A 113741-nucleotide genomic window follows, 5' to 3' on the forward strand; every position below is an offset into this window, starting at 1 on the left:
CGATGAATTGGCCGAGGCAGCTCGGGTTGACGGCGCGCGGCCCATGCGGTTCTTCATCGATATCGTCGTACCGATGAGCCGCACGAACATTGCCGCGCTGTTCGTCATCCTGTTCATCTACGGCTGGAACCAATACCTCTGGCCGTTGCTGATCACCACCGATCCGGACATGAACACCATCGTCATGGGCATCAAGCAAATGTTCCCATCGGGTGATGATGTCGCGGATTGGCCTGTGATTATGGCGACCTCCATTCTGGCAATGATCCCACCGGTCATCGTGGTGGTGTCAATGCAGAAGCTCTTTGTCCGTGGTCTTGTCGATAGTGAGAAATAAGAAATGGCAACAGTAACCCTTCAGAACGTCAAGAAGAGCTTTGGCGAAACGGACGTCATACACGGAATTGATGTGGACATTGCGGATGGCGAATTCATCGTCATCGTCGGCCCGTCCGGCTGCGGTAAATCCACGCTGTTGCGCATGGTTGCTGGCCTTGAAACCGTAAGTTCGGGAGAGATCAGGATTGGCGACGAACGCGCCAACGAGAAAGAGCCCATGGATCGCGATATCGCCATGGTGTTCCAAAACTACGCGCTCTACCCGCATATGTCTGTGCGTCAGAACATGGGCTATGGGCTTAAGATCGCCGGATTGCCTAAGGGTGATATCGATCAGAAAGTGACTGAGGCCGCGAAGCTGTTGCAACTTGAACCCTTGCTGGACCGCAAACCCAGGCAGCTGTCTGGTGGTCAACGTCAGCGGGTCGCCATGGGCCGTGCGATCGTACGCGAGCCTGCCGTGTTTCTGTTCGATGAACCGCTGTCGAACCTGGACGCCAAACTGCGTGTGCAAATGCGTCTGGAGATTCGAGAGCTTCAGGAAAAGCTTGGAATCACATCCCTTTACGTGACGCACGATCAGGTCGAAGCGATGACGATGGCCGACCGGATGATCGTGATGAACGGGGGCATCGCGGAACAAATCGGAACGCCGTTGGATGTCTATGAAACACCGCGAACATTGTTTGCAGCCCAGTTTATCGGCAGCCCAGCGATGAACATCTTTGACGCCGAATGCAAAGACGGCACGCTCAAGGTTGGTGACGTCGAAATCGGTCCTGCAGCGGTAGCGGATGGCGCTGTAAAACTGGGTATTCGCCCTGAGCACCTTGTGCAGGACGACAATGGCCCGATCGAAGCCGCCATCCAAATATCCGAACCGCTGGGCGCTAACACTCTGTTGCATGGTCAATTCACGGCAAACAAGACAGCCATTACCATCAGTCTGCCTGGCGTCCATCCGATAGAGGGCAAGCATGTGAACATGCGGTTTTCGGTGTCACCAACTCATATGCATTTCTTTGACCCGACCAAAGGGCACAGGTTGGAACGCTAACGGCGTCTTTAGATATGTACGTACCCACGGGATATCTTCTTTAAGCTCCAATTTGAAGAAGGAGGATGTAATCGATGACAGAGGACCAGTGAGAGATCCGTCGTAAATTGCGTGTTCTTGAGCGCGCTGCGCAAACCGGACCGAGCAGATCGGTTGGACAAATCTCGTCAGCAAAGGCCTTGGGCGGGTCGATGGGGTTCGCCGATATGGTCGCGATGTAAATACTTCTGGCCGGGCCAGCTGCCGCCAATATCACCAGACGGTCCTTTACGGATGATCGTAGTAAATTGATGCAGTGATACAGAAACTGACGGGCAGAATGGCGCTTGCCATCCGTGCTCCACCAGGCAGCGGTCGTACAAGCGCTTGCAAAAGCAAGGGACCTTCCTAGCAATTTACATAGACATGCCGCAATAGCCTCAGCAGTGAGACCAAAGCGATCGTGTTCCTCGATTAATACAAAGCCCTGTTTGTTGTGGTGTCGCGTGCATCAAATCCGCGGAAACCGCTCACTCCCTGACATCACGCACGCCCAATTTTTGGACCATCCGGCCATCGGGTGAGATACGCATCGCTCTCGAACGGCGCAGTTTTTACCTCGTGGATCGTGAAATCAGGTTTCACCACCAAAAAATTCGTCGACAACCCTTTGCTCCTCACTGGCGAGCCCAAGACGCCGCAACACCGGCGTATAGGTGTGTTTCAACCCGTCAGGGATTTAGTTCATCTGTTCGATGGATGCTTTTACCGCTTCATAATTCGCAGCGAAATGTCGGACCCAACCCAGATTCCAAAGATACCAGTGCTGGTGGTGCGGGTTCAGCCGGATCGCCAGTTTCATACGCTTAACGGTCTGGGACGGGTTGCCGTCATAGACCACTGGGTCAATGGAATCTGCCAGGAAGAATGCTGAATTTGGTGTAATTGTTAAGGCCATCGAACACCACGGTTGCCACTACGCAGTAACCAACTTGACCACGGCGGCCGCGACGCTGCCTGCGATGAACGGCCCGCTTTTCCCAAACTATTCCCTGACGGGCGCGTTCGGGGCACGATGGCTGCAGCTCTATCATCCAAGGCAGGGCCGAACACGCGCACCGGCTCGGAGATGTTTTTAGCCTCATGCGTGCCCAAGTCCTGAATTGTGAGATCCAACTTGGCTTCGCTTGTTCGAACAGATTGGCCGACATGTATGTACCGCCGGGACTGGCAATGCGGATGCACGCAATTCGATGCGCGAGCATAGCCGTAGCATCGCACTAGAACCCGCGTCGTTTGCTCAAGCTTGTGTCAATAGATCAATTCAGGCCATTTGTTTTCACATTCGGGACTAGTGTGGCCACGCGCCCCATCTCGCCTTGCTTCGCAAAGGGCCTTCAGAGGCGCCAATCTCATCTATGTTCACCTTAGGACAAGGCGAGTCACAAGCACCCGGCCAGTGTTTCAGCCATGTTTCTGATGAGTTGGGGGTAAAGGGCCGGACCCGGCTCCAGATCAGATCCAAGCGGGTCAATCACACCGGTATTGGCTTTTGTCCCGTCCAGCACGGTGGCGATAATACCTTGATTGAACTGTGGCTCGGCCAGAACACAATCGATACCTTCGTCACGAATACGGCTTTGGATTTCTGCAATACGAGCGGGGCTGGGATCTGAAGCGTCACTAAGAGAGATTGCGCCGGAGGCTGGGAAGTCAAAGGTGTTCTCAAAGTACTGATAGGCGTCGTGAAACACGATGAAACTGCCACCGCGAGCAGGTTCGAGCATCGCCGACACTTCCGCCGAAAGCCCATCCATTTCCTCGCGAGCCGTTGCAGCATTGGCAAAATAGGCGCCCGCATTTTCCGGATCGGCTGACGAGAGTTGCGCTGCAATCAGGTTGAGCCAAACACCTGCGTTTTCAGGCGACAGCCACGCATGCGGGTCATGTGCGCCATGACCATGATCATCGTGATCGTCACCGCCTTCATGCTCGGCATGTTTTTCGTGATCGTGGCCATCGCCATCCGCATGGTCATCATGGCCGTCATCATGAGCATGTTCTTCGTCTTTGCTGTGGTCATCACCATGGTCATGATCTTTGTCCTTGGCATGTTCCTCGTGATCATGGTCAGTGTGATCGTCATCGCCATGCTCGTCTTCGTGATCGTGGCTGTCGTGCCCTGCATGGTCTTCGTCGCCATGATCGTCGTCATGGTCATGCGCTTCGAACAAAGCTCCCTCACGGAAGTCCAAAAGGACGGTGCCGTCAGAGTCCAGCAAAGTCGTGACAGTCGCGCCGTCGGCGAGGGTTTCTACCGCGCCAGCCATCCAAGGCGTCAGTTCCTCGCCAAGCCAAAACACCAGATCCGCATTCTGCAGGGCCGCAGCCTCGGACGGGCGCAGGTTGTATTCATGCGGAGACGCACCCGGTGGCACAATCAAATCAGGCGTGCCGACCCCCTCCATCACCCTGGCCACCAATGAATGAACCGGCGCTATGTCGACCGCGACGTTAGGGACATCTGCTACGGCTGCACTACCCAACAACGCGGTGGTGATCGAAACTGGAAGGAGCTTTCTGGACATCAGACCCTCTGTGTGATTTTATAACGTTACGAGCCGCATACATGATATGGAATAACATGACAAGAGAGACTCGACCCGCGCCCGCCGAAGACTCGGCTCTCGTTGGGTTTCAGAAGCACAATCATGAAAACTGCGTTGAAACCGGCTTGGCCACGGCCGAGGCGCGATGCAAAGAAGACGGACTGCGATTGACGCCGGTCAGGCGTAAAGTCCTGGACTTGTTGCTTCAAGAGCATCGAGCGCTTGGAGCCTATGCCATCTTGGACCGGCTGCGGGACGAAGGGTTCGGATCGCAACCGCCTGTAGCTTACCGAGCCCTTGATTTTCTGGTTGAGAATGGGTTCGTGCATAAGATCGAGCGCCTGAATGCTTTTGTCGCCTGTTCACATCCCGGCGCTACGCATTCGCCTGCTTTCATGATTTGCAGAAGCTGCGACGCCGTGGCAGAAGCCCATTCTGCACCCGCTAAAGGTGCGTTAGGGGCAGCCGCGCGCGCAGTGGGTTTTGAAATAGAACGGACGGTTGTCGAAGCAGAAGGCCTGTGCCCCGACTGCTCCGAAAAGGCGTAGAAATGGAACTCATCACTGTCGAAGATCTTACGGTGCGATATGGCGCAAGCATCGTTCTGCGTCATGTCAACATAACGATTGCCCCAGGTGAGATCGTTACAATTGTAGGGCCCAACGGATCGGGCAAGACCAGTTTATTGCGGGCAATTATTGGGGCGACCAAGCCGGCTGAGGGGCGGATCAAGCAAAGGGCGGGTCTAAGGATTGGCTATGTGCCTCAAAAGTTGCATATCGACCCGACGCTGCCGATTTCTGTCGAGCGTTTCATGCGCCTCGCAAATGGCGTGTCACTGCGGAAGTGCGAAGATGCGCTAGTAGCTGCAGGTGCGCCGGATCTCTTGAGACGCCAGATGTCACAGCTTTCGGGGGGACAGTTCCAACGCGTTCTTTTGGCAAGGGCATTAATTAACAAACCCGAGGTTCTTTTGCTCGATGAAGCAACTCAGGGTCTTGATCAGCCCGGCTCGGCCGCATTCTATCGTCAGATCGAAGCCGTGCGTCGTGACACGGGGTGCGCAATTCTAATGATCAGCCACGAGTTGCACGTGGTCATGAGCGCGTCAGACAGGGTGATCTGCCTGAACGGTCATGTCTGTTGCGAGGGCTCGCCCGCAGTGGTGGCGTCGGCCCCGGAATACCGGGCCTTGTTTGGAACGGGGACAGGGGGCGCACTTGCGCTCTATCGCCATGACCATGACCACGATCACGACCATAGCACAAATGCACAGGAAGCGGCGGAATAATGCTAGATGACTTCATGACGCGAGCAACGCTTGCTGGTGTTGGCGTTGCTTTTGCAGCTGCACCGTTGGGGTGCTTTGTCGTTTGGCGCCGCATGGCCTATTTCGGCGATGCGACGGCGCATGCTGCAATCCTTGGTGTGGCGCTGTCACTGACATTTCAAATGTCGATCTTTACCGGCGCGCTCGCCGTGGCTCTGATAATGGCGCTGGCCGTGACACTGCTTGCTGGCCGTGGCTATGCGATGGACACGCTTCTGGGTGTTATGGCGCATTCCGCACTGGCTTTCGGCCTGGTTGCCGTCTCATTCCTGTCGGGCGTTCGTATCGACCTGATGGCGTATTTGTTTGGCGACATTCTGGCTGTGTCGCGCGCGGATCTGGCGGTAATCTGGGGAGGAGCGGCCTTGGTCGTGGCGCTGATCGCATGGCGCTGGTCGCGGCTTTTGACCGCAACTTTGAACGAAGAGCTGGCCTATGCCAGCGGGTTCGACCCCAAACGCGAGCAGCTAGTGTTGACCTTGTCCCTTGCCGTCACTGTGGCAGTTGCAATCAAGGTGGTGGGTGTCCTGCTGATCGCAGCCATGTTGATCATTCCTGCCGCCGCCGCCCGAAACCTGGCGCGGTCGCCGGAATCAATGGCGGCGATTGCCGCCGCGATCGGAGCTGTTTCAGCGGTCGCTGGCCTGCGGGCGGCCTATGTCTTTGACACACCGGCGGGGCCGTCGATCGTCTGCGTGGCCGCAGTTTTATTTGCTTTTCTCAGTCTCGTTGGCTGGCAGACCCGAAGCGGAGCCTAGCACAACATCTGTGCTAGCGAGCGCGTGTTGAGCAGAGATCACTAGTCTATTCTTGTTTCCAATCGCGGTGTAGACCCGTTTCATCTGGATCGAAACCATGTTCGGCGCCAGAAGTGCTGGTGTCGGGTCGCCACCCGAACCTAGATCGCACTTGCTGCTGTCATGTTATTCTAGCTTTAAATCAATGAATGTGGAGCCTAAGGTGCGAGCAAACCCGAGAGTTTTCTTGCCCCGTTCTGAAGTGTGTCCAAGCACTGAGTTAAACTGCCCAAATTACGGCGTTGGGTTGGCGCATGAACGGCCAGCGTGGCTACGAGCCTATTGTTTTCATCCAAAACTGGCACCGCAACAGCGGCCATTCCGGCCATGAATTCTTCGTCGTCAGTCGAATAACCTCTTTGCGTAATAAGTTTGAACTCCTCGCGTAGTGCTGTTGCGTCGGTCAAAGTCTGATCGGTATGTGGGTGCAACTTGCGGGCGGACAGGTATCCTTCAAGTGTATTTTGTCGGAGGGTAGACAGGTACATTTTGCCACTGGCCGTACAATGAAAAGGGACTTGTGTTCCGACAGGTAGTTGAATGCGCAATGGCCACTTTGTCTCGACCCGATCCAGATAGATCATGCCCTCTCGGTCCGGGATGGCCAGGTTGCAGGTTTCACCGATTTCATCCGCAACCCCGCGCAGAATCGCAAGTCGCGCGGTCCGCAAGTGTTCGGACGACACCGTGTTCACGGAGAGCTGCCGCAACCGTGGACCAGGTCCGTAAGACCGCCCATCCAGGTCACGCTGCAAGAACCCTTCTGCCTCGGCTGTTTGCAGCAAGCGATGGATCGTTGGTTTTGCCAGACCCAATGCCTCGATCAGGTCTGACGGTTTAACCGCGACCCCACGCCTGGCGACCTCTTCCAAGATCAGCAGCAAGCGCAGGTTGGTCGGTATTTGGGTATCTTTTTCTGGTGTGTCCGTGTAGGCCATCCCGCTACATTCTAGTTGTTTGGCAGCATGATCAAGGCCAGATCAGGTACGAGTGAAACCAAAATCCAAACAGACAGCAATGCCACAAGATATGGCACAGTGTAACGCAACAGCCGGAAATAGGGCACGCCCGTCACGCTGGATGCGACATAGAGGTTCAGCCCGTATGGTGGCGTAATGAAACCAATCGATGCACCGACCAGGAAGATCACTGAGAAATGGATTGGATCAACACCAACCGACGCAGCAATCGGTGCCAGGATCGGGGCAAGGATGATCGTCACCGGCAGGCTTTCCAACACCATGCCCGAGAAAAAGACAATCACCATAGAGGTGAACAACACCGCATAATACCCGCCCATAGACGTCACGAAATCGCCGATGGTTTGCTGTGCACCCAGCAATGATAGAATTTGCTGCATGACCACCGAGATGGCGATCAGCGGTGCAAGAATACCAGTAATCTGGGCCGAGCGGATGACGATTGAAGGGATCTCAGGGATTGTGAAGCCTTCGACGACCAGCATCTCAGCAAAGCTTTTATCGGTGGGTGAGACGTCGTCGCGAGCGCCCATGATCCGGTTGATCGGATAGCTGACCAATCCTGCTATCACGCAAAACCCGACGGTTACACCGGCCGCTTCGGTTGGGGAAAATTTGCCTGTGTAAATACCCCAAAGGACGAGACCGATGGCAAAGAACCCAAGCCACGCGCCAAACGCAGTTTTAAGGATCCGGTTCAGTTGCAACGGAATCAAATAGCCCCAGCCATTCATGCGGCAAATGATCCAGCAGGCAAATTGCATGCCAATGACCATCAAGGCGCCGGGCAGGATTCCAGCTAAGAACAGCTCGGATATCGGCAGGTTCATCAAGAACCCATAGACGATGAAGATAATCGACGGTGGGATAATAATACCGACGGTGCCACCAGCCGCAGCTGTTGCGGCGCTAAAGCGTTCGTCATAGCCGCCCTTGACCATTTCGGGGTGCAGCATCGAACCAATTGTTGCTGTGGTCGCCGAGTTCGACCCGGAAATCGCCGCAAACAACCCGCAAGCGCCCAGTGACGCCATCGCCAGCCCTCCGCGTATCCAACCCAGACACGAGTAGGCAAAATCGCTCAATCGTCGCGCAATACCTGACTTGTTGATCAGGTCTCCGGTCAGAATGAACAGGGGCATCGCCAACAGAGCAAAGCCCTTATTGAAGACGTTCAACAATTCGGCGCCCATGTTGTCGAGTGTCAGGCCCAACACAAAAGAGCAGCCAATCACCCAATAACCGATGACCAGCAGCACCGGCACGCCCAGCATGAATAGAAACGTGACCCCCAGCGAGATCAGTGTGACAATGGTTCCGTCAGTCATCAGTCTGCCCCAATCACGGCCTGCTTGATCAGCGGCTCGCCTGTTTTCCAATTGCGCAAATCGTCAGCCAAATTCTGAAACACACGACCGACCATCAGGAAAAAAGACAGCGGTGCCGCAAGCAGGAACCACCATTGCATGATGTTGTCGGTTCCTAGGACGATTTGGAAGTTCGATGCGGACAACGCTACAAGTCGCGAGGTTGTCACAATCACGATGACGGCAAAAACAAACCACAAGACTGCGTCCAAAATCAGACAGCCAAGCTGCCCGGCACGCGGCATTGCGCTACGAAATTCGCTGAAACTCAGATGCGTACGCAGACGTACATTGTAGGACGCCCCGAACCAGGCCATGACCATGAACAGCAGCGGCGGAATGGTTGTGGACCAAGGTTCCTGATCGTTAAAGACAAATCGGTCGATTACGCCCCAAAAAATGATCAGCGCGATGGCAAGATAGGAATACACCATGACCGATCGTTCAAAATGGCGCTCAATGAACGGCACCTTGCGATAGATCAGCATAACGAGAAATCCGCCGATCGCGGCGACAACTGTGCCAACAACCCAAGCCGCATCGGATCGCAACGCACTTTGAATCTCGAACGAATCCTGGCTCAACAAGGCGCTGAAAATAGCGCCGACATCTGCCCAAAACGACATGAACCCCGTCCTCCCAGTCGGTGTTTAGGTGAACCGGCCCGTATGGGCCGGTTCATCAGAGCTTAGATTAGGCCTCGCCCTTCCACCAACGGCGTGGCTCAACATTTTCTGGCAGAGTATCAGCCGGGATCTCACGCGCGATGTCGTAGATCTCTTGATAGGTGTCGATACCACCAGCCCATTTATTCAGACGCTCGCGCCATTCAGCCCAGGGTTCCGGATTGTAGTTCGGGGCGCACATCTCTTCGGCCAGTTTGATCTGATCGTCGGCCAGGAACGCCGCACGCACACCGTTTTCGGCAAAGATCGTGTTCGGCAATTGCGGATCCGAGAACCCAACTGTGTTCAGCAAGGCCGCTTCGTTGGCCCCTTGAATAAGCGCTTGGGTGAAGTAGGACGATTCCATGACCGCATCCTGCAATTCGCCACCCAGCCCATCGAAGACGCTGGCAGACATCGAAGTATGCTCGGTTCCGCAGAAGAACTTGAGGTTCACAGACTGAGACACCACTGGCGCCATGTTCGCGTATGCCACAGCGGAAGCCCAAGTTTCTGCACCATCGATCAGACCTGTTTTCAACGCATCAAGGGTTTCTTCCCACGCCACCGGAACCGGGTTCAGGTTCAGAAGCTGCATCGCGATCCGGCCCAGCTGCGTGCCCGTGACACGGTTTTTGGTGCCAAACAGTTCTTCCAGTTTCGTAACCGTCGGCTTGTCAGCAAAGGTAGATCCCATCTGCAGGCCACGCAGTTCACAATGCGTAAACAAGAACTTCAGCCCGTGCCGCTTCTCGAGCGGTTCACGCAGGATGCGCTGGCTCGCGGGGCTATAGAAGAAGTGATACTGCGCCGCGCGGCTTGGGAACATGTATGCATAGTCCAACACGTTCAGATAGGGCGCGCCACCCGCCGAGTTCTGGGTCGACGCCGCATAGATGTCGACGATTCCCTGCTGTGTTTTTTCGACACAACTTAGCTGGCCACAGATCTGATTGTCGCCAATGAACTCGATGCGAATCTCGCCGTCTGTGCGTTCTTCCAGGTCGCGTGCAAATTCAATTGCCCCGGCCCGCTCGATCAAAAGGTTTCTTGTATTGAACCCGGATGCACCGAATTTCAACGTATGCTTCGGCTCTTTCGAGAACCGCTTTTCATAGGTGGATTCTGCAGCTTGCGCCAGATTGGCGATACTCATGGCACCACCGAATCCGCCAGCAGCCAACAACGTGGAGCTCATGCCATACCGGCCTGCCACACGGAAAAAATCTCGACGCGAAATACCACTTAGTTTTCGACCGATCTCCATTGCTTACCTCCCTGATCGCAATTATTGAGACATTTTGTATCAAAAAAGGCTAGTATAATTCTTCCATCTTGCATAGAGTTTTTTTCAACGACGTTGGGAGGACCCGGATATGGAAGTGGATTATGCGATTGTCGGAGCCGGATCTTCGGGCTGTGTCATTGCCAATCGACTAAGCGCAGATCCAAAGACATCCGTGGCGCTGTTGGAGGCCGGCGGGCCCGACAGGAACCCCTGGATTCATATCCCCGTTGGCTATTTCAAGACGATGCACAACCCGTCGGTCGACTGGTGTTACCGCACCGAGCCTGATCCTGGCCTGAACGGCCGATCCATTGACTGGCCACGTGGAAAAGTACTCGGTGGATCGTCTTCCCTGAACGGCCTTCTTTATGTACGTGGCCAGAAAGAGGACTATGACCGCTGGCGCCAAATGGGGAATGTCGGCTGGGGCTGGGATGATGTGTTGCCCTTATTTAAGCGCAGCGAGGATCAGGAACGTGGCGAGGATGAATTCCACGGAATCGGAGGGCCTCTTGCTGTTTCGAACATGCGTATTCAACGACCCATATGCGATGCTTGGGTCGCCGCGGCGCAGACGGCGGGCTATCCGTTCAATCCAGACTATAATGGCGCCAACCAGGAAGGTGTGGGGTATTTTCAGCTGACCACCCGCAATGGCCGACGCTGCAGCGCAGCTGTCGCCTACCTCAAACCGATTCGGAACCGGCAGAACCTGAACGTCATCACGCATGCTCTAGTCAGCCGGATCGAACTGGACGGAAAACGTGCGACCGGACTGATCTATCGCGATCGCTCAGGTCAGATGAAAACGCTCAAGGTGCGCCGCGAGATCATACTATCTGGCGGCGCGATCAACTCTCCCCAGATTCTGATGCTGTCGGGCATCGGTGATCCGGATCATTTGAAAGACAACGGGGTAGAGCCCATTCACGCCCTGCCTGGGGTTGGCAAGGGACTGCAGGACCATCTGCAAGCCCGCCTTGTCTTTAAGTGCAACGAACCAACCCTGAATGATGAGGTGAGAAGCCTGTTCAATCAGGCGCGTATTGCACTGAAATACGCCCTATTCCGCGCCGGACCCATGACAATGGCGGCAAGCCTTGCGACCGGATTCGTTAAAACCCGCCCGGACGCCCAAACACCGGACATCCAATTCCACGTCCAGCCTTGGTCCGCCGATAGCCCAGGTGAAGGTGTACATCCGTTTTCGGCCTTCACCATGTCCGTTTGCCAGTTGAGACCGGAAAGCCGAGGGGAGCTACGCCTGGATGGCCCAGACCCGACAAAGTATGTCAAAATCATACCCAATTACCTGTCGACCGAAACGGACTGTAGAACCATTGTCGATGGCGTAAATATCGCGCGCGGGATCGCACGTCATAGTCCACTGACTTCCAAAATATCCGAAGAGTTCCGACCAACGTCGGATCTGTCATGCGACGACTACGAGGGTACATTGGATTGGGCGAGATCGAATTCCGTCTCGATTTATCACCCCACAGGGACATGTTCGATGGGCACATCCGAAAACTCGGTGGTTGATCCCAGCCTGAAAGTAAACGGAATTGGTAATCTTCGGGTTGCTGATTGTTCGATAATGCCCGAGATCGTCAGTGGGAACACAAATGCACCTGCTATTATGATAGGTGAAAAAGCCAGCGAATTGATCCGCGCCACTCTTTGAGATTGCTATCAAGGTTCAGTGAACTCGTGGGCGCACTGCCGTGTGCAGACAGGCCAGTTTTAGCAATACTGGCAGCCAACGCACAGCATCTCGAAGGTGGATTTGAATTGACGGACAAGTATTTTAGCGACGCGGAAACTATCAAGCCATGTAGATCCACAACATCTTCGGCTGGAACTCGATCTAACGCAGGACTGTGAACCCGCGATGACCAACGGCCTGTATTCGATACAATCCTGAAACACGTAGAGAATCTATGCGGCGCCAATGGCAGCAGCCTGCAATTGCTCAATCAAACTGGCACCCATTTGTACAACTCCGCCATCGGATCGTGGGACGACAATAGCTCAATCCCAATCGGGATGGAATTTGAACTCGCCGTTCCACTGGTCATGTGCATTGCAGTGACCGAAGCAAGGGCCGTTCACTACGACGATTTGAAGGAAACGGAACTCTACAAAGCGGCCATGAAGGGCGACGTACATTGGTGGGTATCGAGGGCGTTCGCACGCATCTTAATGTTCCGCTTATTCAGGATCGGGTTGCGTTCGGGAACTCTATTCTGAACGGCAGGGTATAAAGACCCTTCTCCTTAGACGACACTGCCCTGGTTGAAGCCTTCACCGCTCAGGCGGCGATCTCCATCGAAACCGCCACGCAGCTCCGTGTCCTTTAAACTTGACTGGCGCGCATGGCACGACGTCCTGCAGGTCATCAGTCACAATCACGATGACGAGAAACCGGTCTTTGATGCGATCCTGAAACGTCTGCGCGCTGCGCAATGCCCTCTGGCAGGTCTAATTCCGGGGACATCTGAAGATGAGTTCAGACACTGGCAGCGCGCATCGGGATGTTTTCTGAGGCGATTGATCTATTCGAGACAGGGCAAATGCGGATGGGCGTACATTGTCTTTGACGATATAGGCCAAAGCGACCTGAAGAAGGTTACGGTCCGGTCGTACCTTCAATGGTGGATGCGTCCAATATCACTAACATACTGCTCGTCCCCTTGATGAAGAATGGCATTGAACAGCCCCACTCGAGTAATCCATATTAAAAGTTGTTGCATGGTTGGGAGTGGGTCCATTGGGGTACGGGCCTTTGATGCTGGTACCTGGTCACAGAAGATAGTCAACTAACACGCTGGTAAACAGTTCAGGCTTTTCCAGATGTACTGCGTGTGCGCATCCTGGGATAACCGAAAGGCTTGCGTTGGGGATGCTCGACCAGAGCAAGCTGGTCTGCTCCCACGAATAAGTTCTGTCCCGGTCGCCACAAATTATGAGTGTCTCCTGAGGCAGTGCCGAAAGGTTCTCGGTACCTGACCAGTTCTTCATCGCATCAAGACCTGCTTGGATGGCCTCCATCGACGCCATTTGCGCCAGACGTTCACAAGCTTTGAAGTTTGTTGCTTGCTCGTTTTTCCAGAACCATGTCGCAGCGATCCGACTGGCCGTATCTTTAACACCATTGCTTTGAACCCGCGCTTTGCTTTCATCGATTGTTTCGAACCTGCCGGGTAGGACGCCGATCGCGCCAGTCGCATAAAGTATCAGACGTTGAACACCACCTGGATCCATGCGCGCGATCTCCTGAACGATCATCCCTCCCATTGAATGACCCAAGAGGTGATACTGTTCTATGCCCTTGTCTCGAAGCGCGCTTAGAACCCAATCAGCGAGTTCATCAATGCGACTTATGGCCGGCAAATGACGGTTGCGGCCGAATCCTGGCAGGTCAAGGGTGGTGACGCCAAAATGGTCTGAAAGAGCTTTGAGTTGCAGATCCCATTGTGCGCTTCCCCCCATCAACCCATGGACAAGGACAAGCGGCGTCATTTGCGTTGACCCTGAACTATGCGATCCAAAATCATCGCACAGAACAGGATTGCAAAACCGGCGAGGATCCCCTGCCCGACGTTGGCGTATTGCAATGCCTCAAGTACATCTTCGCCCAGTCCTTTGGCGCCAATTAATGAGGCGACCACGACCATCGCCAGTGACAACATGATCGTCTGGTTGATCCCCGCCCGGATCGAGGGGCTGGCCAAAGGCAAATCGACCTTTGTCAGCAAGTACCACTTGTTGGCTCCAAAACTGATCGCTGCCTCTCGCACACTTTCCGGTACGCCGCGCAAGCCAAGAACAGTCAGGCGAACGACGGGTGTGCCGCCAAAAATCATTGTGGTGACGACGGCGGCGGGTTTACCTGTTCCAAAGAACGCGATCACCGGGATCATGAAGACAAAGGCAGGCATTGTTTGCATAAAGTCCATGATTGGCTGAATAAACGCGTAAAACCTTGGACGCCTCGCCGCAAACATACCCAACGGAATGCCTATGATGATCGACAAACAGGCGGCGGTGCCCAGCAGGGCAAGCGTCGTCATCGCTTTTTCCCAGAAGCCGAGCAGACCCATATAGGCCAAAAACGCCCCGGAATAGATCGCCATCCGGACACCTGCGGTCAGCCAAGTCAGCAGTATGATCAGCGCAGCGATCACGATCCACGGCGTGCTGACGAAAATCAGTTCCAGCGCGTCCAGCATCAACCGAATGCAATAGGTGATCCCATCGAACAACGCCTCGCCGTTCAACACCGCCCAGTTAAAGAAGGCTTCTACGCCTTCGATGCTGACCAGACGAATTTCCGGGTTGGTCGGGAAGTTGCTCAGGATTTCGAAGCGTCCGGGGAAACTGTAGTTCACCATGGCAACAGCGACGATCAGGACCATGAAAATCGCACTAAAAGCGATTTGGGATATCGGCATGCCCGAGCGGAGACTACGGTTCGAAAGCCATTCGGAAAACCGGGCTTCAAGCGCCCAATTGGCGACAATCGCTTCGACGAGCTTAACCGCAACAAGGACTGCAAGGCCCGTTAAGGCAATTGTCGGGCCCTGCTCGGCCAGCGCCTCGGCTTCGGCGCGAATACCGCCGATATTGGCTTCCAGCCCATCCACTGCACGTTGAAACGCATCCACCCTATCCGAGCCACTTTCGATGGCTGCCGCCAATTGTTGTCGACGTAGTTCCAGCGTTCCTTCAATCGAGGCGATACGCGCCATAGCGTCCGAGGCCAGATCACCAAACAGACCCCGCGCGATCTGCACAAATGCAATCGCCTCGACGATCAGAAAGCTCAACGCCCAGGACCATAGCCCCCGCGCGCCAAACCAGATTGGGCCGAAAAGACCGGCGAAAAAATTGAAGGTTGCCGTGAACCTTGCCGACGCACCAACCTTGTCGAAATTTGCGATGTAATAGTCGGGGCTTGTGCGGACAAAAGCACGGATGTTTTCTTTGCGCTCTTCTGCATAGGCCAGCGCGGCCTCGCTTTCAGTGTCTTCCAGCGGATTGATGTTCTGATCTTTCATGACACCTCTGTCCCTTCAATAACGGTCCGCAAAAGATCAGCGCGGGTAATTGCGCCGACGTCAGCGCCAGCGTCGGTCACGACGATCGGCTTGTCGTCGTCAATGGCAAGGTTGATAAGGTTGCTCAACGTCTCGTCGGGTTCCACGCGGTACACATCGGCAGGCAACGGGCCGTGAGTTTCGATCCAACTCTCGATGGGCTGCATCACCACCTTTGCATGAACCACCTTCAGGCGTGAAATCCCGGCCACGAAATCGGCGACATAGTCGTCTGCCGGATGCATCACGATATCTTCTGCGGTCCCCATCTGAACCATCTTTCCATCGCGCATAATCGCGATGCGATCGCCGATCCGTACGGCTTCATCCAGATCATGCGTGATGAAAATCGTTGTCTTCTTCAGTATTTTGGAAAGTCGTATGAACTCATCCTGCAACTGGCGACGGATCAGCGGATCGAGTGCAGAAAACGGTTCGTCCATCAACAACACATCCGGGTTTGCCGCCAGGGCGCGGGCCAGACCGACGCGTTGTTGCATACCACCAGACAGTTCATGCGCAAACTTCGCGCCCCATGCGCCCAACTCAACAATATCAAGGATCGCTGCCGCCTGTCGCATGCGCTCGTTCTTAGCGACTTGCCGGATCTCTAGCGGCATCGCGACGTTATCCAGCACCGACCGGTGCGGCATGAGCGCGAAATTCTGAAAGACCATCCCTATTTTCTGATTGCGAAAATGCTGAAGATCTCTGGCCCCAAGGGCCATGACATCGGTTCCTTCGATTTCAATCTTTCCAGCTGTAGGCTCCAGCAATCGGTTGAAATGGCGGACCAAAGTCGACTTGCCACTTCCCGACAACCCCATAATGCAGAATATCTCACCCCGATTCACTGACAGGCTCACATCCGCGACACCGACCACACAATTGTACTCGGACAGAACCTCGGCCTTGCTTAGGTTTCGGTCGCGGATCGCCTTTAGCGCCACTTGTGGCTTAGCGCCAAAGATCTTCCAGACGTTCGAGATTTCAATGACAGATTCTGGGGTCATTTCGCGCCTGCATGTAAGATTGGTCGGTTCCAGCACCGGCCATCGCCGGTGCTGTCGTTGTTGCGGGGGCGCTCAGAGCCCCAGCATCGAGTCGACGCGATCGGAATTGGCGCTTACCCAATCCTTTGCGGCGTCCGCTGGATCGCGCCCATTGGCACTTATTTCAAAGGCCAGCGCGCTCACATCATCTGCGGTCAGCGCGAAATTGGCAAAGAAATCGGCAATTGCGGGCGAGCGATCTACAAGCGAGTTCGACCACGCAATTTGCACCTGCTTCAGCGCGTCCTTTGTAGCGACGTTCGACTTTTCGTACCAATCCGCGTCATCTGAAGGCTGCACCATGACATATTTCGCCGGATCAAAGGTAGGCTCGGTCAGCATTTCGACGTCGAACATGAACCACACAGCATGGGGTTTGTAGCAATAGAATGCATAACCCTCGCCTTTGGCGATCGAGTCCTTGATCCGCGCGGTTTTCACACTTTCCTCGGCCCGGATCGGTTCGATAAAGTCCAGCAGCCCGTAGTCCCGCACTTTGACCTCGTTTACATTTGCCGAGGCCCAGCCTGGTGCGCCGATCCACATCTCTCCCTTCCCATTACCGTCGCTATCCATCAGTCCCGCAACGTCTGGACGACCCAGATCAGTAATGTCGGTGATATTGTTAGCCGACCCGAAATCCTTTGAAACGCAAAAGCCCTGATTACCCTCGTATGGGTTTGATGACAGCGTTACGGTGCCGGCTTCATCCACATATTTCTTAGTGAAACTTTCCTGATTTGGCAGCCAGACGTCGGGGTGTACGTCGATATCGCCCTTACCCTGATCCATGGCTTGAAAAATCGTGGCATTGTTGCCGGGCACGTATTCAACTGTGCCTCCGATCCGAGAGGTGACGACCTCACCCAGAACATAGGCGATGGCTTGTGCCCCGGTCCAGGAAGGCACACCAATCTTGACATCTTCAGCAAACGCAGGAGCGCCAAAAGCGCTCAAGAATGCCAAACCGGTTAACGTTTTCTTAAGTGTCATTACAAAGATCTCCTTGTTGGTGGTTTTTTGTTTATTGTTATTATGAAGCATACCCGGGAAGCCCGAAGGTATCAGAATAGCCAAAAAGGGCAGCGCTTCCGCCAGTATGCAGGAAAACCACGTTGTTCATCCCGTCAAAATACCCTTTGCGGATTTGGTCGATCAGCCCATCAAGTCCCTTGCCGGAATACACCGGGTCAAACAAAAGACCCTCGGTCCGCGCCAGCAACTTGATGGCCTCAACCATACCCTCGGTTGGTTTGCCATAGCCGGGTCCGACGTAGTCGCAGTTTGCACGCACATCATCGCGCAAAATTTCCACACCCGTTCCCAAATGATCGGCCGTGCGCGTCGCAAGATCAAAGACCATTTGTTCTTGCTTTTCCCGAGGCGCCCTGACGCCAATCCCCAGTAGGTGAGTGGTGCTTTTGATTGCAGATAACCCCGCCACAAGCCCGGCCTGAGTGCCGGAACTACCGGTGGCATGTACAAGCGCATCCAATGAAAGGCCCATCTTGGCGGCCTGCTCAATCAGTTCCCTCGCGCAGTTCACGTACCCTAGGGCACCAACTGCATTAGACCCACCCCCTGGAATGATGTACGGTGTTTTACCCTTGTCACGCAAACGCTTCGACAGGGCCTCCATCTCGGCGTTCATGTCTGTGCCGTCACCGCGTTTTGACACAGTTGCCCCATGCAGACGATCCAGCAATACATTCCCATTCAGAGTATAGTCGGGATCATTTGACCCGGTTCGGTCCTCGAGCAGAATATGACAGTCCATCCCCAGCTTCGCCGCGGCTGCAGCGGTTTGGCGTGCGTGGTTCGATTGGGTCGCCCCTTGGGTAATGATCGCGTCAGCACCCTGCCCTGCGGCATCCGCCATCAAAAACTCAAGCTTTCGTGTCTTGTTGCCGCCGGTCGAAAGACCGGTGCAATCATCCCGCTTAACCCACAAACGGGGACCACCCAGAACCTCACTCAGTCGGTCCATCGGCTCAAGCGGAGTAGGCAGATGTGCGAATGAAATACGGGGAAATCCTGCCAACGTGATCGAGAGCTCCTTGCAGAGACTAACAGTCATATCCACGGCATCACCGGCGCCGTGTTCCGCGATGTCTACTGTCTCGGCCATTCTCTGGGGTCCTCCAACTTGGGTTTTCTCAAAGCGTTTCCTATCGAAACACAGAAAAACAGTGCTTTTTTCTATGACTGCTCATACTTTTGCTTTGGCTGGAGGTGAGATTAATGGATACGCAATGGCTGGATGACGTCCTTGCTCTTTTGGAAGAAGGTAATCTGAGCCGCGCTGCCGCACGCCGAAACATCACACAACCTGCGTTTTCGCGACGCATACGTTCGTTCGAGGATTGGCTGGGTGTCCCGGTTTTGAACCGCAAGACAAACCGCGTCGAAATTGGCGAAGCGTTGATTTCGAACGAGTCAGAGATCCGCGCAATTCTCTCACAACTACGCGAGATGCGCACGAAAATCGTTCATCATGATCCCAAAGCAAACACGGTCAGGATAGCGGCGCAGCACGCCCAGGTGTTTTCTCGTTTCCCGGATATGGCGCTCAAGGCGCGCAAAAAGCTGCCGGGCATAAAATTTCGCCTCCATCCCGCAAACCTAAGCGATTGCGTGAGTATGTTCTTGCGCAAGGATGCAAGCATGCTTTTGTGCTACGAGTCTGAACTTGCCGAACCCCTGGAGTTCGGAGCAAATGTGTTAAGAGGATCGTGGGGTCGCGACTATCTCATACCCGTGGTCGGCGGCTCAATGCGTTTTGCTGTGAAAGACGGTGGTGACATACCGGCGGACTCTCCATCCGTTGTCTATCCAGACAACAGCTATTTCGGTCAGGTATTGCGAAAAAAGGAAAGATTGTTCGGAACCGCTGGTTTCAGCACAAATCCTATTTGCGAAACGGCATTTTCGACGGGGATTCGTGAGATGCTCCTCAAAGGGCTAGGCGTGGCCTGGTTGCCATTCAGCATGGTGCACAACGAACTGCAAAGCGGAGACGTGATCTCATTGGAAAATCGGCTTGGGAAAGAACCCATGGATGTTGCTATTTACGCCGACCGCAACAACGCAACCGCGTTGAGCCTGTTTGATATCTGGGGCAGTGCGCCAAAGTAGTATTCCAATCGTGCCCTGCCTCTGCATGGGCAATGAGTTCGCATCAATCAGACCATTTACACGGTTTGGAAACGGCACGCATCATCGTATTCCACCAACCATCTTGCTTTACCTGCGCTGGGATGAAATTGATCGCCTGAACTCAGCTTCTTACCCTTGAAACTGCGGCACGGCTGACCAACATACGTAGCGTCGATGTAAAGAAAGTTAACATATGACCTTGAAGAACCCCGCCGCCCTGGAGTTTCTGCACTCGCGTCGGTCCCGACCGGCCAAGACGTTGATCGCGCCGGCCCCTAACCGGGATGAGCTGATCCCCCTGCTGACGGCCGCAGCCCGCAGCCCTGATCACGGAAAACTGGAACCCTGGCGGTTTGTTGTTCTTGAGAAAGGCGCCATGCCGCGCCTGGCAAATCTGACCGAAGAAACCGGCCGCGCTTTGAACAAAAGCCCGGAAGAAATCGTGAAGGCGCGCAGCCAGTTTGACTTGGGCCATTTGGCCGTTGCGGTGGTTGAAGTACAAAAACCCTCGGCCAAGATACCCGCGATCGAGCAGACCTACTCAGCGGGGGCCGTTTGCCTGGCGCTATTGAACGCCGCTCTGGCCGCAGGATGGGGCGCGAACTGGTTGTCAGGGTGGCAAACTCATGATCGAGGATTCTGTGAAAAAGCACTGGGGCTGTCGGAGAATGAGCGCGTCGCAGGGATGATCCACATTGCCACAGAGAGTGCTGCCCCACCGGAACGTCCACGCCCGGATGTCACCACACTGACCAAATGGGTTTCTGAATGATCATCCTGAACGCCTTTTTTGCTGCCTTGGGTCAAATTGGTGATCCAAAGTTCCGATCCGTTCTTTTGCGCGGCATTGGCCTGACGATCCTGCTACTGATTGTCGCCTGCGCCGTTGCAATCTGGTTCATAAACATGCTGTCCGGGAATGAGATTTCACTGCCCTTCATCGGTGCTGTGCCCTGGTTGAACGATGTTTTGAACTACTCGGGCATATTGTTGGCGCTAGTGCTTCCAGTGTTTTTGATGATGCCCGTAGCCTCGGCCATAACGTCGATCTTTCTGGAAGATGTCGCGCAGGCTGTGGAAGACAAACACTATTCCAGCCTGCCCCCCGTCCATAAAATCCCCTTTGGCGAGGCGTTGCTGGACGGTCTGAGTTTTATGGGTGTGTTGATCGTGGCAAACCTGCTGGCCCTGATCCTCTATGCGATATTCACGCCGTTTGCGCCCTTCATATTCTGGGGAATGAACGGATTTCTACTGGGCCGAGAGTACTTCACGCTTGCAGCGATGCGCCGTTTGGGGCGCGAGAATGCCCGAAAGCTCCGGGCGAAGCATTCGACGACCATATGGTTGGCGGGAACCTTGATGGCAATTCCACTATCTGTTCCGTTGGTGAATCTGGTGATTCCGATCATCGGTGTCGCCACGTTCACCCACATCTACCACCGGTTGTCCGGACTCAATTCCTGATGGGCCTTACCGGGGTTCGAGGTTGTTCAACCAGTCGAAGTCCCGCACCGAGATCACACCGGAAATAATGATCCCGGCAATGATAACCCACAAGATCACCGTGATACCTGTGGTGATCCACAGCTTTTTCTTCATGTGATGCACTTCGGGGGCACCCGCATGGGTGCCCGGCACAATCTCACCCAGGTCGCCTTGTGTCTTGATGCGAATGGGCAGCACGACAAGCAAGGTCATGAACCAGATCACGGCGAACAACACCAAACCGGCGGTTATGGTCATTTCAGGCCCTCCGGGCTGGGGTTCAAACCTGCTCTAGCTCAACAAGGCAGCCGTTGAAATCCTTGGGATGGAGGAACAAGACCGGTTTGCCATGGGCACCGATCTTTGGGTCACCCGATCCCAGAACACGAGCCCCTGTTTCCTTCAGATGGTCGCGCGCCGCGATAATGTCTTCCACCTCGTAGCACACATGATGAATGCCACCGGCGGGGTTCTTTTCCAGAAATCCGTTGATCGGGCTGTCATCACCCAGCGGGTACAGCAATTCGATCTTGGTGTTTGGCAATTCGATGAACACAACGGTTACGCCATGATCGGGTTCATCCTGCGGCGCACCGACTTTGGCGCCCAGCGCGCTGCGATATTGCTCTGACGCCGCCTCAAGATCGGGCACGGCGATAGCGACGTGGTTCAGACGACCAATCATGTCATTCTCCTCAGTCCTGTGTTGCATGGGTTATGGGGGCAGACCTGCTAAAGGACAAGTGCGCCAAATCGCCCGTTAACCCTGTGTTAGCCAGAAGTTCCTAGCGTGAGGCATCTGCTGAATAGGAGATCTGCCATGGACGATTCGGGTCCTTTCGCCACCACCGTCGCTACGCCAACCGCGGCCCGGCCCTTGCTGGGGCAAACCATTCTGGTTGTCGAGGACAGCCGATATGCCTGCGATGTGATACGCCTCATGTGCATGCACAGCGGCGCCAGAATCAGGCGCGCCGATTGCCTGAAATCAGCGCGTCGGCATCTGCAGATCTACCGCCCCTCGGTCATTCTTATCGACATGGGACTGCCGGATGGGTCCGGCGCGGATCTGATTGCAGAGCTTTCGAATGCCAGCCCCCGTATCAGTGTCATTCTGGGAATGTCCGGCGACGATTCCACCAAAAGCGCCGCTCTGGACGCCGGGGCTGATGGGTTTCTAGCTAAACCGATAGAGTCTATGTCGTTCTTTCAAAGATCCATCCTCAAGCTGCTGCCTGAGGATCGACGCCCCAGCGGCCTACACTCGGTTCGCGACGAGGTGATCCGGCCAGATCCCATGGCTTACCAGGATGACATGGCCCATATCGCGGATGTGCTGGCGGGGCCGAATGACCATCGGGCATTGGACTATGTGGCACAGTTTTTGTGCGGCGTTGCGCAAGAAGCAGATGACAATGTACTGGCGGAAGCCGCTCGTCAGTTGGCTAGGTCGCGCGCACATGGCACACCGGTTACCGCGCAGGCCGCAAAGGTTGCAGGTATTGTCCAAGACCGCCTGGAACAACGGGAGGCAATCTAGAATGGTCACTGCCTATTTCATCACAGCAACCTTTTTGTGCCTGTGGGTCTACCGACAGACACGCCACGCTGCACGAGCAATACGGGCGAACAGAAGCGACCTGAAAAACCCGTTGGATTAGGGGTTTTCGACCTCAGCTAACAGTCCAACACTCGGGAAGCGCGGGCATTCGGGCCTAGCGGTGTCCGCGCCACCGGCAAAACAGTGGCGCGATTAGACGACCAGACCGTCCTTACACGCAGTTCAGGTTGCGATGGATGACTAGTCTTGCGGTATAATCCGCAAACCCAGTTCCATCATTTGATCAGAGGTCGGATCAGATGGCGCATCCATCATCAAATCTTCAGCACGCTGGTTCATCGGGAACATCATCACTTCGCGGATATTGGCCTCATCCGCCAGCAACATCACGATCCGGTCGATACCTGCAGCGCAACCACCATGCGGAGGAGCGCCATAGTGGAAGGCATTGAAGAGTGCGCCAAAGCGGCTTTTAACCTCATCTTCACCATAACCCGCCAGCTCAAAGGCTTTCAGCATGATCTCAGGCTTGTGGTTCCGGATTGCGCCTGAAACCAGCTCGTACCCGTTGCACGCCAGATCATATTGATAGCCGCGTACATCCAACGGGTTACCCTGCAACGCCTCCATCCCGCCTTGCGGCATCGAGAACGGATTGTGTTCAAAATCAATCGCGCCAGATTCTTCGTCCTGCTCGTAGATCGGGAAATCCACGATCCAAGCGAAGGCAAAGCGGTCTTTCTCGGTCAGGTTCAACTCGTTGCCGATCACGTCGCGGGCTTTGCCCGCAACTTTTTCAAAGGCTTTTGGCTTGCCGCCGAGGAAGAACGCGGCATCGCCGACGCCCAGACCCAGCTGTTGGCGAATTGCCTCGGTCCGCTCGGGGCCGATGTTTTTGGCCAGCGGCCCTGCGGCCTCCATGCCTTCGCCCTGATCCCGCCAGAAGATGTAACCCATTCCAGGCAAGCCCTCTTTCTGGGCAAAGGCGTTCATGCGGTCACAGAACTTGCGGCTACCACCGGTGGGTGCGGGGATGGCGCGAATTTCGGTGCCCTCCTGCTCCAGCAGTTTGGCGAAGATCGCAAAACCCGAGCCACGGAAATGGTCGGAAACAACCTGCATCTTGATCGGGTTGCGAAGGTCCGGCTTGTCACTGCCATACCACAGCGCCGCGTCTTTGTAGGAAATCTGTGGCCAATCCTGGTCGACCTTGCGACCACCGCCAAACTCTTCGAACACACCGGTCAGGACAGGCTGGATCGTGTCGAAAACGTCCTGCTGTTCGACAAACGACATTTCGAGGTCGAGCTGGTAGAAATCAGTCGGCGAACGATCAGCGCGCGGGTCTTCATCACGGAAACAAGGCGCGATCTGGAAGTACTTATCGAAGCCCGACACCATGATCAGCTGTTTGAACTGCTGCGGAGCCTGAGGCAGCGCGTAGAACTTGCCCGGATGCAGGCGCGAGGGCACCAAGAAGTCGCGCGCGCCTTCTGGCGAGGACGCGGTGATAATCGGCGTCTGATATTCGCGAAAACCCTGATCCCACATGCGACGGCGCATCGAGGCCACGACGTCCGACCGCAGTGTCATGTTCTGCTGCATCGCCTCACGGCGCAGGTCCAGATAGCGATAGCGCAGGCGGGTTTCCTCGGGGTACTCCTGATCGCCGAACACCATCAGGGGCAGCTCGTCGGCAGCACCCAGCACTTCCAGCTCGCGCACGTAAATCTCGATTTCACCCGTGGGCAGTTTGGAGTTAACCAACTCGGGAGCACGCGCTTTGACCGTGCCATCGATACGGATGCACCATTCGGACCGCACCTTTTCGAGCTCGGCAAAAGCAGCGCTATCGCCATCGCACAACACCTGGGTCACGCCGAAATGGTCGCGCAGGTCGATAAACAGCACGCCGCCATGATCTCGTACCCGATGCACCCAGCCAGAGAGGCGAACGGTTTCGCCAACATTGGCGGCGGTCAGTGCGGCGCAGGTGTGGCTGCGATAGGCGTGCATGAAATATCCCTTCGGGCGCAAAATTCGTCGCGCCGGTACACCGCGTCAGACTGAGAAAGTCAAGGCAGGTCGCGCCGTCAAAACGGCCTTTGCAGATTCCCGCAATGGAAATACACACCCAAAGCGACGGCAACGATGATATTACCCAAGACTGGTCGCAACAGATCAACATGGAAAATAACCCGTGCTGATGGTAAGCTCAGCTGGATGACAGCCCGCCCGTGAAGGTCACGGCGGCGTTCAGCAGTTATTCCGCACGCCCTTCCGGCGGGATTGCGTTGTTTCGCCAAAAAACCGGCCGAAACAGCAACTCCTGCGGTAGCGCCCGGGTCAACAGGTCACCAATTCTACCGGTATCAGCCCGCGTAGCGAGTTTCCCATATATACGGTTTGCGCATTCTGGAGATCGGTCAGGGTCAACTTGGACTCCGTAAACTCATGACCTTCCAAAAGCTCTTCGCGTAGAATGCCTGGCAACAGCCCACACGACAGCGCCGGAGTAAGGCGTTTGCCGTCTGGCATCACGACAAACAGATTGGTGATCGTACCCTCACAGAGTTCATCGTGCTCGTTCAGGAAAAGCAACTCGTCAATATCGTCCACCATAGCCGCTCGGGCGGTGTCATATACCGTGCGCCGCGTTGTTTTGTAACGCAGCCAAAGATCAGACGCGTTCAGCCTTGTGTCGGCCAGCGCTAACCGCCAATGGGGCGGGTTGTTCGCCAGAGGCGCTGTTGTCAGTTCGAACTTTCCCGAGATTTCCATCGTCAGCCTGCACCGCAACGGTACCCCATTCGGCACATCAGCCAGAGCTTCCAAAGCCTCGTCTACTATGAATGGCAAGCCTAGTGCGGTGGCGGTTCGCGCCATGCGCCTCAGATGGCGGTCTCGCCTTACTAAACCCAGATCTGACCGGTGGGCCAACGTCTCGATCAGGCGGAAATCAGGCTCAACTGGTGCGCAAAGCGGGCCTTCCATAGCGCTTCCTCATATTCAGACGGGGCTGTACTGTCCCAGACAACTCCACCGCCCACGTTCAGCGTCGCCGCGCCATCTTCGACCATCAGGGTGCGAATGGCCACGTTGAATTCGGATCGTCCATCCGGGGCCGCCCATCCGATGGCACCGCAGTAGATGTCTCGCGCCCATGGCTCCAGCTCGGACAGTATTTCCATGGCGCGTATTTTGGGTGCGCCTGTGATAGAACCGCACGGGAACAGGGCAGACAAGATATCAGACAACCCGGCACCCACCTGCAACTGAGCCCGCACGAGCGACACCATCTGGTGCACCGTCGCGTAAGTTTCGACCTTGAACAGTTCGGGCACGTGCACCGATCCTGGTAGGGCAACCCGGCTTATGTCATTGCGCAGCAGGTCGACGATCATCAGGTTTTCGGCCCGGTTCTTTTCGTCAATCGACAAGAAATTCCGCCGACGCGCATCCTCGGCCATATCTTCGCTGCGGGGCTGCGTGCCTTTCATCGGGCGCGTTTCGATACATCCCATTGTATCGGTTCGAAAGAACAATTCTGGCGACCGGCTGAGCAGGTCTGGCAGGTCATCCTGTTCGACAAAGGCGCCGTGCCCGACAGATTGACGGGCTGTCAGCGCGGCATAAAGCGAAGCACTATCGCCATTTATGGTCATGTCGATCGGGAAGGTCAGGTTAGCCTGATAGATATCTCCGGCGCCTATGGCATCGTGAACCGTCTGAAAGGCCCGCGAGTATCTCTCATCATCCCACCTGGGTCTAAAGTCGGAGATTCCTGCATCCGCTTTTGGTAGGTCGCTTTGGGTCGGATGATCGTAAACGCCAAAACACATCAACGGCAAACGGCGATCTTGCGGCAGGAGCGCCAGAAGGCGCGCCTCTAACGCATACCCAAGCTCATAGCTTGCATACCCGGCCACCCAGGCACCACTTGCGCGTGCCTCATCCAGCGCCGTCATTGCCTGGGGCACGTCCTCCGCCATGTCAGCGCGGATTATCTGGGAAGGCCGGGCAAAACGGGTTCCCGGACCGGCCGGCCCCTGATCAAAACGAATACGCAATTGCATCCTCATTTGCCGTGCAACGGGGTATAGAGAATACGCAGACGAGGGGAAGAGGGGAAAGCGGCAATTTCGCCCTTGTTTCCGATACCTCTTGAACCTTTTGGCGCGGTCCCTATAACGCAGGACAATTTGGGCGCTTGGGCGGTGCCCCTGACTCGCGAACATCGAAGGACGTAGGCTATGCCGAGAAGAACCGACATTCAGTCGATCATGATCATCGGGGCGGGCCCCATTGTCATCGGTCAGGCCTGTGAATTCGACTACTCGGGCGCTCAGGCCTGTAAGGCCCTGCGCGAAGAAGGTTACCGGGTCATTCTGGTGAATTCAAACCCTGCGACAATCATGACAGACCCGGGCCTCGCAGACGCGACGTACATCGAACCGATCACGCCCGAGGTTGTCGCCAGGATCATCGAAAAAGAGCGCCCCGACGCGCTGCTGCCCACCATGGGCGGTCAAACCGGTCTGAATACCTCGCTGGCACTGGAAGAGATGGGCGTGCTGGACAAATTCGGGGTCGAAATGATCGGCGCCAAGCGTGACGCCATCGAAATGGCGGAAGACCGCAAGCTGTTTCGCGAGGCGATGGATCGGCTGGGATTGGAAAACCCCAAGGCCACCATCATCACCGCACCAAAGAACGAAAACGGCAGCGCTAATCTGGACGCCGGCGTGCAGATGGCGTTGGACGAGCTGGAAGAGATCGGCTTGCCAGCCATCATCCGCCCCGCCTTTACCTTGGGCGGTACTGGCGGTGGCGTGGCGTATAACCGTGAGGACTATATCCATTTCTGCCGATCGGGCATGGATGCCTCGCCGGTCAATCAAATTCTGGTCGATGAATCCCTACTGGGTTGGAAAGAATTTGAAATGGAAGTAGTGCGCGACACCGCTGACAACGCCATAATCGTTTGTTCCATTGAAAACGTTGATCCGATGGGCGTGCACACTGGTGATTCGATCACTGTCGCCCCTGCCCTGACGCTGACCGACAAAGAATACCAGATCATGCGCAACGGCTCGATCGCCGTTCTGCGCGAGATTGGGGTCGAGACCGGCGGGTCAAACGTGCAATGGGCGATCAACCCTGATGATGGCCGTATGGTCGTGATCGAGATGAACCCACGCGTTTCGCGATCCTCGGCGCTGGCGTCCAAGGCGACCGGCTTCCCGATCGCAAAGATCGCCGCCAAGCTGGCCGTTGGTTATACTCTGGACGAGTTGGACAATGACATCACCAAGGTGACCCCGGCCAGCTTCGAACCCACCATCGACTATGTCGTCACCAAAATCCCGAAATTCGCATTCGAGAAATTCCCCGGCTCGGAACCGTACCTGACCACCGCGATGAAATCGGTGGGTGAGGCCATGTCCATCGGCCGCACCATCCACGAGTCGATGCAAAAAGCGTTGGCCTCGATGGAATCTGGGCTGACGGGTTTTGATGAGGTCGAAATCCCGGGCCTGAGCGTTGGCGTCTGGGAAGAAGCCCCTGACAAAGCGGCGGTGATCAAAGCCATCAGCAAGCAAACCCCGGACCGTCTGCGCACCATCGCGCAGGCCATGCGTCACGGTCTGTCTGACGATGAAATCTTTGGCGTCACCAAGTTCGACCCCTGGTTCTTGGCCCGTATCCGCGAGATTATCGAAGCCGAGCGTGACATCATAAAAACCGGCCTGCCGGTGACCGAGGCCGGTATCCGCAGGCTCAAGATGTTAGGCTTTACCGATGCTCGCCTTGGAAACCTGACAGGTCGCGACGAAGACAACGTCCGCCGCGCCCGCCGCAATCTGGGTGTTACGGCAGTGTTCAAACGCATCGACACCTGTGCGGCCGAATTCGAAGCGCAGACGCCCTACATGTACTCGACCTACGAGGCCCCGATGATGGGAGAGGTTGAGTGCGAGGCACGACCATCAGACCGCAAAAAGGTTGTCATCCTCGGCGGTGGTCCGAACCGGATCGGTCAAGGCATCGAGTTTGATTATTGCTGCTGCCATGCTTGTTTCGCGCTTACCGACGCAGGTTATGAAACCATTATGATCAACTGCAACCCCGAGACGGTCTCGACCGACTATGACACATCGGATCGGTTGTATTTCGAGCCGCTGACCTTCGAACACGTCATGGAAATCCTGACGAAAGAACAGGAAAACGGCACTTTGCACGGTGTGATCGTTCAGTTCGGCGGCCAGACTCCGCTTAAACTGGCAAATGCACTGGAAGAAGAAGGCATCCCGATCCTCGGCACCACGCCGGATGCCATTGATCTGGCGGAAGACCGTGAGCGGTTCCAGGCTCTGGTCAACGATTTGGGCCTGAAGCAACCCAAGAATGGCATCGCCTCGACCGACGAGCAGGCGTTGGAGATCGCCGAAGACATCGGTTTCCCATTGGTAATCCGCCCCTCTTACGTTCTGGGTGGTCGTGCGATGGAAATCGTACGCGATATGGATCAGCTGCGGCGCTACATCAATGAAGCCGTCGTCGTGTCGGGCGACAGCCCCGTTTTGCTGGATAGCTATCTTGCCGGTGCGGTCGAGTTGGACGTGGATGCGCTGTGCGATGGCACAGACGTGCATGTAGCGGGCATCATGCAGCATATCGAAGAGGCAGGCGTTCACTCCGGCGACTCAGCCTGTTCGCTGCCGCCATATTCGCTGTCGGATGAGGTCATTGGTCGGATCAAGGAACAGACTTTCAAGCTGGCCAAAGCCTTGAACGTTGTCGGCCTGATGAATGTGCAGTTCGCTATCAAGGATGACGAGATCTACCTAATCGAGGTCAATCCGCGTGCCTCGCGCACCGTGCCCTTCGTTGCCAAGGCCACGGACAGCGCAATTGCCTCGATCGCCGCGCGGGTGATGGCAGGCGAGAAACTTTCCAACTTCCCAATACGCCCCGCGTATCAAGAGGGTCAGGACACCAAGATCGCAGATCAAATGACTTTGGCCGATCCCAATATGCCTTGGTTCTCGGTGAAAGAGGCCGTACTGCCTTTCGCTCGGTTCCCGGGCGTCGATACGATCCTGGGCCCAGAAATGCGTTCAACCGGGGAAGTCATGGGTTGGGATCGGGATTTCCCGCGTGCGTTCCTCAAGGCGCAGATGGGGGCTGGCATGGTCCTGCCATCGTCGGGCCGGGCGTTCATCTCGATCAAGGACGCCGATAAAACCCCGGCTATGCTGGAGACTGCGCAAGTGTTGGCAGGGCAAGGCTTCACGCTGGTGGCCACGCGCGGCACACAGTCATGGCTGGCAGATCAGGCCGTTGCCTGTGATCTGGTCAACAAAGTTTATGAGGGCCGCCCGGACGTGGCCGACATGCTGAAAGATGGTCAGGTGCAATTGGTGATGAACACGACCGAAGGCGCACAGGCTGTTGAAGACAGCAAAGTCATCCGGTCGATCGCTCTTTACGACAAAATCCCTTACTTCACGACCGCCGCCGCCAGCCACGCCGCAGCGCTGGCGATCAAGGCGCAGGCCGAAGGGGATGTCGAGGTCAAATCGCTGCAAGGCTGAGCAGCCATAGATTTGAAACGAGAAGCCCCCGGTGACAAACCGGGGGCTTTTTGCTTTTAGTGACCGCTTAAGTAGCGGTTTGAACCGCCAGTTGCTTCCTCTCATCCCGCGCAAAGAACAGCAGGTAAAACACCGGCGCCGCAACCATGGTCAGGACCGTTGCAAAGGCCAGACCGCCCATGATGGTCACTGCCATCGAGACGAAAAACGCATCTGTCAGCAATGGTGCCATCCCAAGGATCGTTGTGATCGCGGCCAGCATGACCGGGCGCAGACGCGAGACTGAGGCTTCGATGATCGCCTCGCGCAACGGTGTGCCGGTCGCACGGACCAGATCGATTTCCTCGACCAGCACAATACCGTTCTTGATCAGCATCCCGGATAAGCTGAGCAAACCCAGAAGCGCGGTGAACGTGAAAGGCAGACCAGTCCCAAGCAGGCCAATCACCACGCCGTTTACCGACATTGGCACCAGCAGCCAGATGATCACAGGCTGACGGATTGCGTTGAACAGCAGCACGGAAATCAGAACCATGATCAGCAAGCTAAGGGGCAGCTGCCTGCCCAAACTTGCCTGCGCATCGCCCGAGTCTTCGAACTCACCACCCCATTCCATCTTGTACCCGGGCGGCAGGTCAATTGCTTCTATTGCGTCGCGAACTTCGGCGTGAACCTGCGCCGCTGTCAGCTCGGGCGGGATATCGGCCCCAACCGTAATGGTCAAAACCCGGTCGCGACGATGTACCAGCGTATTGAGCGAGGTGTATTCGAACCCATCCACCATTTGCTCGATCGGAACAAACCTTTCGGACTGATCCGAGTACACGACCTGATCGACAATCGAATACTCGCCATCGGCCGGTCGGCGCAGGATGATCGGGATCAAGCGGTCACGCTCGCGTAAAACCCCTCCGGTGATACCATCAGTGGAAAACTGCAATGTCGCTGCAATATCTTCGCGCGTCACGCCTGCGGTCTGTGCGCGTTCGGTGGCATAGATCGGCTGCACGGCCAGCTCTTGCTCGCGCCAATCGTGGTGAACCAAAAGAGCGTTGGGTGAGGCTGCGGCCATTTGTTGGACGGCTTCCTCAGCCAGTTGGCGCAGAACCTTCGGATCGCTGCCCGAGAACCGCGCCTGGATCGGATCCCCGCCACCTGGACCGAAGACCAGACGTTTGGTGCCAAACTCTCCTTCGGGGAACTGGACCGATCCAAACGCCTCAAGATCCGCCTGAAGGGCTGGGATGTCCTCTAGGGTTTCAGTGCGGATGATCATGTGACCATAGCTTGGATTTGGCTTTTCCGCCGAATAGGTCAACATGAACCGGGTTGCGCCCTGCCCCACAAAAGTGGTCGCAGAAACGACATCGTCCCGGGCCGCCAGCCATTCTTCAAAAACCGCCATATCCTGCGATGTGCGTTCAATCGGTGTGCCCTGAGGCAGCTTATAGTGAACAAAGAACAAAGGTGTGTTCGAGTTGGGGAAAAACTGCTGCTTCATCAAACCAAAGCCCGCATAGCAGACCACGGTGACCGCGACCAATCCGGCAACCACCAGCCAGCGGAACCGCAACGCCCAGCGCAGGATTGCACCATAGACGCGGAACAAAATGCCGCTGTAGGCGTCCAGCTCACCCTCTTTGCCTTGCTTGAAGAAATAGTGACCCAGCATGGGTGTCACCGTGATGGCCAATACCCAGCTCAGCAACAGCGAGATGCCAATGACGGCGAACAGCGAGAACAAGAACTCTCCGGTCGCATCCGGGCTGAGACCGATCCCTGCAAAAGCCATGATGCCGATCACCGTTGCACCAAGAAGTGGGATCTGCGTTTTGGCGGCCACGTCTTCGGCAGCATCGCGCGAAGATTTGCCCCGCAGCATCGAGATCTGCATCCCTTCAGCCACCACGATTGCATTGTCTACCAGCATCCCCATGGCGATAATCAGGGCGCCCAGCGAAATCCGCTCCATCTCGATGGAAAACAGCGACATGAACAATAAGGTACCGACCACGGTCAGCAATAGGGTTGAACCAACAACAACCGCAGCCCGCCAGCCCATGAAGATGCCCAAAACGGCAACCACGATAGCCACTGACATTGCGAGATTCACAAGGAAGTCGTTCGAGGCCTGCTCGACAACAACGTGTTGCTGGTAGATAGGCAAGATTTCCACACCAAAAGGGATTTCCGCATCCAGTTCAGCTAATTTCGCATCCGCAAGTTTGCCAACCTCGACAATGTTCTCGGTCGCCAGCCCCGCAATCCCTAAGGTGAAAGCTTCGGTCCCATTGAACCGGATGATGATGTCGGGATCGGTTTGCCGCGCGCGATAAACATCGGACATATCGAACAGATTGATGACCTGACCCTGAGAGCCCACGGACAGCCCGGCGATGGCCGACACGCTGTCCGAACCTTCAGCGGTCAAAATGGTGGTCCGCTCACTTTCCGAGCGTAAGGACCCTGAAGAATTGACCGAGTCAGCATTGGCAATCGCATCATTGATCGCTTGCAAAGGAACGTTCTGGTTAACCGAAATCGCCAGGTCGGGTTCTACAAAGATCGCCTCATCCGGTAACCCCTGCACCTCAACATCTGCGACTCCGTCAACGGTTAGCAATTCACGGCGCAGGAACGTTGCAAGTTCGTGTTTTTCCGCGTCCGAAAACCCCTCGGCCGTCACTGCATAAAACAAGCCGAATACGTCGCCAAACCCATCATTGACATATGGGGCGTTGACCCCTGATGGCAGGCCACGCGCCGCGTCGCGCACTTTGGCACGCAGGCGCGTCCAAACGTCGGGCAGCTCCGTGCCGTCGTAGATTGATTTGATTTCCACTTCGATCAGGGACTGGCCCGGCTGATTGACCGAAGTGATAACGTCCACCTCGCCCATCTGCTGTATCGCGGATTCCAAAGGTTCTGACACTTCCAAGGCCACCTGTTCCGCCGTGGCACCCGGGTATTGGGTCGCAATGACCGCGTTTTTGATCGTAAACGCCGGATCTTCAAGGCGTCCAAGCGACAGAAATCCCCAGATGCCGCCGAAAAGTGCAATCAGAATTATCAGCCACGTGTAAAGCGGCCGGTCGATAGAGGCGCGTGCAATATTCATCTGTCAGCGCCTCAGTTCGCAAAGCCGGTAAAACGGCGCACAGCCTGACCGTCGGTCAGCACAGCGCCACCTGCGACGACGATCTCGTCGCCATCAGACAGGCCGGACAAAACACGGACATCGCCGGTTTGGGTCGGTTCGATCGTCACCGGCACAGATCGTACCGTACCGTCATCCGCACCAACCGGTGAAAAGACCATCACGCTCAGATCTCCGTTTGCACCAGCCACGATGGCGGTTGCCGGCACGACGATTCCACTGCGATCATCCTGCACCTGGACGTTAACAGTGACGGAGGACCCCGGCAGAATTTGCATGCCCTCGGGCGGGGTCAGACCAAACTGAATGCGAAAAGTCTGCCCTACGCTTGAGGTTTCCGCGTCGAATTCCCGGATTTCCAGCGGAAAGACTTCATCGCTGACCGGGAATTTGGCGGTGATTGTCAGGTCGTCATTCTGCCCCGATCGCTGAAACAGGATTTCTGGAACATCAACCTCGATCCGAAGTTCAGACATATCGTGGATGCGCACGACCGGCGTGCCCGCCGAAACGGTGGTAAAGGCCTCGACCGCTCGACTAGAGACCAGCGCATCAAACGGCGCAGTCAGCGTGGCATGTTCCAGTTCGTATTCCGCATCCCGCAGCGCTAGCGCTGCCAGTTGTGCTTCGGTTTCGGCGTCATCAACCGCAACTTGGCTGGCGGTGGTTCCGCGCAGGCGCGACAAGCGGGCTTCGGTCCGGTCAGCTTGGTCTTTTTGCAGGCGTGCACGATCCAGACGCAGCTCAAAGGGCTCCTGATCAAGGCGGGCGATCAGACCTTCTTTGGGGATCACAAAACCTTCGGTCACCGGCATTTCAACAATTTGCCCTGCGACCTGAAAGGCAAGGTCAACGGTTTGGCGTGCGGCGACGCGGCCAAAAAACTGGCGCGAAAAACCGGGTGTCGTTTCGCTCACCTGCATCAGTTTTACTGGCTTGGGAACATCTTGCGCGACAATCGGTGTCGCCAGAACGGCCAGAGCAAGGCCCAGTGAAGTCAGGAGTTTCATTTCTTCAATCCCTCGGGAATTCCCGTTTTCAGAATGTTGTCACGGATTTTGCAAGCCATTCGCGCGAATTCGACAGTTTCTTCTGCGTTCAGTCCAGAGGCCCTGTGGAACAGGTCTCCGGCCTCAGCCACGAGCATATTCCGCGTCTCGTGCCCCTGCTCTGTCAGAACAAGAAGCCAGGCGCGGCGGTCTTCAGGGTCTCGTTCGCGGATCAGGTATCCTTGCTTCTCCAAAGCATCCGCCGTGGCGGTGATCGTGGACGGAACACTTAACATATCCGCAGCCAAAACGCCCATCCGCTTGGGTTCATTCAGCTTTATCAGCATATGGCATTCCGGATGGCTCAGGTCCGTTTCGATGCAATCGAAAGTTTCTTCAAGCTTCCAGTACAGGGCATAGACCCCCATGATCGCCTGGATCTCGGGGCTGAGGCGCCCAAGCCTGGAGTGGATATCATCTGGCATTCAAAGCCCTCGCGCGAGTCTGTGTTGCCATATACTTCAATTTTCGAACTATTCAAGATGTGAAGTGCATTGCGCCGCAAACATTCCCTTGGGTCAAGATCACTTGATCAAATCCCGTTGTGACTGCATTTTGGGCGAATCCGAAACATCCAGGACCTATCATGTATACGCCCGCCATCACCGGTACAGGTGTTTTCACACCCGAGAACATCATAACGAACGCCGAACTTGTTCAGGCTTTCAACGCCTATGCCGACAAGCAGAACGCCGAAAACGCCGAGGCAATCGCCGCCGGAACGATGGAACCGATGCAACATTCGTCTGAAGAGTTCATTCTGAAAGCATCCGGTATCGAGAACCGCTATGTGATGGACAAGACAGGTATTCTGAACCCCGGGGTCATGCATCCCTCGCTCCGCCAGCGTAGCGATGATGAGCCAGGCATAATGACCGAGATGGCGTTGGATGCGTGCACCAAAGCGCTGGCGCAGACCGGGCGTACAGCCGCAGATGTCGACCTGGTGATCTGCGCAGCTTCAAACCACGAACGGGCGTACCCTGCGATTGCAATCGAGATTCAACAGGCTTTGGGCATCGACGGGTTTGGGTTTGACATGAATGTGGCCTGCTCGTCGGCAACGTTTGGCATTCAGGCCGCCGCGGACATGGTTCGGTCGGGATCAGTCAGGGCCGCGCTTGTGGTGAACCCGGAAATCTGCTCGGGTCATCTGGAATGGCGCGACAGGGATTGCCACTTCATTTTCGGTGATGTGGCGACTGCTACTTTGATCGAGCGTATGGAAGACGCTCAGGGCCCTCATTTTGAGATTCTTTCGACGCGCTGCGCCACGGCGTTCTCGAACAACATCAGAAATAACAACGGTTTCCTGCGCCGCTCGCGTCCTGATGGCGTGATCGACCGGCGCGACATGCAATTCATGCAGAACGGGCGCAAAGTATTCAAAGAAGTTCTGCCCATGGTCAGCAAACATATCAGCGATCATATGAGTGCCGAAGGCATCAACAGCGATGGTCTAAAGCGTCTATGGCTGCATCAAGCGAACAAAACGATGAACGATTTCATCGGAAAAAAGGTCCTCGGCCGAGAACCTGAAGCGGGCGAACAACCCAACATTCTTCAGGACTATGCGAATACGTCCTCAGCCGGATCCATCATCGCATTTTCAAAGTATTCTGATGATCTGGAGGATGGCGATGTCGGCCTGATCTGTTCCTTCGGAGCAGGCTATTCGGTTGGTTCGGTCATAGTCAAACGGCATGCTTGACGAATGAAACGTTCAATGCACCCGGTAAATCAGCCTAACCTTCCTTGACACGATAGATGTGGAACGCCGCATCTTTGCCGCCTTCCAATTCCTCGAGATACTCTGGCAACTGTCCGCTGATCAGTCCAGCTGGCAGCCCCACGCCATCAGATACTGACGACCAATAGTCTGATCTGGGATTGAATTTGCATATCGCAATGTAGTCCACCCCCAACTCTGCAAGACGTGGGCCTATGGTCGATGCATCTGACCTGAACAGATCAATCTGCGCCAGAATCCCAGCTTCGTTTCGATGATAGTTTCCAGCCAGGGCCGAATGATCCGTATAGCGAAGCAGGTATGACGCATAGTCGAAGCCAATGACAACCATACCTGGTTCAATACTGCGGAGCTGTTCAAACGAGTGCTTTGAATTGCAAGAGACAATGCGGCGCGGTTCTTGCGTTGTATTAGCTGTGTTTTCACTCTTGGCAGCTGTCAGAGCTTTGTATTGTTTTTCGATGGTGGCACCTGTTGTGGGTGACACAAAAGCGATAAACAGGATCATTAAAACACCAATCAGGCGCTTACCACTGGCCTTATAGCTTTGATAAATTACCCGCAAAACTTGGGCCTGTACGGCCACCATCGAAAAACTAAGGAATGTCTTCATCCGGGACTGGTACAAATACAGGACCAAACCTATCGCGACTAGCAACAGGAGCAGCAGGTACTCCATTTTTTTGTCTGTCGCATAAATGAACACTGACGCGGCAAGTATTGTGAAAACAGCGGTGCCGATCAGCGCAACAGTCTCGCCGGTATGCCTCTGAATAACCAAAGTAACATTCTGTGCCTCAGTTATCTGGCTTAACCAGAACTCGCGTATTGCAGCTGGCAATTGGTCGATCGGGTTTTCCAAGCAGTATGGTGCATATGTATGTGCGATCCCCAGAACGATTGCCCCTATCACCAAAAAGCACCCTGCCCGTCCCCAAGAGGACCAGCCAGAGGCCAGAAAGGCGGCACCAAAGAGGCCTAGCGCGGCCATACCTGCGGGCAAGGCAACGCTAACAGTCAGTCCATCACACCCCGGATAAAAAAAGCTATCGCGGCTTGTCGTTGTTAGGATGGTCAACACCAAAGTCGCGAAAACGGCAGCACAGAATTCCATCGTACGACGACGGCCGTCGTTGCCAGACAGGATCCAATCGAACGCCACAAAAATTCCGATCAAAGCGATCTGTGCCAACGATTCAGAGCCGATTGACACAGACAACGCGAGACAAACGCCAATCCACAAACCGGCACGCGGCCTGTCTTCACGTAAAACGAAGAAACTAACTGCCGAAGCAAACAGGAGTATCTGTAGCCCATGATGATCGAAGGAGTATTGATCGTATTTGGCTGAGCTCTTTAAGGCAAACACCCCAAGGACCACTGCCGAGACCGCCCCTGCGCGGCCGCCCAGCGCACCACCAGTAACTGTAAACGCCCACAGAGTAAGCCCCGCCAACAAGACTGGCCAGATAAACGCCGTTGTACCAAGTGCAGCCTCAGACGGCAGAACTGTGCTACTGACCCAGTAAATTGCTGAGATCGGCGCATCAACCAGCCGCGACCAATGCATCAAAGTTCCGTCACCAGGTCCAAGGCGATGTTGATAGGAATCAAACCAACCTTGACCTTGTTGCAAGTCTGTCACAGCCACCCACCGCATGGCGTCATCGGGACCGACAGCATAACCGCCAAGCATCACGAGACCAACAAACACTAAAAATGCGGCGGCAAACAACCGGCATACAAACCCGTCAGCCAAAGTACTGTAAGATCTCTGCCGATGATGCATGTTAATCTGCCCTCAACTGCCTTGTTTTTGAACCTTGCAACAAGTCAGAACACTTCACTGGGAAGGGATAGGATTGGGCGATGCACCAATTCCAACCTGAACCAAATTGTCTGGTGATCTTTGGATTGCGCACACTTTTTAAGACGTATCCGGCCTGATTTTCACTTGTGAAATCGTGACTTTCCTCAACTCACACTTTCTTCTTCCAGATGTAGCTTCATCTCGATTAGAACCTGTTGCAAAAGGCTAGTTTCCCTCAACAACCGCTTGGCCTCGTTCATTGTGATGATGCCGTCTTCGATTGCCGCCTGATATTCAGTCATCAACATCGCGAATCTTTGGCTCAACGCGATGACATCCGAATTCACGCCACCTGTACGAGGGGCATCGGTATTTCGACCGTCATAAGACAGTGTGATGTTTTTCAGGTCGGCCAAGGCCGAGGTGACGTGGGGGTAAGCTGCCGCGTTTTCAAGCCGGGCCACTGCATCCACGGGCATAAATCGATCAGCATGCTCGGCATTGTCAGAATAATATCGTCCCAACGTTGCTTTGGACTTGCCCGTAATCTCACAGGCGGCCTCGATTCCGACATCTTTAACGAGTGCTTCTGTATGTTTCTTCAGATAGGCCCCGATATCTGCCATTGCTTTACCTTTGTTACCTGCGCGCGCCTTCCCGACGGTAGATACGGGGGAAAGCGTGGGGAAAATTCCCATACTCGATTCATAATTGAAATGTCATACATTGGCTATCCCTCAGATAAGCGGGGGATTTTGTGAGTGAGTGGCGGCAGTTTCTGCCGGTAAAGAGTGAACGCGAGGCAAGTTTTTTAGCTTCGCGAAGGTTTGGCCGCATGATGGCCAACGGCGTCGCTGTTGCGAGCGCGGGGGTTCCATCCCCAAGAGCTTACGCTCGGCCTCTGCAACCGCGATGGCGACGTCGCTTATCTTTGGGAATTGACGCCTTGTTCGTATGCCCGAAGCGTTTTAGACCCGCGCCATGGCTAAACTGTATTTCAACTATTCCACCATGAACGCGGGCAAATCGACCGTTTTGTTGCAGGCCTCGCACAACTACCGAGAACGGGGCATGGACACCTACCTGATGACGGCCGCCGTCGATGGGCGCGCAGGAGACGGGCGGATCGCATCGCGTATCGGGATCTCGGAACAGGCGGACAAATTTCGCCCGGAAGACGACGTGTTTTCGATGATCGAGAATCGCTTGAACCGCGGGGCAGTGGCCTGCGTGTTCATTGATGAGGCGCAGTTTCTGTCCGAAGTTCAGGCCTGGCAATTGGCACGGGCGGTGGATGACCTTAACGTGCCGGTGCTGACCTATGGGTTACGCGTAGATTTTCAGGGCAAGCTGTTTCCGGGATCTGCCGCGTTGCTGGCACTTGCAGATGAAATGCGTGAAGTCCGAACTATCTGCGAGTGCGGTCGCAAAGCCACTATGGTGATTCGCCGGGATGAAAACGGGCAGGCCATTACCGAAGGCGCACAGGTGCAGATTGGCGGGAACGAGACGTACGTTTCGCTGTGCCGCAAACACTGGCGTGAGGCTGTGGGCGCCTAAACCGGATTGGGCAATGCACGCCCCTGGACAAACGCCGCGACATTATCCAACGCCATATGTCCCATGCTGGTGCGCACTTCTTCGGTCGCTGTGCCCAGATGAGGCAGCAGGGTCACGTTCTCCATATCCTGCAATGAGTTTGGAACGACTGGTTCGAATTCGTAGACATCCAGGCCAGCACCGGCGATTTGCCCGGCTTGCAGACCAGATATCAAGGCGGCTTCGTCCACGACTTCTCCTCGCGCGATGTTAACCAAAATCGCCGAAGTTTTCATCGCCTCCAAAACTTGCGCATTGATCAGGTGGCGTGTGTCGGCCCCACCGGGAACCGCCACAACAAGGAAATCCACTGCAGATGCCAGCGTCAGAATATCCGGCACGAAATCCGCCGCAAAGTCGAGCTGCTTGGCGCTGCGTGCCAAATAGGCAACCCGCATGCCGAATCCGAAATGGCAGCGACGGGCAATTGCCTGACCGATTCGACCCATTCCAACGATGCCCACGCGCTTGCCGGTGACGTGATGCCCCAACATCTGAGTTGGGTGCCAGCCTTGCCAATTGCCCGAACGGACCAAACGCTCGCCCTCACCCGCGCGACGAGCGGTAGACAGCAGCAGCGTCATCGCGATGTCCGCCGTTGCATCTGTCACCGCGCCAGGCGTGTTGGTAACCTCGATTCCCACGGCCTGCGCCGCGCTGACATCGATATGGTTGTAACCGACACCGAAGTTCGCCAGCAATTTGCACTGCGGTGCGGGCACATCTTTGAAGAGCCGCTCCCCAAACTGATCCCCCAGTGTCGGGACCACCATGTCGAATTCAGACAAGGCACGTGTCATCTCGTCATGGGTTAAAGGCGTGGTTGTTTCGCGAATCTCGGCATTGAACTCCTGAATCGCGCGGGCTTCAACCGCTGGTGTCATCGGACGGGTGATCCAAAGCTTCATCAGTGCATCCGTCCACCAATTGGAACTTTCCCATCCGGGCCGATCAGGACGATCTCGTTGTTTTCATCCGGAAGCCCCAGAACCAGAACTTCGGACATGAATTTGCCGATTTGGCGGGGGGGAAAGTTGACCACCGCCATCACTTGCTTCCCAACTAAACTGGACGGGTCGTAATGCGCGGTGATCTGGGCCGAGGTTTTGCGTTCGCCAATCCCTTCACCAAAATCAATCCACAGCTTGATCGCCGGTTTGCGGGCCTCGGGATAAGGTTCGGCGCGGATCACTTCGCCAACGCGGATATCGACTTTGAGAAAGTCGTCAAAAGATATCTCACTCACGCGACAACTCCTTGGATCGATCAGTTGCGGCCTTAACAGCGCGGTGCAGAAGGTTCGGAAAACCTTCCTCCTCGTGCATCAATACTTCCAGTGCGGCATGGGTAGTGCCTTTGGGCGACGTCACATTGACTCGCAGTTGCGACGGGTCCTCATGCGAGGCCATCGCCAACGCCCCTGCCCCGGCCACGGTGGATTTGGCTAATCGCATCGCCAACGCGTGTGGCAGGCCCTGTGCTTCACCTGCTGCGGCAAGCGTTTCGATCAGGTGAAAGACATAAGCCGGGCCAGAACCGCTGAGGCCGGTCACAGCATCCATCTGCGATTCCGAATCCAAACGCACGGTATCGCCAATTGCTGACAGTAGGTTTTCGGCCAAATCCAGATCTGGGCCCGCCGTATGAGAGTTCCCGATCACCGCCGTAATCCCCTGGCGAATGGCAGCGGGTGTGTTCGGCATGGCGCGCACGATTGGGGTGTTATCACCCAAGACATCTTCAAACGTCGCGATAGAGGTGCCCGCGGCAACGGAAATGAACAGGCTATCGCCACCGCCAAGTGCCTGGATCGCAGGCAAAGCGGTACCCATCATCTGCGGTTTGACAGCCACCAACACAACTGCCGGTGCTTCGGGCAACGGAGTATTGATGTTGACTCCCTGGGCCTTCAGCCACTCTGACGGGTTGGGGTCAATCACCCAAACAGAAGCGGCGGGCAAGCCGTGATCCAGCCAGCCAGCCAACATTGCGGATCCCATCTTACCGCAACCCAGAAGCACAAGCCCCTGCTCGGCGATACGCGACATGTCCATGATTGCCCCTTCCCTTAACTAGCCGGTTCGGGGCAAAGCTTTACGCGCGGCCATAGGCCTCTGCAATGGCGACTTGCATCGCGTCTTCGGGGTCGCGGTTGCCCCAGGTGACCAATTGGATCGCAGGATAGTAACGCTCAGCGCTTAGCACTGCGGCAGTGATCATCGTATCGATCTGTTCCGGGCTGGCCGTTTGGCCGCCAGCAAGAACCAGGCCGTACCGGTAAACCATAAGCTTCTGGTTCGCCCAGTACGTAAATGCCCCCGCCCAGCACTGGTCGTTCATTTTGTTTAGAAGTTTATAAAGCTCGGTTTCGCGGTCCGCGGGTGGTTCCATCTCAAAGGAACATACCATCCGCAATGTCTCGTCATAGTTAGACCAGGCCAGCGTGATCGAATATGTGCGCCACTGTCCTTCGACAGCCATTGCAATCTGATCGTCGCCGATGCGGTCAAAATCCCAGTCGTGGTGTTCGGCCAGATGTTCAACAATATCGATTGGATGAAGGTCTTCTTCGAGAAACTGCTCGGAAAGGGCCATAATGCCACCTCACTCTTCTCTAGCATTTAGGGGCTGGCAGCGCCCCAGCGCTAGTTGCCTGCTCTACAAGCCGGGCTTCCCCCGTTGGCCTGTACTAAATATGGTGCGATGTGGCCGATACTCTGGCAACCCCCATTTTTGGGGATAACAGCAATAAGTTGTGGATAGCTGGCAACGCGGATCAAAATATTGGCATTACTTGCAGCTTTGTCTTGATTAAATTCCGCAAGGCGTCAGACTACACCGCATCGCACAACCCGAGATTTGGATTGCGCGGCAATAGTCTTGTCCGAAAAACCTGATCAATACGGAACGCGACGGCTTTACTTTTCCAGTTTAGCCTCAAGCGTCGCAATGCGGGCTTCCAGTGCCGAATTTTCTTCGCGCGCTTTTTGCGCCATCGCCCGAACGGCATCAAATTCTTCACGCGTTACAAAATCACGGTCAGCCAACCAACGGTCGACCATTGACTTCATTGCGTTCTCGGCCTCTTCCCGCGCGCCTTGCGCCACACCCATGGCGTTGGTCATCAGCTGAGAGACATCGTCCAGGATCTTGTTACGGGTTTGCATGGCTTTACTCCGGTATCGCAGTTGGTCTCTATATGGGTAAAGAATGGCCCGGGCACAAGGTTGACTTGTCCCGCAAACCCCGGGCAATGAGGCGCACATGCAGGCTGTTCTGAATTTCCCCGATCTGTCGCCCGAGTTATTCTCGATCTCATTGTTCGGGATCGAGTTCGCCCTGAGGTGGTACGCACTGGCTTACATTGCCGGTATCTTGATAGCGTGGCGCATGGCCGTGAGGGTCCTAAGGCGCCCTGCCCTTTGGCCAGATGACACGCCACCAATGCGCGCTGAGCAACTAGATGACCTGATCACCTGGATCATTCTTGGTGTCATTCTGGGCGGGCGCCTAGGCTTTGTGCTGTTTTACCAACCGGCCTATTATCTTTCGAACCCCTTGGACATTTTGAAAGTTTGGCAAGGCGGCATGGCTTTTCATGGCGGGTTGTTGGGTGTCGTCATTGCCTCGTTCCTGTACTCTCGCCGCCACAACATTCCGACGCTTTCATTGGGCGATCTTGTCGCCTTTACTGTGCCGCCTGGGCTGCTGCTAGGCCGTTTGGCCAATTTCGTTAACGCCGAGCTTTGGGGCAGACCAAGCGAGCTACCCTGGGCAGTGATCTTCCCGGGCATAGCCGCGCAGGAATGCCCTGACGTTGTTGTGGGCATGTGCGCCCGGCACCCCTCACAGCTGTACGAAGCAGCACTGGAAGGCGTGCTGCTGGGTGCCCTGCTCCTGGTTCTGGTCTATCGCAGCAGAGCCTTCCGTAAGCCCGGTCTGATCATGGGTGTGTTTCTTGCCGGCTACGGCGCGTCGCGGTTCATTGTCGAGTTCTTCCGCCAACCGGATGCGCAATTCGTCTCACCAGGAAACCCCTTGGGGCTGGCGTGGCATGTCAGTGGCTACGGCCTGACCATGGGCCAGTTGCTGTCACTGCCTATGATCGCGCTTGGTCTTTGGTTTGCATTGCGCCCACGCCAGAAAACATGAGCCTATTGGACCATCTTACTACGCGCATTCTTCAGGATGGCCCGATAAGCGTGGCCGCCTACATGACCGAGTGCTTGCTGCATCCAACGCTGGGCTATTACACCACACGCGACCCGCTTGGCCCGCAGGGCGACTTTACCACCTCTCCTGAAATCAGTCAGATGTTCGGTGAGGTGATTGGATTGTGCCTGGCGCAAAGCTGGATGGATCAGGGGCAACCCTCTCGGTTTATACTTGGTGAGCTTGGTCCGGGGCGCGGCACCCTGATGGCGGATATCTTGCACGCAACACGGCGCGTGCCCGGATTCCATCAGGCGGCAAAGGTAGTACTGCTGGAAGTGTCGCCTGAACTAAAGAAAAAGCAAGCCGAAACCCTTCGTGAATACGCACCGGAATGGGTGGGCAACATCGCTGAGTTTCCGGATCTGCCATTGTACTTGGTCGCTAACGAATTCTTTGACGCCTTACCGATCCGACAGTTTTTAAGGGATGGCGACAGCTGGTGTGAACGGTTGGTCGGCGTGTCAGCGGGCTCGCTAACGTTCGGCTTGGGTCCTCGCACAGAACAGTCCGGGCTCAAGCACAGGATGGATGACACGACGGATGCAGATCTGGTCGAGCTATGTTCGGCCGCAACTCCTATTCTGACGACGGTCGCCCAAAAAATCGCGACATGTGGCGGGTCAGCTCTGATTGTGGACTACGGTGATTGGCGCTCTCTGGGCGATACATTGCAAGCGATGCAAAACCATAAACATTCGGACCCGCTGGAAAACCCGGGCCAGGCTGATTTGACGTCACATGTCGACTTTGAAGCTTTGGCCGGAGCCGCCCGGGCAGCAGGGTGTGCATACACGCGTCTGACGCCGCAGGGTGTGTTTTTGGAACGGTTGGGTATCACGGCAAGGGCCCAGACATTGGCCAATTCGCTAGAGGGATCTGAGCTGGAAGGGTTGATTGCCGCACATCGCAGGTTGACGCACCCCGAGGAAATGGGAAACCTGTTTAAAGTGCTGGGCCTGTATCCGGCACAATCGGCGCCACCACCGGGACTGGACTCATGACACTGGAAATCTTGACATCAGATATTCTGTCCCCTGTTCGCCATGGTTTCTTTAGCCGTCGTGGCGGTGCGTCTTCCGGGATATTCTCAGGTTTGAATTGCGGCCATGGATCATCTGACCAGACCGAGGCCGTGGCGCTGAACCGCCGCAGGGTTGCCGACGCAATGGAAGTGACGCCCGATGCGTTGATCGGCGTGCATCAGGTGCATTCTCCCACCGCCTTGACGGTCGAAGGACCTCAGAACGGCGAAAAACCCAGGGCGGATGCGATAGTGACGGCGACCCCTGGGCTGGCCCTGACAATCCTGACAGCCGATTGCCAACCGGTCCTTTTTGCCGATCGCGAAGCTCAGGTAATAGGAGCGGCCCACGCGGGCTGGCGTGGTGCTTTGGACGGGGTGCTTGAGACCACTTTGGACGCCATGGAAGCACTAGGTGCCAAACGGGAGAACACCTGCGCGGTCATCGGGCCAACCATCTCGCAACGGGCCTACGAAGTTGGCCCGGGCTTCATGGACGAGTTCATTGCCGAGTCACCAGACAACACCCGTTTTTTTGCAAATGGCCAGGATGATAGGCTGCAATTCGACCTTCCTGCATTTGGCCTTCACAGGCTTCGCCAAGCGGGAATCGGTCAGGCTGAATGGACAAGACACTGCACTTATTCAGACCCTGAACGGTTTTATTCTTATCGCCGTTCAACCCACGCGAAAGAAGCGGATTATGGCCGCCTGATTTCCGTCATTAAATTATAGAAGTTGCCGAAAATAAGGCAGGCTTGCCACCTTTCCGCCATATTTATTGTGTCTATCTTATTAAGAATCGTATTGAATTTTTGCCAGTAGATCAGACGTTATCTGACGATCCGACCTTTGAAATCTGGCATCCAAAATAAGAAGGACTGCCATACTTCATTTTCTGCCTGCATATCATCCAGCTAAAGCCTTATCGCTGCCTCAAATGGGCATGACAGTAGGTTAATACGGAATTCGGGGCATCAGACCCCAAGCAGAGCAGGATCAGGGAATGAAAACGAAATCTCGCTTTCTCAGCGCAGTGGTCGCGGCCACGCGGGACCAGAATTTGGAAATGCCTTGGAAACGGGTTTCAAGCCATTCTGTCAGGGTCGCACGCCGTTTGGCCGCACGACGCTGAAGTAGGAAACCTGAGGGGCCAAGCTGCCGGCCCTGACGGAGAGAACGCGCATCGGAAATTGCTCCGGTCCGATGCGTAACAGGTCGCGATCAACTCCGCGGCATGTTTTTGGAGTGTGTGTGTAGGCAATTGTGGCCTGCAAAGTACGAGTTTGTCTGGGGGGTCACTATGTTGACCAAAGGAACGCGAAATTGCATCGCTGTGCCGCGCTATATTGGCCGGGGCACGGGTCTTACCCGCTTGTTTCAAGACAAAGAACCTATCTGCCAGGCAGGCCTGTATGGGGTACGCCGCGCCTGACGGAATTTTGAAGGGAACGGAATATTATGACTATTCCAAATTCACTGGCCAGCCCGGCCAGCCACGCTGTTAAAACATCTGCATTACTGAGAGAGGCGCCACGACCAGCCACAACGCAGAAGGCACAGCTGCGGCGCTATGAGGTCAGCTGCTTGATGAAAAACGGCGATGTTTCGCAAATGCGCCATATCGCGCCCGCCTTGCCAATGTTCGAGGATGCATTCTGTGCATTTTCGCGAGGATCTCTGGTGGAAACGGAGCTGGGGCCGGTTGCGATTGAAGATCTGATGCCTGGCGACAGTGTCCTGACTCAGGACGGCACTTCGCAAAAGGTGCTGTGGAAGGGGTCGGTCACTTTGATCCCTGGGCGCGAGGATTCTCGTGGCCGTACACGACCGCTAACACGAATCATGGCAGATACGTTCGGAATGCAAAAGCCGTTGTCTGGCGTGATCGCCGGTCCTGCTGCGCGACTGCTGGGAACGCCTGCGCACCTGCGGCATATCCATGGAAACGAGGCTATCCTGACACCTGTGTCCGAATTTCAGGATGGGATGGGCGTTGTCGAAACAATGCCGCCAACACCGGTCGAATTGTTTCACATTTGCCTGGAAAAGCACAGCGTTATACGGGTGGATGGTTTACAATTTGAAACCTATCACCCAGGTATTAATGCAGTTCGGATGATCAGCCATTCACTTCGGTCGATCTATCTGAACCTGTTCGCGCATATTGAGTCACTGAACGATTTTGGCCCGCTTTTGATACCACGCGCCGGAGATGGAGAGGTGGACGCAATATCTGCGTAAGTTGTTAACGATTACTGCAAGTGTGGGGGCATCATGCAGCTATTACTAACCTGGATCATATCATTGGCGGTTGTCGCTATTCTTCCGCCTTGCGAGGCACATTCAAAGCGCATGCGGTTTACGCCGTCCGGTTCATTCGTTCTTCCAGAACGTCGAACGGCACGCCGGGCTCGTCTTTTGCGCCGCGGATAACAAGCGAAGTCTTAACGCTGGCCACGTTTGGCGTGGTCAGCAGCTCGCCTGTCAGAAACTGTTGAAAACTGCTGAGATCAGGCGCAACGCATTTCAGAATGAAGTCGACCTCGCCGTTCAGCATATGACATTCCCGGACCAGGGGCCACTCGCGGCAGCGGTCTTCGAAGGCACGCAGTTCTGTCTCGGCCTGACTGTCCAGCCCGACCATCGCAAAGACCTGAACTTCGAACCCCAGCTCTCGCGAATTCACTTCGGCATGATATCCGGTGATATAACCGGATTCTTCAAGAGTACGAACACGTCGCAAGCATGGTGGGGCCGAGATTCCGACGCGTTTGGCCAATTCGACGTTGGTCATACGACCGTCCGCCTGCAATTCCGCCAGAATCTTGCGGTCGATTTCATCCAGCCGAGTCGTGACCATCAAATGCTCCTGATTTTTCGGTTCTTATATCAGCACCCCGCCTATGCGCAATAATGTTTCGCATCTGCGCAATTTTCTTTGTTTTCAAAACGCTCGATTTTGTGACCCCATTCCCCAGCTGCATATCTGATGTTGCGCAGGAAGGGGCTTTAAGCCCTGCGCGACCGCCGTTATATCGGTGCGACGGGCAAATGGCCCAATTCAGCCAGTTCGAGCGGGGGTACCATGGCCGACACACGACACACCAAGGTTCTGATCATCGGATCGGGCCCTGCAGGATACACCGCCGGCGTTTACGCCAGCCGGGCGATGCTGGAACCGATTCTGGTGCAGGGGATCGAGCCCGGTGGACAATTGACGACCACAACCGAAGTCGAGAACTGGCCCGGCGATACCGAGGTTCAGGGCCCCGATCTGATGGTTCGGATGCAGGATCACGTCAAAGCAATGGGGTGCGAAGTGATCGGTGACATCATCAGCGATCTTGATCTGGACCAGCGCCCGTTCGTCGCAAAAGGCGACAGTGGAACCACCTACACCGCCGACGCCGTCATTCTGGCAACCGGTGCCCGCGCAAAGTGGCTGGGCCTGCCGTCAGAAGAAAAGTTCAAAGGTTTTGGTGTCTCGGCCTGTGCCACTTGTGACGGATTCTTTTACCGTGGACAGGAAATCGTTGTGATCGGCGGAGGCAATACCGCGGTCGAGGAAGCATTATTCCTGACAAACTTCGCCAGCAAGGTCACTCTGATTCACCGCCGGGATGAGCTGCGCGCCGAAAAGATCTTGCAGGATCGCCTGTTCAAGAACAACAAGATCGAACCGCTCTGGTTCCACCAACTGGATGAAGTCGTCGGCACAGACACACCGCTGGGTGTCGAGGGTGTGCGCGTGAAAAACGTCAAAACCGGCGAGATCACCGAGATCCCGTGCAAGGGTGTTTTTGTCGCGATCGGGCATGCGCCTGCCAACGAGTTGGTCAAAGACAAACTGGACAGCCACATGGGCGGTTACGTGGTCACCAAGCCCGGCTCGACCGAGACCTCGGTCCCTGGTGTGTTTGCGGCGGGTGATCTGACGGATCACATCTATCGCCAGGCTGTCACAAGTGCCGGAATGGGCTGTATGGCGGCCCTCGATGCTGAACGCTTCCTGGCTGAGCAAGACTAATACAAAAGCAGGGTTCTCGGGCGCAGTCCGAAAACCCTGCTTCGCTTTCAAGCGATGCCGCGCATCGGAAGCGGGGCATCGCCTCACCCAATGAGCAATGATTTTGCGTCGATTCCAGTCGACTGAAATCGCAGCTTGGCTTGACCCCCGCGCAGAGGCCCAGCAAACTTGCGCTGAACAGGATGAATGCGGGTGACAGCATTGGACAACGCTCTTTGGCGCGGCGGGTGGACAACCCGCCTTAGGATCGGCAGCGGCCTCGTTCTATTCACCTTCGCATTTTTTCATTTCATAAATATTGGCTTAGGCCTTTTTCACACCGACTATCTTCACGGCATGCAAGACGGGCGGCAAGCGATCACCCGCCACAACTTAATAAGCGCGCTTTTCTACGCGGCATTGTTCGTACATGCTGGCTTGGCCCTTGCTTCAATCGCTCAGCGCAGAACCCTGCGCATGCCTATTGGTTCCGCTTTGCAGATCGTGCTCGGACTACTGATCCCGCTGCAATTGATCTCGCACATCGTCCAGACGCGCGTTGCTCATGAGGTCTACGATGTCAATGACGAGATGGGCTATATCATTGTCCTGATGTGGCCCAACTCGGCGATATGGATGCAGAGCCTTTTGTTACTAATCGTTTGGGTACATGGCTGCATCGGCCTGCACATGTGGTTGCGACTGACCCATTGGTGGCGCAACACGGTGCCTTATCTGATCGGGTTGGCGGTGTTCATACCGTCCTTTGCGCTAGCCGGGTTGCTGACCGAGGGTCGACGCATCTGGTCCGATTTTTCAGACGAATTTCTGCGCGAACAGTATGTTGAACACTACAATTGGCCGTCACCCGAGGCGTTCCAAACCATGTTCAGCATTAAAGACAATGCTCTGATTGCGTTTTGGTTCGCGTTGGGTGCAACGGCCTTGTTCTATGTTGGCCGCAAATTGTGGCGGCGCAGACACTCGGTGCGTATCACTTATGCACGAGGGCCCGAAGTCGTGGCAGAAAAAGGCATGACTCTGTTGGAGATATCCCAAGCCAACGGCGTTCCACACACCGCGCTATGCGGCGGCAAAGGGCGGTGCACCACCTGTCGCGTCATTGTCGAGGATGGGGCAGACAGCTTGCCTCCGGCTGGCGATGTCGAAGCGCGCAGCCTGGCTGCCGTTGGCGCATCCGGACAAACAAGGCTGGCGTGCCAAATTCGCCCAACCGAACCACTCACTGTTTTTCGCGTTTTCAGACCCGATGGTGGCCGCAATCGCGGGCACGCAAGTCAGGGACAGGAACGACAACTGGCTGTTTTGTTTCTGGACATGCGCGGTTTTACTGCGCGCACCACTGGGCAGCTGCCCTATGACATCGTCTTTCTGCTGAACCGTTTTTTTGACGCGATTGTCCCGGCGATCACCGCCGAGGGTGGAGTTGTGGACAAATACATGGGTGACGGGCTGCTCGCGGTTTTTGAAAAACGTGATGCCTCCAGCTCAGCCCGCGCCGGGTTGAAGGCTGCGATCGACATCAGCCGGGCGCTGGACAGGTTCAACGAGCAATTGGAAGCGGAAGGTAGCCCCCGGATTCGCATCGGGATGGGGTTGCATCTGGGTGATCTGGTCTTGGGTGAGATTGGCGCGGCCGGCCACGCGTCACGGACCATCATCGGCGACGCAGTGAACGTTGCGAGCCGCCTTGAGAGCGAAACCAAGGCGTTAGGTGTTGAGTTACTGGTCTCAGACGAGCTGATTCAGGCAGCAGACGTTGCAATCAACCCGGATGAGGTGCGCTTGTTTCAGCTGCGCGGCGTCACGCAACCTGTTCCTGCCCTACCAGTGGCCCGCGCATCAGACTTGGACCAATCAGTCCATGGTATGGAACACATATACTCAGGCTGATTGGATTGTTGCCACTTGGCGGAACCAAAGTCGCGTTTTCGGCGCCTGACCGGAAATTCCTTCCCTTCCGGTGAAAATCAGCGCATATCGTCCTTTGTTTCATTGATGTCGGTGGACTCCGCTTAATAGTCGGGGCAAATGCCCTGCAAACCGCCTGGAATCACCGGCAATACAAAACTGCTATAAGAGTATTCTGATGACGATGTTAAGCAATTTGGCCCCAATCCCCGAACTTTATGTGTCGTATGACTCGGCCCTGAAATTGAAAGTCGAAGCCGCAGACCTGACCAGTTGGGACCTGAGCCCACGCCAGATCTGCGATCTGGAGCTGTTGATGAACGGTGGGTTCAACCCACTCAAAGGGTTCCTTGGTGAAGCAGATTACGACAACGTGGTCGAGAATATGCGTTTGGCAGACGGGACGCTTTGGCCGATGCCAATCACTTTGGACGTCAGCGAAGACTTTGCAGAAAAAATTGAGCTGGGTCAGGACATCGCCCTGCGCGATCAGGAAGGTGTCATTCTGGGCACCATGACCGTCACCGACCGCTGGACGCCGAACAAGGCGCGCGAGGCTGAAAAAGTCTTTGGCGCCGACGATGATGCACACCCGGCGGTGAACTACCTGCACAACCATGCTGGCAAGGTCTATCTGGGCGGCCCCGTGGTCGGCATCCAGCAACCGGTTCACTATGACTTCCGCGCGCGCCGCGACACACCAAACGAACTGCGTGCTTATTTCCGCAAGCTGGGCTGGCGTCGCATCGTGGCGTTCCAAACCCGCAACCCGCTGCACCGTGCGCATCAGGAACTGACCTTCCGCGCCGCCAAAGAAGCTCAGGCCAACCTTCTGATCCATCCGGTTGTCGGCATGACCAAGCCCGGCGACGTGGACCATTTCACCCGCGTCCGCTGCTACGAGGCGGTGTTGGACAAATACCCAGCCTCGACCACCTCGATGTCGCTGCTGAACCTGGCGATGCGCATGGCGGGCCCGCGTGAGGCGGTCTGGCACGGCCTGATCCGCGCCAACCACGGGTGCACTCACTTCATCGTTGGCCGAGACCACGCCGGCCCCGGAAAGAATGCGGCCGGTGAGGACTTTTATGGCCCCTATGATGCGCAGGACCTGTTCCGCCAGTTCCAGGATGAGATCGGCGTTGAAATGGTCGATTTCAAACACATGGTCTATGTGCAGGAACGTGCCCAGTACGAGCCTAATGACGAGATCGAAGACAAAGAAAACGTCACAATCCTCAATATCTCGGGCACCGAACTGCGCCGCCGCTTGTCTGAAGGTTTGGAAATCCCCGAATGGTTCAGCTTCCCCGAGGTTGTGACCGAGCTGCGCAAGACCAAACCGCCGCGCAGCCAGCAAGGGTTTACCGTCTTCTTTACTGGCTTCTCGGGCTCAGGCAAGTCGACCATCGCCAACGCGCTTATGGTCAAACTGATGGAGATGGGTGGGCGTCCTGTCACCTTGCTGGACGGCGACATCGTCCGGAAAAACCTGTCGTCGGAATTGGGCTTTTCGAAAGAGCATCGTGACCTGAACATCCGCCGCATCGGTTATGTGGCCAGCGAAATCACCAAGAATGGTGGTATCGCAATCTGCGCGCCAATTGCACCCTATGCCACGACCCGCCGCGCGGTGCGTGAAGACATCGAACAGTTCGGCGCGTTTTGTGAAGTGCATGTGGCAACCAGCATCGAAGAATGCGAACGCCGCGACCGTAAGGGTTTGTACAAGCTGGCAAGGGAGGGCAAGATCAAGGAATTCACTGGCATCTCGGACCCTTATGACGTTCCAGCCAACCCCGAACTGAGCGTAGAGACCGAAAATGTTGAAGTCGACAATTGCGCCCATCAGGTTCTGCTGAAGCTCGAAAGTATGGGCCTGATCGCAGGCTAGTAGACCCGCGCGACGAAAAAATCAAAGGGCAGCGCTTGAACAAAGCACTGCCCTTCTCATTTTTAGTTTCGGCCGTTTGCGATTGTGTTCGCAACATCGTTGGCATCAATCGGCGCGCCAGAAGCCCGCAATAGATCGCCAACCTCCCAGTCCCCGCCGTTCACGGGTGCCGGATTGTCCAGCAGCGACATCAGATCGGCGTCGTCATTTGGCTTCCAGTTCGGCATGTTGCGCACAAAGGACATCGGATCGCCGTCCAGCAACCCTCCGAACACCTCAGCAACGATGGTACCACCCACTGCCCCGAGCATGCGACCCGAGTTGTTTGCCGGAAGAATTTGGCTTTCTTTCAAAATGTAGTGCCACAAGATATCCTCATGAGGATCGTTGATCGCATGCGGTGTCAAACCCATCCGCTGTGCCACATCAGAGCCTTTTGGCAACTCCAGACGCATTGAGCGTAACAGATTCAGGAAGGCCAGCATGTTGGGCTTGGGTGCCGGGCCTTCATCCAACGCAAAGACCGCCGACGACAGCTTTGTGTCAATCCGTCTGGCAGGCTGCGGGAAAGGTCCGCCTGAATTGATGTCGAAGAACCAATCCCATTGCACCGTATGGCGATGCGGGAAGGAGCGGAAACCGCGCAGGTCGTGGCGGATTTTTCCTTGGTTATCCTCGGGGCCATCGGGGTGGAAGATCGGCAGCTCTTTTCCAAATCCAAGCCCGGTATCGTTATCATCGTTAACGTTGACCTGATATCCTGGACGTATCAGTGAATGGCCAAAGCGATAGGCCGCCACAGAAAACTCGACCGGCATAAACGGCTGATAGTTCCAATCATAAACGGTGCCGTTGAATTTGTGGTTGTCGGACTTGTCCAGAACCCTGGTCCAAATTGCATCGCTGACCAGGCGTTTAATGAAGTCGTTCCACACAACGTATTGATAGAACCAACGCACTTTGCGCTGTGCTTCCTGAAACCTTTCGCCGTCAAAACCGAACTCGGTCGTCTCATCATCCGGATCACCGGTTGCCAGCTTCTGCATGACCCGGTTGTGCAGTCGCAACATGGCCAACTGGAACTGGGAAACGATCACATTCTCATCGTTTCGCATGTCGCCAATAATGGCGCGCCCCTGCCGGTTGCGCAGAAGGTCCGGTTCTTTCGAACCCGCGATGTCCTTGTCGCCCGTCCAGTCCTTCTCAGTTGTCCCAAGCAGGAACACGCCACCACGATTCTTGTCGTACATAAAAGGTTCATCTGCCGGGCCTTCGCCATAGAGACAATCCAGATCAAGGCGTGGCGTGCGAAAGTTTTCAAGCTTCTCAGGATCGCTTTGACGCATCAGAGACGAGGTTGGGTCAAACGTGATGTCGTGATCCACGAACTGACCAAAATAGGTGTAACCCGCGGGCAGATTTGCATTGTCCAGGTTGTCTTGCCCGGCCGTTTCGCTCATCTCGTTAGTCGCAAAATCGCGTAACGCTGCGACGGCTGTGGCGTCATCGCCATGGGGGGACCGCCACGGTGGAAGTTCACGAAACAACCTTCCGAATGGACCTTTGTAGTTCTTGGATCTGGGGAGGCTGGTAATGCCATACCTGGATGACGAAACGCTCATCAAAGTGCTCCTAAAATAATACTCGTTACTATTCAAACGGCCCCTCATCGGGCGCAAAATTGACAAAATTTAGTTCTCAAAAATGCCGCCCGAACCCGCAAAATACCGGGACGACCGCGAAACAATGTTACCACGAAACGCGTGGAAACGATAGATTCATAAGTTATCCGCGCAAAAAACAGCCAGTGCTTGCAGTTCGTTCAATCATTGCAATTGCTTGCACCAAGGGACAATCATCCGTCGCACGCCAGGATGAAATCTCGGCCCGAAGTATTTTCACCGCTCGTCTTTCGAATTCTCAATAGTCCACGGCCTGCGTTTGGGCACTTTTTTGACGCCGTCAGACGCATTTTATTGTACTCTGGGCTGGCGGTATTGATGGCTGTTTGAATATCGTCGTGCGTTTCGCGCAGAATCATGCCGGCAGTGTCAAAGAAATCACCGATGTTGGGGCCCTCCCGCTAGATCGGTACGGAAAGATACAGAACCGCATTGGTCAGTTCTCGTGAGAGATAGTCCCTCTCGCACACCCACTCGAGGACCGAATGACGCAATTAATGCCCCGCGAGATCTCGCTTGGCTCAGGTGGTCAAGGAACAGAACTTGGTCCTTTCGGACAACAATTAGCCCCATCCCGGGACCTTCGTCACGCCATAGCGCAGAAGGGAATAGCTGCCTGAGTCATCAGAATTGATCAGGCAGATTGACCTGCCCGCGCATCAAGACATGGCCGCGACCTGCAACCTTGATCCCTGTCATTGCGTCGGGCGGGCCAACCCGGGTTACTGTCGCCTGACCGGGGCGACCCATATCGTGGCCTTGTTCAGCGGTGAACGTGTCTTTGTCCATCAGACCGTATTTCCACAGATAAGCAGCCATGGCACCCGTCGCGGATCCGGTAAAAGGATCCTCCGGCGGGCTAGGTGGTGCCAGCAATAGACGCGAGAACGTGTCACCCCCAGCCGTTGCACCCTGAAGTGTCACCAGAAACGGCTCGGCCATATCCGAGCCCGAATAGCCCGCGGCGGCAGCGACTTCGCGCAGCGGACCTTCAGCCAAACGCGCTGCTCGCAATGCTTCATGATCACGCAAAACAGTGATGCAGAACGGCAACCCGGTTGACACCATCTGCGGCGGAGAAATGATCGCGTCCTCACTCAGCCCAATCGCAGAGGCAACAAGGTCAGCCGAGACATGTGCGCTAAATTTTGGCGCGACCTGGGTCATTTCAATCTCGTCGCCGTTCAGCTGTATCGAAACAAGCCCAGCCCCAGTTTCCAGTATCAGACTATCGCCTGAAAAAAGCCCCCGAGATTTCATGGCCGCAACCGTGGCAATTGTGGGATGGCCTGCAAATGGAATTTCGCGGCTGGCAAGGAAGTATCGAACCCGAACATCGGCGATGTCCGACGGACCCGTGAAGGTGCACTCCACCAGCGAGGTTTCACGGACATAAGCGGTGCAAACATCCTCGATCAGCGCCGCGCCGCCATGGACAACAGCACACCCGTTGCCCCCAAAGGCGCGATCACTGAAGGCATCCACCCAATCAAACTCAAACCAGCTCATGCACCTTCTTTCGGATCTTAGCGGTCAAATCATTGGCAATCGGGTCGCGTCAGTGAACGGCCACGGGCGAAAGGTCATGCTGCCGCGCCAAGACAAAGGCCAGCTTACGATCGGCCACAAGCGCCAGTTGCTGACCGTCCGAGTCGTGCACGGCATAAAGATGATCCAGATCGCCGGCCTGTTCTCGCAAATCACGCGGCAGGTCAGCCACATCCACAGATTTCACATAGACGATCCGGTCGCCTTCGGTATTGATCTCAATCGGTGTATTCATAGCTCTTACCCCTTCTTTATATTGATTGTTTGCACCACGGTTTCGGGCACGGCACGGGTCAGGTCGACATGCAGCAGACCGTTTTCCATGATTGCCTCGCCCACTTCGACCCCATCTGCCAGCACGTACATGCGCTGGAACTGGCGTGCGGCGATCCCGCGGTGCAGGAATATACGCCCTTCGCTGTCGTCGCGTTGACGGCCCCGGATCACCAGTTGGCGATCCTCGATGGTGATCGACAGGTCCTCTTCTGCAAAACCGGCCACGGCCAAGGTAATGCGGTACGAAAAGTCCGAGGTCTGTTCGATATTATAAGGCGGATAACCTTCGTTACCGGCCTTGGCAGACCGTTCTAGAAGGCGTTCCAACTGCTCGAACCCCAAAAGATGCGGGTATGAGCCAAGAGTAAGTTTTGACACGTTTTCTCGTCCTTTTTTGCCAAAGCGACGTTTTGAGCGGCCCCAGTTTCGGCAACCGCACATAATAGAATATGGGAAGAAATCAGGATGTCCACAAGGTCTGGCCGGATTCACTTGAACACACTATCTTGTGTGGAACGCACCACCTTCAAAACTGAGTCGCCCATGAACGCGCCTACCGATCTTTCGATGAAAACAGATGAAGTTCTGCGCGTTGAGCTGGAGGTTTTCCGCCGCCAGCACCGCGATCTGGACGAAGCCATCGAAGCGTTGCAGGCCAAGGGCACCTCGGATCAGCTGACAATCAAACGGCTGAAAAAGCAGAAACTGAAGCTGAAAGACCTGATCCGCCTGATCGAGGATCGCCTGACCCCAGATATCATTGCTTGACGCCTAACAGCCTGACTGTAACGCATTGCCACGAAGACGGATTTGGCTATAGTTCGCGCTCTTTGAAAAGCCGAGGATATGAGCGGATGGGTGAGATCAAAGTCGGGATCATCATGGGCAGCCAATCGGACTGGCCGACCATGAAGGAAGCCGCAGATATTCTGGATGAATTGGGTGTCGCTTATGAAAAGCGCATCGTTTCGGCCCATCGCACCCCTGATCGGCTCTGGGACTATGGGAAAACCGCGGTCGAGCGTGGGTTGAACGTGATCATCGCAGGTGCAGGTGGTGCTGCGCATCTGCCTGGCATGATGGCGTCCAAGACCCGGATACCCGTGATCGGCGTGCCAGTGCAGACGCGTGCACTATCAGGTGTCGATTCACTCTATTCCATCGTGCAGATGCCCAGAGGCTTTCCGGTTGCCACTATGGCCATAGGATCTGCCGGCGGCGCCAACGCCGGTCTGATGGCCGCCGGTATTCTGGCCCTGCAGGATGAGGCGCTGGCCAGACGGCTCGAAGCATGGCGTGAGGCTCTCTCGGCCTCGATCCCGCAGGAGCCAAAAGATGTCTGAAACACTGGCACCCGGCGCAAGAATCGGAATCTTGGGTGGTGGCCAGCTGGGCCGCATGTTGTCGGTCGCGGCGGCGCGGCTTGGATTTGTCAGCCATATCTACGAGCCGGGCGCGAACCCACCCGCCGGACATGTCGCAGATCACGTCACGACAGCGGGCTATGATGACGCGGATGCGTTGACGGCCTTTGCCGCCTCGGTCGATGTGATCACCTACGAGTTCGAAAACATCCCGACCGAAGCGCTGAATGTGCTGGAAGCGCACCGCCCGATCCGCCCGGGACGCGAAGCACTGCGGGTCAGTCAGGACAGGTTGACCGAGAAAGCCTTCCTTCAGGGGCTGGGGTTGAATACCGCGCCCTTTGCCGACATCACCGATCTGGACAGACTACGCGCCGCAATTGATGCGATCGGAGCGCCAGCGATCCTTAAAACCCGCCGTTTTGGCTATGATGGCAAAGGTCAAGCACGGCTTCGCGCACCAGAAGACGCCGAAGCGGCATTGTCCGAGATGGCCGGAGCACCAGCCATTTTGGAAGGATTTGTTGAGTTCACACATGAGGTCTCAATCATCGCGGCACGGGGTCTGGATGGTCAGGTCGCCTGTTTCGATCCGGGCGAGAATGTGCATCGAGATGGTATCCTGCACACGACCACCGTCCCTGCCCGGCTGCCACCTGCGCAGCGCACCGATGCTATCCTAGTAGCGGCCAACATCCTGAACGCCTTGGACTATGTGGGTGTCATGGGGATCGAGCTGTTTGTGACGCCGAAGGGACTAGTTGTGAACGAGATTGCGCCGCGTGTGCATAATTCGGGTCATTGGACACAGAACGGCTGTGCCGTCGATCAGTTCGAACAACACATCCGTGCCGTCACAGGTTGGCCGTTGGGTGATGGGCAGCGCCACTCGGACGTGGTGATGGAGAACCTGATCGGGCATGATATGGACCGAGTGCCGGACCTGGCACGGGAGAGCGATGTCGCGTTGCATCTCTACGGCAAAGCCGAGGTTAAGGCGGGCCGTAAGATGGGCCACTTCAACCGGATGGTTCGTTAGGGTTAATCGCGCATCCGCGCGAGGCATCTAGCAGGAGTATTTGCGAAAAGATGAAGAGTTGGCGCGGCGCTAGGTTATGAACCTGGCGGCGATGTCTCCGGACATGTAGCTGACGCGCCCACCAGCCATCGTGGCAACGACCCGGTGATTTTCAGCGTTCAAGATGACAAGGTCCGCACGTTTACCGGGTGCCAACGCTCCGCGATCTGTCAGACCCAATACCTTGGCCGGGCCGGATGAGATCAGAGCCCACGCACCGGCCAGATCCAGCAGACCGCTTTTGGTCAGCATCAGCGCGGCACGACGCGGACTGGGATAGTGGTAATCCGACGCAAGCGCATCACACAGGCCCATAGCGATCAGGTCCAAGGCACTCGCGTTGCCTTTGTGCGAGCCACCCCGCACCACGTTGGGCGACCCTAGTATGATGTAGTCCCCGGCTGTGCGTGCAGCTTCGGCGGCGTCCAGCGTTTCGGGAAACTCAGCGACGGAGACACCGCGCGCGCGCCACCAGGCCCGCGCCTCAGCCGTTGCATCATCATGGCTGCCCAGACGAATGCCAAGATCAGCAAGGTCGGAACAAAGCACCTCTAGCGCAGCCGGAACTTCACCCCTGCGCGCGTGCATGGTCTGCAACATCTCAAGATGGGTTTCCGGGCTACGCCCGGCCTTCAGGGCTTGTCCCGTCAGACGTGGTGGCGTTCGGCTTTGTGCCAACCGGCCGTGCGGTAAGTGGTCGTTGAACACCACATAGGGCACCTGCCATCTCGCGATCCGTTCTGGCAATCCGGCATAATCATCCAGCATATGGGTCTCAAAACGCAGCTGTGGGATCAGGTCTGTCACCACACTGCCTTTCACAGCAGCAATCGCGTCAAAGACCTGAGAGGCAAATGCCGGTCCACGCACGCCGCCCTCCCAGCTGTAAAACTGCGCCAGAACAGCGGTGGTAATACCATTGGCAGCCAACTCGGCCTCAACCGAAAGGATGCCTTCATCCATCTGCTTCATTGCACCCCGGCGCGGCGCAATATGGCGTTCGAACCCGTCGCCGTGCAGATCCACAATACCAGGCAAGACAGTGTAGCCGGACAGATCCACTTGCGGCCCCGCAGGATCCTGTTGCACCTGCCCGTCAGCGATGGTCAGGTTCGCGCGCGACAATCCGACATCTGGCAGCAAGACATCCGCGCCTGACAAAGTCACCTCCAATGCCGTCATTGCGTCGGTTCCGAGTCCGGTTCTGAGCAGTCTTCTCCGATGCAGATCTCATCAATCACGTCCATCACCCCGTCAAGCCAAGTGATTTGCGGGTCAAACTGCCCGAATTCGATGAAATGCAGCGCTTGCGCCATGACACGTGGATTGTTCATCATGAAGGTGTGGGTCACAGGCAGAATGATGTAGTCGGCCATCCCTTCTACTTTGGTGGTTTCAATCGATACTTTCCCATCATCCGGACCATCAATCAGCGATGAAAACACCGGGTTCAGAGAATTCCGTCCTGCGATCACGCCCAGTTCAAAATCAACCGGCGGCAATTGTCGGGGTATGCCTGCGGGTCCTGTTCCCAGTTGCAGGCCTGCGGGCCCGTTCAGGTAGCCAAACACTTCCCAGGCGCTGAGTTCATCAACCAACTGACTGCCCTGATTTGGCGGGCCCAGCATAACGGTACGGCCCAGATTACTCGGCCGATTGTCCTGCAACCAGTAACGCAGCAATATCCCCCCCATGGAGTGAGACACGACATTCGCAGTATCTTCACCGCATGCTGCAAACGCGTCGGGCAAGGTTTGGTTTGCCAAATCAGGGATGCCCATATCGGTTGACGGATAACCAGGGCGAACAACTGTGTAGCCATGGGTTTTGAACAATTGCTCCATGACGGAAAAAGATGCCTCGGTCCGCGCAAGACCATGCAGTAGGATCACGCATTTCGCGCTAACTGCGGCAGGGAAAAGGCAAAAGAGGAAGGCGAACAGGAATCTCATACCCGCCAGATAAAGCCTATCCTTCGGCAATGAAAGACCTAGCCACGCCGGGGTCGCGCGACGGCCAATGCTATGCCGCCGAGGACGAGCGCTGCCCCCACGACCAAACGTGGTCCGGCTGTTTCGCCAAGCAGTATGACACCAGCGACAATAGCAATAACCGGAACGCTAAGTTGCACAACAGCCGCTGTTGACGGGACAAGCTGTGGCAGCACGCGATACCAAAGCGCATAGCCCAGCCCTGAGGTCACACCACCCGACAGCGCGGCCAAGACGTATCCAAACACGCTCATTTGCCAAGCCTCGCCAAGGGCCAGCAAAGCCACGGCTGTCACGGGCAGTGCCACAACAAAGTTGGCAGCCGTCCCTTCCAACGCATCCGGTTCGGATCTTCCGGCAAGCGAGTAAATGGCCCAGCCGACGCCTGCCGTGACCATCAAGACCGCCCCGACCAGATCCACCTGGATCGCGCCGGATGGCCACAAGACCCAGGCCAACCCGCCCAGCGCCAGTCCGGCGCCCGCAAGCTGCTTAGCTGTCGGTATTGTTCCTGTCAGAGAAGTGGCGGCAAACATCGTGATCTGCACCACCCCGAAAAGGATCAAGGCACCCAGCCCTGCGTCGAGCGTCAGATAGGCCACGGAAAACCCGATCATGTAAAGCGACAGAGACCCAGCCCCGACGATCCGTCTACGGTTGCTCAGGGTCAAACGACCACCGCGCAATTTCACCAAACCAGCAAGGACCAGAGCCCCCGTAAGAACCCGGACAACGGCAAAGCCGGCTGGATCACTGGCACCGCTGTCAATTGCAAGACGGTTCAGGATGGAATTCGACGCAAAGGCGCACATTGTCAGCGCTATTAGCAGAAACAATCTCATATCAACGGCATAGCTGCTTGCACGCGACATTGATACTCACTTTCGCGATCGTTTTGATCTGCGGCCGGAACTTAGGATTCTAGGCGCAACCATTCCCAATGGAATTCGGAGTTTCAAAAAAACGGGGCTGCACAATGGCGACCCCGTTCAATAGCATTGACGCTTGTCCGGTCGGCAGCTTGGCCAACAGGCCAAGCGCCATTAGGACTATCAGAACTCGCCGAGGCGAATTCGGCGTTTTACATCATGCCGCCCATGCCGCCCATGTCGGGCATGCCGCCACCGGCAGGCGCGCCTTCTTTGGCGGGCTTGTCAGCAACCATAGCTTCGGTGGTAACCAGCAAGCCAGCAACCGATGCTGCATCTTCCAGAGCGGTCCGGACAACTTTGGCCGGGTCGATGACGCCGAACGAGAACATGTCGCCATACTCTTCGGTCTGAGCGTTGAAGCCAAAGGCCGCTTCCGAAGATTCGCGAACCTTACCGGCAACAACCGCACCGTCGACGCCTGCGTTTTCAGCAATCTGGCGCAGTGGCGATTCGATTGCTTTGCGCACGATGTTGATGCCTGCGTCCTGATCAGCGTTTGCGCCTTTCAGAGTGTCCAATGCTTTACCAGCCTGAACCAGGGAAACACCGCCGCCAACGACAACGCCTTCCTGAACAGCAGCGCGAGTCGCGTTCAGAGCATCGTCAACACGATCCTTACGCTCTTTCACTTCAACTTCGGTCATACCGCCAACGCGGATAACGGCAACACCGCCTGCCAGTTTGGCAACGCGCTCTTGCAGCTTCTCACGGTCGTAGTCGCTGGTGGTTTCTTCGATCTGGGTACGGATCTGGCTAACGCGGGCTTCGATCTCGGCCTTTTCGCCTGCACCGTCAACGATGGTTGTTTCGTCTTTGGTGATCTCGATTTTCTTGGCGGTGCCCAGCATGTCCATAGTTACGGACTCAAGCTTCATGCCCAGATCTTCAGAGATAACCTGACCACCGGTCAGGATAGCGATATCCTGCAGCATGGCCTTACGACGATCGCCGAAGCCCGGTGCTTTGACAGCAGCAATTTTCAGGCCGCCGCGCAGTTTGTTGACAACCAGAGTTGCCAGCGCTTCGCCTTCAACATCCTCGGCAATGATCAGCAGCGGCTTTTGCGACTGGATCACCTGCTCTAGCAGCGGAACCATCGGCTGCAGCGAGGACAGTTTCTTTTCGTGCAGCAGGATCATGCAGTCATCAAGGTCTGCGATCATCTTGTCTGCGTTGGTGACGAAGTAAGGCGACAGGTAGCCACGGTCGAACTGCATACCTTCGACAACGTCGGTCTCGGTTTCCAGACCTTTGTTTTCTTCGACGGTGATAACCCCTTCGTTGCCAACCTTCTGCATCGCGTCTGCGATCTGCTGACCAATTTCGGCTTCGCCGTTGGCCGAGATGGTGCCAACCTGAGCGACTTCTGCCGAGTCTTTGACTTCACGCGCCATCTCTTTGATGCCTTCAACGACCTTGGCAGTTGCCAGGTCGATGCCGCGCTTCAGGTCCATCGGGTTCAGGCCCGCTGCAACCTGCTTCAGGCCTTCTTTGACGATGGACTGAGCCAGAACTGTTGCGGTGGTGGTGCCGTCACCGGCTTCGTCATTGGTGCGGCTGGCGACTTCTTTCACCATCTGCGCGCCCATGTTTTCGAACTTGTCTTCCAGTTCGATTTCCTTGGCAACCGAAACACCGTCTTTGGTGATGCGCGGTGCGCCGAAGGATTTGTCCAGAACCACGTTGCGGCCTTTGGGGCCCAGGGTTACTTTGACAGCATCAGCCAGGATGTTCACACCTGCCAGCATGCGGTTACGGGCATCGGTGTCAAACTTGACGTCCTTAGCAGCCATGTATTTTCTCCTTGAGAAATAGTTTTAAGAATAAGCGTCCAGAGATCAGAGAAAGCGCAGGGCTTACTCGATGATCCCCATGATGTCGCTTTCTTTCATCATCAGCAGCTCTTCGCCGTCGACGTTAACCTCTGTGCCGGACCATTTGCCGAACAGGATTTTGTCGCCAGCTTTCACAGCCATCGCGATCAGCTCTCCACTGTCCTTACGTGCGCCTTCGCCAGTCGAGACGACTTCGCCTTCGCTGGGCTTTTCTTTTGCGCTGTCGGGAATGATCAGACCACCAGCGGTTTTTTCGTCGCTTTCGGTACGGCGAACCAGCACGCGGTCATGAAGCGGTTTCAATGCCATCTTTGCAGCTCCTTGGGCTCAAAGTTTGTTTTCCTCCCCCCGCCGGTTGGCGAGGCGTTATCACTCGACCCTTGCGAGTGATAACGTCGCATAGCTAGGGGGTCGATTGCAGCGAGTCAACAAGATGAGAGAGATTTTTTGGTTCGTCCGAAATGAATTGGCTTCAATCGGTCTGTTCCCAGCTATAGGCCCAGTGTTTCAGGCCGTCATACCCGTCATCGGTCAACCCGTAGATGCCCTTTTCCACCTTATCGAACCATCCATAATGGTTGTCTCGCATCAGGCGCGTAGCCTCGGTCACTCCGGTGGCCACGGCCACGTCCGATCCTTTACTCGCGCCGCACTCAGCAAGATGGCTGGCACACTTCAATGCATCCTGACGGTAGGCCGTGACGATACCGTGCCGTGTCGCACCCCCTGCGTTTGGATCACCTTCAAGGCGGTCGAATTCCCGCAGCAAGCGTGCGGTCTTTTTCTTGTCCTTACGCGGTGCGTAAGGACCTGGGTCGCACTGCACCTCGACCTCTCCATCCATCCGCACCGTGATAAGGCCCAGCCCCAACCGGCGACACAGCGCGAGATTGTCCTTCAACATCCGCCGGGCACTGCGTCCCTTTGGTTTGCACACCGCGATGTAGACCTGATCGGTCAGTTTCAATCTGGTGATCGCCTGATGAAACAACGCCAAAGAGAATTTTAGCTTGAGCTCGACTATGACTGGGTCAGAGCCTTCGCGAATGGCCACAATGTCTGCCGCGCCGACCTCGCCTTTGACGTCATAACCCTGACGCTGCAACAAAGCCTTGACGGGTGGATAAAGATCCTGCTCGCGGTCCATGATCGCATGCTATGCGATTTGCTGCGGAATGCCAGAGGCCGCGTGCAACCCCTTGGTCCGCCTTGCACACAGCCCTGCGTCGGGGCAAGATCCTGTGCAGAGATCACCCCATCAGGATACCACACATGCGCCTATTCCTGTTTCTGACCTGCCTGCTGCTGCCTGCGACGGCTCGCGCCGCCTGCGAGGGCCGAGATCTGAGGGAGGGCTTTGCGCCCGAACTGCAAGCAGAATTGGATCAGGCCCTGATCAACTGGCCCTTTTCGGAAGGCAACCATTGGATCGCCACCAAGGGTAACACGGTGCTGCATCTGATCGGAACGATGCACCTGAACGATCCGCGCAAGGATGCGATCGTCGCGCGGCTGACGCCAACACTCAGTCAGGCCGACGCTTTTTATTTCGAAGTGACTCAAGAGGAGATGAACGCCTGGGAACAGGAACTGGCCATGGACCCAAGTCAGATCTTGATCACGTCCGGCCCGACCCTGATTGACCTGCTGCCCGAAGAGGCTTGGACAACCCTGTCTTCTGCGCTGGCCGAGCGTGGCATACCCAGCTGGATGGGGGCGAAAATGCGCCCCTGGTTTTTGGGGATGGCGCTGACTATGCCTGCGTGCTTAGTTCAGGAACCGGACGCCAATCGTGGGCTGGACGCGCGTCTGACCGAGCTGGCCAAAGAACAAGGCATTCCCCAATTTTCATTGGAGAGCATTGAGGAACTGATGGCCATGTTCGAAATCTACACCATCGAAGAACAGGCGGAATCGCTAGCGCGGTGGGTCAATTCGTATGAAAACAGCGACGATCAGATGGCCACCGTTACAAATACTTACTTCGAAGAAAATCACGCACAGTCTATCGAACTGGGTCGAATTATGGCGCGTGAGTATTCTGGCATGTCACCCGAAGTGTTTGCTGAGGAATGGAGCGCATTCGAACAACACTTGCTAATCGAGCGGAACAACAACTGGATGTCGCATCTCCTGAACGTTCAGGATCAAACGGCCGTGATAGCCGTGGGTGCAGCGCATCTTGGCGGCAAACACGGCCTGTTGAACCAATTGCAGCAGGCGGGGTACACCCTGACCCGCTCAGCGTTTTGACAGGACCTGGCTAAATTCAGGCCAACTGTCGCAGCGAAAACTCTGCCGGGTGACAACCCAAGCGGACCGCCCTATAAGGCGCGCAAATTCCCATTTTTCAGGATTCCGACATGACCACCCAAGTATTCGGCCATAAGTCCCCCGACACCGATTCCACCGGCTCTCCTATACTGTGGGCCTGGTACTTGAATGAAGTCAAAGGCGAAGCGGCCGAGCCAGTTTTGCTGGGCGAGCCTAACACCGAAGCAGCGTTCATGTTGGACCGCTGGAACCTGCCCAAGCCGCGGATCATCGAAGATGTGGCCGAAGGCGCGGCGGTTGTCATCGTTGACACCAACAATCCTGCTGAACTGCCCGCCAGCATCGACAGCGCCGATATCCAAGCGATCATTGACCACCACAAACTGGTTGGTGGCCTGGAAACCAAAGGCCCAATCGACATCACTGTACGCCCGCTGGCCTGCACCGCGACGATCATGATCGACCTGATAGGCGATGACGTCGCCAAGATACCCGAAGCTATCAAGGGCGCGGCACTGACCTGCATTCTGTCGGACACTCTGGAATTCCGCTCACCGACGACCACCCCGCATGACCGCGCTGTGGCCGAGAAACTGGCGGCCGATCTGGGACTGGATGTTTCCGCCTATGCCGCAGACATGTTCGCTGCAAAATCCGATGTCTCATCCTTCTCGGATGCCGAGTTGATCCGCATGGACAGCAAGGAATACGAGGTCGACGGCACCAAGTTCCGTGTCTCGGTTCTGGAAACAACCGCACCAGGCGTTGTGCTGGACCGAAAAGCCAGCCTGGCTGAATCGATGGTGGATGTTTCGAAAGAAGACGGCGTTGATCAGGTTCTGCTCTTCGTCGTCGACATTCTGAACGAAGAGGCCACTCTGCTGGTGCCCAACGATCTGGTCAAAGGCGTCGCAGAAAAGAGCTTTGGGGCATCCGTTGAAGGCGACAGCGTCGTTCTCCCCGGCGTGATGAGTCGCAAGAAGCAGATCATCCCCAACCTTAAAGTTTAAAGAATAAGCGGGGCCTATCGCTGTGCAGCAGTCAGGCCCCGCAACCTTGTTCTAAAGATAGCCTCCACCAACAGTTGTACCCAGTGTCGAATCTGATGCGAGTGCCACCGAATATTTTTCGGAAGAACGGTGACTAAGCATTGTTTCACAAAGCAATGCTCATCGGTGTTTTGGCGTTTTCACTCACCGCATGCTCTACATCCTGGAACAGGACAAACCTAGATAGGGCTGTAAAACAACAACCTGTGCGCCATGTCGCCGCATGCCAGATCGAACTGAGCAGCGCCGCGTATCGATCAGTGGCCAATCTTTTGCCAATCGGTCATAAGGCGTATGCAGTTTCAGCTTGAGGCCACATATGACCCAGATCATCCCCTCCCTCGCCACTATCTCGGACCGCTACAAGGCCTTGTTTGTGGATCTCTGGGGCTGTGTCCACAACGGAATTACAGCCTTTCCCGAAGCCGTCGCCGCCTTGCAGGCCTATCGCGCCAGCGGTGGGTTGGTTGTGCTGGTCACCAATTCCCCAAAGCCGCGCGCCGGGGTTGCGACCCAGTTGGAGCAATTCAACGTCCCACCAGATGCCTATGACACCATCGCAACCAGCGGCGACTCGGCCCGGTCAGCGATGTTTCGCAGCGCTGTCGGCGAGAAGGTCTATTTCATGGGAGAATGGGAACGCGATGCAGGGTTCTTTGAACCTTTGAAATTGCTACATCATCCCATCCACATCGAACGTGTTCCTTTGGATGAGGCGGAAGGTATCGTGTGTTGCGGGCCGTTTGATCCTATGGCGGATCCTGACGTGAACCGCCCTGATTTCCTGTATGCAAAGCAGATGGGCCTCAAACTGCTATGTGCCAACCCCGACATCGTCGTCGATCGGGGCGAGGTTCGCGAATGGTGTGCTGGCGCACTGGCACGGCTTTACACCGAAATGGGTGGTGAGAGCCTTTTTTTCGGAAAACCGCACCCACCGATCTACGATCTGGCCCGTCGCCGGCTGCAGGAGCTGGGCACCGACGTTGCGGACGCGGAGATTCTGGCAATCGGCGACGGGCCCCACACCGATATCATGGGCGGAATGGGGGAGGGAATCGATACCCTCTTTATTTCGGGCGGTCTGGCTGCTGCGGAAACAAAAACATCGCACCATCCACACGCAGAATCACTAACCGATTATATTCAAAAAGAAAATATCAACCCCACCTATACAATCGGTCGTCTGAGGTAGTTATTTTTCACTTGATTTTCTGCAGTTGCGAAGTAATAAAGTTGCCAACCTTGGCCTGATGGTGGTTTTTTCTTTCACGGTCGATATCGAGTGAGGGCAACATGTTGGACAATCTTCCACGCGGAACGATTTGTATCGAAGACATCGAAATGGGCATGACCCGGCATCTGCGCAAAGTGGTGACAGATGAAGATATCGAGATGTTCGCGCAGATCTCCACTGACCGGAACCCGGTGCATCTGGATGATGACTACGCCCGCGATACAATCTTTGAGGGGCGTATCGCCCATGGAATGCTGACGGCGGGCCTGATCTCGGCCGTGATCGGTGAGCAGCTGCCCGGCCATGGTACGGTCTATATGGGCCAGTCGCTGAAATTTCTGGCCCCTGTGCGCCCTGGTGACATGGTCTATGCAGAGGTTAAGGTGATCGACATGGATGTCGCAAAGCGACGCGTCAAGCTGGACTGCCATTGTTCCGTCGACGGCAAGAAGGTGCTGGTGGGCGAAGCCATGGTTCTGGCACCGTCGCGCAAATTCGACTGATCACCCGTCAAAGCAATTAACCAAGAGATTTCCATTGGAAGGATCGGCCGCAAGTATGCGTCGGTTCTGGTCGCGAACGACCTGATGCGCCTTGATCAGCAAGGCAAGACACCACAGACGTTCGGAATTTTAGATAGACGTCGAAACGAGACGCTTGAACATAGTCTCGTTGGACAGTACCCACGCGTCATGCAGATTATTCGGGATTTCCAGTTTATCGAACCAAAGGATCGCGGGGCCAGTGTGGCGATCGGAAACTTTGATGGCGTCCATGTCGGGCATCAGTCCGTCATTGAACTGGCCCGCACTGCGGCACCAGATGCGCCGCTGGGCATCCTGACATTCGAGCCGCATCCGCGCGAATATTTCATGCCAGAAGCCCCCCCATTCCGTCTGATGCGTGGCAATGCACGCGCGCACCGGTTGCAAAAACTGGGCGTACAAAAACTCTATGAACTGCCGTTCAACGCGGCGCTTGCCGGTTTGTCGCCCGAGGAATTTGCACACAACGTTATCTGCGGCGGGCTGGGGCTGTCTCATGTCGTGGTTGGTGCTGATTTCTGTTTCGGCAAAGGCAGGAGCGGAACCGCACAGGATATGGTTGGGTTTGGTCAGGACATGGGGTTCGGTGTCACGATCGCCCCGCTGATGGAACGGTCGGAAAACGTTGTGTCGTCTACCGCAATCCGCACCGCTCTTACCGAAGGGCGGCCACGGGATGCCGCTGCCATGCTGGGTCACTGGCACCGGATCGAAGGCGAGGTTATCGGCGGCGAACAGCGTGGGCGCGAGCTGGGTTTTCCCACTGCAAACATGTCGATCGAAGGCCTTCATCCCCCAAGGTTCGGCGTCTACGCGGTACTGGTGGACGTGCTGGATGGCCCGCATCAGGGCAGCTATCATGGAGCAGCGTCAATCGGGGTCCGACCGATGTTCCAAGGTGAAACGCCAAACATTGAAACCTTCCTGTTCGATTTCTCAGGTGATCTTTATGGAGCGACCCTCTCGGTTGGACTGATCGATTTCCTGCGCCCGGAACTGAAATTCGACGGGCTGGACGGGCTGATTGCGCAGATGGAGGCGGATTGCGACCAGGCGCGCAGTATTCTGGCATCACTATGACAACAGACCCTATTGATCGGGCAGGCCTGCCCGCGCGGTTCTGGGAGCGCAAGCCCCTGCGCAACATGACCCAACCCGAATGGGAGGCACTGTGTGACGGCTGTGGGAAATGTTGTCTGAACAAGCTGGAAGACGAAGATACAGGCGAAGTTGCCCTGACCTGTGTTGCGTGTCGGCTATTGGACGATGAAAGTTGTCGCTGCACTCAATACGACATTCGGCACCAATTTGTACCTGAATGCATCGTGATGACACCCAGCAATATAGATCAACACGCCTACTGGCTGCCACAGACCTGCGCCTATCGCTTGTTGTGGGAAGGTAAGCCTCTTTACGATTGGCACCCATTGTTGTCAGGTACCCCAGACAGTGTCCACGCGGCTGGTGTTTCCGTTCAAGGACGCACTGTTTCAGAGTTCGAAACCCCCATGGAAGAGTGGGAAGACTACATCATCGAGGAGCCGACCTGATGCATTTTGCGTCCGACAATTCTGGTCCTGTTCATCCGCAGGTCATGGCCAAAATGACTGAGGCCAATCAGGGATATCAAATGGCCTATGGGGCAGACGTGCTTATGAATGAAGTGCGTGATCGCATCCGCGGTGTTTTTGAGGCTCCGGGGGCCGCCGTCTATCTGGTGGCAACCGGCACGGCAGCAAATTCGCTGGCTTTGGCGACCTTGTCACAGCCTTGGGAAACCGTGTTTTGTTCCCCGGTCGCCCATATCCACGAAGACGAATGCAATGCACCCGAATTCTACAGTGGCGCCAAGCTGACGCTGGTCCCCGGCGGCGATAAAATGAACCCTACGGCTCTGCGGAGTTCCATTTTGGCTGAGGAAACGCGCGGCGTGCATGGTCCGCAGCGCGGGCCGGTATCGATCACGCAAGTGACTGAGCGCGGTTCGGTTTATTCTCTGGAAGAATTGCAAGCGCTGTGTGCGGTTGCCAAAGAGTATGACCTTCCGGTTCATCTGGACGGCGCCCGGTTTGCCAATGCGCTTGTTGCTTTGAATTGCTCGCCCGCCGAGATGACGTGGAAAGCAGGTGTGGACGTTGTCAGTTTCGGGGGAACTAAGAACGGGCTAATGGGTGTGGAAGCCGTGGTCTTTTTTGACGAAAGCAAAGCCTGGGAGTTTGAGTTGCGCCGCAAACGCGGGGCGCATCTGTTTTCGAAACATCGCTTTCTGTCGGCGCAGATGGCGGCCTATCTGCAGGACGATCTGTGGCTGAAACTTGCGCGGCAATCGAATGCGAACTGTGCCCGTCTGGCGGATGGCCTGCGCGCGAAAGGCGCCTCGTTTCTGCATGAGCCACAGGCTAACATGATTTTTGCGTCCTTCCCGCGATCCAAACATAAGCTTTTGCACGACGCGGGTGCCACTTATCACCTATGGGGTGCTGAACTGGTTGGGGCGGATGACAACGAAGCTCTGGCCTGCAGGTTGGTTTGCGATTGGTCTATCGAGCCGGATGAGATTGATCGGTTTCTTGATCTGTTGTGACCGGCAGCGGGGCATTTGAACGCCAGAAGTCCTGAACCAGAATAGCGGTTTCGCGTGGATGCGAGATCGGCAGCATGTGCCCTGCCCCATCGACCGTTGCGTGGCTTGCCGAAGCGAGACGTTGGGCCAGCCCGTCGCAGATGGTTGGCATGACAGGATGGGTTTTTGATCCGCTCAGCAGCAGGATTGGCATTGACGCCCGGCGCAGCGACGCGGGCGCAAGAAGCCCTGCACTGTCGTCATACAACGCGGTTCGCACGGCTGGCACAACGTCTATACCCCGGATCATGGCCGCGCGCGTGCGATCCGGCAAGTCAGCCCATCTGGGGCTGGACGCGGAAGCCCACATGCGGTTGAACAATCGGGCAGCGCGTGGTTTGTCACCAGCTGCGAACGCTTCATCAACGGGCTGTGCATCGTTTTCGTATTGTTGAAACAGAGCAGGCGAGTTTTGTTGCGCCACCACAAAAAACACCGGTTCGATCAAAACGGCGCTGCGTACCAGGCCCGGGCACTCAACAGCCAGTCGAAGCGCAATCATCGCCCCAAACGAATGACCGATCACATCCATCGGTTCGCTCAATTGCGCCCTTGCCATCGCCGTGGTCTGATCAAAATAGTCACCTGCACCATCCCAATCTGAACTGCGGCCATGAGACAGCATGTCAGGAGCGAAAATCCTGACATGCCCTTTCAGAGCAGACGCCAGACCAGACCATGCGCCAGAATGGGCTATCGTACAGTGAAGGGCGAGCAGATTGCGCTCGCCCTCTCCCATCGATCTGACATGTCCCGGCTGACACGGCACAGCTTAGATCGTCACTTACTCAGTACTGCGAGATGTCGATCTAGGTCGTCCAACCGATCCTGGCCCCAGAACCGCTGATCGTCTTCGGTGATGTAGAACGGAGCGCCAAAGACACCGCGATCTACCGCCTCTTCCAGATTGGCAGCATAGGTTTCAGCGCCAACCAGAAGGCCGCTATCAGCAAGGTCCGGGTTGAACCCCGTGTTCGACAGGCATTCCCGGATCACCTCATCTTGCGCGATGTCTTTTTCTTCGGCCCAGCAGGCGCGTAAAACCGAATGGCATAGCTGACCGACATCCCCAGAGCCGTCCTTGATCGCGGCGATAACGGCATAAGACGACGGTGCCGAATTTGTTGGCCAGTGAGCAGGTTGAAGATTGAACTCCATGCCAACTCTCTCGGACTGACGCAGCAGCTCCTGCGCGCGGTATTCGATGCGCGAGATGTGCCTGTCTTTGGGAGAGACCCCGCCGGTCCGGCCAAACAGGGCGACGATGTCGAGCGGCTTGTAATTGATCGATGCACCATGTTTGGCAGCGATCTCCTCCAACCGCAGGCCCGCCAGATAGGAATAGGGCGACAGTGTCGCAAAAAAGTAGTCAATCTGGGTCATGTTCACTTTCTCCGCTGGGCTATCTTTGCGGAACGGTAAGGCCATGCTAAGCGGTGTCAACATCACGAATCTGTCACATTGCCAACGCTGCCCGGGGACCTCAGCCGATGCCGACACTCAACGAACCCAAGCTGATCGCTGGGAACGCAAATCTTCCGCTTGCCGAAACCATTGCCCGCCGCATGAGCCTGTATCGCGGTGTTGACCAAGGTCTGGTCGATGCGAGGGTCGAACGGTTCAACGACGGAGAGATTTTTGTCGAAGTGTTCGAGAACGTCCGCGGCGAGGATATGTTCATTATCCAGCCGACCTCGAACCCGGCGAATGACAATCTGATGGAACTGCTGATCATAGCTGACGCGCTGCGTCGGTCGTCGGCCTCACGTATCACTGCGGTGATCCCTTACTTCGGTTACGCCCGTCAGGATCGTCGCACCAAAGCCCGTACACCGATCAGCGCCAAGCTTGTTGCCAACATGCTGACCGGTGCCGGAATCGAGCGGGTTCTGACCATGGATCTCCACGCTGCCCAGATCCAGGGCTTCTTTGATATCCCGGTAGACAACCTTTATGCCTCACCCATTTTTGCGCTGGATGTAAAGACCCAGTTCAAGGATCAACTCGACGAAATAATGGTCGTCTCGCCCGACGTTGGCGGCGTGGCCCGTGCGCGTGAGCTGGCAAAACGCATCAACGCTCCGCTGTCGATCGTAGACAAGCGCCGCGAAAAAGCGGGCGAAATAGCCGAAATGACTGTGATCGGGGAAGTCAAAGACAAGATCTGCCTGATCGTCGACGATATGTGCGATACAGCCGGAACGCTCTGCAAGGCAGCACAGGTTCTAATGGATAACGGTGCCAAGGAAGTTCATTCCTACATCACCCACGGCGTCATGAGCGGCCCCGCAGTCGAGCGGGTCACGAATTCTGTCATGAAATCGCTGGTGCTGACAGATTCGATCCAACCAACCAAAGACATTACCAAAGCGAAAAACATCCGCATCGTGCCAACAGCTCCGATCTTCACCCAAGCGATCCTCAACATCTGGAACGGGACAAGCGTTTCGTCCTTGTTCGAGGACAAAACGCTGACTCCGATTTACGAGTCGATGTATCACATGGACTAACCGGGCGGGGCGGCAGAGTATTTCGAGCCTCGCCGCCAACGCTATGAAATTCTGACTTCATAAGACAATGATTGCCTGCAAAGCGGACCTACGCGTTTACATCGTCATTGTCGGCTTCGTGGTTCAAGAGGCCATAAGTCAGTCAAACATTCGTAACAGCTGTGACTGTCTCTCGAAAGAAATCCAGCAAACCATCCGTTTCGTGTGAAACAATAATTGTGCGACTGACAACGTCGCGCTGCCTTAAGCCATAGAAAAACTGCTGTTCAAAACGGGTCAGATGCCAGCCATCTCCTAACGCGAAAACTTCAAGCCCAAGAGCTTCGGTTCCTTTAGGGAACACTTCCTGACCGAGTTGCGTGATCACCGCCATCAAGGTTTCGCGAGAATTGGCCCGTTGCCAACTCGTGTCCGTCTCGTCGCGGAAATGTTCGATGCGAAAATCAATGTCATCCGAGATCAACTCAAAAAGCGAGGCATCGCCGAAGATAAATTTTGTAAGCGCCTGTCCAATGACTGTTTGTTCCAGCTTAACGGAGGTCAACTGCATGGTCATAGATTCCCTTTGTTGTGGCCATGCCAATCTGCCGCCGCTCAATGTATTTGAAAATTGCCGTTATATCTATCTATGATATAGGCAATGACTATGATCGATCTGAACACATTGCGCTACTTTACAAGCGCATTTGAGACAGGAACGTTTAGCCAAGCGGCGCGTGTAAACGGTGTCAGCCAGCCAACGGTCTCTGCGGCAATCCAAAAGCTGGAAGACAGGCTGAGCACGCCTCTGTTCAAGCGATCAAAGAGCGGACTGACGCCGACACCGCTGGCGCACAGGCTCTACTACGAAGCAGAGCAAAGCGTTACTCATTTGTCCACATTGGAGACCCGCCTGTGCGACCAGCCACAACAAACGGTCCGAGTTCATTGCGCCCCGGACATTCTGATCCAAGGGATCGCGCCCGGGCTGAGCAGTCTGCGGAGAAGTACTCCTACCCTGATCTTCAGCTTTACTGAGAATGCCCGAGACAGCGATCTTGCCTATCTGTCTGATAAGTGTGTTCCAGAAGGCCACGTATTTGCCAAGCTGGCAGAAGAACCATTTCGCATCGCCGTCGCACGCTTCCATCCGCTCGCTTCATTGCCAGGAGTGCATTTGGCAGATCTCGAGGATGCCCCGCTGATCCACCGGCCATATTGCCCGAATGCCGATCGCATCGAGCTTGTGCCTTCTCGGTTGTCTGTCGCGGCACACGCTACAAACGACATGCAACTACTGGATCTGATAGGGGCTGGGTTGGGAATTGCTTTTGTGCCGCAGTCACACGGAGATGGGCGCGACGACATCAAGCTGTTGCCATTGCTCGATGCAGATGCCGGTACTCGCACGACCGGTATTTCACATCGCAAATCTGCCTTCGCAAAAGGATTGGCCGAAAGACTGTTTCCGACTTAGATGCAACAAAACTGCGCAGTGTCGAACAGCCTGTTTGCTGCATCGCTCTTGTCTGTCATGAACGTCGGAATTGAAGTGAAGGTTGCTTTGATCGCTGGCGGACGTTCGCCATCACTAAAGATCCAGCTCTGCGAGGCTGAGCGGGACTTGTGCTAGATTCTAGCTAAGAAATGTCCCAGTCATCTTCATTTGCCACTTCGCCAATTGCAGTCCAGGCGACTCGAATGCGGGCGATGCGCGTGTCTGACCAGGTTCGGAATACAGCATAGAATCCTTCTGCCGTAACCTCCTCGGCCTGTACTTCGGCGCGCAAGGCAGAGGACGTGTCCACGTCCCACAGTGACACACCAATCTGGACGACCGGAACTGACCGGAAAGGCTGGCTGAACGCAATTTCAGTCCTACGTTCACGCGGGCCATCGCCTGTCCACATCTGTCCGCCATCGGCGAATTCCGAAAATAGAACTTCTTCGCCCTGATCAATGCCAATGGGATGGGATTTAAACGTTTTCATTCTTGCATCATTTTCATTCAATTCTTGCAGCCTACCCCGACCTTATGGCGAACGCACGACAAAAAACGGCCCCGCAAACGCAGGGCCGTCTAAAGAAAACATAGTGCACAGAGACGCTTACAGGCTCATATGCGTTCCAAGAGCTTCCATATCAGCCAGCAGCTTGGCCGCATCGTCGACAACAGACTGATCCTGCCCCTCTTTAGCAGCATCATGCGAGGTGCGGGCCTCGGCGATCAGATCGTCCAGACGCGACCGGGTCACTTCGGCCACAGGAATGGCCTTTTCAGCCAGAACCGACAGGCTGTCGCCGTTGATCTGAGCAAACCCGCCGGTGACCAGATATTCGCTGGACCCTTCGGGTGCCTCGACCTTCAACAGACCTGGGCGTAGCGTGGTAATCGTCGGGGCATGATCGGGCATTGCCGTCATATCCCCGTCGGCGCCGGGAAGCTGGACCGCGCTGACCTCAAGCGAAGCAAGGCTTCGCTCGGGGCTGACGAGGTCGAATTGCATCGTGTTTGCCATCAGGTGTGCTCCTTAGGCGGCTTCTGCTGCCATCTTTTCGGCTTTTGCGATCACTTCATCGATGCCGCCAACCATCAGGAAGGCTGCCTCGGGCAGGTGGTCGTATTCGCCGGCGACAACGGCTTTGAACGACGCGATGGTGACATCGAGAGCAACCTGAACGCCGGGCGAACCGGTGAAGACCTCGGCCACATCGAACGGCTGCGACAGGAAACGTTCAATCTTACGGGCACGGGCCACGGTCAGTTTGTCTTCTTCCGACAGTTCGTCCATACCAAGAATGGCGATGATATCCTGCAGCGATTTGTAGCGCTGAAGGATCTGCTGAACGTCGGTCGCAACGGTATAGTGCTCTTCACCAACGATGGCCGGGTCAAGCAGGCGAGAAGTCGAGTCGAGCGGGTCAACCGCGGGGTAAATACCCTTTTCCGAGATCGCACGGTTCAGAACGGTTGTCGCGTCCAGGTGCGCAAACGATGTGGCCGGCGCAGGGTCAGTCAAGTCATCCGCAGGAACATAAACGGCCTGCACCGAGGTGATCGAGCCTGATTTGGTCGAGGTGATCCGTTCCTGCATCGCGCCCATGTCGGTCGCCAGTGTCGGCTGATAGCCCACAGCCGAAGGAATACGACCCAGAAGAGCCGAAACCTCGGAACCCGCCTGCGTAAAGCGGAAGATGTTGTCGACAAAGAAAAGAACGTCGGTTCCGGTTGCATCACGGAATTGTTCCGCCAAGGTCAGACCCGACAGAGCGATCCGCATGCGCGCACCCGGAGGCTCGTTCATCTGGCCGTAAACCAGTGCAATTTTCGAATCTTCCAGCTTATCAGGAACGATAACGCCGGATTCGATCATCTCGTGGTACAGGTCGTTGCCTTCACGGGTCCGTTCACCAACACCCGCGAACACGGACACGCCCGAGTGCACTTTTGCGATGTTGTTGATCAGTTCCATGATCAGAACGGTTTTACCAACGCCGGCACCGCCGAACAGGCCGATCTTACCGCCTTTGGCGTAGGGGGCCAGCAGATCCACAACCTTGATGCCTGTGACCAGAACTTCGGATTCAGTGGCCTGATCCGAGAAATCCGGCGCATCCTGGTGGATGGCGCGAGTTTCTTTGGTTTCCACTGGGCCTTTTTCGTCGATGGGCTCGCCCACAACGTTCAGGATCCGTCCCAGGGTCGCGTTACCGACCGGAACCGCGATCGGTGCGCCGGTGTCGGTTACGGCTTCGCCACGGACCAGACCTTCGGTTGCGTCCATTGCAATGGTACGGACAGTGTTTTCGCCCAGGTGCTGTGCAACCTCCAAAACCAGCTTCTTGCCGTTGTTGGTGGTTTCCAGCGCGTTCAGAATTTCAGGCAGTGCGTCATCGAAGTGCACGTCAACGACGGCCCCGATGATCTGTGTGACTTTGCCTTTTGCATTCGCCATGTTTCGTCTCCGGTTTGTCTCTACAGCGCCTCAGCGCCGGAAATGATTTCAATCAGCTCGTTGGTGATCACGGCCTGACGCGAACGGTTGAACTGGATCGTCAGCTTGTCGATCATTTCACCCGCGTTGCGTGTCGCGTTGTCCATTGCAGACATCCGTGCACCCTGTTCCGAGGCCCCGTTTTCGAGCAAGCCTGAGAAGATCGCAGTCGCAACCCCCTTAGGCAGCAAATCAGCCAGAATGGCTTCTTCGCTCGGCTCGTAATCGAACACCGCGCCGCTGTCGTCACCCTCGATATCCTCGAACGAGGCAGGGATTATCTGCTGTGCCGTCGGGATCTGCGTCACAACGTTGACGAACTTCGAATAGAAGATCGTGGCAACGTCGAACTCACCCCCGTCGAAACGGGACAGCACGTCCTTTGCGATGTCTTGCGCGTTGGTATACCCCAAACGCTTAACTTCGCTCAGATCGACATGGCCCACGAACAGATCGCCATATTCGCGTTTGATCGCGTCGCGACCTTTCTTGCCGACCGTCAGAATTTTAACCGTTTTGCCCTTTGCTTGCAGCTCATAGGCTTTGGCGCGGGCCAGCTTGGCAATGTTCGAGTTGAAGCCGCCACACAGGCCGCGTTCAGCTGTCATGACGACAAGCAGATGGACATCATCACTGCCCGTCCCACGGAGCAGCTTGGGGGCGCTGTCGCTGCCCCCGACCGATGCCGCCAGCCCCGCCATCACGGCATTGAACCGTGCGGCATAGGGGCGCGAGGCTTCGGCAGATTCCTGGGCGCGGCGCAGTTTTGCAGCCGCGACCATCTGCATGGCCTTGGTGATCTTGCGGGTCGACTTGACCGACTCGATCCTGTTTTTAAGATCCTTAAGATTTGGCATATGCCCGCCTCTCCCTTAAGCGAAGGTTGCGGCGTATTCGTCAATCGCAGCCTTGATCTTGTCAGAAGCATCGCCCTTGATCTTGGGATCTTCGTCGGTGATCCACTGGAGCAAGTCGGCGTGCTTGCCGCGCAGATGCGCCAGCAGGCCAGCTTCGTAACGGCCAACATCGGACACGTCGATCTTGTCGAGGTAACCGTTGGTACCGGCGAAGATGACACAGACGATTTCAGCGTTGGTCAGCGGCGAGTACTGCGGCTGCTTCATCAGCTCGGTCAGACGCGCACCACGGTTCAGCAGCTGCTGGGTCGCGGCGTCAAGGTCGGAACCAAACTGCGCAAACGCAGCCATTTCGCGGTACTGAGCCAGTTCCAGCTTAACTGGACCGGCAACCGACTTCATCGAGTTGGTCTGAGCCGAAGAGCCCACACGCGAAACCGACAGACCGGTGTTCACAGCAGGGCGGATGCCCTGATAGAACAGTTCGGTTTCCAGGAAGATCTGGCCGTCGGTAATCGAAATCACGTTGGTCGGAATAAACGCCGAAACGTCACCACCTTGCGTTTCGATAACCGGCAGCGCGGTCAGCGAACCAGCACCGAAGTCTTCGTTCAGCTTCGCCGAACGCTCCAGCAGGCGGGAGTGGAGATAGAAAACGTCGCCAGGATAGGCTTCACGTCCGGGCGGACGGCGCAGCAGCAGCGACATCTGACGATAAGATACAGCCTGTTTGGACAGGTCATCATAGATGATCAGCGCGTGGCGGCCATTGTCACGGAAGAATTCTGCCATCGCGGTCGCTGCGTAGGGTGCAAGGAACTGCATCGGCGCCGGATCGGACGCGGTCGCGGCCACAACAATCGAGTAATCAATCGCACCGGATTCTTCCAGTTTCTTTACCAACTGAGCAACAGTCGAACGCTTTTGCCCAACAGCAACGTAAACACAGTACAGCTTCTTCGACTCGTCGTCGCCAGCCGCTTCGTTGTAGACCTTCTGGTTCAGGATCGCGTCCAGAGCAACAGCGGTTTTGCCGGTCTGGCGGTCACCAATGATCAGTTCTCGCTGGCCACGGCCAATCGGGATCATCGCGTCAACCGATTTCAGGCCGGTTGCCATCGGCTCGTGTACCGATTTGCGCGGGATGATGCCCGGCGCTTTGACGTCTGCGACGCCACGCTCGGTGGATTCGATGGGGCCTTTGCCGTCCAGCGGGTTACCCAGACCGTCAACGACCCGACCCAACAGACCGTTGCCGATTGGCACGTCCACGATCGAGTTGGTGCGCTTAACAGTGTCACCTTCTTTGATGTCACGGTCAGAACCAAAAATAACGACACCAACGTTGTCGCTTTCCAGGTTCAGGGCCATCCCCATGATGCCACCCGGGAACTCGACCATTTCACCGGCCTGAACGTTATCGAGGCCATATACACGGGCAATCCCGTCACCGACGCTCAGCACGCGACCAATTTCGGCCACTTCGGCTTCCTGACCAAAGCTTTTGATCTGGTCCTTTAGGATTGCAGAAATCTCTGCAGCTTGGATTCCCATTTATCCGACCTCTTTCATTGCATTCTGTAGGGAGTTGAGCTTCGACCGGATCGAGCTATCGATCATCTTCGAGCCCACTTTAACGACAAGACCGCCGATGAGGCTTTCATCAACGGTCGCATTGATTGTTACGTTTTTGCCAACACGCTCGGACAGCGTCTTGGAAAGTTTTTCCATTTGCGTCTTGGTAAGCGCCTTGGCCGAGGCAACATCGGCAGTCACTTCGCCGCGTTCGTCTGCCAGCATGTCGCGCAGGACGTTCACCAGTTGCGGTACAACGAACAGACGGCGTTTCTGCGCCATCAGGCCCAGCGTATTGCGCAGGATGGCATGCAGCCCCATCTTGTCGGCAATCGCGGTAATGGCTGATTCCTGTTCTGCGCGAGACACCAGCGGCGACGCAATCAGGTCGCGCAAGTCGGCACTGTCGCCCAAAGCTGCTGCCAGATCATTGATGCCGGTTTCCAGACCTGCGAGGTCTTTATTCTCTTTGGCGATCTCGAAGATCGCGGTGGCATAGCGCATGGCAATGCCTGTGGAAATCGAAGCTGGTTCGGACACGTCCACCCTTCCGATATTTTGGGCCCCGAATTCGCGTTGCGGCAGCTACCCCGGGGGCGTGAAGAAACCCCGTCCAAAAGGCCGGGGATCAAAATCAACGGGGATGTAGCAGAGCCGAACCAAGCTAGCAATATATTATAACCATCACAGTGTTATCCACAAAACGTTTTAATTCATACACTTAAGGCAAGTGCGACCCTTTGGTTCAGGCACACCAGTTGAAAAATGTTACGAAATTGCAGGTTTTTGCGATTCCTGTGACTTTTTTCCCTCATGATTTTGCCTTCAACGGATCTTATGAAGGCTCGGTTCATCAGGCAGGCTTCAGCAATCCATCGAGTGCTTCTATCGGTCGTTTTTCGGAGTCTTTGGTCACGTTGCCACCCGGCGGTCGTATGTGTTTGGTCGCTTCCACGATCAGGACGCCACCTGCCATGACCGTCGGTAACCGCTGTCCGGTTTTTTCGATCAGGCTGCCAGATTTCAACCAGTAACGCTTGAAAGATGGCGGCATGTACAAGGCGGAACAATGAGACCCCGGCAGGAAGTGATGGGCCTTTAACTGGTTTTCCAGTTGTGAGGCCGAATAGGGTCGCCCATAGCCGAACGGGGTTCGGTCCGATCGTGACCATAACCCGGCCCGGTTCGGCACAATAAACAGCGCCCGCCCGCCTGGACCCAGAACGCGCCAGCATTCTTCTAACAGCTGAGTAGGTCGTTCTGAGGTTTCCAGCCCGTGCATCACCACCAACTTGTCCACATGACCGGTCTCGATGGGCCAGAGCGTTTCTTCCGTCAGAACCGAAACATTCGGCATCCCGGCTGGCCACGGCATAACACCTTGCGGGCCGGGCATGAGGCCGATCACACGCCGCGCCTCCTTCAGGTAGGGGCGCAGTAGCGGCACCGCAAACCCAAAACCAGCAACAGTCTGACCTTTTGCCTCGGGCCACAGATCTGTCAGGCGGCCACGTATTGCCGCCTGCGCAGCACGCCCTAACGTGCTGCGGTAATAGAAATTCCTCAGATCCTGCACATCAAGATGCATTGCGGACACCCGGTCAATCGGCTTAGCTGAGTGCAGTCTAGCAACGAAAGGGCAAAAGGCCATGCCTCTTGAGATCGTCACCATCCCGTGCCTCAGCGACAATTACGCTTTTCTCGCCCACGACCGTGTCAGTGGCGACACAGCGCTTGTCGACGCGCCGCAGGCAGAACCGATTCTTACCGCGCTGAATGAGCGGAACTGGCAGTTGAGCCACATTCTTCTGACCCATCACCACTGGGATCACGTTGATGGCCTTGCTGCTATTCTTGAAGCCCATCCGGCAGAAGTGGTAGGCGCTGCGGCAGATGCCCACCGCCTGCCGCCCCTGAACTTGCAGGTTGCTGAAGGGGATAGATTTGAAATCGGCGGCGAACCGGTCGAGGTTCTGGATGTCTCAGGCCACACTGTAGGCCATGTGGCCTTTTACCTACCTAACAGCAAAGTCGTGTTTACAGCCGACAGCCTGATGGCCCTTGGATGCGGGCGTCTTTTTGAAGGCACTGCCCCTCAAATGTGGTCTTCTCTAAGCAAACTAGCCGCCCTGCCCGACGACACGCTGGTATGTTCGGGGCATGAATACACCCAATCCAATGCCAGATTCGCCCTGACAATCGATCCGGACAATTTGGCTTTGCAGGACCGCGTAGTTGAAATTGATCGTGCGCGTGCAGCGGGAATACCCACGGTTCCTTCAAATCTGGCTTTGGAAAAGGCTACAAATCCCTTCTTGCGGGCGGCAGATCCGGCGATTCAAGCGCATTTAGGCATGGAAAACTCGGACCCAGCCAAAGTTTTTGCCGAGATCCGGTCTAGAAAAGACAGGTTTTAGTGCCTATTTCGCCCTCTTCACGGCCACGGTCACAGGAAATGTGACTGTCAAGTGAAAGAAAACCCTTGAAGCCGGGCCACGATCAACCAAACTCTAATAGTATGAGGACATGGTTGGGATGGGGATCCGGCCGAAGCCCGCCCCTTCCGACCCAAGACAGAGGAGCACCCGCGTGCCTTCATTCTCGAGCACATTAGAACAAGCCATTCACGCGGCCTTGGCAGCTGCGAATGAGCGGCGCCACGAATTTGCAACGCTAGAACATCTGCTACTGGCGCTTTTGGAAGAACCTGACGCTATCCGCGTCATGAAAGCTTGCAGCGTTGATCTGGACGAGCTGCGCAGCACTCTGGTCGAGTTCATTGATGAGGACCTGTCCAATCTGGTCACGGATATCGACGGATCCGAAGCTGTCCCGACTGCAGCTTTCCAACGTGTTATTCAGCGCGCCGCCATCCATGTCCAAAGTTCTGGCCGAACCGAAGTTACCGGAGCAAATGTACTGGTTGCGATCTTTGCCGAGCGCGAAAGCAATGCGGCCTATTTCCTTCAAGAACAGGACATGACCCGTTACGACGCGGTCAATTTCATCGCCCATGGCGTTGCCAAGGACCCAGCATATGGCGAAAGCCGGTCCGTCTCCGGTGCGGATCAGGTCGAGGAAGAGGCGCAGGCGGGTTCCGGCGAGGCAGAACAGAAAGAAAGCGCACTCGGAAAATACTGCGTCGATCTGAATGCAAAATCCCGCGCTGGCGATGTAGACCCCTTGATCGGCCGGGCCGACGAGGTGGAACGTTGCATTCAGGTGCTTTGCCGCCGTCGCAAGAACAACCCGCTTCTGGTTGGCGACCCCGGTGTTGGCAAAACAGCCATAGCCGAAGGTCTGGCCTATAAGATTGTACAGGGCGAAGCACCCGACGTGCTCTCCGAAACAACGATCTATTCGCTCGATATGGGCGCGTTGTTGGCCGGGACCCGCTATCGCGGCGATTTCGAAGAGCGCCTCAAGGCGGTGGTCACCGAGCTGGAAGACCACCCGGATGCGGTGCTTTTCATTGATGAAATTCATACTGTCATCGGTGCTGGCGCCACCTCAGGCGGTGCTATGGATGCCTCGAACCTGCTGAAGCCTGCGCTTCAGGGCGGCAAGCTGCGGACCATGGGGTCGACGACGTATAAAGAGTTCCGTCAGCACTTTGAGAAAGACCGTGCCCTGTCCCGCCGGTTCCAGAAGATCGATGTAAACGAGCCTACGGTTGAAGACAGCGTAAAGATTCTGCGCGGCCTCAAGCCCTATTTTGAGAAGCATCACGAGATCAAATATACCGCAGATGCAATCAAGACAGCGGTTGAGCTGTCTGCGCGCTACATCAATGATCGCAAATTGCCGGACAAAGCCATCGATGTAATCGACGAGGCTGGCGCCGCCCAGCATCTGGTCGCAGAAAGCAAGCGTCGCAAAACCATCGGCGTCAAGGAGATCGAAGCTGTGGTGGCCAAGATTGCGCGCATTCCGCCGAAGAACGTCACCAAAGACGATGCCGAGGTTCTGAAAGACCTGGAAGCATCTCTGAAACGCGTGGTGTTTGGTCAGGATCTGGCCATCGAAGCGCTCTCAAGCGCGATCAAACTGGCGCGCGCCGGTCTGCGTGAGCCCGAAAAACCAATTGGCAACTACCTGTTCGCGGGACCAACTGGTGTCGGGAAGACTGAGGTCGCAAAGCAACTGGCCGATACTTTGGGGGTCGAATTGCTGCGCTTTGATATGTCCGAGTACATGGAAAAACACGCGGTCAGCCGCCTGATCGGCGCACCTCCGGGATATGTAGGCTTCGATCAGGGTGGCCTGCTGACTGACGGTGTCGATCAACACCCGCATTGTGTGTTGCTTCTGGACGAGATCGAAAAGGCGCACCCGGATGTGTTCAACATCCTGTTGCAAGTGATGGACCACGGTGAATTGACCGATCACAACGGCCGTACGGTGAATTTCCGCAACGTTGTCCTGATCATGACTTCAAACGCAGGTGCGCAGGAACAGGCCAAGGCCGCCATCGGCTTTGCCCGTGATCGTCGCGAGGGTGAGGATACCGCAGCGATCGAACGCATGTTCACGCCGGAATTCCGCAACCGTCTGGATGCCGTAATCTCCTTCGCACCATTGCCGAAAGAGGTCATTCTGCAAGTGGTCGAGAAATTCGTCTTGCAGCTTGAAGCGCAATTGCTGGATCGCGGTGTGACCATCGATCTGACGACCAAGGCGGCTGCCTGGCTGGCCGACAAAGGATATGATGACAAGATGGGCGCGCGACCTCTTGGGCGCGTCATTCAAGAGCATATCAAAAAACCGCTCGCCGAAGAGCTTTTGTTCGGGAAGCTGGCCAAAGGCGGTGTGGTGCGGGTATCGGTCAAGAAAGGTGAGCTGGACCTAGAAATCTTGGGGCCCGATCAGCGGCGTATCCCGGGCGACAAGCCGCCATTGCTGACGGCAGACTGATCTAACCGACCAAAATTTATCAAGAACCGCCCGGCCGCTGACCAGCGCCGGGCGGCTTTGCGTTTTGGTCTGGGTCAAATCTGACACTGTATCTTGTCTGCGCGACGGAAACTGAAACTCCATACGTTTAGTCCTAGTACACGGTCATCTGAGGAGTTTGGGAATGCACAGGAAAAAAACCATGATTTGGGGTGTCGCTATTTTGGCATCTGTTAGCGCGGCCGTAGCGACGGCACAGCATAGGTTTCGCTATCATGACGAAACCGAAACCAGACCGATCAACCTTGTGCCTGCAACGGTCGACCCAGGCACCAATCAATCCGAAATCAAAGAAACGGCATCTAAGCTGCGCCTGACTGGCAACGGCATTCCTGACCACCTTGTTGGGCAGTTTCCCAACCGCGGAAATCCACACAGCATTTCCACTCAGAATGTAAAACTGAACATTCCGGCAAATCCAAAATCGACCGGATCCAGAACACCGTTACAAATGGGTTGGAATTTTGGCGTCTCGCTGACCGGGGTGACTTTTGATCCACTGGCAGCAGAATTCTGGCACGGGGATCAACGCTCAGGGTGGTCTTACAATGCCTTGGGTGGAGCGATTGCTCTGGGTCTTGACGCGAACTATGCGCATGTTCAGCCAAATGGAAAATATCACTATCACGGCGTCCCGACCGGATTGATCGAACTGCATGACTGGTCACCTGTCAAGCACTCGCCCCTGATTGGGTACGCTGCCGATGGCTATCCGATTTATGCCATGACTGGTGTGATTGACGGCCAGGTGATCCAAATGACCTCATCTTACCGTTTGAAATCCGGCAATCGGCCAGGGGGCAACCAACCGGACGGTCGATATGATGGCACGTTCAACGAGGACTATGCCTATGTTCAGGGCAGCGGGACATTGGATCAGTGTAACGGCGCGTTTACTGTTTCAGCCGAATATCCATCTGGAACCTATGCCTATTTCCTGACCGAAAACTACCCGGTGATCCCAAGGTGCTTTGCCGGAACACCGGACAAAAGTTTCCGTTTTGGGCGTCAATAGTCTGAAGTCTCAGAAAACCAACTATTTCATCGTTCGGTGAGCTTCAGTTCGATCCGACGGTTCTGCGCACGGGCTTCGGGCGTGTTGGCCGGGTTGACGGGTTGGAACTCGCCGAACCCGTTGGCCGCCAATCGGTTCGGCGGTATGCCCAGCGCGTCGACCATGTAGCGCACCACTGACAAGGCACGACCCTGGCTAAGCTCCCAGTTGTCACGATATCGACCACCACCGCCCAAAGGCACGTTATCCGTATGACCGTCGACCCGAATGACCCAGTTCAGGCCGGATGGAATTTCGGCCGCCACACCACGCAAGATGTTGGCTACTTTGGCGACTTCCTGACGCCCTTCCGCTGACAAAACCGCCGAGCCGGTATCGAACAGAACTTCCGAGGAAAAGACAAACCGGTCCCCCTCGATCCGGACGCCCTCCTGATTGCCCAGAACATCGCGCAACCTGCCGAAAAACTCGGAGCGATAGCGTTCAAGGTCTGCGGCCTGCGCCGTCAGCTCCTGATTTTCACCGGCAAGGGATTCCGCTTCCGCCTCAAGTCGAATACGCTCGGCCTCTTCCAGTAATCGGCGGCGGCGCTCTTCCGAGGCGGCCCGTGCCAATGCCGCGTTCAGGTCCTGACCCAATGTCTGAATTTGAACTTCTGAGGCTGCGTTGCGTTCTTCGAAATCGTCCAGCAGGGCCTGCAAAGACCCCAACTGTCCTCGTAAAGCTGCGATCTGTTGGTTCAATAAGGCAGCCTCGCGTTGTGCTTTAGCAGAGATTGTCTTCTCTGCCGAAATTGTTTCGCGCGCGACGGCCAGCAGGGCCTCTCGTTGATCCGCTAATGATCTTTGCTCATCCGCGTCGACTTGCGCCTTTGTCCGCGCCGCAAGAGCGGCCTGCAACTGCGCTTGAAGTTCCTCGTTGTTCAGTTCCCCAAACTGGCGTTCAAGCTCAGCTCTGGCAGCTTGCGCAGCAGCCAACAAGGTCAGGGTTTCCTCGGCCTCCTTGCGCTGCGCCTCCAGCGCAAGGGTCATGGCCGTCAACTCAGCATCTGCGCTCTGCAACCGATTGCGCAGGTTTTCCGCAGCCGCAGCTTCCGCCAAGCGGGCCGCTTCTTCGTCGCTCAGGTTCTGTTCCAGTTCTGAAATCTGGGCCACACGTTCCGCTTCGGATTGCTCTAGATCAGCAATCAGTGCTTCCAGTGCCTCGCGACGCGACGCCGCCAAACGCGCTGCTTCAGCCTGTGCGTCAATCTCGTCGCGGCTTTGGGCAAGTGCAAGGTTCAGCGCTTCTTGCGCGCTAAGTAGTTGTTCGCGCTGGTTTTCCAAAGCAGCGATATCACCCAACGCCCGTTCCTGATCAGACAACAAGGCCGCGACCTGCGCTTCGAAATCTGTGATACGGGTTTGGGCCTGATCCAATGCCGCCGCTTGCCGGTCCCTCTCGGTCGTCAGTGATGCGATCAGTGACTGCGCTTGCGCCAGATCACCTTCGGCCTGCGAGAGTGTCGTCGTAAGCGCCCCGAGTCGAGCTTCCAATCGACTATTTTCGCGTTCTTCCAGACCAAGGGCGCCCGCCAGCGCAGCCACTTCATCTGACAGGGCCGTCAACTCATCTTCTTGCCCCGAGATGGTTTCGCGCAGAACAAACTGTACCACCATGAAGATGGTCAGCACGAAGATCAGCACCATCAGCAAGCCCGTCATCGCATCCACGAAGCCGGGCCAGATAGAGCCTTGGAATCGTTGGCCGGTGCGGCGGGACAGCGCCATGGGTTACTCCCCTTCCGGCGCGGTGCGCACCGCGCCGCGCGGCAGGGTCATCGCTTTGACCAACAGTTCAAGATCCTTTCGCAGTTCGTTCATGCTTTCCTGCCGTCCGGCGGAAATCTCTTCCAGAATGCGCAGCAATTGGACATCCATGGATCGCAAGCGCATGCGGCTTTCGGCGTCAATCCCTTCGCCTGACCCGTGATCGCGCAAATGATCCAACAACGCGTCCTGGCCCAACGCGATCCGTTCCAGCGCGGCAGTCACGCCTTCGCTGTCTGCCTGACGCAAGTTCATGTCGCCAATTACATCGACCAATTGGCTTAGCTTTGCTGAAACGTCTGCCCTCTCAGTTTCCTGCGAAATAAACATCGACTGCAACGCATCCATCTGTTCTGACATCGCATCAAGAACCGGCGTCAGCACAGCAATCTCGGCACCGCCATCCTCACCCGAGGCAAATCCGACGCGGGTGATACCAGACAGCCATTCTTCCAGCTCACGGTAGAAACGGTTTTGGCCGTGCCCGGCAAACACTTCAAGAAGGCCCACAATCAGTGACCCGGCCAGACCCAGCAAAGACGAGCCAAAGGCGACGCCCATACCCTGTAACTGCGCCTCAAGCCCGGTCATGAGGCGGTTGAATACGGCCAGCCCTTCTTCGCCCTCTTGCGGATTAAGGCTGCGGATAGTGTCGACAATGGCCGGCACGGTCGTGGCCAGACCGAAAAACGTTCCCAAAAGACCCAGATAGATCAGGACGTTGGTGATATAGCGCGTAATCTCGCGTTCTTCCTCGACCCGTTCCGCCACGGAATCAAGGATCGAGCGTGTCGATGTTGAACTGATCTGAGACCGTGCGCCCCGTTCCCGCAAAAGCGACGCCAGCGGTGCCAACAGTTGGGGCGTGCGGGCGTCTTCACGGACCACCCCGCCAACGAATGCCTCGATCCATCGGACCGAGCCGATAAGCTGCGTGACCTGATAGAAACAGGCGAACACACCGATAACAAAGACCAACAGAATAAACCCGTTCAGATACGGGTTCGCGAAAAACACCGGCAGCACATAGGGCAGCGCCATGAATATCCCCAGCCCTGCAAGGCCGATTGCGATCAACATCATCACAATCTGCCGAATGGGATGCGAGAAATGGGGTCTCGCGCCCTGATGTGCCTGCGCCATGCGCGTTGTTCCCGATATTTGCCTGCTCTGGGCCGAATCTAGCGAAATTACGCCGGTGACGCCAAGAGTTTATGCGGTAAGCTTGCGCACCCGTTGCGACAACCACTCAAGATCCGGATCGTGTAAGCCGATCTCGGTCAGATGTTCGGCTGTATTGTACAGATATTCGGTGTTAGGGCCGCGCCCGCCAACCGCGTGGGCGATGATCTGGGCCTGATCCTCTAACGGCATACCGCCGCAATATTGAACATGATCGCCATCAATCACATATGTCACGGCATTCACAGCCTCGCCATTGTCCAGATGAACATCCAGCATTCGTTCAACATAGGCCGACGAGATTAGTTCGCGTTCGCGTAGTTCTTGTAATGTACGGTCTTCGTGCCCGGATTCCACCGCCAGAGCCAACCCTTTGCACTGAGCCTCGGCCTGTTCGTCCAACGCCAAGACAAGGCCCGGGTTTTCTTCTGTCCCGCGGTGGTGGATCGAGCTCATGCAAAATGACCGCGCATAACCGTGCAACGTCGCGCGTTCGCTGCGGGCCACAGGAAAGCCCGGATTCCACAGCAGAGATCCATAACCGAAAACCCACATCGTCATTGCACTGGTCCTTGCCCGTTTCGGCCTATAAACATCAAATCCAAGGCAGGAAAAAGGGCCAATGCGCATGCGCCGTCTGATACGAGTGATCATTTTTGCGGCTCTCGCATGGAGCGCCTACTGGTTCGTTGCCGGGTATGGCCTGCGCAATGCGATCACAAGCTGGTTCGACCAACAGCAAGACCTGGGCTGGCAGGCCGATTTCTCGGATGTCGCCACCGCTGGCTATCCCGCGCATCATCTCACCCGGTTGAACAATCCTGCGCTGGCGGATCCGGTGAACGGTACGGCCTGGAGCGCGGATTGGATCGAATTCCAAAGCCCCGCAATCTGGCCCGGACGGCAGGTTTTGCGCTTTGCCGAAACGCCGCAGCGCTTGTCCTACTATGATCAGACTTCAACCATTGAGGCAGATGCGCTTCAGGCCGAGCTTCAATTGCAGCCCGGCGTTGCCTTGATGCTTGAGAAAATGGCCCTGACAGCGGGGCCATGGATGATCACCGAAGACACAGAAACGCTGGCCGCCGGAAGCACACTCGGGCTTATCATGGAGCAAACGGCCGTTCCCGAGGCCTATATGATTTCGGGGAAAGTGGACGGCTTCACGCCCGGGGATGACCTGCGCAGCCTGATGAAGTCAGCCGCGTCGCTACCGCAGGCGTTCGATACGCTGGAGTTGGATATGGTCGCCACGTTCGACAGGCCATGGGACCGCTCCGCGCTAGAGCAGAGCCGCCCGCAGCCGACGCAAATCGATCTGAATCTGGCTGAAATCAAGTGGGGCGAGTTAAGGTTGTTTGCGGCCGGAGAGCTTGATGTCGACACCCAGGGTATCCCAACTGGCGAGATCGCGATCAAAGCAGAGAACTGGCGCGATATGATCGCAATGGCGAATGCTGCGGGCGCCCTGCCCGATCAGGCCGTTGACCCTGTGACGCGCGCCCTGAATTTTCTGGCCGGCTTGGGTGGCAACCCCAATGCGCTGGATCTGCAGCTGAACTTTCGTGATGGATTCGTTGCGTTGGGGCCGCTTCCACTTGGGCCTGCCCCTCGCCTGATCCTGCGCTAGCGGCAGTATGGACCGCTGCGATAGCGTGCTGTGTCCAGATGGAAATGGTCGCGGTGGTAGTGATCTGAGTTCGGCCCCAACACAGTACCAAAGGGTCCGCACGCGCCGCGCCAGACTTTCTTGAGTTGTTTTTGGGATGGGTTCTTACGCCATCCCTGATACACGCTCACCACTTCGCCATCTGCCATCACAAAACCCGAGATATCTATGGCGCGCCCTTTGCCATGCTCGGAAACACGGGCGCCTTTGCGGTTGTTGCGGGTGCGACACGCATAATGTGCAGCCACCTGCAACTGGACGATCGGACCCCGCCGCTTGAAGGTTGGCTTGACTGACTTATCCACCCACTTGTTCAGCGCAATTGCCGTTCCGCAATCCATTGTCGACGGGCGGCTTAGCTTCACACCCGAGATCGAGGTGATCTGAACAGCGTCCTTAACTCCGCACGCCTTGATTTTCCCCGGAACCCTTCCAACGGCTTTGCCTTGAATAGCGATGTCGCCACACACCGAGCTCTTACGCAATTTCCGTTTCTTGAACAGCACCTCTTGTTCCAGCGACTTGGGCCGCATGTACGGCAACAGAGATATGTCGGGTGCCAACAAGGGCAAATCCGACGGCCGCGCGGTAAAGGCCGCAACCTGCGGCGAGGCTGGTCGCAATTCAGGGCGCAATTTGGGGATGGCGCTCACTTGGACCGACGCGCTCTGGACGGCGACGGGGACAATTGATGCTCCGCCTGAATAGATCGCCGGTCGTGCGACCGGTATCAACGACTGTTCCAATGGCATCGCCTGAGGCGCTGAGGCCCAGATGACTGCAACTCCGATTAGTAGTCTTCCCCCCAAAACTCTCATCAGCTTGCCTTTCCGCGACCGAAATCCGGCGCATCGGTATCCTGACCCGCGTCGATGATACCGCGCCGAATGGCGCGGGTACGGGTGAAATAGTCAAACAATTGCTCACCGTCGCCGGTTCGAATTGCCCGTTGCAACGCAAACAACTCCTCGGTGAAACGCCCCAGGATCTCTAGTGTTGCGTCCTTGTTGGTTAGGAACACATCGCGCCACATGGTCGGATCAGAGGCAGCAATACGGGTGAAATCACGAAAGCCCGCTGCCGAGTACTTGATGACCTCGCTATCGGTCACCCGCCGCAGATCATCGGCTACACCCACCATCGTGTAAGCAATCAAGTGCGGCGCATGAGAGGTCACGGCCAAAACGAGATCATGATGGTCGGCGTCCATCTCATCGACGTTTGATCCCAAGCCTTCCCAAAACGCGCGCAATCGGGCGATGGCGTCCGGGTCGGACCCATCGACTGGAACCAGCAAACTCCAACGGTTGTCGAACAATTCGGCAAAGCCGGATTCCGGACCCGAATGTTCCGTCCCCGCCAACGGGTGGGCCGGGATAAAATGCACGCCTTCGGGGATGTGCGGAGCCACAGATTTTATGACGTGGCGCTTTACAGACCCTACATCTGACACTGTTGCGCCTGGCTTCAGAACCGGCGCGATGTCTTTCGCAACTGCGGCCATTGCCCCCACGGGTACGCATAGAACAACCAGATCGGCACCCTGGACAGCTTCTTGCGCAGTGTCGCATACCCGGTCGCACAGCCCAATGCGGCGGGCGGTTTCCCGGGTCGCCGTGGACCGGGCAAAGCCTGTAACCTCGTTCGCAAGGCCTGCGCGTTTGATCGCCCAGTACATGGACGAAGCAATCAAGCCCAAACCAATCAGCGCCACGCGGTCATAAATCTGGCTCATGCAGCACCCCTTCTGAACGCAGCGACAGCCGCGACAACACGGCGACAGGCTTCTTCATCGCCCACAGTGATCCGTAAAGCGTTTGGCAGGTTGTAACCCGCAACACGTCGCACGATCAAACCCTGCGTTTTAAGGTGGTCGTCACAAGCCTCGGCCTCGGCCTGATCTGCAAAGCGCGCGAGAATGAAATTGGTGCTGGATGGATCAGAGGGCACGCCAATCTTCGCCAGTTCATCCGCCATCCAAACCCTAAGGCGCGCGTTCTCAGATTTGCAGAACTCTAGGAACTCGGTATCGTTAATCGCAGCTTCTGCCGCAGCAAGTGCGGTCAGCGACAGGTTGAATGGCTGGCGTACCCGGTTCAGCACATCGATAATCGGCTTCCGCGCATATCCCCAACCGACCCGCATACCGCCCAAGCCATACACTTTGGAAAAGGTCCGCGTCATGATCACGTTCTCAAAGCGGTCAACCAATGACGCACCGCCATCAAACCCGTCGACGAATTCCGTATAAGCACCGTCGAGCACCATCAGGCAATGGTCAGGCAAACCCTGGGCCAGACGCCCCAATTCTGCTTCGGAAATCATGGTCGAAGTCGGGTTACCGGGGTTGGTTACAAAAACGATTTTTGTCTGTGGCGTCACCGCATCCAAAATAGCATCGACATCGACCTTTCGGTCGCGCTCAGCCACCATAACCGGTGTCGCGCTCGCCATACGCGCGATGATTGGGTACATCGAAAACCCGTGCTCGGTATAGATGACCTCGTCCCCCGGTCCCGCATAGGCCTGGGCTACAAATTGCAGCACTTCGTCGCTGCCGACACCGCAGATGACCTGTGCCGGGTCAAGCCCGTGCACATCACCGATGGCCGCGCGCAGGCTCGCGTGGTCTGTGTTGGGATAACGATGTAATGTGGCCGCGCTGTCGCGAGCGGCTTCAATCGCCTTGGGACTGGGGCCGAACGGGTTTTCGTTGGAACTCAGCTTGATAACCTGTTCCACCCCCGCAACATGCGACTGGCCGCCCTGATACAGCGCAATGTCCATAATGCCGGGTTGAGGGGTAATTTGGGTCATGAGAGGCTCCGTTAGTTGAGCCCCTCATACCTGTCTCAAGGCGTTGAGAAAAGCGGCAATTCCGTCAGGCGGCCTTGAAGCGGGCCGTCGCCGGATCAGCATTGTAATACGGCACGTACTCTTCGGTCCGGTGCGACAGCTCATTGACACTGTCGATGATGAATTGGACCGTTTCCTCGCTCATCAAATACGAGAAGTTCAGCCGCACCCAACCGGGTTTCTTCATTTCCTCCCCGGCCGACAACTCGGCGTGCAATCTTTCCGAGGTCGCCTGGTCAATGTCCAAAAGGCGGTGGGCATAAGGTCCAGCGCAGGCGCATCCTCCCCGTGCCTGAATGCCGTAGATATCGCTGAGCATCCGTGTGAACAGTTGTTGATGCACCGGCTGTCCGGCATTGTCACGGACGAGGAAAGAATAAATCGGCAAGCGATGCGGGTTGTCCGTTCCCAGCAAAGTCAGGTTCGGATTGTCCTTCCAGCCGTCCAGCGCCATGCGGTTGTACAAAGCTTCGCGCCTGGCGATCTCGTCCGTGCCAACCACGTCTTTGACAATAAAGGCAAGTGCCGCACGAATATCGCCAATGACATTGGGCGTTCCGGCCTCTTCCCGCGCAGACAGATCTTCGCTGTAATCGTGCCGCCAGGGCGAGACGAAGCTAACGGTCCCACCGCCCGGCCAGCTGGGGCATGTGCGTTGAACGACAGACCGGTCTACGACCAGCACGCCGGATGCACCCGGCCCGCCTGGAAATTTATGAGGGGACACAACGATTGCATCCTTACGGGCATCACGTGGCCCCATATCCATCGGCAAATACGGACCGCCACCAGCATAATCCCAGACGGCCAGCGCGCCATGCGCTTTCAGCAGCCGTGTCACCGGGTCGGGATCGGTGATGATCCCAGTCACGTTCGATGCGGCCGAAAACGACCCGATCACCAGATCCGCGCCTGAATTTGCACTCAAGGTGTCTTTTAACACCTGCAAATCAATACCTCCGCCAGATGCCTCGGGTATTTCTATCACCTGCGCTTTGCTTTCGCGCCATGGCAGGATGTTCGAGTGGTGTTCGTATGGACCGATCAAAACAATCGGCCGGTCAGCCTCCTGCACTCCCAGCAGACTGACCAACCGATTGAGCCCAGCAGTGGCACCAGATCCGGCAAATATCACCGCATCTTCTTCCCGTGCGCCAACAATGCGGGCTATTTCTGCGCGCGCCTCACGCCGAAGCCGCGTCATATACGAACCGCAGTAAGAGGCCTCGGTGTGGCTGTTGGCATAGAACGGCAACACATGCGCGGCTACGAAATCTTCAACCTGCCGCAACGCGCGGCCCGAGGCGACGTAGTCCGCATATACAAGCGGCACGTCCCCATGCAGACCCGGGATCAGGGCATTCTCTCCGATCAACCCATCGCGCAGACTGGAATTGTGAGTGGTGGATTGGATTTCCGCACGAAAATTGGTCAGGGTCATAACACAGGCTCCTTACTGTAGAACCAATATGATTGGCTTTAATCGCAGAAACTTCGTCAGTTTCTGCGTATACGTTTGAAATTTTGTGTCGTATGATCAGATATGACTTCAAAATTAGATCATATTGACACACGCATCCTTCGAGAGCTGCAAAAGGAAGCAACACTGTCGCAACGAGAATTGGCTGATCGGGTCGGCCTGTCTCAAAATGCGTGCTGGCGTCGCCTGAAGGCCCTGAATGATGACGGGGTGTTGCTGGGATCAAATGCGCGGATCGCGCGCGAGAAACTTGGGTTGACCCTTGTGGTCTTTGTAATGCTGCGAACACGACACCATTCAGCCGACTGGCTGCAAGCGTTCCGCAGTCATGTACTGACGATCCCCGAGGTCGTGGATTTTCATCGGATCGGTGGAGATTACGACTATCAACTGAAAGTGGTGACGCAGGACATGGCCAGCTACGACAAGGTCTATCAACGACTGATCGAAAAAGTCGAACTGGACAGCGTGACGTCGTATTTTGCAATGGAAGCCATCGCTGAAAATCGGCCCCTGCCGATCTGATCACTTCAGAAATAACGACCGCAGCTTGCGAAAATGAGGCACGGCAATCGATCGGAAGGCTTCAAGTTTGGCAGAGGGCCAGACATCAGGATGTGCCACCACCCAGATATCGGCGTAGGGCTGAGGCGGCACACCCGGGATCTGCACCAAACCCGGCAGCGACCGACCCAAAAACATCGGCATCCTGACAGCGCCCAATCCAGCCTGCGCCGCGGCGGACAATGCGACCATATCGTCAAATCGCATTCGAATTCGCGATCCTGGAAGAGATTGACGTACGGTAGCCGGCAGTTCCGAATACCTCTCATACACTAGCCAATCGACGACACCCTCCGGCTCCGCTTTGATACGTTCCACCCAGGCTTGGGTCGCGAAGCTGGCAGTGTGCTGCCCGGTCAGGCGCAACCCTTTAAGGCTGTCGCCAGGATTGCGGCTGATACGGATGGCAATATCAGCCTCTCGCCGGTTCAGGTCCAGCATCTCATTGTCAGCCCGTACTTTCAGGTCGATCGCCGGATGTTTCCTGTTAAATGCATCCAGTACCGGGGCCAGAACATGACCGATCAACAGCTGCGGAGCGGTCAGGGTCATAGCCCCCTCAAGCCGAGTGTCCTGCCCTGAAAGCCCGCGGCGCATTGCAAGTTCTGCGCTTTCCATATGTGCCGCGTGCTCGGCCACCGTCAGTCCAGCTTCCGTTGGGCGATATCCATCAGCCAGACGCTCGAACAGAGCTTGGCCAACGACCGCTTCGACCCGCGCGATCCGCCGCGCAACGGTGGTATAGTTTACCCCAAGCCGGTCAGAGGCCGACGACAACGAGCGTGCGCGCACGACTTCCAATACCGCTCGATAATCATCCCAATGCGCCAACATGATATGCGTTTTCGCATATCTAAGATGCATTTACACGCGTTTTTGCTTGAGCGCGCTGCGCCTAACTTGGTTCAGCACAACCAAGGAGCTGAGAATATGATCTACGCATTTGCGAAATTGACGGTAAAGGACCCTGGCGCGCTGGCGGCGTATCGCGAAAAAGCTGGCGCTGCGCTAGCACAACATGGTGGCAAGGTCGAAACAGCTACAGCTGAACCGACGCCACTGGATGGGACCCCGGATTTGCCGGACGTCGCAGCACTATTGTCTTTTCCAGACCGGGACGCCGCGCTTGGTTGGATCAACGATCCCGAACTGACTGAAATCCATGCCTTGCGCCGCAGCATTGGTGCATCAGATATCACTCTGCTGGGCTGACGCGGATTCGTGCTCGAAAAAAGAAAGAGCCGCGCTCGAAGGCGCGGCTCTGAACTCAGATGTGGTTCGGCGAAGATTAGTTCTTCGCGTAGAATTCAACGACCAGGTTCGGTTCCATGACAACCGGATACGGCACGTCACCCAGGCCCGGCGCGCGGACGAAAGTTGCGGTCATTTTCGAATGGTCGGCATCGATGTAGTCAGGCACGTCACGCTCGGCCAGAGCAGCGGCTTCCAGAACAACAGCCAGTTGCTTGGACTTGTCCCGCACTTCGATCACGTCGCCTTCTTTGACACGGTAGCTGGGGATGTTGACCCGCTTGCCGTTTACTTTGACGTGGCCGTGGTTCACGAACTGACGAGCCGCAAACACGGTCGCAACGAATTTGGCGCGGTAAACGACAGCGTCCAGACGGCGCTCCAACAGGCCGATCAGGTTTTCACCAGTGTCACCCTTCACACGCTCGGCTTCGCCGTAGATGCGGCGGAATTGCTTTTCAGTCAGGTCGCCATAGTAGCCTTTCAGCTTCTGCTTGGCGCGCAACTGAATGCCGAAATCTGACAGTTTGCCCTTGCGGCGCTGGCCATGCTGGCCGGGTCCGTATTCGCGACGGTTGACTGGGGATTTCGGGCGACCCCAGATGTTTTCACCCATCCGGCGGTCAATTTTGTGCTTGGCAGACGTGCGTTTGGTCACGGCTGATCTCCTTCGTTTTGATCGAAGCCCGAATGGGCAACTATGAAGGGCGTTGTCCTCTTGAGGTTTCCCTCATGACAGGCATCCCCTTGCGAGGGCCACCAACACCAATGAAGCGGCGCTTATATCCGCAGTAACAGCAGAGTCAACAGGCCTAGCGGCGCAGTCGCAAAAATATCTAGAAAACCAAGGGGCCTGTTGTCATAGCGAATTCCAGCGACCCAAATGCGGGGGCCAATTCCGAAGACATTTTTGTTCGGCTAGGCTTGGGATGGGAAAGAGATTACAGCGGATCCGCCTATCTTGTCTGCATATTGCGTCAGGGGCTGCTCGGTCACTTCGCTGATCCAGAACTCCTGATCGCGTGGGGGGCATCCATGTTCGAAAACCAAAGTCGGGTAGATGTTGTCGTCATCAACAACAATATCCGCATCAAAGCTCTGAGCACCGTTGGTCAAAACTATTGTTCCACTGACGTGACCCGGCACTTGTCTGACCGTTGGGAAACGACTGCCCATTCGAGACGCAGCGCCACCAGCATACCCGGTCTGTTCGAGCTTGTGTTCCACAGCTTCACTCAGCACCATAGCTTGACCGCGCCAGGACCATGCCGCCCCAACAGCCAAATAGGCCAGAGGTGCAGCCTCAAGCCCATCAATATCCGTTTGCTTCCACGAAATAGCTACGCGACCGTTGAACCCGGTTCTCATCTGCCCACTCACACCTTTCAACATACTACCACTTACGCACGCCCCCTTATCAGTCGAGACTCCGGCGGAAAAGAGACGCAATTGCAGCAATCGCGAGAATGTTACATTTCTCAAACACTGATGTGGAACTGGCGAGGCTTGGCCGGCCTCATGTATCGTACGCCTCACACCCCAAACCGGGCCGATACGTGGCGAAAGCGAACGCAGCGCTTGTATTGGGCGGGTTGGTTTTGATTGGCCAAGCCTTTTCAAGCTCTTGCCGAGGACCATTGGCCAAAAACAATAACCTCATCGACAAACTGATTGATGAAGAACGCATCGTAGAGATCAACCAACAGGCAAACCGGTTCAGCCACAAGGCTCATTCCTGCGCCCCATTTCCGCCAAAAGCGCCACGCCATAGGCCGCCGCGCCTACTGTGCGGATGGTTTGTAACAGCGGTGTGCCAAGCGCGCTGAGTTCGTGGTTTTGCGCCGATACTTGCGTCTTTGTGCAGCAAAAGACGCCTGCTCGGGGCGAGGAGACAAAGAGGGGGCGATCATCATCACTTGCTACGGCTTGCGCAATCCTTTGATCCAAAAGAGCAAATTTATGGGCCAACGGGTCATCGAGAAGCTCATCGGCTCCGACATCAACGAGGGCCGGCAAGGCGGTGTGATTTCCGCATCCAGTTTCGTTGGAGGCAGTGGAAGCGCAGTGTGCACCGCATTTGCAGCGCACACTTCGTCAACAATGTCTCTGGCGACGATCAAGCCGCGATTGTCACGGGCGATGACCTTGATGTCGGGTGTGAGCACACCCATGACGGAGCGCGCGAGATTGGCACCTTTTATTCCGCCACCCATGACGAATACATCAATGTCGTCGGGCTTCGCTACTCCTCTGTGGCCTGTGGGCCATAGCTGGAGAACGACTCTGCAGTCTTCTCTATGTCTGCTTCGCTTAGGACATGCGGCGTGCCTAAAAGGAGGCTGTGATAATACTGGCTGGCCAATTGTTCCAATTCACCGGCCAACCACATCGCGCGGGCCATGTTCGGTCCAGTTACGACCATACCGTGATTTGCCATCAGGCAACCGGCACTGCCATTCATTGCCTCCAGAACCATCTTCGACAGATCATCTGTACCAAATGTTGTGTAGTCAGAGCATTTGATTTCAGTGGTACCGAAGGCTGCAATCATATAGTGGACCGCCGGAATAGGCTTGCGTAGGATCGACAAGATGGTAGCGAATGGAGCGTGGGTGTGCACGACCGCGCCAGCATCTTCGCGCGAAGCAAGGATGCCGCGGTGAAAACGCCATTCAGTCGAGGGCCTGCATGGCCCGTCCCACGCGCCTGTCTCGTCATCGATGGCAATTTTGGCAACTTGGTCGGGCGACATTTGCGCGCTGGGAATACCTGAAGGCGTGATCAACATGTGATCTCCGCAACGGGCCGAGACGTTGCCTGATGCGCCTCTGTTCATCCCTTCCAGGCTCAATTCCTGATAGGCGGCAACGACTTCGGCCCGGATTTCGGTCTCATTCATATGCTAGGCTCCACAAAAGTTGTTCAAAGGATTTCCCGTGATGTAGCTTACATCCTCGGCAAGAACTTGGGCAGCGTATAGTGCGGCCCGTGCCGAGGCGCTCGCGATCTAAGGGGTCACTGTCACGTTATCGATTAGAAGCAATGACCAAACGGGCGCGTGGATTCGACAGAGAATGTCTCGCGCATATGATCGGGCCCATGTCGGTCACAAGCCGCGCTTGCTCAGCGACAACAGCCCCGACTAAGTCTCGGGCGATCTGGCTAAATGGTTGCAGGGCAAAGGCATGAAACACACGCGCTGCGCGCCCTACATGATTGTGGTGCGACATTCAGGCTTTCCATCAAATCAGGCAATTGGTCTTATCTGTCCGGAAGGGCAGACGCTCGCCAATAACCTGCGAATTTAGGCACTAAACCCAAATAAGGTCTAACTACAGCCATGTATAACGCCGCGCAGTTCAGCGAGGCCGCGCATCCTGCCTACTAATGGATAACCAGGCTGTGACGGACGTGTGAGATCGCTCAGTAGGGCGTGGCCGTGGTCCGGTCGCATGGGGATCTCATAATCTGACCGTCCCTGATTTCGGCGCCGTTGCTCCTCGGCCAACAAGGCGCGGATTGTTGCAACCATATCGGTGTCTCCGGCCAGATGTTCAGACTCGGAAAAACTGTGGCAATTGTTGTCGCTTGGACCGTCGCGCATAGTATTGCGAAGATGTACAAAGTGGATGCGATGGCCAAGCTGAGCAATGAAAGCCACAGGGTCGAACTCTGTATCAACACCCAATGAACCGGTGCATAGAGTTACCCCATTTGCTGGGCGGTCGACCGCATCCAACACGGTGACGTAATCACTTTGCGACGACATGACCCTAGGCAGCCCAAGCAAAGGAAACGGCGGGTCATCGGGGTGGCAACATAACCGGATGCCGAGGTCTTCAGCCGTCGGGATTACCTCGGACAGGAAATCAACCAGATTGGACCGGAGCATTTCAGGTGTCACACCGATATATGCGTCGAGGTTACGTTTCACGTCCGCAAGAGACCAATTGTCGTTCGCCCCTGGCAAACCAGCGACGATATTGTTCGACAACTTCAGGCGATCTCCGTCGCCCAGATTTACAAACCGGGCCTGTGCAGCTTCTACGATCTCGGTTGAATAGTCTTGCTCTGCGCCTTTCCTGCATAGGATGAAACAATCGAATACGATAAAATCCAAGAGATCAAATCGCATCGCGTGCCCACCATGTGGAAGCGCATAGCTTAGGTCTGTCCGCGTCCAATCCAGTACAGGCATGAAGTTATAGCAGACCGTGTAAATGCCGCACTCGGCCAAATTGCAAAGCGTTTCCTTGTAGGTTTCAAGGTGATGGCTAACCGGTCCGGTTTGCGATTTAATTGCTTCAGACACCGGCACGCTTTCAACGACATCCCAAGTCAACCCAGATGGAACGCCTCCGGGCTTTTCTATCTGTTGCTGCCGCTCTTTGATGTGCTCGACGGACCAAACCTCTCCTGTCGGAATATGGTGCAAGGCTGAGACGATTCCGGTTGCGCCGGTTTGCCTGATTTCGCCAATCGAAATAGCATCGGAAGGGCCAAACCACCGCCAGGTCTGTTTCATGGTCTTGCTCTTTGATCATACGGGGTCACCATCATGCCTCATCTTTCCCAAAATTTACACTGACAGGAACGAGCGCGCCTTTGTGTCGGACGACATGGCTTGCAAGGCGACATCCTCGACGTATCCCGGCACTTAAATCATCGTGCCTTAAAACGCTTGCCAATACGCCAGCATTAAAACTGTCCCCTGCCGCAGTGGTATCGACAACGCCTGTTACTGGATCAACGTCCACCACCCCGCGTTGACCATCTTTCTGAAAGACCACTGGCTGAGCGCTGTTTTTGACGACAATCTGATCCACCCCAATCTCAGCATATCGGTTCAGCGTTGCAATTGAATCGCGATCCCCGAACCACTCGGCTTCATCATCGTATGATGGCAGAACGATATCAGATTGTGACGCAGCCATCATAATCGTGTCTGTCATTTCTTGCGGCGTAGACCAAAGCCGCGGTCTCAGGTTCGTGTCGAAGGCAACAGTCATTCCGTGCGCTCGAGCATGACGCAATGCACCAAACAGCTTTTCGCGTGATGGTTGATCGAGAATGGCGAGGGTTATTCCAGACAAGTAGATTAAGTCTGCGTCGCCAATTGCCCGTCCAAGTCCAATCTCGTCGACCGCGAGTTGTCTGGCTGCGGAGTCGCTGCGCCAATAGGAAAAACTGCGCTCACCATTGGTGAGATGGATCATATATAGCCCAACTGTTTTGCCTGCGATGACCTGGACGTGCGTATCGCAAATCCGACTGTCCTTTATAAACGTCCGCATATCCTGCGAAATCGCATCGTCTCCGACAGCGGTCAGATAACTGACGTCGATATCTGATGCGACCTGTGCAAGATACCACGCCGTGTTGAAGGTATCGCCCGCAAAACCAAGCTTGAACTCACCGCCCCGATCAGACGGGGCAAGTTCTGCCATGCACTCCCCGATTGCCAAGAAACGCATGTCAGTTACAGAAAATCGTCGCGACGGGGTGTGAAGCTGTCGACCAATGTACCGGGCTCCAGGCATATGCAGCCATGGGTTTGGCCTGACGGGATGACAAAGCTGTCACCGGGGCCAAACTCTTGTTCGCGTTCACCAAGTGTGAAACGAAATCGTCCACTCTCGACATAGGTCGCCTGAACATGCGGATGGCTGTGAAGGGCACCAATCGCCCCGGCCGCCTGAAACCGGAAGGCGACAACCATGATCTCCGAATGATCAGAAAGGACCTGCCGCGTGACATGCTCACCGGTGGAGACGATCGGGAAATGGGACACAGGTTCTCTCCTTTTCTATTAGGAAAATAGCATGCCACCGTTGAGATCAATATTTGCGCCCGTGATGAAAGCACTGTCCTCGCAGGCCAGGAATAGAACCAGGTTCGCTGCATCATCCACATGACCTTGACGCTTTAGCGGCGCGTTGGCTTCAAAGCCGCGACGACCTGCGTCAGGCGTGTGAACGTTGTGAAAATCGGTGTCGATCATACCAGGGCAAAGCGCATTTACGCGAATGTCGGGGCCGACTTCCTTTGCCAATCCGCGCGTCATGGTCATGACCGCGCCTTTGGCAGTGGCATAGGCGACGGCGCCCGGCCCACCACCATCGCGCCCGGCTTGACTGGCGAGATTCACAATGGTTCCTGACGTCATCCTGGCCAGGCAGGCCTGCGTCATCAGGAATGTACTGGTCAGATTCAGACTCATCACGGCGTCCCAATGCTCGACGGACATTTCCGCAATTGTTTTGCGAGCAATCAGACCGCCCGCGTTGTTGACCAGAATGTCGACGCCTCCAAAGACTTTGACGGTGCGATACACCAGCGCGTCAACATCCGCTCTCTTGTTCAGGTCTCCTTGCAAGGCGATCGCCTTACCGCCATTGGCTTCGATTGCAGCGACGGTTTCGTCCGCGCCATTCGAGCTGGAAAAGTAGTTAATCGCAACATTTGCGCCTTCAGAGGCGAGCTTGAGTGCAACGGCGCGACCAATATCACGGCCTCCCCCGGTCACGATGGCGGTTTTACCTGCAAGTTTCATCTTGGTCCTTCCTGTAGCGAAGCGCCCAGCTTCGCATTTGTCATTGGTTTAAGTTGGCTGCCTTCGGAATGCGCTCATAGCGCAAAGGGAGGAGCCACTAACGGAATGCCCCCGGCATAAGTGCCTTTGGGAGCCACAGAATGATTTCGGGAAATGCCGCCAGCAGAATGAGAATGACCAGCATTGGGGCAAGGATGAGCACAACCTCTTTCAGGACTTGCACAACGTTTAGGCCGCCGATCGCTGCAGAGATTAGCAAACACAAGCCGTAGGGCGGCGTCACGAGCCCGAAAGCAAGCGAGACGATACCGATGATGGCGAAGGCGATTGGATCAACCCCACCCGCTTGGGCCACAGGCATCAGAACCGTGCCAAGAATGATGATCGTCGGGATTGCGTCGATGAACAGGCCAAAGAGGAGAAACAGCAGGGCAATCAACAGTGCTGTTCCAAAAGCGCCGAACTCCCACGCGGTCAAGACGCCGACGATAAGACGCGGCGCATCGTAGAAGGACAGTAGCCAGCCGAATGCCGACGCGGTGCCGATTGCAAACAGCGAAATGGCTGCAAATCGCGCCGTGTCATAGAGGATGAAGCCCAAGTCTTTGGGTGTGACGGTCCGATAGACAAACATGCCCAAGATCAGCGCATATCCCGCTGCGATGATTGCGCTTTCAGTTGGTGTGACGAGCCCACCTACGATCCCCCCAATCACAAAAACCGGCGTCAAAAGGGCCAGCGCGGCCCCCTTCCACGCGGCCCAAAACTCACCCCAGTTCGGCGTCGCCGTCACCGGGTAGTTGCGGGCTTTTGCAAAGCCATAGACCGTAGCCATCAAGGCGAGGCCGATCATCAGACCCGGAATTGCACCACCCAGAAACAACGCGCCAACAGAGACCTGCATGACACCGCCCCAGACGATCATCAGGATCGACGGCGGGATGATGACCCCCATCACAGAAGAGCACGCGGTAATGGCCACGGCAAACCGTGTATCGTATCCCTCTTTCTGCATGGCAGGGATCAGGATTTTTCCGATACCTGCCGCATCTGCTGTGGAAGATCCGGAGATACCTGCAAACAGCATCGACACAGCGACATTCACATGGCCCAATCCGCCGGGCATCCAACCGGTCAGCACACGGGCCAGTTCGATCAGCCGGTCGGTTACCTTGCCGGAATTCATCAGGTTGGCTGCCAGTAAAAAAAATGGAACGGCCAACAGGATGAAGGAGTTATAGGATTGGAACATCCGATCCAGCACAATGAACGGCGTCAGCCGCAATTCAAGCAGTACAACCGGAAGAGTCGCCAACCCCAATGCGAATGCCACTGGGATGCGGATAAAAATCAGCACCAGAAAGCCAGCAATGAGCATCGTGGCGGCAGTTGCAGTATCGAGGATCATGCCTGGTTGCTCTCTCGGTCAAGATACTGAGCGACGGCTTCGGACAGCCGGTAACCCGACAAGAGAAACCAAAACCCTCCGGCAATCGGGACCGAGATGTGAGTAATCGCAAGATTGGCGCGCATCATTACGGACCGCTGGTTGCCCCCAAATTCGGTGTATTCGATGCCATAAAACAGGAAGAAAGCCCCAAAAATCATGATGGCAACGTGTACAATGCCGTCTTGAAGCAAACGTGGCAGCGGTCTCATCGCATTCCGGGTGATCCGAACGTCGAAATGCGTGCCGTCCCAGACAGCAACAATCGACCCGATCATCACGATCCAGACGAACAGGAACGTCGCCAGCTCTTCGGTCCAAAGGTAAGTTGGGATCAAACCGGTGTAGCGAGAAACAACTTGCATCGCGACCGGGATGGCGAGTGTGCCCATCATCACACCAAGCAATATGCGAAGCCCAGCGCAGAACTTATCCAGATATTTTCCAAGCATGTTCCGCCCTACTCCGCAATGTGACGCGTCAAGCGCATCTGAAATTATGCCGACAGGCGAGCTTGATGACTCACCCGCCCGTCAGCTGGGAGATTACATTCCGCGAACGTTGTTGAGCAGTTCTGTAGCGCCCAGCTCTTCAGCATAGGCGTCTTGGACCGGCTGAACCAATTCCAGCATTTTCTCGCGGCCCTCGAACTCGTGCACTTCGATCTGACCTGCGTCGATCATCGCCTGAAGCTTTTCACCGTCCTGACCGCTCTCTAGCGCGCGACCGAATGCACCGGCTTCAGCGCCAGCTTCCATGATAGCTGCCTGCAGGTCCGCTGGCAGTTCATCGAAGATTTTCGCTGACATCACAATTGGGCGTACAGTGATCGTGTGCTGGGTCAATGAAACATGCGGCGCGACTTCGTAGAACTTCAGGTTCTGGATCGAGGCCGCTTCATTTTCGAACCCGGCAATAACGCCTGTTTGGATTGCGTTATAGACTTCGTTGTAGGCGATGGCAGATGGTGCCGCACCAACAGCTGAGAAAGTCTGCGCTTGAATCGGCGCCCCCATGACGCGCATACGGTGTCCTGCAAGCTCTTCCATGTTTGTGATGGGCTCGGCAGAAGCGAGATTGCGTACTCCACCACCGTGATACCCGACGATCACAATGCCCGCGGCTTCACGCAGATCATCCTCAAGAGGTTTCAGTGCATCCGATGAAAGCACGGCATCCCAGTGTTCAAGATCGCGGAACAGGAAAGGCATATCCATCAATGGAATGGACTCTGAAAAGACGGCCATGTTGGACGGGGCCAGGATCGTGTAATCTACCGCGACACCTTGGTTGAGGTAGGTTACATAGTCGGATTCGACCCCAAGCTCACCATTCAGCCGAAGATCAAACTCGACCTCACCATCGTAATTCTCGGCGACCAACCGTTCAAACTCGCGCAGTGTCTTGGTGAACGCATGCTCTTCATCAAACATGCTTGCGCCGCGCAGCGTGACATCAGCCTGCGCGGTCGAAATCCCGCTTAGCAAAACAGCCGTCGCAGCCATCGTCTTAAGTGAAAAATTGAACATTATATCCTCCCAGATCAAGTTCAGGTCTTGTTTTCTTCCAGTCGTCTCTGACTGGCGATCGTGTTCGAAACCTTGCAAGCGGCCATGCCAGATCAGTCTTCGCCCAAATCTGGATGATCTGATGCCCTCCCAGCTAGCACGATTGCTCCGCCCTCGTTCATGGGCATACACAACACGAAAACTGGGATACTAGTCAACATAAATTCCGTAGAATTTTTCAAGTCAGTTAGAATTCACCATATAAAACAGTAAACGTTATGTCTCCTAGTATCCTAATTTACTCTGTTATTTCTCTCATTTATCTGCCAAACTGGTGCTAAGCAGAGGTTGGAAAAAACAAATGGCAGCATTGGGAACCCTTGAGCGCACGACGAGTAGCGATGTCGTCTTTGACGAACTGTTTGGACAGATTACCCGGCTGGAGTTGCTTCCAGGGACAAAGATATCCGAAGCGGATGTCGCGAAATCATTCGGATTTTCACGTCAACCTGTGCGAGAGGCTTTCACACGGCTTGCCAACCTCAATCTTCTTTTGGTTCGACCCCAACGGGCAACAGTTGTTCGGCCGTTCTCAAGGCAGTTAATCGCAAATGCCCGCTTTGTGCGGTCAGCGGTCGAGTTGGAAGTCATTCGTGCTGCGGCGTCAGATCGCGACAAGTCGGTAGATACAGCGTTAAAAGCCAACCTACGTGAGCAGGCCACTTCAATCTCATCAGAAGATGTCAGTTTGTTCCATGATCTGGACTACCAGTTTCACAAACTACTTTGCGCTTCGGCCAAACAAGCGTTCGCGTTTGAAATCATAGCCGAGAATAAGGCGCAGGTTGATCGCCTTTGCATGCTGGCGTTGACCAGCAAAGAAGCAATGAGTGTTTTGTACCAAGATCATCAATCTCTTTTGCAGGCCCTATTCAGCGGGGATGCGCAAACAGCCGATCAAGTCCTTCGCACGCATCTTGACCGTTTGACACCGACGATCCAGGCGATTTACACGACCCACAACGCTTACTTTGATGAGTAGCAAACCTGTTTTAGGCGGCTTCTTTTGTGTCTTACTACTCTGCTGTTCAAAGTAGAAACCGGTTCTGCTTGAAACGATCTCTGGTTGAGCAAGTCGGCTCGGCTGCGCGTCGCCGGCGTCTCCGCTTCAAGCGGTCCAAAAGCCGTCATTGGCTCAGGTGCGAAGAAGGCCTGCAACTCCCTCAGCAACACAAGGGCAGCTCGATCATTCGGCCCTGACCGCAACATCCCAATCACATCTGGAGCGTCGATTGTATTCACACAAGCTGAGTAACAGACGTTCCTACAAGATGCTCACGGTGTTGGAGAGTACACATGCGAGGCTTTATCCGTGGCGGTCAAACAGAAGATGAACAAGGCAGATGTGCTGGATGCAATATACCGATTGCTCCCGCAGCGAGGAAAACCCGAATGCATTCGTTCGGAAAATCGCTCACCCAAGGAGCCACGAAGGCGTTTGTGTTGAATGCGAAGGCAAGCAAACTACTAGGTCATTGCATCTGCAAGCATATATGGCGGCGCCGCCAGCCCCCCGGAACGAATTTGGCAAGCCCGTCACTCGGTGCGACTGTCAAACATGACCGAAGCTCGCAACGAAGCGCCAATTCGCTGCGATTACTCCGGTGGCCACTTTCGGGCGCCCAACCTGTAGCAAGAGCAATCAGACCCTATGTTTTACTCTTGCGGGCAATGCTCCGACTCCTCGTGAAGTAGTTTCGAATGCTCAGTGACCAAATCAGCTATCTCTGGCCGGCAAGAACCGCAGTTCGTTCCAGCCTGAAGAGCATCTCCGATATCGTTCACACTGATCAAACGCTTGTCGTGAATAGCGCGGATGATGGTTCTTAGCCCGACCCCGAAACACGAACAGACGATTGGTCCGCAGTCTTCCGAAGCCGCAGATGAACGGCCGGACAGAATCTGCTGGGGTGCGACCTCGGGCAAGGTTGCCAAGTAGTCCCGCATCAGTGTGATAGGTTTTCGGGATACGAAGAGCACCGCCAATATGCGCCGCCCCTCCGACAGCGCAATTCTGTACGATCCACTCTTTGAATCTTCTACAGAAGTTGCCACGGCATTGCGTAATCCGAACCACTCTCGGGCGGTGCTTTCCCAGTCGTCGATGACGTGTTTCCCGGCCAACTCCATCCTGTATCCTTTGGCCGCTCTGGTGGTTGCCCAATAGTCTGCCTTAGGCGAGGCAGCAGCAACTGAAACGGCAAAACCGTACCAAGCGGCATTCATACGTCGTACAGAAACTGGTGTTGCCTTACTTTCCGGCTGTCCGGAAATCGGATCGGTCACACTTGGAACAAGCGCGTCCACACGGGCTGCTGGGGACGTTTCGCCCGTCCAGTGAATAGGCGCAAATACCTGACCCGGGGCGATAGCTTCCGTGATGCGAAGCCGAAAGATGCCGCTTCCGACTGAACTGCTAATTTCGACCAAATCGGCAGTACCAAGACCCAGTCGATCAACGTCCTTCGGGTTAATCTCCACATAGGGCTCGGCAAGATGGGCCGATAGACGAGGCGACAAGCCAGACCGGGTCATAGTGTGCCACTGATCCCGATTCCGCCCTGTGTTCAATAGGAAAGGGTATCGTTCAGAAATTTCTGCCTCGGGTGGTCTGTGGGCGACAGGAACAAAACGCGCTTTGCCATCTGGATGGAAAAACTGCCCGTCGCCAAAGAAACGCCCGTCTTTAGTGCGCGATGTCGTCGGCCACCGTGTTGGGCTCAGCGCCTCATAGTCTTCGTCATCAATGTCTGAAAATCCTGCAATGTCGAAGTCCTTGCCAAACAACACGGCAAGGGAGGTCATGTTTGCGTATTCTCGAAAAATCTGCGCAGGAGACTCATAGCTGAAAGCCTTTGTCCATCCCATGCGGCGACCCACCTCGGCCAGGATATGCCAGTCCGCGCGCGCTTGTCCCGGGGGTGTCAGCACAGCGCGTTGTCTGCTGATCGTGCGGTCGGAATTGGTTACTGTACCGCTTTTTTCGCCCCAACCCGCAGCTGGCAGCAATACGTCTGCGATGCGAGCGGTGTCTGTCTGAGCAGTCAGGTCGCTTACAACTGTGAATGGGCAGTTTTTGATAGCAGCTTTCACTCTGTCTGCATCTGGCATGGTGACCGCTGGATTGGTGTGGATGACCCAAAGCGCTTTGATCTGGCCGCGTTCGACGGCGCGAAACAGATCAACTGCTTTGAACCCCGGCTTCTTTGGCATCTTGGGCGCCTTCCAGAAATCCCGGACGGCTGCACTGTGGGTTTCGTTTTCGATATCCAAATGGCAGGCGAGCATATTGGCCAAGCCGCCCACCTCTCGGCCGCCCATGGCGTTTGGCTGACCTGTGACTGAGAACGGCCCCATCCCTGCGTGCCCGATCCGACCGGTGGCTAAATGGCAATTCAGGATCGCGTTGACCTTGTCGGTTCCGCTTGAGGATTGGTTCACACCCTGACTAAAGATCGTAACAACCCGCTCGGTACCAATCCACAGATCGCAAAACGCCTCAATCTCATCAGGGCTAAGCCCCGTCTCATCGGGATCGTCAAGCTGTGCCAGCTCAAGGGTCTCAGAGAACCCAACGCTGCGATCTAAGAAATCCGCTGCCACATGCCCAGTTTGGTGAATTCTGGTTAGCAAGCGGTTGAACAGCGCCACGTCGCCGCCCGGCTGCAGTGCCAAATGCAGGTCGGCTTGATCGCAGCTAGCTGTTCGACGTGGGTCAACAACCACAATCTTTGTACCGCGCGCCTGACGCGCCGCAATGACCCGCTGATAGAGAACGGGATGACACCAAGCGAGGTTCGAGCCAACCAATACAACCAAATCCGCCTGGTCTAGATCCTCATAGGTTCCGGGCACTGTGTCCGTCCCGAAGGCGCGTTTGTGCCCGGCCACGGTTGAGGCCATACAAAGCCGCGAGTTGGTGTCGATATTCGCCGAACCCATGAAGCCTTTCATAAGCTTGTTGGCGACATAGTAATCCTCGGTCAGCAACTGGCCCGAGACGTAGAAGGCCACACTGTCCGACCCGTGCTCATCTATAGCGGCTGAGAACCGATCCGCGACCAGTTGCAACGCATTGTCCCAGCTGGTGTCCTGGCCAAAGGCGCGAGGAGTCAGCAATCGCTTTTCCAGCCCAATCGTTTCGCCCAACGCCAAGCCCTTCGAGCACAAGCGCCCGTAATTCGCCGGGTGGTCCGGATCACCGCGTACCGCCAACCCTCCGGCCCCATCGTGACACAACAGGACCCCGCAGCCGACACCGCAATAGGCACAAGTCGAGCGGACCTCAGGCAGGCCGGTTCCATCCATCAGGCCGCGCTCCGCCGGGTAACCGCACTATCGTCCAGCAGGATACGACCGTCTTCGAGACGCACTGGATAGGTGTTGATCCGACCTTCATCAGCGTCCTGCGCCTCACCCGTGTTCAGGTCAAAAACCCAGTTGTGCAGCGGGCAAGTGACCGACTGGCCATGCACGATACCTTCGGACAGAGGCCCGCCCTTGTGCGGGCAGCTATTGGTGGCGGCGTAGACTTCCGTCTCGGCGGTGCGGAAGACGGCGATACAACCTATATGGGTTTTCACCAGGCGCGCGCCACGCAACGGCACCTCGTCGATATGTCCGATGTCGATCCAGCTCATTCCGCGGCCTCCAGTGTGAAATCTGCGATCGGCCCGTAGGTCTGCGCCTTCTCCCGCACATGTTCGGCCCAGGGATCCTTGCGGTAGATACTTTGGGACAGCTCGAACCGGGCGACCAAGGCGTCGCGGTTTTGAAGATCATCGACGACCTGAGCTTTGACCCAGTCCATGCCGACCTTCCCTAGCCATTTATAAAGGCGGTCCAGATACTTACCGCCTTCTCGGTAAGCCTGGGTGACTGCCATCACGACTTCGATCGCTTCATCTTCTGTAGACACCTGGCATAGTGTTTCAGTCTCTTTCACATCCATACCCGCGGCCCCGCCGATGCTGATCTGGTAGCCGGAGTCGACACAGACCACGCCGATATCCTTGCAGGTCGCCTCGGCACAATTCCGGGGGCAGCCCGAGACAGCCAGCTTGAGTTTGTGCGGTGTCCAAGACCCCCAGAGAGTCTTCTCAAGTTTGATGCCGAGCCCCGTGCTGTCTTGGGTCCCAAACCTGCAATGATCAGTGCCAACGCAGGTTTTTACTGTGCGCAACCCCTTGGAATAGGCATGACCTGAGACCAACCCCGCCTTGTTTAGATCCGACCAGATTAAGGGCAGGTCCTCGCCCTTCACCCCCAACAAGTCGATACGTTGGCCACCGGTCACTTTGACTGTTGGCACGTCGTATTTGTCCGCCGCATCGGCAATCGCTCGCAACTCCTCGGGCGTGGTGATCCCGCCCCACATGCGTGGCACAACGCTGAATGTGCCATCCTTCTGTATGTTGGCGTGTTTGCGTTCGTTCACGAACCGGCTTTGCGGATCGTCCTGATACGCCAGAGGCCAATCTGCCAGCAGGTAATAGTTGATCGCCGGACGGCAGACGTGGCAGCCGTTGGGCGTGTTCCAGCCTAGTTCTTGCCAGACGGCGGCCTGACTCTTCAGCTCTTGGCCCTTGATCAGACGACGCACATCCTCATGCGTCAGATCGGTACAACCGCAGATCGACTGCGTGGTCGGCATCTCGAACCCGTCGCCCAGAGTGACCTGCAGCAATTGCTCGACCAGACCGGTGCACGTCCCGCAAGATGCGCTGGCCTTGGTGCTAGCACGCACTGCGCCCAGATCACCGGCACCCGCGCTTATCGCCTCTACAATATCGCCCTTGCATACGCCGTTGCAGCCGCAAATCTCCGCCTCAGGCGGCAATGCTGCAACGGCTGAGAGAGGGTCCGCAGTATCGCCCCCCTGATAGGCCGGGCCGAAGATCAGAGTCTCGCGCATTTCATCAATGTTGGTGCCGTCCTTGATCAGGCCGAAAAACCAACTGCCATCGGCGGTATCGCCATACATGACTGCGCCGATCAGACAGTCCTCTTCAATCACGAGTCGTTTGTAGACCCCGCGCGAAGGATCACGGAACACGATATCCTCGCGCCCCGGGCCATCGGCGAAATCGCCCGCGCTAAACAGGTCACAGCCGGTGACTTTCAACTTGGTCGATAGGCTTTTCTGGACGAAGGAAGCTTCCTCGTCCAAAATCGCCTGCCCCGCCACTTTTGCCTGATCATAAAGCGGCGCGACAAGGCCGAAGACCTCCCCATTATGCTCAACACATTCCCCGACGGCGTAGATGTCCGGGTCCGAGGTCAGCATCTGGTCATCGACATGGATACCGCGCCCGATGGCCAGACCAGTGTCCTGTGCCAGCGCCGTATTCGGGCGGATGCCCACAGCCATGACCAGCAGGTCACAGGGCAGCTCGGTTCCGTCATCCAGCAGCAGCGCGCGGACTTTTCCGCTCCGCCCAAGGATCTCCTTTGAGTTCGCCTGCAGGCAGATCTTAATGCCTTTGTCTTCCAGCGATTTCTTCAGCAGGTAGCCTGCGGCTTCGTCCAACTGGCGCTCCATCAAGTGGCCCATGATGTGCACTACGGTCACGTCAACACCGTGCGCGGCCATACCTGCCGCCGCCTCAAGCCCCAGCAGACCGCCGCCAATCACGACAACCTTGTTGTCGGGACCCATGTCCATCATTTGTTGGGTATCTTCCAGATCGCGATAAGCGATCACGCCCTCAAGATCGTGACCGGGCAGCGGGATGATGAAAGGATTCGACCCGGTCGCGACAACGAGTTTGTCATAGGGCACATGCCCGTTCGCGCCCTCTACCACTTTCATCTCGCGATCGATCTTTTCCACTTTCTCGCCAAAACGGCAGGCGATGCCGCGCTCGGCATACCAGGCGTCATCATGGGTGACGATCTCTTCATAGGACTTCTCACCCGACAGCACCGGACTCAGCATGATGCGGTTGTAGTTTCCGCGTGGCTCGGCGTTGAAAAGGGTGATATCGAACGCGTCAGGGGCAGAGTCGGTCAGGTGTTCTAACACCCTTCCCGAGGCCATGCCTGCACCTATGACAACAAGTCTTTGTTTCATGGTTTTACTCCGCTGCAATAGCTTTTGGGGCAGGAGATTTCGGCTTGGCGCCGTGTTCGTATTCTTCCAGGAAATCGAGGACTTCCTGCCGATAGGCGTAGTAATCCGGATGCTCCAGCAGGGCCTTGCGGGTGCGCGGACGCGGCAGGTCGACTTTGGTGATCTTGCCGAT

The 113741-nt window shown here is 55.9% G+C and carries 112 protein-coding genes (2 of these 112 cut by a window edge); 42 read left to right on the forward strand and 70 right to left on the reverse strand.

The features are described from left to right. Together ugpE and Q1B21_RS04440 are read left to right on the forward strand one after the other, a co-directional pair. Nucleotides 1-337: the end of a sn-glycerol-3-phosphate ABC transporter permease UgpE gene (gene ugpE / locus Q1B21_RS04435; RefSeq protein ID WP_299886760.1), read on the forward strand. It extends 500 nt beyond the left edge of the window; the window shows 337 of its 837 coding nt (coding positions 501-837); its start codon lies beyond the left edge, outside the window; the stop codon is at nt 335-337. A 3-nt stretch (nt 338-340) separates the two neighbouring features. Then, on the forward strand, nt 341-1396 hold the full coding sequence (locus Q1B21_RS04440) for a sn-glycerol-3-phosphate import ATP-binding protein UgpC (protein WP_298933750.1): 1056 nt from the start codon (nt 341-343) through the stop codon (nt 1394-1396). Nucleotides 1397-2114: 718 nt separating this feature from the next. Here Q1B21_RS04440 and Q1B21_RS04445 read toward each other — a convergent pair. Both Q1B21_RS04445 and Q1B21_RS04450 read right to left on the reverse strand, forming a co-directional pair. Then, nucleotides 2115-2333, reverse strand: coding sequence for a hypothetical protein (locus Q1B21_RS04445; protein ID WP_299886363.1), 219 nt, complete (start codon nt 2331-2333; stop codon nt 2115-2117). A 484-nt stretch (nt 2334-2817) separates the two neighbouring features. After that, nucleotides 2818-3963 carry a zinc ABC transporter substrate-binding protein gene (locus tag Q1B21_RS04450; protein WP_299886366.1) on the reverse strand — a complete coding sequence of 382 codons (1146 nt, stop codon included), beginning with the start codon at nt 3961-3963 and terminating at the stop codon, nt 2818-2820. 56 nt (nt 3964-4019) lie between these two features. Between Q1B21_RS04450 and Q1B21_RS04455 the strand changes: the two genes are divergently transcribed. From Q1B21_RS04455 to Q1B21_RS04465, 3 genes are read left to right on the forward strand one after another with little or no spacing between them, the layout of a single operon-like run. After that, nucleotides 4020-4532, forward strand: coding sequence for a Fur family transcriptional regulator (locus Q1B21_RS04455; RefSeq protein WP_299886369.1), 513 nt, complete (start codon nt 4020-4022; stop codon nt 4530-4532). A gap of 2 nt (nt 4533-4534) precedes the next feature. Next, entirely contained in the window at nt 4535-5275 is a 741-nt protein-coding gene (locus Q1B21_RS04460) for a metal ABC transporter ATP-binding protein (RefSeq protein WP_299886372.1), read from the forward strand. Further along, on the forward strand, nt 5275-6072 hold the full coding sequence (locus tag Q1B21_RS04465; protein WP_299886375.1) for a metal ABC transporter permease: 798 nt from the start codon (nt 5275-5277) through the stop codon (nt 6070-6072). The genes Q1B21_RS04460 and Q1B21_RS04465 overlap by 1 nt, the downstream gene beginning before the upstream one ends. A 197-nt stretch (nt 6073-6269) precedes the next feature. Here Q1B21_RS04465 and Q1B21_RS04470 read toward each other — a convergent pair whose 3' ends face one another. The 4 genes from Q1B21_RS04470 to Q1B21_RS04485 form a co-directional block, all read right to left on the reverse strand. Beyond that, nucleotides 6270-7049, reverse strand: a complete 780-nt coding sequence (locus Q1B21_RS04470) for an IclR family transcriptional regulator (RefSeq protein ID WP_299886378.1) — start codon at nt 7047-7049, stop codon at nt 6270-6272. 11 nt (nt 7050-7060) lie between these two features. Beyond that, nucleotides 7061-8419, reverse strand: coding sequence for a TRAP transporter large permease (locus Q1B21_RS04475; RefSeq protein ID WP_298933786.1), 1359 nt, complete (start codon nt 8417-8419; stop codon nt 7061-7063). Beyond that, nucleotides 8419-9084 carry a TRAP transporter small permease gene (locus Q1B21_RS04480; RefSeq protein WP_298933788.1) on the reverse strand — a complete coding sequence of 222 codons (666 nt, stop codon included), beginning with the start codon at nt 9082-9084 and terminating at the stop codon, nt 8419-8421. The genes Q1B21_RS04475 and Q1B21_RS04480 overlap by 1 nt, the downstream gene beginning before the upstream one ends. Nucleotides 9085-9151: 67 nt before the next feature. Further along, the gene (locus Q1B21_RS04485; protein ID WP_298933790.1) at nt 9152-10390 is read right to left on the reverse strand and encodes a TRAP transporter substrate-binding protein; all 1239 of its coding nucleotides are present in this window, start codon (nt 10388-10390) and stop codon (nt 9152-9154) included. A gap of 109 nt (nt 10391-10499) precedes the next feature. Here Q1B21_RS04485 and Q1B21_RS04490 point away from each other — a divergent pair, with 109 nt between their 5' ends. Further along, a complete protein-coding gene (locus tag Q1B21_RS04490) occupies nt 10500-12095 on the forward strand; it encodes a GMC family oxidoreductase (RefSeq protein ID WP_298933791.1) in 1596 nt (531 codons plus the stop codon). A 284-nt stretch (nt 12096-12379) separates the two neighbouring features. Beyond that, nucleotides 12380-12661, forward strand: coding sequence for a hypothetical protein (locus tag Q1B21_RS04495; RefSeq protein WP_299886384.1), 282 nt, complete (start codon nt 12380-12382; stop codon nt 12659-12661). A 552-nt stretch (nt 12662-13213) separates the two neighbouring features. Here the strand turns inward: Q1B21_RS04495 and Q1B21_RS04500 are convergent. The 5 genes from Q1B21_RS04500 to Q1B21_RS04520 all read right to left on the reverse strand — a co-directional run bounded on the left by Q1B21_RS04500 (nt 13214) and on the right by Q1B21_RS04520 (nt 18690). Continuing rightward, complete coding sequence (locus Q1B21_RS04500) at nt 13214-13933, reverse strand: alpha/beta fold hydrolase (protein ID WP_299886387.1); 720 nt, start codon at nt 13931-13933, stop codon at nt 13214-13216. After that, nucleotides 13930-15471 carry a proline/glycine betaine ABC transporter permease gene (locus Q1B21_RS04505; protein WP_299886390.1) on the reverse strand — a complete coding sequence of 514 codons (1542 nt, stop codon included), beginning with the start codon at nt 15469-15471 and terminating at the stop codon, nt 13930-13932. The genes Q1B21_RS04500 and Q1B21_RS04505 overlap by 4 nt, the downstream gene beginning before the upstream one ends. Beyond that, nucleotides 15468-16523, reverse strand: a complete 1056-nt coding sequence (locus tag Q1B21_RS04510; protein WP_299077206.1) for a glycine betaine/L-proline ABC transporter ATP-binding protein — start codon at nt 16521-16523, stop codon at nt 15468-15470. Before Q1B21_RS04510 ends, Q1B21_RS04505 begins: the two co-directional genes overlap by 4 nt. A 72-nt stretch (nt 16524-16595) precedes the next feature. Next, nucleotides 16596-17555: a glycine betaine ABC transporter substrate-binding protein gene (locus Q1B21_RS04515; RefSeq protein ID WP_299077209.1), complete on the reverse strand. Its 960-nt coding sequence runs from the start codon at nt 17553-17555 to the stop codon at nt 16596-16598. A gap of 40 nt (nt 17556-17595) precedes the next feature. Continuing rightward, nucleotides 17596-18690, reverse strand: a complete 1095-nt coding sequence (locus Q1B21_RS04520) for a D-cysteine desulfhydrase (RefSeq protein ID WP_299886393.1) — start codon at nt 18688-18690, stop codon at nt 17596-17598. Between the two features lie 113 nt (nt 18691-18803). Between Q1B21_RS04520 and Q1B21_RS04525 the strand changes: the two genes are divergently transcribed. From Q1B21_RS04525 to Q1B21_RS04535, 3 genes are all read left to right on the forward strand, one after another. Continuing rightward, nucleotides 18804-19697 (forward strand): LysR family transcriptional regulator, encoded by an 894-nt coding sequence (locus Q1B21_RS04525; protein WP_299886396.1) that lies wholly within the window; start codon nt 18804-18806, stop codon nt 19695-19697. Between the two features lie 214 nt (nt 19698-19911). Further along, a complete protein-coding gene (locus Q1B21_RS04530; RefSeq protein WP_299077217.1) occupies nt 19912-20490 on the forward strand; it encodes a nitroreductase family protein in 579 nt (192 codons plus the stop codon). Further along, the gene (locus Q1B21_RS04535; protein ID WP_299886398.1) at nt 20487-21185 is read left to right on the forward strand and encodes an EI24 domain-containing protein; all 699 of its coding nucleotides are present in this window, start codon (nt 20487-20489) and stop codon (nt 21183-21185) included. Before Q1B21_RS04530 ends, Q1B21_RS04535 begins: the two co-directional genes overlap by 4 nt. Before the next feature lie 6 nt (nt 21186-21191). On the opposite strand, the gene Q1B21_RS04540 is transcribed toward Q1B21_RS04535, so the two are convergent. Continuing rightward, the gene (locus Q1B21_RS04540; RefSeq protein WP_298933806.1) at nt 21192-21464 is read right to left on the reverse strand and encodes a DUF1467 family protein; all 273 of its coding nucleotides are present in this window, start codon (nt 21462-21464) and stop codon (nt 21192-21194) included. A gap of 22 nt (nt 21465-21486) precedes the next feature. Further along, complete coding sequence (gene mce, locus Q1B21_RS04545; RefSeq protein ID WP_299077222.1) at nt 21487-21891, reverse strand: methylmalonyl-CoA epimerase; 405 nt, start codon at nt 21889-21891, stop codon at nt 21487-21489. Between the two features lie 135 nt (nt 21892-22026). Here mce and Q1B21_RS04550 point away from each other — a divergent pair, with 135 nt between their 5' ends. Further along, complete coding sequence (locus Q1B21_RS04550) at nt 22027-22746, forward strand: response regulator (RefSeq protein ID WP_299886401.1); 720 nt, start codon at nt 22027-22029, stop codon at nt 22744-22746. A gap of 261 nt (nt 22747-23007) precedes the next feature. On the opposite strand, the gene aspS is transcribed toward Q1B21_RS04550, so the two are convergent. The 3 genes from aspS to Q1B21_RS04565 all read right to left on the reverse strand — a co-directional run bounded on the left by aspS (nt 23008) and on the right by Q1B21_RS04565 (nt 26843). Then, nucleotides 23008-24783, reverse strand: a complete 1776-nt coding sequence (gene aspS, locus Q1B21_RS04555; RefSeq protein WP_299886404.1) for an aspartate--tRNA ligase — start codon at nt 24781-24783, stop codon at nt 23008-23010. Between the two features lie 330 nt (nt 24784-25113). Continuing rightward, complete coding sequence (locus Q1B21_RS04560; protein ID WP_299886407.1) at nt 25114-25761, reverse strand: aminotransferase class IV family protein; 648 nt, start codon at nt 25759-25761, stop codon at nt 25114-25116. Next, a complete protein-coding gene (locus Q1B21_RS04565; RefSeq protein ID WP_299886410.1) occupies nt 25716-26843 on the reverse strand; it encodes an aminodeoxychorismate synthase component I in 1128 nt (375 codons plus the stop codon). Before Q1B21_RS04565 ends, Q1B21_RS04560 begins: the two co-directional genes overlap by 46 nt. A gap of 177 nt (nt 26844-27020) precedes the next feature. Here Q1B21_RS04565 and carB point away from each other — a divergent pair, with 177 nt between their 5' ends. Then, a complete protein-coding gene (gene carB / locus Q1B21_RS04570; protein ID WP_299077234.1) occupies nt 27021-30365 on the forward strand; it encodes a carbamoyl-phosphate synthase large subunit in 3345 nt (1114 codons plus the stop codon). A 67-nt stretch (nt 30366-30432) separates the two neighbouring features. Here the strand turns inward: carB and Q1B21_RS04575 are convergent, their stop codons facing one another. From Q1B21_RS04575 to Q1B21_RS04585, 3 genes are read right to left on the reverse strand one after another with little or no spacing between them, the layout of a single operon-like run. Beyond that, nucleotides 30433-33483, reverse strand: a complete 3051-nt coding sequence (locus tag Q1B21_RS04575; RefSeq protein WP_299886414.1) for an efflux RND transporter permease subunit — start codon at nt 33481-33483, stop codon at nt 30433-30435. A gap of 11 nt (nt 33484-33494) precedes the next feature. Then, entirely contained in the window at nt 33495-34532 is a 1038-nt protein-coding gene (locus Q1B21_RS04580; protein WP_299886417.1) for an efflux RND transporter periplasmic adaptor subunit, read from the reverse strand. Next, nucleotides 34529-34996 (reverse strand): MarR family transcriptional regulator, encoded by a 468-nt coding sequence (locus Q1B21_RS04585; protein ID WP_298933822.1) that lies wholly within the window; start codon nt 34994-34996, stop codon nt 34529-34531. The genes Q1B21_RS04580 and Q1B21_RS04585 overlap by 4 nt, the downstream gene beginning before the upstream one ends. Before the next feature lie 161 nt (nt 34997-35157). Here Q1B21_RS04585 and Q1B21_RS04590 point away from each other — a divergent pair, with 161 nt between their 5' ends. After that, on the forward strand, nt 35158-36282 hold the full coding sequence (locus Q1B21_RS04590; protein ID WP_299886420.1) for a beta-ketoacyl-ACP synthase III: 1125 nt from the start codon (nt 35158-35160) through the stop codon (nt 36280-36282). A 34-nt stretch (nt 36283-36316) separates the two neighbouring features. Here the strand turns inward: Q1B21_RS04590 and Q1B21_RS04595 are convergent, their stop codons facing one another. Both Q1B21_RS04595 and Q1B21_RS04600 read right to left on the reverse strand, forming a co-directional pair. Then, nucleotides 36317-38110, reverse strand: a complete 1794-nt coding sequence (locus tag Q1B21_RS04595; protein WP_299886423.1) for a hypothetical protein — start codon at nt 38108-38110, stop codon at nt 36317-36319. 185 nt (nt 38111-38295) lie between these two features. Next, the gene (locus Q1B21_RS04600; protein WP_298934065.1) at nt 38296-38757 is read right to left on the reverse strand and encodes a hypothetical protein; all 462 of its coding nucleotides are present in this window, start codon (nt 38755-38757) and stop codon (nt 38296-38298) included. Between the two features lie 355 nt (nt 38758-39112). On the opposite strand from Q1B21_RS04600, the gene Q1B21_RS04605 reads away from it, so the two are divergent. Next, nucleotides 39113-39691, forward strand: coding sequence for a thymidine kinase (locus tag Q1B21_RS04605; protein WP_299886426.1), 579 nt, complete (start codon nt 39113-39115; stop codon nt 39689-39691). Here Q1B21_RS04605 and Q1B21_RS04610 read toward each other — a convergent pair. From Q1B21_RS04610 to Q1B21_RS04630, 5 genes are all read right to left on the reverse strand, one after another. Beyond that, on the reverse strand, nt 39688-40638 hold the full coding sequence (locus Q1B21_RS04610) for a D-glycerate dehydrogenase (RefSeq protein ID WP_299886429.1): 951 nt from the start codon (nt 40636-40638) through the stop codon (nt 39688-39690). The genes Q1B21_RS04605 and Q1B21_RS04610 overlap by 4 nt on opposite strands. Next, a complete protein-coding gene (locus Q1B21_RS04615) occupies nt 40638-40976 on the reverse strand; it encodes a tRNA-binding protein (protein ID WP_299886431.1) in 339 nt (112 codons plus the stop codon). Before Q1B21_RS04615 ends, Q1B21_RS04610 begins: the two co-directional genes overlap by 1 nt. Continuing rightward, entirely contained in the window at nt 40969-41784 is an 816-nt protein-coding gene (proC, locus tag Q1B21_RS04620) for a pyrroline-5-carboxylate reductase (RefSeq protein WP_299886434.1), read from the reverse strand. Before proC ends, Q1B21_RS04615 begins: the two co-directional genes overlap by 8 nt. A 40-nt stretch (nt 41785-41824) precedes the next feature. Beyond that, entirely contained in the window at nt 41825-42325 is a 501-nt protein-coding gene (locus tag Q1B21_RS04625; protein WP_298933836.1) for a YbjN domain-containing protein, read from the reverse strand. Between the two features lie 323 nt (nt 42326-42648). Then, nucleotides 42649-42897 carry an accessory factor UbiK family protein gene (locus tag Q1B21_RS04630; RefSeq protein WP_299886438.1) on the reverse strand — a complete coding sequence of 83 codons (249 nt, stop codon included), beginning with the start codon at nt 42895-42897 and terminating at the stop codon, nt 42649-42651. Nucleotides 42898-42994: 97 nt separating this feature from the next. On the opposite strand from Q1B21_RS04630, the gene lgt reads away from it, so the two are divergent. The 5 genes from lgt (at nt 42995) to Q1B21_RS04655 (ending at nt 47210) form a co-directional block, all read left to right on the forward strand. Further along, the gene (lgt, locus tag Q1B21_RS04635; RefSeq protein ID WP_299886441.1) at nt 42995-43882 is read left to right on the forward strand and encodes a prolipoprotein diacylglyceryl transferase; all 888 of its coding nucleotides are present in this window, start codon (nt 42995-42997) and stop codon (nt 43880-43882) included. Then, the gene (locus Q1B21_RS04640) at nt 43879-44946 is read left to right on the forward strand and encodes an SAM-dependent methyltransferase (protein ID WP_299886444.1); all 1068 of its coding nucleotides are present in this window, start codon (nt 43879-43881) and stop codon (nt 44944-44946) included. The genes lgt and Q1B21_RS04640 overlap by 4 nt, the downstream gene beginning before the upstream one ends. Further along, a complete protein-coding gene (gene pgeF / locus Q1B21_RS04645; RefSeq protein WP_299886447.1) occupies nt 44943-45701 on the forward strand; it encodes a peptidoglycan editing factor PgeF in 759 nt (252 codons plus the stop codon). Before Q1B21_RS04640 ends, pgeF begins: the two co-directional genes overlap by 4 nt. 271 nt (nt 45702-45972) lie before the next feature. After that, nucleotides 45973-46101, forward strand: coding sequence for a hypothetical protein (locus Q1B21_RS04650; RefSeq protein ID WP_298933848.1), 129 nt, complete (start codon nt 45973-45975; stop codon nt 46099-46101). A 326-nt stretch (nt 46102-46427) separates the two neighbouring features. Next, on the forward strand, nt 46428-47210 hold the full coding sequence (locus Q1B21_RS04655; RefSeq protein WP_299077270.1) for a Hint domain-containing protein: 783 nt from the start codon (nt 46428-46430) through the stop codon (nt 47208-47210). 118 nt (nt 47211-47328) lie between these two features. Here the strand turns inward: Q1B21_RS04655 and Q1B21_RS04660 are convergent, their stop codons facing one another. Further along, on the reverse strand, nt 47329-47829 hold the full coding sequence (locus tag Q1B21_RS04660; protein WP_298933852.1) for an Lrp/AsnC family transcriptional regulator: 501 nt from the start codon (nt 47827-47829) through the stop codon (nt 47329-47331). Between the two features lie 225 nt (nt 47830-48054). On the opposite strand from Q1B21_RS04660, the gene trxB reads away from it, so the two are divergent. From trxB to Q1B21_RS04675, 3 genes are all read left to right on the forward strand, one after another. Next, nucleotides 48055-48996 carry a thioredoxin-disulfide reductase gene (gene trxB, locus Q1B21_RS04665; protein WP_299886453.1) on the forward strand — a complete coding sequence of 314 codons (942 nt, stop codon included), beginning with the start codon at nt 48055-48057 and terminating at the stop codon, nt 48994-48996. 201 nt (nt 48997-49197) lie between these two features. Continuing rightward, nucleotides 49198-50889 carry an adenylate/guanylate cyclase domain-containing protein gene (locus Q1B21_RS04670; protein WP_299886764.1) on the forward strand — a complete coding sequence of 564 codons (1692 nt, stop codon included), beginning with the start codon at nt 49198-49200 and terminating at the stop codon, nt 50887-50889. A 196-nt stretch (nt 50890-51085) separates the two neighbouring features. Continuing rightward, the gene (locus tag Q1B21_RS04675) at nt 51086-52801 is read left to right on the forward strand and encodes a bifunctional sulfate adenylyltransferase/adenylylsulfate kinase (protein WP_299886456.1); all 1716 of its coding nucleotides are present in this window, start codon (nt 51086-51088) and stop codon (nt 52799-52801) included. Between the two features lie 62 nt (nt 52802-52863). On the opposite strand, the gene Q1B21_RS04680 is transcribed toward Q1B21_RS04675, so the two are convergent. From Q1B21_RS04680 to Q1B21_RS04695, 4 genes are all read right to left on the reverse strand, one after another. Beyond that, nucleotides 52864-54423 carry a heme peroxidase family protein gene (locus tag Q1B21_RS04680; RefSeq protein WP_299886459.1) on the reverse strand — a complete coding sequence of 520 codons (1560 nt, stop codon included), beginning with the start codon at nt 54421-54423 and terminating at the stop codon, nt 52864-52866. Nucleotides 54424-55107: 684 nt separating this feature from the next. Further along, the gene (locus Q1B21_RS04685) at nt 55108-55992 is read right to left on the reverse strand and encodes a PhzF family phenazine biosynthesis protein (RefSeq protein WP_299886462.1); all 885 of its coding nucleotides are present in this window, start codon (nt 55990-55992) and stop codon (nt 55108-55110) included. 49 nt (nt 55993-56041) lie between these two features. Continuing rightward, the gene (locus Q1B21_RS04690; protein ID WP_298933863.1) at nt 56042-56266 is read right to left on the reverse strand and encodes a DUF1150 family protein; all 225 of its coding nucleotides are present in this window, start codon (nt 56264-56266) and stop codon (nt 56042-56044) included. A 5-nt stretch (nt 56267-56271) separates the two neighbouring features. Then, on the reverse strand, nt 56272-56685 hold the full coding sequence (locus tag Q1B21_RS04695; protein WP_298933865.1) for an Hsp20 family protein: 414 nt from the start codon (nt 56683-56685) through the stop codon (nt 56272-56274). A gap of 165 nt (nt 56686-56850) precedes the next feature. On the opposite strand from Q1B21_RS04695, the gene Q1B21_RS04700 reads away from it, so the two are divergent. From Q1B21_RS04700 to Q1B21_RS04710, 3 genes are all read left to right on the forward strand, one after another. Continuing rightward, nucleotides 56851-57075, forward strand: coding sequence for a DUF465 domain-containing protein (locus Q1B21_RS04700; RefSeq protein WP_085821399.1), 225 nt, complete (start codon nt 56851-56853; stop codon nt 57073-57075). Between the two features lie 86 nt (nt 57076-57161). Beyond that, entirely contained in the window at nt 57162-57650 is a 489-nt protein-coding gene (gene purE, locus Q1B21_RS04705) for a 5-(carboxyamino)imidazole ribonucleotide mutase (RefSeq protein ID WP_299077288.1), read from the forward strand. Beyond that, on the forward strand, nt 57643-58710 hold the full coding sequence (locus Q1B21_RS04710) for a 5-(carboxyamino)imidazole ribonucleotide synthase (RefSeq protein ID WP_299886469.1): 1068 nt from the start codon (nt 57643-57645) through the stop codon (nt 58708-58710). The genes purE and Q1B21_RS04710 overlap by 8 nt, the downstream gene beginning before the upstream one ends. Nucleotides 58711-58779: 69 nt before the next feature. Here Q1B21_RS04710 and Q1B21_RS04715 read toward each other — a convergent pair whose 3' ends face one another. The 6 genes from Q1B21_RS04715 to Q1B21_RS04740 form a co-directional block, all read right to left on the reverse strand. Beyond that, complete coding sequence (locus tag Q1B21_RS04715) at nt 58780-59931, reverse strand: alpha-D-ribose 1-methylphosphonate 5-triphosphate diphosphatase (protein WP_299886472.1); 1152 nt, start codon at nt 59929-59931, stop codon at nt 58780-58782. Then, nucleotides 59928-60701 (reverse strand): alpha/beta fold hydrolase, encoded by a 774-nt coding sequence (locus Q1B21_RS04720; protein ID WP_299886475.1) that lies wholly within the window; start codon nt 60699-60701, stop codon nt 59928-59930. The genes Q1B21_RS04715 and Q1B21_RS04720 overlap by 4 nt, the downstream gene beginning before the upstream one ends. 38 nt (nt 60702-60739) lie before the next feature. After that, entirely contained in the window at nt 60740-61582 is an 843-nt protein-coding gene (locus Q1B21_RS04725) for a DMT family transporter (RefSeq protein ID WP_299886767.1), read from the reverse strand. Between the two features lie 239 nt (nt 61583-61821). Continuing rightward, nucleotides 61822-63465 carry a chaperonin GroEL gene (groL, locus tag Q1B21_RS04730; protein ID WP_299886479.1) on the reverse strand — a complete coding sequence of 548 codons (1644 nt, stop codon included), beginning with the start codon at nt 63463-63465 and terminating at the stop codon, nt 61822-61824. Nucleotides 63466-63528: 63 nt separating this feature from the next. Beyond that, the gene (locus Q1B21_RS04735) at nt 63529-63816 is read right to left on the reverse strand and encodes a co-chaperone GroES (protein WP_298933877.1); all 288 of its coding nucleotides are present in this window, start codon (nt 63814-63816) and stop codon (nt 63529-63531) included. Nucleotides 63817-63979: 163 nt separating this feature from the next. Further along, on the reverse strand, nt 63980-64654 hold the full coding sequence (locus Q1B21_RS04740) for a DUF2161 domain-containing phosphodiesterase (RefSeq protein WP_299886482.1): 675 nt from the start codon (nt 64652-64654) through the stop codon (nt 63980-63982). A 125-nt stretch (nt 64655-64779) separates the two neighbouring features. Between Q1B21_RS04740 and Q1B21_RS04745 the strand changes: the two genes are divergently transcribed. The 7 genes from Q1B21_RS04745 (at nt 64780) to Q1B21_RS04775 (ending at nt 71196) form a co-directional block, all read left to right on the forward strand. Then, nucleotides 64780-65760 (forward strand): TraB/GumN family protein, encoded by a 981-nt coding sequence (locus Q1B21_RS04745; RefSeq protein ID WP_299886485.1) that lies wholly within the window; start codon nt 64780-64782, stop codon nt 65758-65760. Between the two features lie 110 nt (nt 65761-65870). Continuing rightward, on the forward strand, nt 65871-66791 hold the full coding sequence (locus tag Q1B21_RS04750; protein WP_299886488.1) for a manganese-dependent inorganic pyrophosphatase: 921 nt from the start codon (nt 65871-65873) through the stop codon (nt 66789-66791). A gap of 358 nt (nt 66792-67149) precedes the next feature. After that, the gene (locus Q1B21_RS04755) at nt 67150-68025 is read left to right on the forward strand and encodes a TIGR01459 family HAD-type hydrolase (protein ID WP_299886491.1); all 876 of its coding nucleotides are present in this window, start codon (nt 67150-67152) and stop codon (nt 68023-68025) included. Nucleotides 68026-68126: 101 nt separating this feature from the next. Continuing rightward, a complete protein-coding gene (locus tag Q1B21_RS04760; protein ID WP_120632010.1) occupies nt 68127-68570 on the forward strand; it encodes a MaoC family dehydratase in 444 nt (147 codons plus the stop codon). 189 nt (nt 68571-68759) lie between these two features. Continuing rightward, complete coding sequence (locus Q1B21_RS04765; protein ID WP_299886494.1) at nt 68760-69692, forward strand: bifunctional riboflavin kinase/FAD synthetase; 933 nt, start codon at nt 68760-68762, stop codon at nt 69690-69692. Then, nucleotides 69689-70162, forward strand: a complete 474-nt coding sequence (locus Q1B21_RS04770; protein WP_299886497.1) for a YcgN family cysteine cluster protein — start codon at nt 69689-69691, stop codon at nt 70160-70162. Before Q1B21_RS04765 ends, Q1B21_RS04770 begins: the two co-directional genes overlap by 4 nt. Continuing rightward, a complete protein-coding gene (locus Q1B21_RS04775; protein ID WP_299886500.1) occupies nt 70162-71196 on the forward strand; it encodes a low specificity L-threonine aldolase in 1035 nt (344 codons plus the stop codon). Before Q1B21_RS04770 ends, Q1B21_RS04775 begins: the two co-directional genes overlap by 1 nt. On the opposite strand, the gene Q1B21_RS04780 is transcribed toward Q1B21_RS04775, so the two are convergent. Together Q1B21_RS04780 and Q1B21_RS04785 are read right to left on the reverse strand one after the other, a co-directional pair. Then, complete coding sequence (locus tag Q1B21_RS04780) at nt 71153-71974, reverse strand: alpha/beta hydrolase (RefSeq protein WP_299886503.1); 822 nt, start codon at nt 71972-71974, stop codon at nt 71153-71155. The genes Q1B21_RS04775 and Q1B21_RS04780 overlap by 44 nt on opposite strands. A 41-nt stretch (nt 71975-72015) precedes the next feature. Then, nucleotides 72016-72618, reverse strand: coding sequence for a 2-hydroxychromene-2-carboxylate isomerase (locus Q1B21_RS04785; RefSeq protein WP_299886506.1), 603 nt, complete (start codon nt 72616-72618; stop codon nt 72016-72018). Nucleotides 72619-72725: 107 nt separating this feature from the next. On the opposite strand from Q1B21_RS04785, the gene Q1B21_RS04790 reads away from it, so the two are divergent. Further along, the gene (locus Q1B21_RS04790; RefSeq protein WP_298933896.1) at nt 72726-73745 is read left to right on the forward strand and encodes a ribose-phosphate pyrophosphokinase; all 1020 of its coding nucleotides are present in this window, start codon (nt 72726-72728) and stop codon (nt 73743-73745) included. 142 nt (nt 73746-73887) lie between these two features. On the opposite strand, the gene Q1B21_RS04795 is transcribed toward Q1B21_RS04790, so the two are convergent. Further along, nucleotides 73888-74301, reverse strand: a complete 414-nt coding sequence (locus tag Q1B21_RS04795) for a hypothetical protein (protein ID WP_299886510.1) — start codon at nt 74299-74301, stop codon at nt 73888-73890. Between the two features lie 84 nt (nt 74302-74385). On the opposite strand from Q1B21_RS04795, the gene Q1B21_RS04800 reads away from it, so the two are divergent. Beyond that, the gene (locus Q1B21_RS04800; RefSeq protein WP_299886514.1) at nt 74386-75201 is read left to right on the forward strand and encodes a LysR family transcriptional regulator; all 816 of its coding nucleotides are present in this window, start codon (nt 74386-74388) and stop codon (nt 75199-75201) included. 163 nt (nt 75202-75364) lie between these two features. Here Q1B21_RS04800 and Q1B21_RS04805 read toward each other — a convergent pair whose 3' ends face one another. The 7 genes from Q1B21_RS04805 to Q1B21_RS04835 form a co-directional block, all read right to left on the reverse strand. Beyond that, nucleotides 75365-75715 carry an H-type lectin domain-containing protein gene (locus Q1B21_RS04805; RefSeq protein ID WP_298933901.1) on the reverse strand — a complete coding sequence of 117 codons (351 nt, stop codon included), beginning with the start codon at nt 75713-75715 and terminating at the stop codon, nt 75365-75367. Between the two features lie 117 nt (nt 75716-75832). Next, a complete protein-coding gene (locus Q1B21_RS04810) occupies nt 75833-76243 on the reverse strand; it encodes a F0F1 ATP synthase subunit epsilon (protein WP_298933904.1) in 411 nt (136 codons plus the stop codon). 12 nt (nt 76244-76255) lie between these two features. Continuing rightward, nucleotides 76256-77680: a F0F1 ATP synthase subunit beta gene (gene atpD, locus Q1B21_RS04815; protein WP_298933907.1), complete on the reverse strand. Its 1425-nt coding sequence runs from the start codon at nt 77678-77680 to the stop codon at nt 76256-76258. A gap of 20 nt (nt 77681-77700) precedes the next feature. Next, nucleotides 77701-78576 carry a F0F1 ATP synthase subunit gamma gene (locus tag Q1B21_RS04820; RefSeq protein ID WP_298933908.1) on the reverse strand — a complete coding sequence of 292 codons (876 nt, stop codon included), beginning with the start codon at nt 78574-78576 and terminating at the stop codon, nt 77701-77703. Nucleotides 78577-78591: 15 nt separating this feature from the next. Next, nucleotides 78592-80130, reverse strand: coding sequence for a F0F1 ATP synthase subunit alpha (gene atpA, locus Q1B21_RS04825; protein ID WP_298933910.1), 1539 nt, complete (start codon nt 80128-80130; stop codon nt 78592-78594). After that, nucleotides 80131-80691 (reverse strand): F0F1 ATP synthase subunit delta, encoded by a 561-nt coding sequence (locus Q1B21_RS04830; RefSeq protein WP_299886519.1) that lies wholly within the window; start codon nt 80689-80691, stop codon nt 80131-80133. A gap of 313 nt (nt 80692-81004) precedes the next feature. Then, nucleotides 81005-81739 (reverse strand): class I SAM-dependent methyltransferase, encoded by a 735-nt coding sequence (locus Q1B21_RS04835; RefSeq protein ID WP_299886522.1) that lies wholly within the window; start codon nt 81737-81739, stop codon nt 81005-81007. Nucleotides 81740-81800: 61 nt separating this feature from the next. On the opposite strand from Q1B21_RS04835, the gene gloB reads away from it, so the two are divergent. From gloB to Q1B21_RS04850, 3 genes are all read left to right on the forward strand, one after another. Next, the gene (gene gloB / locus Q1B21_RS04840; protein ID WP_299886525.1) at nt 81801-82568 is read left to right on the forward strand and encodes a hydroxyacylglutathione hydrolase; all 768 of its coding nucleotides are present in this window, start codon (nt 81801-81803) and stop codon (nt 82566-82568) included. 172 nt (nt 82569-82740) lie between these two features. Then, a complete protein-coding gene (gene clpA, locus Q1B21_RS04845) occupies nt 82741-85065 on the forward strand; it encodes an ATP-dependent Clp protease ATP-binding subunit ClpA (RefSeq protein WP_298933916.1) in 2325 nt (774 codons plus the stop codon). Nucleotides 85066-85228: 163 nt separating this feature from the next. Beyond that, on the forward strand, nt 85229-86119 hold the full coding sequence (locus Q1B21_RS04850) for a YHYH protein (RefSeq protein ID WP_299886529.1): 891 nt from the start codon (nt 85229-85231) through the stop codon (nt 86117-86119). 26 nt (nt 86120-86145) lie between these two features. Here the strand turns inward: Q1B21_RS04850 and Q1B21_RS04855 are convergent, their stop codons facing one another. The 3 genes from Q1B21_RS04855 to Q1B21_RS04865 form a co-directional block, all read right to left on the reverse strand. Next, entirely contained in the window at nt 86146-87888 is a 1743-nt protein-coding gene (locus tag Q1B21_RS04855) for a peptidoglycan -binding protein (protein WP_299886532.1), read from the reverse strand. A gap of 3 nt (nt 87889-87891) precedes the next feature. Continuing rightward, entirely contained in the window at nt 87892-89070 is a 1179-nt protein-coding gene (locus tag Q1B21_RS04860) for a biopolymer transporter ExbB (RefSeq protein ID WP_298933923.1), read from the reverse strand. Nucleotides 89071-89139: 69 nt separating this feature from the next. Then, nucleotides 89140-89670, reverse strand: a complete 531-nt coding sequence (locus tag Q1B21_RS04865; RefSeq protein ID WP_298933925.1) for a gamma-glutamylcyclotransferase — start codon at nt 89668-89670, stop codon at nt 89140-89142. A 61-nt stretch (nt 89671-89731) separates the two neighbouring features. On the opposite strand from Q1B21_RS04865, the gene Q1B21_RS04870 reads away from it, so the two are divergent. Beyond that, on the forward strand, nt 89732-90739 hold the full coding sequence (locus Q1B21_RS04870) for a DUF2125 domain-containing protein (protein WP_299886536.1): 1008 nt from the start codon (nt 89732-89734) through the stop codon (nt 90737-90739). Here Q1B21_RS04870 and Q1B21_RS04875 read toward each other — a convergent pair. The 4 genes from Q1B21_RS04875 to Q1B21_RS04890 all read right to left on the reverse strand — a co-directional run bounded on the left by Q1B21_RS04875 (nt 90736) and on the right by Q1B21_RS04890 (nt 95075). Continuing rightward, nucleotides 90736-91596, reverse strand: a complete 861-nt coding sequence (locus Q1B21_RS04875) for an extensin family protein (protein ID WP_299886539.1) — start codon at nt 91594-91596, stop codon at nt 90736-90738. The genes Q1B21_RS04870 and Q1B21_RS04875 overlap by 4 nt on opposite strands. Next, entirely contained in the window at nt 91596-92513 is a 918-nt protein-coding gene (locus Q1B21_RS04880; protein WP_299886542.1) for a prephenate/arogenate dehydrogenase family protein, read from the reverse strand. The genes Q1B21_RS04875 and Q1B21_RS04880 overlap by 1 nt, the downstream gene beginning before the upstream one ends. Continuing rightward, nucleotides 92510-93595: a histidinol-phosphate transaminase gene (gene hisC / locus Q1B21_RS04885; protein WP_299886545.1), complete on the reverse strand. Its 1086-nt coding sequence runs from the start codon at nt 93593-93595 to the stop codon at nt 92510-92512. The genes Q1B21_RS04880 and hisC overlap by 4 nt, the downstream gene beginning before the upstream one ends. A gap of 64 nt (nt 93596-93659) precedes the next feature. After that, complete coding sequence (locus Q1B21_RS04890; protein WP_299886547.1) at nt 93660-95075, reverse strand: aminotransferase class V-fold PLP-dependent enzyme; 1416 nt, start codon at nt 95073-95075, stop codon at nt 93660-93662. A gap of 102 nt (nt 95076-95177) precedes the next feature. Between Q1B21_RS04890 and Q1B21_RS04895 the strand changes: the two genes are divergently transcribed. After that, nucleotides 95178-95639, forward strand: a complete 462-nt coding sequence (locus Q1B21_RS04895; RefSeq protein WP_299077365.1) for an Lrp/AsnC family transcriptional regulator — start codon at nt 95178-95180, stop codon at nt 95637-95639. On the opposite strand, the gene Q1B21_RS04900 is transcribed toward Q1B21_RS04895, so the two are convergent. Continuing rightward, nucleotides 95640-96542 (reverse strand): LysR family transcriptional regulator, encoded by a 903-nt coding sequence (locus tag Q1B21_RS04900; protein ID WP_299886551.1) that lies wholly within the window; start codon nt 96540-96542, stop codon nt 95640-95642. A 66-nt stretch (nt 96543-96608) separates the two neighbouring features. Between Q1B21_RS04900 and Q1B21_RS04905 the strand changes: the two genes are divergently transcribed. Next, nucleotides 96609-96890, forward strand: coding sequence for a DUF1330 domain-containing protein (locus Q1B21_RS04905; protein WP_299886554.1), 282 nt, complete (start codon nt 96609-96611; stop codon nt 96888-96890). A gap of 76 nt (nt 96891-96966) precedes the next feature. On the opposite strand, the gene rpsD is transcribed toward Q1B21_RS04905, so the two are convergent. The 3 genes from rpsD to Q1B21_RS04920 all read right to left on the reverse strand — a co-directional run bounded on the left by rpsD (nt 96967) and on the right by Q1B21_RS04920 (nt 98698). Further along, entirely contained in the window at nt 96967-97587 is a 621-nt protein-coding gene (rpsD, locus tag Q1B21_RS04910) for a 30S ribosomal protein S4 (protein WP_120631987.1), read from the reverse strand. Nucleotides 97588-97847: 260 nt separating this feature from the next. Beyond that, the gene (locus tag Q1B21_RS04915) at nt 97848-98297 is read right to left on the reverse strand and encodes a hypothetical protein (RefSeq protein WP_299886558.1); all 450 of its coding nucleotides are present in this window, start codon (nt 98295-98297) and stop codon (nt 97848-97850) included. A 248-nt stretch (nt 98298-98545) separates the two neighbouring features. Then, nucleotides 98546-98698, reverse strand: coding sequence for a hypothetical protein (locus Q1B21_RS04920; protein ID WP_299886561.1), 153 nt, complete (start codon nt 98696-98698; stop codon nt 98546-98548). 297 nt (nt 98699-98995) lie between these two features. Between Q1B21_RS04920 and Q1B21_RS04925 the strand changes: the two genes are divergently transcribed. Continuing rightward, nucleotides 98996-99199: a hypothetical protein gene (locus Q1B21_RS04925; protein WP_299886565.1), complete on the forward strand. Its 204-nt coding sequence runs from the start codon at nt 98996-98998 to the stop codon at nt 99197-99199. Here the strand turns inward: Q1B21_RS04925 and Q1B21_RS04930 are convergent. From Q1B21_RS04930 to Q1B21_RS04965, 8 genes are all read right to left on the reverse strand, one after another. Next, nucleotides 99172-99828, reverse strand: a complete 657-nt coding sequence (locus tag Q1B21_RS04930; protein ID WP_299886568.1) for a class II aldolase/adducin family protein — start codon at nt 99826-99828, stop codon at nt 99172-99174. The two genes, Q1B21_RS04925 and Q1B21_RS04930, sit on opposite strands and share 28 nt — an antisense overlap. 429 nt (nt 99829-100257) lie before the next feature. After that, the gene (gene uxuA, locus Q1B21_RS04935) at nt 100258-101454 is read right to left on the reverse strand and encodes a mannonate dehydratase (RefSeq protein ID WP_299886570.1); all 1197 of its coding nucleotides are present in this window, start codon (nt 101452-101454) and stop codon (nt 100258-100260) included. 31 nt (nt 101455-101485) lie between these two features. Continuing rightward, nucleotides 101486-102403 (reverse strand): sugar kinase, encoded by a 918-nt coding sequence (locus Q1B21_RS04940; protein WP_299886572.1) that lies wholly within the window; start codon nt 102401-102403, stop codon nt 101486-101488. 5 nt (nt 102404-102408) lie between these two features. After that, nucleotides 102409-102720, reverse strand: coding sequence for a cupin domain-containing protein (locus Q1B21_RS04945; protein ID WP_299886574.1), 312 nt, complete (start codon nt 102718-102720; stop codon nt 102409-102411). A gap of 18 nt (nt 102721-102738) precedes the next feature. Continuing rightward, nucleotides 102739-103482: an SDR family NAD(P)-dependent oxidoreductase gene (locus Q1B21_RS04950; RefSeq protein ID WP_299886577.1), complete on the reverse strand. Its 744-nt coding sequence runs from the start codon at nt 103480-103482 to the stop codon at nt 102739-102741. A gap of 97 nt (nt 103483-103579) precedes the next feature. Then, nucleotides 103580-104890 (reverse strand): TRAP transporter large permease, encoded by a 1311-nt coding sequence (locus Q1B21_RS04955; protein WP_299886581.1) that lies wholly within the window; start codon nt 104888-104890, stop codon nt 103580-103582. Further along, nucleotides 104887-105381, reverse strand: a complete 495-nt coding sequence (locus Q1B21_RS04960; protein ID WP_299077390.1) for a TRAP transporter small permease — start codon at nt 105379-105381, stop codon at nt 104887-104889. Before Q1B21_RS04960 ends, Q1B21_RS04955 begins: the two co-directional genes overlap by 4 nt. 93 nt (nt 105382-105474) lie before the next feature. Then, nucleotides 105475-106458, reverse strand: coding sequence for a TRAP transporter substrate-binding protein (locus Q1B21_RS04965; protein ID WP_299886583.1), 984 nt, complete (start codon nt 106456-106458; stop codon nt 105475-105477). A 340-nt stretch (nt 106459-106798) separates the two neighbouring features. On the opposite strand from Q1B21_RS04965, the gene Q1B21_RS04970 reads away from it, so the two are divergent. Beyond that, nucleotides 106799-107479, forward strand: a complete 681-nt coding sequence (locus tag Q1B21_RS04970; RefSeq protein ID WP_299886585.1) for a GntR family transcriptional regulator — start codon at nt 106799-106801, stop codon at nt 107477-107479. Nucleotides 107480-108153: 674 nt separating this feature from the next. Here Q1B21_RS04970 and Q1B21_RS04975 read toward each other — a convergent pair. The 4 genes in view from Q1B21_RS04975 to Q1B21_RS04990 are tightly spaced (at most 4 nt apart) and all read right to left on the reverse strand, a layout consistent with a single transcriptional unit that may run on beyond the window. After that, on the reverse strand, nt 108154-110805 hold the full coding sequence (locus Q1B21_RS04975; protein ID WP_299886587.1) for a nitrate reductase: 2652 nt from the start codon (nt 110803-110805) through the stop codon (nt 108154-108156). After that, entirely contained in the window at nt 110805-111137 is a 333-nt protein-coding gene (gene nirD, locus Q1B21_RS04980; RefSeq protein WP_298933969.1) for a nitrite reductase small subunit NirD, read from the reverse strand. The genes Q1B21_RS04975 and nirD overlap by 1 nt, the downstream gene beginning before the upstream one ends. After that, entirely contained in the window at nt 111134-113569 is a 2436-nt protein-coding gene (nirB, locus tag Q1B21_RS04985) for a nitrite reductase large subunit NirB (RefSeq protein WP_299886591.1), read from the reverse strand. The genes nirD and nirB overlap by 4 nt, the downstream gene beginning before the upstream one ends. Nucleotides 113570-113573: 4 nt before the next feature. After that, a protein-coding gene (locus Q1B21_RS04990; protein ID WP_299886593.1) for an ABC transporter ATP-binding protein crosses the window boundary here: on the reverse strand, nt 113574-113741 show its 3' end. 1512 nt of this gene lie beyond the right edge of the window; 168 of the gene's 1680 nt are visible here — the last part of the coding sequence; the start codon falls outside the window, past its right edge; the stop codon is at nt 113574-113576.

Origin of the sequence: uncultured Ruegeria sp. (genome assembly GCF_947504215.1) — a bacterium.
GTDB lineage: Bacteria > Pseudomonadota > Alphaproteobacteria > Rhodobacterales > Rhodobacteraceae > Ruegeria.

What these genes read in the sequence shown, in the direction of transcription:
- Q1B21_RS04440 (WP_298933750.1), top strand. Translation starts at nt 341, where the DNA reads ATGGCAACAGTAACCCTTCAGAACGTCAAGAAGAGCTTTGGCGAAACG.
- Q1B21_RS04445 (WP_299886363.1), bottom strand. Translation starts at nt 2,333, where the DNA reads ATGGCCTTAACAATTACACCAAATTCAGCATTCTTCCTGGCAGATTCC.
- Q1B21_RS04450 (WP_299886366.1), bottom strand. Translation starts at nt 3,963, where the DNA reads ATGTCCAGAAAGCTCCTTCCAGTTTCGATCACCACCGCGTTGTTGGGT.
- Q1B21_RS04455 (WP_299886369.1), top strand. Translation starts at nt 4,020, where the DNA reads ATGACAAGAGAGACTCGACCCGCGCCCGCCGAAGACTCGGCTCTCGTT.
- Q1B21_RS04460 (WP_299886372.1), top strand. Translation starts at nt 4,535, where the DNA reads ATGGAACTCATCACTGTCGAAGATCTTACGGTGCGATATGGCGCAAGC.
- Q1B21_RS04465 (WP_299886375.1), top strand. Translation starts at nt 5,275, where the DNA reads ATGCTAGATGACTTCATGACGCGAGCAACGCTTGCTGGTGTTGGCGTT.
- Q1B21_RS04470 (WP_299886378.1), bottom strand. Translation starts at nt 7,049, where the DNA reads ATGGCCTACACGGACACACCAGAAAAAGATACCCAAATACCGACCAAC.
- Q1B21_RS04475 (WP_298933786.1), bottom strand. Translation starts at nt 8,419, where the DNA reads ATGACTGACGGAACCATTGTCACACTGATCTCGCTGGGGGTCACGTTT.
- Q1B21_RS04480 (WP_298933788.1), bottom strand. Translation starts at nt 9,084, where the DNA reads ATGTCGTTTTGGGCAGATGTCGGCGCTATTTTCAGCGCCTTGTTGAGC.
- Q1B21_RS04485 (WP_298933790.1), bottom strand. Translation starts at nt 10,390, where the DNA reads ATGGAGATCGGTCGAAAACTAAGTGGTATTTCGCGTCGAGATTTTTTC.
- Q1B21_RS04490 (WP_298933791.1), top strand. Translation starts at nt 10,500, where the DNA reads ATGGAAGTGGATTATGCGATTGTCGGAGCCGGATCTTCGGGCTGTGTC.
- Q1B21_RS04500 (WP_299886387.1), bottom strand. Translation starts at nt 13,933, where the DNA reads ATGACGCCGCTTGTCCTTGTCCATGGGTTGATGGGGGGAAGCGCACAA.
- Q1B21_RS04505 (WP_299886390.1), bottom strand. Translation starts at nt 15,471, where the DNA reads ATGAAAGATCAGAACATCAATCCGCTGGAAGACACTGAAAGCGAGGCC.
- Q1B21_RS04510 (WP_299077206.1), bottom strand. Translation starts at nt 16,523, where the DNA reads ATGACCCCAGAATCTGTCATTGAAATCTCGAACGTCTGGAAGATCTTT.
- Q1B21_RS04515 (WP_299077209.1), bottom strand. Translation starts at nt 17,555, where the DNA reads ATGACACTTAAGAAAACGTTAACCGGTTTGGCATTCTTGAGCGCTTTT.
- Q1B21_RS04520 (WP_299886393.1), bottom strand. Translation starts at nt 18,690, where the DNA reads ATGGCCGAGACAGTAGACATCGCGGAACACGGCGCCGGTGATGCCGTG.
- Q1B21_RS04525 (WP_299886396.1), top strand. Translation starts at nt 18,804, where the DNA reads ATGGATACGCAATGGCTGGATGACGTCCTTGCTCTTTTGGAAGAAGGT.
- Q1B21_RS04530 (WP_299077217.1), top strand. Translation starts at nt 19,912, where the DNA reads ATGACCTTGAAGAACCCCGCCGCCCTGGAGTTTCTGCACTCGCGTCGG.
- Q1B21_RS04535 (WP_299886398.1), top strand. Translation starts at nt 20,487, where the DNA reads ATGATCATCCTGAACGCCTTTTTTGCTGCCTTGGGTCAAATTGGTGAT.
- Q1B21_RS04540 (WP_298933806.1), bottom strand. Translation starts at nt 21,464, where the DNA reads ATGACCATAACCGCCGGTTTGGTGTTGTTCGCCGTGATCTGGTTCATG.
- mce (WP_299077222.1), bottom strand. Translation starts at nt 21,891, where the DNA reads ATGATTGGTCGTCTGAACCACGTCGCTATCGCCGTGCCCGATCTTGAG.
- Q1B21_RS04550 (WP_299886401.1), top strand. Translation starts at nt 22,027, where the DNA reads ATGGACGATTCGGGTCCTTTCGCCACCACCGTCGCTACGCCAACCGCG.
- aspS (WP_299886404.1), bottom strand. Translation starts at nt 24,783, where the DNA reads ATGCACGCCTATCGCAGCCACACCTGCGCCGCACTGACCGCCGCCAAT.
- Q1B21_RS04560 (WP_299886407.1), bottom strand. Translation starts at nt 25,761, where the DNA reads ATGGAAGGCCCGCTTTGCGCACCAGTTGAGCCTGATTTCCGCCTGATC.
- Q1B21_RS04565 (WP_299886410.1), bottom strand. Translation starts at nt 26,843, where the DNA reads ATGCAATTGCGTATTCGTTTTGATCAGGGGCCGGCCGGTCCGGGAACC.
- carB (WP_299077234.1), top strand. Translation starts at nt 27,021, where the DNA reads ATGCCGAGAAGAACCGACATTCAGTCGATCATGATCATCGGGGCGGGC.
- Q1B21_RS04575 (WP_299886414.1), bottom strand. Translation starts at nt 33,483, where the DNA reads ATGAATATTGCACGCGCCTCTATCGACCGGCCGCTTTACACGTGGCTG.
- Q1B21_RS04580 (WP_299886417.1), bottom strand. Translation starts at nt 34,532, where the DNA reads ATGAAACTCCTGACTTCACTGGGCCTTGCTCTGGCCGTTCTGGCGACA.
- Q1B21_RS04585 (WP_298933822.1), bottom strand. Translation starts at nt 34,996, where the DNA reads ATGCCAGATGATATCCACTCCAGGCTTGGGCGCCTCAGCCCCGAGATC.
- Q1B21_RS04590 (WP_299886420.1), top strand. Translation starts at nt 35,158, where the DNA reads ATGTATACGCCCGCCATCACCGGTACAGGTGTTTTCACACCCGAGAAC.
- Q1B21_RS04595 (WP_299886423.1), bottom strand. Translation starts at nt 38,110, where the DNA reads ATGCATCATCGGCAGAGATCTTACAGTACTTTGGCTGACGGGTTTGTA.
- Q1B21_RS04600 (WP_298934065.1), bottom strand. Translation starts at nt 38,757, where the DNA reads ATGGCAGATATCGGGGCCTATCTGAAGAAACATACAGAAGCACTCGTT.
- Q1B21_RS04605 (WP_299886426.1), top strand. Translation starts at nt 39,113, where the DNA reads ATGGCTAAACTGTATTTCAACTATTCCACCATGAACGCGGGCAAATCG.
- Q1B21_RS04610 (WP_299886429.1), bottom strand. Translation starts at nt 40,638, where the DNA reads ATGAAGCTTTGGATCACCCGTCCGATGACACCAGCGGTTGAAGCCCGC.
- proC (WP_299886434.1), bottom strand. Translation starts at nt 41,784, where the DNA reads ATGGACATGTCGCGTATCGCCGAGCAGGGGCTTGTGCTTCTGGGTTGC.
- Q1B21_RS04625 (WP_298933836.1), bottom strand. Translation starts at nt 42,325, where the DNA reads ATGGCCCTTTCCGAGCAGTTTCTCGAAGAAGACCTTCATCCAATCGAT.
- Q1B21_RS04630 (WP_299886438.1), bottom strand. Translation starts at nt 42,897, where the DNA reads ATGCAAACCCGTAACAAGATCCTGGACGATGTCTCTCAGCTGATGACC.
- lgt (WP_299886441.1), top strand. Translation starts at nt 42,995, where the DNA reads ATGCAGGCTGTTCTGAATTTCCCCGATCTGTCGCCCGAGTTATTCTCG.
- Q1B21_RS04640 (WP_299886444.1), top strand. Translation starts at nt 43,879, where the DNA reads ATGAGCCTATTGGACCATCTTACTACGCGCATTCTTCAGGATGGCCCG.
- pgeF (WP_299886447.1), top strand. Translation starts at nt 44,943, where the DNA reads ATGACACTGGAAATCTTGACATCAGATATTCTGTCCCCTGTTCGCCAT.
- Q1B21_RS04650 (WP_298933848.1), top strand. Translation starts at nt 45,973, where the DNA reads ATGAAAACGAAATCTCGCTTTCTCAGCGCAGTGGTCGCGGCCACGCGG.
- Q1B21_RS04655 (WP_299077270.1), top strand. Translation starts at nt 46,428, where the DNA reads ATGACTATTCCAAATTCACTGGCCAGCCCGGCCAGCCACGCTGTTAAA.
- Q1B21_RS04660 (WP_298933852.1), bottom strand. Translation starts at nt 47,829, where the DNA reads ATGGTCACGACTCGGCTGGATGAAATCGACCGCAAGATTCTGGCGGAA.
- trxB (WP_299886453.1), top strand. Translation starts at nt 48,055, where the DNA reads ATGGCCGACACACGACACACCAAGGTTCTGATCATCGGATCGGGCCCT.
- Q1B21_RS04675 (WP_299886456.1), top strand. Translation starts at nt 51,086, where the DNA reads ATGACGATGTTAAGCAATTTGGCCCCAATCCCCGAACTTTATGTGTCG.
- Q1B21_RS04680 (WP_299886459.1), bottom strand. Translation starts at nt 54,423, where the DNA reads ATGAGCGTTTCGTCATCCAGGTATGGCATTACCAGCCTCCCCAGATCC.
- Q1B21_RS04685 (WP_299886462.1), bottom strand. Translation starts at nt 55,992, where the DNA reads ATGAGCTGGTTTGAGTTTGATTGGGTGGATGCCTTCAGTGATCGCGCC.
- Q1B21_RS04690 (WP_298933863.1), bottom strand. Translation starts at nt 56,266, where the DNA reads ATGAATACACCGATTGAGATCAATACCGAAGGCGACCGGATCGTCTAT.
- Q1B21_RS04700 (WP_085821399.1), top strand. Translation starts at nt 56,851, where the DNA reads ATGAACGCGCCTACCGATCTTTCGATGAAAACAGATGAAGTTCTGCGC.
- purE (WP_299077288.1), top strand. Translation starts at nt 57,162, where the DNA reads ATGGGTGAGATCAAAGTCGGGATCATCATGGGCAGCCAATCGGACTGG.
- Q1B21_RS04710 (WP_299886469.1), top strand. Translation starts at nt 57,643, where the DNA reads ATGTCTGAAACACTGGCACCCGGCGCAAGAATCGGAATCTTGGGTGGT.
- Q1B21_RS04715 (WP_299886472.1), bottom strand. Translation starts at nt 59,931, where the DNA reads ATGACGGCATTGGAGGTGACTTTGTCAGGCGCGGATGTCTTGCTGCCA.
- Q1B21_RS04720 (WP_299886475.1), bottom strand. Translation starts at nt 60,701, where the DNA reads ATGAGATTCCTGTTCGCCTTCCTCTTTTGCCTTTTCCCTGCCGCAGTT.
- Q1B21_RS04725 (WP_299886767.1), bottom strand. Translation starts at nt 61,582, where the DNA reads ATGAGATTGTTTCTGCTAATAGCGCTGACAATGTGCGCCTTTGCGTCG.
- groL (WP_299886479.1), bottom strand. Translation starts at nt 63,465, where the DNA reads ATGGCTGCTAAGGACGTCAAGTTTGACACCGATGCCCGTAACCGCATG.
- Q1B21_RS04735 (WP_298933877.1), bottom strand. Translation starts at nt 63,816, where the DNA reads ATGGCATTGAAACCGCTTCATGACCGCGTGCTGGTTCGCCGTACCGAA.
- Q1B21_RS04740 (WP_299886482.1), bottom strand. Translation starts at nt 64,654, where the DNA reads ATGGACCGCGAGCAGGATCTTTATCCACCCGTCAAGGCTTTGTTGCAG.
- Q1B21_RS04745 (WP_299886485.1), top strand. Translation starts at nt 64,780, where the DNA reads ATGCGCCTATTCCTGTTTCTGACCTGCCTGCTGCTGCCTGCGACGGCT.
- Q1B21_RS04750 (WP_299886488.1), top strand. Translation starts at nt 65,871, where the DNA reads ATGACCACCCAAGTATTCGGCCATAAGTCCCCCGACACCGATTCCACC.
- Q1B21_RS04755 (WP_299886491.1), top strand. Translation starts at nt 67,150, where the DNA reads ATGACCCAGATCATCCCCTCCCTCGCCACTATCTCGGACCGCTACAAG.
- Q1B21_RS04760 (WP_120632010.1), top strand. Translation starts at nt 68,127, where the DNA reads ATGTTGGACAATCTTCCACGCGGAACGATTTGTATCGAAGACATCGAA.
- Q1B21_RS04765 (WP_299886494.1), top strand. Translation starts at nt 68,760, where the DNA reads ATGCAGATTATTCGGGATTTCCAGTTTATCGAACCAAAGGATCGCGGG.
- Q1B21_RS04770 (WP_299886497.1), top strand. Translation starts at nt 69,689, where the DNA reads ATGACAACAGACCCTATTGATCGGGCAGGCCTGCCCGCGCGGTTCTGG.
- Q1B21_RS04775 (WP_299886500.1), top strand. Translation starts at nt 70,162, where the DNA reads ATGCATTTTGCGTCCGACAATTCTGGTCCTGTTCATCCGCAGGTCATG.
- Q1B21_RS04780 (WP_299886503.1), bottom strand. Translation starts at nt 71,974, where the DNA reads ATGGGAGAGGGCGAGCGCAATCTGCTCGCCCTTCACTGTACGATAGCC.
- Q1B21_RS04785 (WP_299886506.1), bottom strand. Translation starts at nt 72,618, where the DNA reads ATGACCCAGATTGACTACTTTTTTGCGACACTGTCGCCCTATTCCTAT.
- Q1B21_RS04790 (WP_298933896.1), top strand. Translation starts at nt 72,726, where the DNA reads ATGCCGACACTCAACGAACCCAAGCTGATCGCTGGGAACGCAAATCTT.
- Q1B21_RS04795 (WP_299886510.1), bottom strand. Translation starts at nt 74,301, where the DNA reads ATGACCATGCAGTTGACCTCCGTTAAGCTGGAACAAACAGTCATTGGA.
- Q1B21_RS04800 (WP_299886514.1), top strand. Translation starts at nt 74,386, where the DNA reads ATGACTATGATCGATCTGAACACATTGCGCTACTTTACAAGCGCATTT.
- Q1B21_RS04805 (WP_298933901.1), bottom strand. Translation starts at nt 75,715, where the DNA reads ATGAAAACGTTTAAATCCCATCCCATTGGCATTGATCAGGGCGAAGAA.
- Q1B21_RS04810 (WP_298933904.1), bottom strand. Translation starts at nt 76,243, where the DNA reads ATGGCAAACACGATGCAATTCGACCTCGTCAGCCCCGAGCGAAGCCTT.
- atpD (WP_298933907.1), bottom strand. Translation starts at nt 77,680, where the DNA reads ATGGCGAATGCAAAAGGCAAAGTCACACAGATCATCGGGGCCGTCGTT.
- Q1B21_RS04820 (WP_298933908.1), bottom strand. Translation starts at nt 78,576, where the DNA reads ATGCCAAATCTTAAGGATCTTAAAAACAGGATCGAGTCGGTCAAGTCG.
- atpA (WP_298933910.1), bottom strand. Translation starts at nt 80,130, where the DNA reads ATGGGAATCCAAGCTGCAGAGATTTCTGCAATCCTAAAGGACCAGATC.
- Q1B21_RS04835 (WP_299886522.1), bottom strand. Translation starts at nt 81,739, where the DNA reads ATGCATCTTGATGTGCAGGATCTGAGGAATTTCTATTACCGCAGCACG.
- gloB (WP_299886525.1), top strand. Translation starts at nt 81,801, where the DNA reads ATGCCTCTTGAGATCGTCACCATCCCGTGCCTCAGCGACAATTACGCT.
- Q1B21_RS04850 (WP_299886529.1), top strand. Translation starts at nt 85,229, where the DNA reads ATGCACAGGAAAAAAACCATGATTTGGGGTGTCGCTATTTTGGCATCT.
- Q1B21_RS04855 (WP_299886532.1), bottom strand. Translation starts at nt 87,888, where the DNA reads ATGGCGCTGTCCCGCCGCACCGGCCAACGATTCCAAGGCTCTATCTGG.
- Q1B21_RS04860 (WP_298933923.1), bottom strand. Translation starts at nt 89,070, where the DNA reads ATGGCGCAGGCACATCAGGGCGCGAGACCCCATTTCTCGCATCCCATT.
- Q1B21_RS04865 (WP_298933925.1), bottom strand. Translation starts at nt 89,670, where the DNA reads ATGACGATGTGGGTTTTCGGTTATGGATCTCTGCTGTGGAATCCGGGC.
- Q1B21_RS04870 (WP_299886536.1), top strand. Translation starts at nt 89,732, where the DNA reads ATGCGCATGCGCCGTCTGATACGAGTGATCATTTTTGCGGCTCTCGCA.
- Q1B21_RS04875 (WP_299886539.1), bottom strand. Translation starts at nt 91,596, where the DNA reads ATGAGAGTTTTGGGGGGAAGACTACTAATCGGAGTTGCAGTCATCTGG.
- Q1B21_RS04880 (WP_299886542.1), bottom strand. Translation starts at nt 92,513, where the DNA reads ATGAGCCAGATTTATGACCGCGTGGCGCTGATTGGTTTGGGCTTGATT.
- hisC (WP_299886545.1), bottom strand. Translation starts at nt 93,595, where the DNA reads ATGACCCAAATTACCCCTCAACCCGGCATTATGGACATTGCGCTGTAT.
- Q1B21_RS04890 (WP_299886547.1), bottom strand. Translation starts at nt 95,075, where the DNA reads ATGACCCTGACCAATTTTCGTGCGGAAATCCAATCCACCACTCACAAT.
- Q1B21_RS04895 (WP_299077365.1), top strand. Translation starts at nt 95,178, where the DNA reads ATGACTTCAAAATTAGATCATATTGACACACGCATCCTTCGAGAGCTG.
- Q1B21_RS04900 (WP_299886551.1), bottom strand. Translation starts at nt 96,542, where the DNA reads ATGCATCTTAGATATGCGAAAACGCATATCATGTTGGCGCATTGGGAT.
- Q1B21_RS04905 (WP_299886554.1), top strand. Translation starts at nt 96,609, where the DNA reads ATGATCTACGCATTTGCGAAATTGACGGTAAAGGACCCTGGCGCGCTG.
- Q1B21_RS04915 (WP_299886558.1), bottom strand. Translation starts at nt 98,297, where the DNA reads ATGAGAACCGGGTTCAACGGTCGCGTAGCTATTTCGTGGAAGCAAACG.
- Q1B21_RS04920 (WP_299886561.1), bottom strand. Translation starts at nt 98,698, where the DNA reads ATGGCGTGGCGCTTTTGGCGGAAATGGGGCGCAGGAATGAGCCTTGTG.
- Q1B21_RS04930 (WP_299886568.1), bottom strand. Translation starts at nt 99,828, where the DNA reads ATGAATGAGACCGAAATCCGGGCCGAAGTCGTTGCCGCCTATCAGGAA.
- uxuA (WP_299886570.1), bottom strand. Translation starts at nt 101,454, where the DNA reads ATGAAACAGACCTGGCGGTGGTTTGGCCCTTCCGATGCTATTTCGATT.
- Q1B21_RS04940 (WP_299886572.1), bottom strand. Translation starts at nt 102,403, where the DNA reads ATGCGTTTCTTGGCAATCGGGGAGTGCATGGCAGAACTTGCCCCGTCT.
- Q1B21_RS04950 (WP_299886577.1), bottom strand. Translation starts at nt 103,482, where the DNA reads ATGAAACTTGCAGGTAAAACCGCCATCGTGACCGGGGGAGGCCGTGAT.
- Q1B21_RS04955 (WP_299886581.1), bottom strand. Translation starts at nt 104,890, where the DNA reads ATGATCCTCGATACTGCAACTGCCGCCACGATGCTCATTGCTGGCTTT.
- Q1B21_RS04960 (WP_299077390.1), bottom strand. Translation starts at nt 105,381, where the DNA reads ATGCTTGGAAAATATCTGGATAAGTTCTGCGCTGGGCTTCGCATATTG.
- Q1B21_RS04965 (WP_299886583.1), bottom strand. Translation starts at nt 106,458, where the DNA reads ATGTTCAATTTTTCACTTAAGACGATGGCTGCGACGGCTGTTTTGCTA.
- Q1B21_RS04970 (WP_299886585.1), top strand. Translation starts at nt 106,799, where the DNA reads ATGGCAGCATTGGGAACCCTTGAGCGCACGACGAGTAGCGATGTCGTC.
- Q1B21_RS04975 (WP_299886587.1), bottom strand. Translation starts at nt 110,805, where the DNA reads ATGGATGGAACCGGCCTGCCTGAGGTCCGCTCGACTTGTGCCTATTGC.
- nirD (WP_298933969.1), bottom strand. Translation starts at nt 111,137, where the DNA reads ATGAGCTGGATCGACATCGGACATATCGACGAGGTGCCGTTGCGTGGC.
- nirB (WP_299886591.1), bottom strand. Translation starts at nt 113,569, where the DNA reads ATGAAACAAAGACTTGTTGTCATAGGTGCAGGCATGGCCTCGGGAAGG.